The 103,578-nt window shown below is 72.1% G+C and carries 96 protein-coding genes and 1 riboswitch (1 of these 97 cut by a window edge); of the genes, 49 read left to right on the top strand and 47 right to left on the bottom strand.

The window, feature by feature from the left end; all coding sequences use genetic code 11:
- The 3 genes from ACFVSL_RS18330 to ACFVSL_RS18320 all read left to right on the top strand — a co-directional run.
- Positions 1–423, top strand: a 423-nt coding sequence (locus ACFVSL_RS18330) for an integrase core domain-containing protein (protein WP_386942456.1), incomplete at its 5' end; no start/stop codon positions are given.
- A 104-nt stretch (positions 424–527) separates the two neighbouring features.
- Positions 528–2,696, top strand: a complete 2,169-nt coding sequence (locus ACFVSL_RS18325; protein WP_386942454.1) for an ATP-binding protein — start codon at positions 528–530, stop codon at positions 2,694–2,696.
- Positions 2,696–3,787 carry a hypothetical protein gene (locus tag ACFVSL_RS18320; protein WP_386942452.1) on the top strand — a complete coding sequence of 364 codons (1,092 nt, stop codon included), beginning with the start codon at positions 2,696–2,698 and terminating at the stop codon, positions 3,785–3,787. Before ACFVSL_RS18325 ends, ACFVSL_RS18320 begins: the two co-directional genes overlap by 1 nt.
- A 338-nt stretch (positions 3,788–4,125) precedes the next feature.
- Here ACFVSL_RS18320 and ACFVSL_RS18315 read toward each other — a convergent pair whose 3' ends face one another.
- From ACFVSL_RS18315 to ACFVSL_RS18305, 3 genes are all read right to left on the bottom strand, one after another.
- Positions 4,126–5,769 carry a DNA/RNA helicase domain-containing protein gene (locus ACFVSL_RS18315; protein WP_386942450.1) on the bottom strand — a complete coding sequence of 548 codons (1,644 nt, stop codon included), beginning with the start codon at positions 5,767–5,769 and terminating at the stop codon, positions 4,126–4,128.
- A 76-nt stretch (positions 5,770–5,845) separates the two neighbouring features.
- A complete protein-coding gene (locus tag ACFVSL_RS18310; RefSeq protein WP_386942448.1) occupies positions 5,846–6,166 on the bottom strand; it encodes a nucleotide pyrophosphohydrolase in 321 nt (106 codons plus the stop codon).
- 140 nt (positions 6,167–6,306) lie between these two features.
- Complete coding sequence (locus ACFVSL_RS18305; protein WP_386942473.1) at positions 6,307–7,602, bottom strand: FAD-binding oxidoreductase; 1,296 nt, start codon at positions 7,600–7,602, stop codon at positions 6,307–6,309.
- A gap of 36 nt (positions 7,603–7,638) precedes the next feature.
- On the opposite strand from ACFVSL_RS18305, the gene ACFVSL_RS18300 reads away from it, so the two are divergent.
- Complete coding sequence (locus tag ACFVSL_RS18300) at positions 7,639–7,914, top strand: hypothetical protein (protein ID WP_386942446.1); 276 nt, start codon at positions 7,639–7,641, stop codon at positions 7,912–7,914.
- A gap of 26 nt (positions 7,915–7,940) precedes the next feature.
- Here ACFVSL_RS18300 and ACFVSL_RS18295 read toward each other — a convergent pair whose 3' ends face one another.
- The 11 genes from ACFVSL_RS18295 to ACFVSL_RS18245 form a co-directional block, all read right to left on the bottom strand.
- Positions 7,941–8,684: a DUF429 domain-containing protein gene (locus ACFVSL_RS18295; protein WP_386942444.1), complete on the bottom strand. Its 744-nt coding sequence runs from the start codon at positions 8,682–8,684 to the stop codon at positions 7,941–7,943.
- 52 nt (positions 8,685–8,736) lie between these two features.
- Complete coding sequence (locus ACFVSL_RS18290; protein ID WP_386942443.1) at positions 8,737–9,657, bottom strand: DMT family transporter; 921 nt, start codon at positions 9,655–9,657, stop codon at positions 8,737–8,739.
- Positions 9,658–9,828: 171 nt separating this feature from the next.
- Positions 9,829–11,181, bottom strand: coding sequence for a hypothetical protein (locus ACFVSL_RS18285; RefSeq protein ID WP_386942441.1), 1,353 nt, complete (start codon positions 11,179–11,181; stop codon positions 9,829–9,831).
- A 43-nt stretch (positions 11,182–11,224) separates the two neighbouring features.
- The gene (locus ACFVSL_RS18280) at positions 11,225–11,596 is read right to left on the bottom strand and encodes a PH domain-containing protein (RefSeq protein ID WP_386942439.1); all 372 of its coding nucleotides are present in this window, start codon (positions 11,594–11,596) and stop codon (positions 11,225–11,227) included.
- 315 nt (positions 11,597–11,911) lie between these two features.
- A complete protein-coding gene (locus ACFVSL_RS18275) occupies positions 11,912–12,400 on the bottom strand; it encodes a pyridoxamine 5'-phosphate oxidase family protein (RefSeq protein ID WP_386942437.1) in 489 nt (162 codons plus the stop codon).
- A 40-nt stretch (positions 12,401–12,440) separates the two neighbouring features.
- Positions 12,441–13,634, bottom strand: coding sequence for a hypothetical protein (locus ACFVSL_RS18270; protein WP_386942435.1), 1,194 nt, complete (start codon positions 13,632–13,634; stop codon positions 12,441–12,443).
- 144 nt (positions 13,635–13,778) lie between these two features.
- Positions 13,779–15,176 carry an MFS transporter gene (locus ACFVSL_RS18265; RefSeq protein ID WP_386942433.1) on the bottom strand — a complete coding sequence of 466 codons (1,398 nt, stop codon included), beginning with the start codon at positions 15,174–15,176 and terminating at the stop codon, positions 13,779–13,781.
- A gap of 154 nt (positions 15,177–15,330) precedes the next feature.
- Positions 15,331–15,765: an SRPBCC family protein gene (locus tag ACFVSL_RS18260; protein WP_386942431.1), complete on the bottom strand. Its 435-nt coding sequence runs from the start codon at positions 15,763–15,765 to the stop codon at positions 15,331–15,333.
- Positions 15,766–16,093: 328 nt separating this feature from the next.
- The gene (locus ACFVSL_RS18255; protein ID WP_386942429.1) at positions 16,094–16,291 is read right to left on the bottom strand and encodes a hypothetical protein; all 198 of its coding nucleotides are present in this window, start codon (positions 16,289–16,291) and stop codon (positions 16,094–16,096) included.
- Between the two features lie 79 nt (positions 16,292–16,370).
- On the bottom strand, positions 16,371–17,537 hold the full coding sequence (locus tag ACFVSL_RS18250) for an RtcB family protein (protein WP_386942427.1): 1,167 nt from the start codon (positions 17,535–17,537) through the stop codon (positions 16,371–16,373).
- Between the two features lie 403 nt (positions 17,538–17,940).
- On the bottom strand, positions 17,941–18,504 hold the full coding sequence (locus ACFVSL_RS18245) for a hypothetical protein (RefSeq protein WP_386942425.1): 564 nt from the start codon (positions 18,502–18,504) through the stop codon (positions 17,941–17,943).
- 225 nt (positions 18,505–18,729) lie between these two features.
- Between ACFVSL_RS18245 and ACFVSL_RS18240 the strand changes: the two genes are divergently transcribed.
- From ACFVSL_RS18240 to ACFVSL_RS18230, 3 genes are all read left to right on the top strand, one after another.
- Positions 18,730–21,144, top strand: a complete 2,415-nt coding sequence (locus tag ACFVSL_RS18240) for a glycoside hydrolase family 5 protein (RefSeq protein ID WP_386942423.1) — start codon at positions 18,730–18,732, stop codon at positions 21,142–21,144.
- 77 nt (positions 21,145–21,221) lie between these two features.
- The gene (locus ACFVSL_RS18235; RefSeq protein ID WP_386942421.1) at positions 21,222–21,707 is read left to right on the top strand and encodes a GNAT family N-acetyltransferase; all 486 of its coding nucleotides are present in this window, start codon (positions 21,222–21,224) and stop codon (positions 21,705–21,707) included.
- A gap of 158 nt (positions 21,708–21,865) precedes the next feature.
- Positions 21,866–22,147, top strand: coding sequence for a hypothetical protein (locus ACFVSL_RS18230; protein WP_386942419.1), 282 nt, complete (start codon positions 21,866–21,868; stop codon positions 22,145–22,147).
- Between the two features lie 34 nt (positions 22,148–22,181).
- Here the strand turns inward: ACFVSL_RS18230 and ACFVSL_RS18225 are convergent, their stop codons facing one another.
- A complete protein-coding gene (locus ACFVSL_RS18225) occupies positions 22,182–24,101 on the bottom strand; it encodes a hypothetical protein (RefSeq protein ID WP_386942417.1) in 1,920 nt (639 codons plus the stop codon).
- Between the two features lie 124 nt (positions 24,102–24,225).
- The gene (locus tag ACFVSL_RS18220) at positions 24,226–24,675 is read right to left on the bottom strand and encodes a VOC family protein (RefSeq protein ID WP_386942415.1); all 450 of its coding nucleotides are present in this window, start codon (positions 24,673–24,675) and stop codon (positions 24,226–24,228) included.
- 153 nt (positions 24,676–24,828) lie between these two features.
- Between ACFVSL_RS18220 and ACFVSL_RS18215 the strand changes: the two genes are divergently transcribed.
- Positions 24,829–25,296 carry a PaaI family thioesterase gene (locus tag ACFVSL_RS18215; RefSeq protein WP_386942413.1) on the top strand — a complete coding sequence of 156 codons (468 nt, stop codon included), beginning with the start codon at positions 24,829–24,831 and terminating at the stop codon, positions 25,294–25,296.
- Between the two features lie 99 nt (positions 25,297–25,395).
- Positions 25,396–26,052 carry a DUF305 domain-containing protein gene (locus ACFVSL_RS18210; protein WP_386942411.1) on the top strand — a complete coding sequence of 219 codons (657 nt, stop codon included), beginning with the start codon at positions 25,396–25,398 and terminating at the stop codon, positions 26,050–26,052.
- A gap of 87 nt (positions 26,053–26,139) precedes the next feature.
- Here the strand turns inward: ACFVSL_RS18210 and ACFVSL_RS18205 are convergent, their stop codons facing one another.
- Together ACFVSL_RS18205 and ACFVSL_RS18200 are read right to left on the bottom strand one after the other, a co-directional pair.
- Positions 26,140–27,840 (bottom strand): LVIVD repeat-containing protein, encoded by a 1,701-nt coding sequence (locus tag ACFVSL_RS18205; protein WP_386942409.1) that lies wholly within the window; start codon positions 27,838–27,840, stop codon positions 26,140–26,142.
- 317 nt (positions 27,841–28,157) lie between these two features.
- On the bottom strand, positions 28,158–28,730 hold the full coding sequence (locus ACFVSL_RS18200; protein WP_386942407.1) for a dihydrofolate reductase family protein: 573 nt from the start codon (positions 28,728–28,730) through the stop codon (positions 28,158–28,160).
- A 108-nt stretch (positions 28,731–28,838) separates the two neighbouring features.
- Positions 28,839–28,934: riboswitch (TPP riboswitch) on the top strand.
- Here ACFVSL_RS18200 and thiM point away from each other — a divergent pair.
- From thiM to ACFVSL_RS18180, 4 genes are all read left to right on the top strand, one after another.
- Positions 28,925–29,836 carry a hydroxyethylthiazole kinase gene (gene thiM / locus ACFVSL_RS18195; protein ID WP_386942406.1) on the top strand — a complete coding sequence of 304 codons (912 nt, stop codon included), beginning with the start codon at positions 28,925–28,927 and terminating at the stop codon, positions 29,834–29,836. (Overlaps the previous riboswitch by 10 nt.)
- Positions 29,833–30,495 carry a thiamine phosphate synthase gene (gene thiE, locus ACFVSL_RS18190; protein WP_386942404.1) on the top strand — a complete coding sequence of 221 codons (663 nt, stop codon included), beginning with the start codon at positions 29,833–29,835 and terminating at the stop codon, positions 30,493–30,495. Before thiM ends, thiE begins: the two co-directional genes overlap by 4 nt.
- On the top strand, positions 30,492–32,135 hold the full coding sequence (locus ACFVSL_RS18185; RefSeq protein ID WP_386942402.1) for a bifunctional hydroxymethylpyrimidine kinase/phosphomethylpyrimidine kinase: 1,644 nt from the start codon (positions 30,492–30,494) through the stop codon (positions 32,133–32,135). Before thiE ends, ACFVSL_RS18185 begins: the two co-directional genes overlap by 4 nt.
- The gene (locus ACFVSL_RS18180; protein ID WP_386942400.1) at positions 32,132–33,457 is read left to right on the top strand and encodes an MFS transporter; all 1,326 of its coding nucleotides are present in this window, start codon (positions 32,132–32,134) and stop codon (positions 33,455–33,457) included. The genes ACFVSL_RS18185 and ACFVSL_RS18180 overlap by 4 nt, the downstream gene beginning before the upstream one ends.
- Positions 33,458–33,566: 109 nt before the next feature.
- Here ACFVSL_RS18180 and ACFVSL_RS18175 read toward each other — a convergent pair whose 3' ends face one another.
- Both ACFVSL_RS18175 and ACFVSL_RS18170 read right to left on the bottom strand, forming a co-directional pair.
- Positions 33,567–34,073, bottom strand: coding sequence for a hypothetical protein (locus ACFVSL_RS18175; protein ID WP_386942398.1), 507 nt, complete (start codon positions 34,071–34,073; stop codon positions 33,567–33,569).
- A gap of 469 nt (positions 34,074–34,542) precedes the next feature.
- Positions 34,543–34,914, bottom strand: coding sequence for a winged helix-turn-helix transcriptional regulator (locus ACFVSL_RS18170; RefSeq protein ID WP_386942396.1), 372 nt, complete (start codon positions 34,912–34,914; stop codon positions 34,543–34,545).
- Positions 34,915–35,007: 93 nt separating this feature from the next.
- Between ACFVSL_RS18170 and ACFVSL_RS18165 the strand changes: the two genes are divergently transcribed.
- Positions 35,008–35,862, top strand: coding sequence for an SDR family oxidoreductase (locus ACFVSL_RS18165; protein ID WP_386942395.1), 855 nt, complete (start codon positions 35,008–35,010; stop codon positions 35,860–35,862).
- Positions 35,863–36,008: 146 nt separating this feature from the next.
- Positions 36,009–37,067 carry a DUF389 domain-containing protein gene (locus ACFVSL_RS18160; protein WP_386942393.1) on the top strand — a complete coding sequence of 353 codons (1,059 nt, stop codon included), beginning with the start codon at positions 36,009–36,011 and terminating at the stop codon, positions 37,065–37,067.
- A 28-nt stretch (positions 37,068–37,095) separates the two neighbouring features.
- Here ACFVSL_RS18160 and ACFVSL_RS18155 read toward each other — a convergent pair whose 3' ends face one another.
- Positions 37,096–37,926, bottom strand: a complete 831-nt coding sequence (locus tag ACFVSL_RS18155) for an alpha/beta fold hydrolase (RefSeq protein WP_386942391.1) — start codon at positions 37,924–37,926, stop codon at positions 37,096–37,098.
- A 157-nt stretch (positions 37,927–38,083) separates the two neighbouring features.
- Positions 38,084–39,082 carry a type I glyceraldehyde-3-phosphate dehydrogenase gene (gene gap / locus ACFVSL_RS18150; protein WP_386942389.1) on the bottom strand — a complete coding sequence of 333 codons (999 nt, stop codon included), beginning with the start codon at positions 39,080–39,082 and terminating at the stop codon, positions 38,084–38,086.
- Between the two features lie 132 nt (positions 39,083–39,214).
- On the opposite strand from gap, the gene ACFVSL_RS18145 reads away from it, so the two are divergent.
- A complete protein-coding gene (locus ACFVSL_RS18145; RefSeq protein ID WP_386942387.1) occupies positions 39,215–39,760 on the top strand; it encodes a GNAT family N-acetyltransferase in 546 nt (181 codons plus the stop codon).
- Between the two features lie 44 nt (positions 39,761–39,804).
- On the opposite strand, the gene ACFVSL_RS18140 is transcribed toward ACFVSL_RS18145, so the two are convergent.
- Positions 39,805–40,758 (bottom strand): GlxA family transcriptional regulator, encoded by a 954-nt coding sequence (locus ACFVSL_RS18140; protein WP_386942385.1) that lies wholly within the window; start codon positions 40,756–40,758, stop codon positions 39,805–39,807.
- 208 nt (positions 40,759–40,966) lie between these two features.
- On the opposite strand from ACFVSL_RS18140, the gene ACFVSL_RS18135 reads away from it, so the two are divergent.
- Together ACFVSL_RS18135 and ACFVSL_RS18130 are read left to right on the top strand one after the other, a co-directional pair.
- Positions 40,967–42,370, top strand: coding sequence for a hypothetical protein (locus tag ACFVSL_RS18135; protein WP_386942384.1), 1,404 nt, complete (start codon positions 40,967–40,969; stop codon positions 42,368–42,370).
- Between the two features lie 121 nt (positions 42,371–42,491).
- Positions 42,492–43,475, top strand: a complete 984-nt coding sequence (locus ACFVSL_RS18130) for a hypothetical protein (protein WP_386942383.1) — start codon at positions 42,492–42,494, stop codon at positions 43,473–43,475.
- A 2-nt stretch (positions 43,476–43,477) separates the two neighbouring features.
- Here ACFVSL_RS18130 and ACFVSL_RS18125 read toward each other — a convergent pair whose 3' ends face one another.
- Positions 43,478–44,677, bottom strand: a complete 1,200-nt coding sequence (locus ACFVSL_RS18125; RefSeq protein ID WP_386942382.1) for a fumarylacetoacetate hydrolase family protein — start codon at positions 44,675–44,677, stop codon at positions 43,478–43,480.
- A 71-nt stretch (positions 44,678–44,748) separates the two neighbouring features.
- Between ACFVSL_RS18125 and ACFVSL_RS18120 the strand changes: the two genes are divergently transcribed.
- Positions 44,749–45,150, top strand: coding sequence for a hypothetical protein (locus ACFVSL_RS18120; RefSeq protein WP_386942381.1), 402 nt, complete (start codon positions 44,749–44,751; stop codon positions 45,148–45,150).
- A 243-nt stretch (positions 45,151–45,393) separates the two neighbouring features.
- Here ACFVSL_RS18120 and ACFVSL_RS18115 read toward each other — a convergent pair whose 3' ends face one another.
- Entirely contained in the window at positions 45,394–46,332 is a 939-nt protein-coding gene (locus ACFVSL_RS18115; RefSeq protein WP_386942380.1) for a 5'-3' exonuclease H3TH domain-containing protein, read from the bottom strand.
- A gap of 556 nt (positions 46,333–46,888) precedes the next feature.
- Between ACFVSL_RS18115 and ACFVSL_RS18110 the strand changes: the two genes are divergently transcribed.
- The 4 genes from ACFVSL_RS18110 (at position 46,889) to ACFVSL_RS18095 (ending at position 53,307) form a co-directional block, all read left to right on the top strand.
- On the top strand, positions 46,889–48,772 hold the full coding sequence (locus tag ACFVSL_RS18110; protein ID WP_386942379.1) for a BCCT family transporter: 1,884 nt from the start codon (positions 46,889–46,891) through the stop codon (positions 48,770–48,772).
- 16 nt (positions 48,773–48,788) lie between these two features.
- Positions 48,789–49,826, top strand: coding sequence for an aromatic acid exporter family protein (locus tag ACFVSL_RS18105; RefSeq protein WP_386942378.1), 1,038 nt, complete (start codon positions 48,789–48,791; stop codon positions 49,824–49,826).
- Between the two features lie 187 nt (positions 49,827–50,013).
- The gene (locus ACFVSL_RS18100) at positions 50,014–50,292 is read left to right on the top strand and encodes a response regulator transcription factor (RefSeq protein WP_386942377.1); all 279 of its coding nucleotides are present in this window, start codon (positions 50,014–50,016) and stop codon (positions 50,290–50,292) included.
- A gap of 69 nt (positions 50,293–50,361) precedes the next feature.
- Positions 50,362–53,307, top strand: a complete 2,946-nt coding sequence (locus ACFVSL_RS18095) for an aminotransferase class III-fold pyridoxal phosphate-dependent enzyme (RefSeq protein ID WP_386942376.1) — start codon at positions 50,362–50,364, stop codon at positions 53,305–53,307.
- A gap of 16 nt (positions 53,308–53,323) precedes the next feature.
- Here ACFVSL_RS18095 and ACFVSL_RS18090 read toward each other — a convergent pair whose 3' ends face one another.
- Positions 53,324–53,542 carry a hypothetical protein gene (locus ACFVSL_RS18090; protein WP_386942375.1) on the bottom strand — a complete coding sequence of 73 codons (219 nt, stop codon included), beginning with the start codon at positions 53,540–53,542 and terminating at the stop codon, positions 53,324–53,326.
- 90 nt (positions 53,543–53,632) lie between these two features.
- On the opposite strand from ACFVSL_RS18090, the gene ACFVSL_RS18085 reads away from it, so the two are divergent.
- The 3 genes from ACFVSL_RS18085 to ACFVSL_RS18075 are packed head-to-tail and all read left to right on the top strand — an operon-like array spanning position 53,633 to position 57,087.
- Complete coding sequence (locus ACFVSL_RS18085) at positions 53,633–54,715, top strand: hypothetical protein (RefSeq protein ID WP_386942374.1); 1,083 nt, start codon at positions 53,633–53,635, stop codon at positions 54,713–54,715.
- On the top strand, positions 54,712–55,431 hold the full coding sequence (locus ACFVSL_RS18080) for an alpha/beta family hydrolase (RefSeq protein WP_386942373.1): 720 nt from the start codon (positions 54,712–54,714) through the stop codon (positions 55,429–55,431). The genes ACFVSL_RS18085 and ACFVSL_RS18080 overlap by 4 nt, the downstream gene beginning before the upstream one ends.
- Positions 55,432–55,470: 39 nt before the next feature.
- Positions 55,471–57,087, top strand: a complete 1,617-nt coding sequence (locus ACFVSL_RS18075) for a molybdopterin-dependent oxidoreductase (RefSeq protein WP_386942372.1) — start codon at positions 55,471–55,473, stop codon at positions 57,085–57,087.
- 6 nt (positions 57,088–57,093) lie between these two features.
- On the opposite strand, the gene ACFVSL_RS18070 is transcribed toward ACFVSL_RS18075, so the two are convergent.
- From ACFVSL_RS18070 to ACFVSL_RS18055, 4 genes are all read right to left on the bottom strand, one after another.
- On the bottom strand, positions 57,094–57,849 hold the full coding sequence (locus ACFVSL_RS18070; RefSeq protein WP_386942371.1) for an SDR family NAD(P)-dependent oxidoreductase: 756 nt from the start codon (positions 57,847–57,849) through the stop codon (positions 57,094–57,096).
- Between the two features lie 145 nt (positions 57,850–57,994).
- Positions 57,995–58,366, bottom strand: coding sequence for an HNH endonuclease (locus tag ACFVSL_RS18065; protein ID WP_386942370.1), 372 nt, complete (start codon positions 58,364–58,366; stop codon positions 57,995–57,997).
- A 50-nt stretch (positions 58,367–58,416) separates the two neighbouring features.
- Complete coding sequence (locus tag ACFVSL_RS18060; protein ID WP_386942369.1) at positions 58,417–60,147, bottom strand: amidase; 1,731 nt, start codon at positions 60,145–60,147, stop codon at positions 58,417–58,419.
- Positions 60,144–61,178, bottom strand: a complete 1,035-nt coding sequence (locus ACFVSL_RS18055; RefSeq protein WP_386942368.1) for an agmatine/peptidylarginine deiminase — start codon at positions 61,176–61,178, stop codon at positions 60,144–60,146. Before ACFVSL_RS18055 ends, ACFVSL_RS18060 begins: the two co-directional genes overlap by 4 nt.
- A gap of 111 nt (positions 61,179–61,289) precedes the next feature.
- On the opposite strand from ACFVSL_RS18055, the gene ACFVSL_RS18050 reads away from it, so the two are divergent.
- Together ACFVSL_RS18050 and ACFVSL_RS18045 are read left to right on the top strand one after the other, a co-directional pair.
- A complete protein-coding gene (locus tag ACFVSL_RS18050) occupies positions 61,290–61,937 on the top strand; it encodes a TetR/AcrR family transcriptional regulator (RefSeq protein ID WP_386942367.1) in 648 nt (215 codons plus the stop codon).
- Positions 61,938–62,074: 137 nt separating this feature from the next.
- Positions 62,075–65,749, top strand: a complete 3,675-nt coding sequence (locus ACFVSL_RS18045) for a TM0106 family RecB-like putative nuclease (RefSeq protein WP_386942366.1) — start codon at positions 62,075–62,077, stop codon at positions 65,747–65,749.
- 63 nt (positions 65,750–65,812) lie between these two features.
- Here ACFVSL_RS18045 and ACFVSL_RS18040 read toward each other — a convergent pair whose 3' ends face one another.
- A complete protein-coding gene (locus ACFVSL_RS18040) occupies positions 65,813–66,271 on the bottom strand; it encodes a PPOX class F420-dependent oxidoreductase (RefSeq protein WP_386942365.1) in 459 nt (152 codons plus the stop codon).
- A gap of 127 nt (positions 66,272–66,398) precedes the next feature.
- Here ACFVSL_RS18040 and ACFVSL_RS18035 point away from each other — a divergent pair, with 127 nt between their 5' ends.
- From ACFVSL_RS18035 to ACFVSL_RS18020, 4 genes are all read left to right on the top strand, one after another.
- Positions 66,399–66,671, top strand: a complete 273-nt coding sequence (locus ACFVSL_RS18035; protein ID WP_386942364.1) for a glutaredoxin family protein — start codon at positions 66,399–66,401, stop codon at positions 66,669–66,671.
- Between the two features lie 105 nt (positions 66,672–66,776).
- Positions 66,777–69,638 carry an AAA family ATPase gene (locus ACFVSL_RS18030; protein ID WP_386942363.1) on the top strand — a complete coding sequence of 954 codons (2,862 nt, stop codon included), beginning with the start codon at positions 66,777–66,779 and terminating at the stop codon, positions 69,636–69,638.
- Between the two features lie 119 nt (positions 69,639–69,757).
- The gene (locus ACFVSL_RS18025) at positions 69,758–70,075 is read left to right on the top strand and encodes a hypothetical protein (protein ID WP_386942362.1); all 318 of its coding nucleotides are present in this window, start codon (positions 69,758–69,760) and stop codon (positions 70,073–70,075) included.
- 202 nt (positions 70,076–70,277) lie between these two features.
- Complete coding sequence (locus ACFVSL_RS18020) at positions 70,278–70,811, top strand: hypothetical protein (RefSeq protein WP_386942361.1); 534 nt, start codon at positions 70,278–70,280, stop codon at positions 70,809–70,811.
- Positions 70,812–70,868: 57 nt separating this feature from the next.
- Here the strand turns inward: ACFVSL_RS18020 and ACFVSL_RS18015 are convergent, their stop codons facing one another.
- Positions 70,869–71,873: an LLM class F420-dependent oxidoreductase gene (locus tag ACFVSL_RS18015; RefSeq protein ID WP_386942360.1), complete on the bottom strand. Its 1,005-nt coding sequence runs from the start codon at positions 71,871–71,873 to the stop codon at positions 70,869–70,871.
- A gap of 118 nt (positions 71,874–71,991) precedes the next feature.
- Between ACFVSL_RS18015 and ACFVSL_RS18010 the strand changes: the two genes are divergently transcribed.
- Entirely contained in the window at positions 71,992–72,336 is a 345-nt protein-coding gene (locus ACFVSL_RS18010) for a hypothetical protein (protein ID WP_386942359.1), read from the top strand.
- 80 nt (positions 72,337–72,416) lie between these two features.
- Here ACFVSL_RS18010 and ACFVSL_RS18005 read toward each other — a convergent pair whose 3' ends face one another.
- Entirely contained in the window at positions 72,417–73,616 is a 1,200-nt protein-coding gene (locus ACFVSL_RS18005) for a hypothetical protein (RefSeq protein WP_386942358.1), read from the bottom strand.
- A gap of 121 nt (positions 73,617–73,737) precedes the next feature.
- On the bottom strand, positions 73,738–75,222 hold the full coding sequence (locus ACFVSL_RS18000) for an FAD-binding protein (protein ID WP_386942357.1): 1,485 nt from the start codon (positions 75,220–75,222) through the stop codon (positions 73,738–73,740).
- Between the two features lie 245 nt (positions 75,223–75,467).
- On the opposite strand from ACFVSL_RS18000, the gene ACFVSL_RS17995 reads away from it, so the two are divergent.
- The gene (locus tag ACFVSL_RS17995) at positions 75,468–76,517 is read left to right on the top strand and encodes an LLM class flavin-dependent oxidoreductase (RefSeq protein ID WP_386942356.1); all 1,050 of its coding nucleotides are present in this window, start codon (positions 75,468–75,470) and stop codon (positions 76,515–76,517) included.
- A gap of 57 nt (positions 76,518–76,574) precedes the next feature.
- On the opposite strand, the gene ACFVSL_RS17990 is transcribed toward ACFVSL_RS17995, so the two are convergent.
- Positions 76,575–76,991 (bottom strand): transferase, encoded by a 417-nt coding sequence (locus tag ACFVSL_RS17990; RefSeq protein ID WP_386942355.1) that lies wholly within the window; start codon positions 76,989–76,991, stop codon positions 76,575–76,577.
- Positions 76,992–77,178: 187 nt separating this feature from the next.
- Here ACFVSL_RS17990 and ACFVSL_RS17985 point away from each other — a divergent pair, with 187 nt between their 5' ends.
- The gene (locus ACFVSL_RS17985) at positions 77,179–78,954 is read left to right on the top strand and encodes an ABC transporter ATP-binding protein (RefSeq protein ID WP_386942354.1); all 1,776 of its coding nucleotides are present in this window, start codon (positions 77,179–77,181) and stop codon (positions 78,952–78,954) included.
- A complete protein-coding gene (locus tag ACFVSL_RS17980; protein WP_386942353.1) occupies positions 78,951–79,865 on the top strand; it encodes an energy-coupling factor transporter transmembrane component T family protein in 915 nt (304 codons plus the stop codon). Before ACFVSL_RS17985 ends, ACFVSL_RS17980 begins: the two co-directional genes overlap by 4 nt.
- A gap of 327 nt (positions 79,866–80,192) precedes the next feature.
- Here ACFVSL_RS17980 and ACFVSL_RS17975 read toward each other — a convergent pair whose 3' ends face one another.
- The gene (locus tag ACFVSL_RS17975; RefSeq protein ID WP_386942352.1) at positions 80,193–81,155 is read right to left on the bottom strand and encodes an FKBP-type peptidyl-prolyl cis-trans isomerase; all 963 of its coding nucleotides are present in this window, start codon (positions 81,153–81,155) and stop codon (positions 80,193–80,195) included.
- A 113-nt stretch (positions 81,156–81,268) separates the two neighbouring features.
- On the opposite strand from ACFVSL_RS17975, the gene ACFVSL_RS17970 reads away from it, so the two are divergent.
- Entirely contained in the window at positions 81,269–82,084 is an 816-nt protein-coding gene (locus tag ACFVSL_RS17970) for a class I SAM-dependent methyltransferase (RefSeq protein WP_386942351.1), read from the top strand.
- Position 82,085: 1 nt separating this feature from the next.
- On the opposite strand, the gene ACFVSL_RS17965 is transcribed toward ACFVSL_RS17970, so the two are convergent.
- The 3 genes from ACFVSL_RS17965 to ACFVSL_RS17955 all read right to left on the bottom strand — a co-directional run bounded on the left by ACFVSL_RS17965 (position 82,086) and on the right by ACFVSL_RS17955 (position 84,788).
- Positions 82,086–82,955 carry a sulfurtransferase gene (locus ACFVSL_RS17965; protein WP_386942350.1) on the bottom strand — a complete coding sequence of 290 codons (870 nt, stop codon included), beginning with the start codon at positions 82,953–82,955 and terminating at the stop codon, positions 82,086–82,088.
- Between the two features lie 94 nt (positions 82,956–83,049).
- Positions 83,050–83,658 carry an ankyrin repeat domain-containing protein gene (locus ACFVSL_RS17960; RefSeq protein WP_386942349.1) on the bottom strand — a complete coding sequence of 203 codons (609 nt, stop codon included), beginning with the start codon at positions 83,656–83,658 and terminating at the stop codon, positions 83,050–83,052.
- 146 nt (positions 83,659–83,804) lie between these two features.
- Positions 83,805–84,788: an SMP-30/gluconolactonase/LRE family protein gene (locus ACFVSL_RS17955; RefSeq protein WP_386942348.1), complete on the bottom strand. Its 984-nt coding sequence runs from the start codon at positions 84,786–84,788 to the stop codon at positions 83,805–83,807.
- A gap of 146 nt (positions 84,789–84,934) precedes the next feature.
- Here ACFVSL_RS17955 and ACFVSL_RS17950 point away from each other — a divergent pair, with 146 nt between their 5' ends.
- Complete coding sequence (locus ACFVSL_RS17950) at positions 84,935–86,221, top strand: sensor histidine kinase (protein WP_386942347.1); 1,287 nt, start codon at positions 84,935–84,937, stop codon at positions 86,219–86,221.
- Positions 86,222–86,265: 44 nt separating this feature from the next.
- Entirely contained in the window at positions 86,266–86,877 is a 612-nt protein-coding gene (locus ACFVSL_RS17945) for a response regulator (RefSeq protein ID WP_386942471.1), read from the top strand.
- 30 nt (positions 86,878–86,907) lie between these two features.
- Here ACFVSL_RS17945 and ACFVSL_RS17940 read toward each other — a convergent pair whose 3' ends face one another.
- Positions 86,908–88,128, bottom strand: a complete 1,221-nt coding sequence (locus ACFVSL_RS17940; protein ID WP_386942346.1) for an AAA family ATPase — start codon at positions 88,126–88,128, stop codon at positions 86,908–86,910.
- A 110-nt stretch (positions 88,129–88,238) separates the two neighbouring features.
- Here ACFVSL_RS17940 and ACFVSL_RS17935 point away from each other — a divergent pair, with 110 nt between their 5' ends.
- Genes ACFVSL_RS17935 through ACFVSL_RS17905 form a run of 7 tightly spaced genes read left to right on the top strand, consistent with a single transcriptional unit; the run spans position 88,239 to position 95,789 of the window.
- Positions 88,239–91,202 carry a Na+/H+ antiporter subunit A gene (locus ACFVSL_RS17935; protein ID WP_386942345.1) on the top strand — a complete coding sequence of 988 codons (2,964 nt, stop codon included), beginning with the start codon at positions 88,239–88,241 and terminating at the stop codon, positions 91,200–91,202.
- The gene (locus ACFVSL_RS17930) at positions 91,199–91,714 is read left to right on the top strand and encodes a sodium:proton antiporter (RefSeq protein WP_386942344.1); all 516 of its coding nucleotides are present in this window, start codon (positions 91,199–91,201) and stop codon (positions 91,712–91,714) included. Before ACFVSL_RS17935 ends, ACFVSL_RS17930 begins: the two co-directional genes overlap by 4 nt.
- Positions 91,711–93,297 carry a Na+/H+ antiporter subunit D gene (locus ACFVSL_RS17925; protein WP_386942343.1) on the top strand — a complete coding sequence of 529 codons (1,587 nt, stop codon included), beginning with the start codon at positions 91,711–91,713 and terminating at the stop codon, positions 93,295–93,297. Before ACFVSL_RS17930 ends, ACFVSL_RS17925 begins: the two co-directional genes overlap by 4 nt.
- Positions 93,294–93,932 (top strand): Na+/H+ antiporter subunit E, encoded by a 639-nt coding sequence (locus tag ACFVSL_RS17920; protein ID WP_386942342.1) that lies wholly within the window; start codon positions 93,294–93,296, stop codon positions 93,930–93,932. The genes ACFVSL_RS17925 and ACFVSL_RS17920 overlap by 4 nt, the downstream gene beginning before the upstream one ends.
- Positions 93,929–94,201, top strand: coding sequence for a monovalent cation/H+ antiporter complex subunit F (locus ACFVSL_RS17915; RefSeq protein WP_386942341.1), 273 nt, complete (start codon positions 93,929–93,931; stop codon positions 94,199–94,201). Before ACFVSL_RS17920 ends, ACFVSL_RS17915 begins: the two co-directional genes overlap by 4 nt.
- Entirely contained in the window at positions 94,198–94,557 is a 360-nt protein-coding gene (gene mnhG / locus ACFVSL_RS17910) for a monovalent cation/H(+) antiporter subunit G (protein WP_386942340.1), read from the top strand. Before ACFVSL_RS17915 ends, mnhG begins: the two co-directional genes overlap by 4 nt.
- A gap of 38 nt (positions 94,558–94,595) precedes the next feature.
- Entirely contained in the window at positions 94,596–95,789 is a 1,194-nt protein-coding gene (locus tag ACFVSL_RS17905; RefSeq protein WP_386942339.1) for a hypothetical protein, read from the top strand.
- A gap of 79 nt (positions 95,790–95,868) precedes the next feature.
- Here the strand turns inward: ACFVSL_RS17905 and ACFVSL_RS17900 are convergent, their stop codons facing one another.
- The 7 genes from ACFVSL_RS17900 to paaA form a co-directional block, all read right to left on the bottom strand.
- A complete protein-coding gene (locus ACFVSL_RS17900) occupies positions 95,869–96,243 on the bottom strand; it encodes a hypothetical protein (protein ID WP_386942338.1) in 375 nt (124 codons plus the stop codon).
- Between the two features lie 262 nt (positions 96,244–96,505).
- Entirely contained in the window at positions 96,506–97,291 is a 786-nt protein-coding gene (locus ACFVSL_RS17895) for an enoyl-CoA hydratase/isomerase family protein (protein WP_386942337.1), read from the bottom strand.
- A gap of 32 nt (positions 97,292–97,323) precedes the next feature.
- Positions 97,324–98,508: a 1,2-phenylacetyl-CoA epoxidase subunit PaaE gene (gene paaE, locus ACFVSL_RS17890; RefSeq protein WP_386942336.1), complete on the bottom strand. Its 1,185-nt coding sequence runs from the start codon at positions 98,506–98,508 to the stop codon at positions 97,324–97,326.
- Positions 98,508–99,035 (bottom strand): 1,2-phenylacetyl-CoA epoxidase subunit PaaD, encoded by a 528-nt coding sequence (paaD, locus tag ACFVSL_RS17885; RefSeq protein ID WP_386942469.1) that lies wholly within the window; start codon positions 99,033–99,035, stop codon positions 98,508–98,510. The genes paaE and paaD overlap by 1 nt, the downstream gene beginning before the upstream one ends.
- 5 nt (positions 99,036–99,040) lie before the next feature.
- Positions 99,041–99,907: a 1,2-phenylacetyl-CoA epoxidase subunit PaaC gene (gene paaC / locus ACFVSL_RS17880; protein ID WP_386942335.1), complete on the bottom strand. Its 867-nt coding sequence runs from the start codon at positions 99,905–99,907 to the stop codon at positions 99,041–99,043.
- Positions 99,904–100,209 carry a 1,2-phenylacetyl-CoA epoxidase subunit PaaB gene (gene paaB, locus ACFVSL_RS17875; protein ID WP_157422835.1) on the bottom strand — a complete coding sequence of 102 codons (306 nt, stop codon included), beginning with the start codon at positions 100,207–100,209 and terminating at the stop codon, positions 99,904–99,906. The genes paaC and paaB overlap by 4 nt, the downstream gene beginning before the upstream one ends.
- Entirely contained in the window at positions 100,209–101,192 is a 984-nt protein-coding gene (gene paaA / locus ACFVSL_RS17870; RefSeq protein ID WP_386942334.1) for a 1,2-phenylacetyl-CoA epoxidase subunit PaaA, read from the bottom strand. Before paaA ends, paaB begins: the two co-directional genes overlap by 1 nt.
- 148 nt (positions 101,193–101,340) lie before the next feature.
- Here paaA and paaI point away from each other — a divergent pair, with 148 nt between their 5' ends.
- The 3 genes from paaI to ACFVSL_RS17855 form a co-directional block, all read left to right on the top strand.
- Positions 101,341–101,751 (top strand): hydroxyphenylacetyl-CoA thioesterase PaaI, encoded by a 411-nt coding sequence (gene paaI / locus ACFVSL_RS17865; RefSeq protein WP_386942333.1) that lies wholly within the window; start codon positions 101,341–101,343, stop codon positions 101,749–101,751.
- A gap of 95 nt (positions 101,752–101,846) precedes the next feature.
- Positions 101,847–103,106, top strand: a complete 1,260-nt coding sequence (gene paaK, locus ACFVSL_RS17860; protein ID WP_386942466.1) for a phenylacetate--CoA ligase PaaK — start codon at positions 101,847–101,849, stop codon at positions 103,104–103,106.
- Between the two features lie 67 nt (positions 103,107–103,173).
- A protein-coding gene (locus ACFVSL_RS17855) for a TetR/AcrR family transcriptional regulator (RefSeq protein ID WP_386942332.1) crosses the window boundary here: on the top strand, positions 103,174–103,578 show its 5' portion. Its footprint extends 225 nt past the window's final position; only the first 405 of its 630 coding nucleotides appear in the window; the start codon lies at positions 103,174–103,176; the stop codon falls past the right edge of the window.

Below are 103,578 nucleotides of genomic sequence, written 5' to 3'. Positions count from 1 at the left end.
GATGACCACTCCCGGCTGGCGTACCTCGAGATCCATCCCGACGAACGAGGTGCGACCTGTGCCGGGTTCCTCGAACGAGCGATCGCGTTCTACGCTCAACTCGGCGTGCGAGTCGAGCGCGTGATCACGGACAACGCGTTCGCGTACCGAAACTCGACCGTGTTCCGCGATGTCCTGAACGACCACAGCATCAAGCAGAAGTTCATCCGCCCGCGCTGCCCATGGACCAATGGGAAAGTCGAACGCCTCAACCGAACCCTCGCGACCGAGTGGGCCTACGCCCGACCCTGGGCATCGAATACCGACCGCGCAGCGGCCTTGCCGATCTGGCTCGACTACTACAACCTAGACAGAACCCACCTCGGCATCGGAGGCCACACCCCCATCGACCGAATCAACAACGGTCGAGGTCAGTACATCTAGCTCGGCTGCGACGATTAGGAGCGATCACAAGCGAGTCACCAGATGGCGCTCGGTGGGGCGTTGTCGAGTCCACCACAGACCATGTGATGCTTGGCAATATGACCATGGAGCAACAGTTCGGGCGGCAGGCACTTCGACCTCGCGCCCGCCTCCTGCGGACGCTCGGCGACGATCTAATCAGCAGCAAAAAAGTGGCTCTGATCGAACTAGTCAAGAATGCATACGACGCGGACGCAAGCGTTGTTCTAGTCCGCTTCTCGGGAATCGCGCCACATATCTCCGGCCGGATTGAGATCTGGGACGATGGCCACGGGATGGACGCAGCGGTCCTTCAGAGAGCGTGGCTGGATATCGCCACTGATGTGAAGCGAAAGCGCCCACGAAGTGAAAGCGGAAGGCGCAGAGTCCTGGGAGAAAAGGGAATCGGCCGCCTCGCCGCGGCACGACTCGGCAGCGAGTTACGGCTGGTCTCACGTCGAGCGAGTTCATCGGAAGTCGAGCTTCTGATTGACTGGTCCGCATTCGATCGCCCCGATGCCTATCTCGACGAGGTGGAACTTGCGTGGGAAGAGGGTCCTGCAAAGGTATTCACTCCGAGTGGGGCGGCAGCAGAAGCTTTCTCCGAGGCTGGTGTCACCGCCTTCTCTGAGGCTCGTGGCACTCTCCTTCAGATCGACAAGCTCGCCGGGGAGTGGGCGGAAGCTGACTTCGCGGAGTTGCGCACCTCCTTGGCAAGGTTGATGCGACCCCGCCCCTCCTCAACCGGTGTAATCGACGAATTCAGAATCATCCTTTCACTACCCGCCCCGTTTACATCACTCGATGGAGAAGTGGAGCCACCGGAAGAGCTCGATATGCCCTCGTACAGGCTCTTCGGTTCAGTAGATAACAACGGAATAGCGCAACTGACCTACATCCAACACACACCACCGGCGACGTTGGAACTTCGAGATGAACCCCTCTGGAGTAGTTCAGGCCGCAAACCCGCAGCAGGGCCATTTGAGCTGGATATCTCGGTTTGGGATCGCGACACAGAAGCGATCAGAGCAGCCGGAGGCGGGTCGAACATTCGCGCCTTCAGAAGATTGCTCGATGATGTGGCCGGCGTAAGTGTCTATCGAGATGGGTTCAGGGTCCTGCCGTTCGGCGAGGCCGGCGACGATTGGCTGGGGTTGGATCGACGTCGCGTTCAGAATCCCACTCTGCGACTATCGAACAACCAGATACTTGGTCACATCTTCATCAGTGCGGACAACAATGATGAATTGAAAGATCAGTCCAACCGCGAAGGACTTCTCGAAGGCGCCGCCTACAGCGATCTGAAGTCGATCGTCGGTGAAGCTCTCGCTGAGATCGAGACGAGGCGGTACGCGGCGCGCCGTCCGAGCGAGCATCACACCGATGCACGGCGAGGCCTGTTCGAGTCGTTCGAGCTGAACGGGATCCGCGAAGCGATCGTTGCGAATGATGGATCCGACCCTGCCGATACAGCGCTGCTGTCGCTCGTCGACAACAAGGTCGCCGAAATGCAAGCGAGCGTCGAGAGCGTACAACGAACGCTGTCCCAGTATTCACGATTGGCGACGTTGGGTTCGTTGATCGATAGGGTTCTGCATGACGGCCGCACGGCTGCAACTCGGCTGGCGAGCATTGCGCGCTTCGGTGAGCGAGACCTGGCAAAGCAGAGCCTCACCCGTGATGAGAAGATCGCGGTCGGAAGAAAGGCGATGCGAGACACCCACCTTCAAGCAGATCTTCTGTCTACGCTCTTCAACCAGATTGAGCCGTTCAGTGGACGCAAGCGCGGTCGCCCCTCCAAGGTGGGCCTCCGGCTGATCGTCAACGAAGCAGCCGATATTTTCGCTTCAGAGGCCATCGAGCTGGGCGTTCTCCTCGAAACACTAGGTGATGAGGTCGAGGCGACGGTCGACCGCGCCGAGATCCTCACAGTGCTCGTGAACCTGATCCAGAATGCCCTGCATTGGGTCACGACTAACTCCTCCGGATCACCGGGCCAGATCCTGGTAGGCGTCAATCGAAACACCGATGGCTCCGTAACGCTCACGGTGAGCGACAACGGGCCGGGTGTGCCTTACGAGATTCGCGATCTGATCTTCGATCCGTACTTCTCTCAACGACCCGACGGCGTTGGGCTTGGACTTAGCATCGCAGGCAATATTGTCGAAGAGCTCTACGGTGGTGAGCTAGAACTTGATCCGGAGGGCCCCCTCTCCGGAGCCACATTCCGAGCAACTCTACGAAAGCGCGTCTGATGAATCCAAGCATCCTAAGAGTCCTCGTCGTTGACGACAATGAACAGCTCGCGTTGGATGCACAGCGCGAGATTCACGATGCTTTTGACGGCGAGCCATTGACGGTTGTGGTGAACATCGAGAATGACTTCGACAGGGGTTACGAGCGAGTACGTGCTGGAGAGTGCGATGTCGTTGTGTTGGATGTTCGCAGGGACCGCAACGGGAACGTCCCGGACGACGATCAAGCGGGCGCCCGCGTGTTCTCTGATATTCGGGGCAGCAAGTTCCTTCCAGTCATCTTTTGGACCGCCCTGCCTGACCAAGTTCGCGACAGCGAGATGCCGCCGTTCGTCGTCGTCCTAGGCAAGGACCAGCTCCCTTCCATTCCGTCCGCGATCCGTGCTGCAGTCGAAGGCGAGACTGCCCACCAGATGGGGGCCCTAGAGGCCAGGATCTCGAACGTGATGAGAGAACACATGTGGAGTGAAATCGCGCCGAACTGGGCAGAATACCTTGAAGGCGGCCGCCTTGAGGACATGAGTCGTGTGCTTATCACTCGCGTCGCGCAGTGGCTGGAAGATCAGGACGACACTGGGATCGAGTCGGTACCGAGCCGACGATACGTCTATCCGCCCGTCGCGACGAACCTGCGGCCCGGAGACGTCATGGTGCTCGACCCCACCGCCGACGCGGGCGAATCTTGGTGGTCCGTATTGACACCCGCATGTGACTTCGCTCAGAGCAAGGTGGAATTCGCATTGCTTGTGGGCGGAACTCACCTCACGAATTTCACCACGTACAAGGAATGGGTCGATAGTCAGGACTCCAAAACTAAGTGGGGTGGGCTTCAACAGCTCCTGACGAGTCGCCTACCGAGATACCACTACTTGCCGCGCTTTCGGGCGGTCCCCGATCTTGTGCTGGACTTTGAGAATCTCGTGGCCGTTCCAGTTGCAGATCTTTCGAATTATCGGCGAGTCGCATCACTCGCAAGTCCATACTCGGAGCACCTTCTTATCCGTAATTCTGACTACCGCAGTCGCATCGGAGTGCCAGACCAAGATCTGAAGAAGACGAAGGCAAGGCTGCAGGCGGACGCAAGGCTCTAGCGAGATTGTGAGTTAGCGGATCCACGGCACGGGCAGAATCTGCGTCGTGGCAAGCGCGTCGATCGCCCTTGAGGAGACCGCCCACCGTGCCCACGAGCGGCTCGCGACCCATCACCGCGGGCGCAGTCGAGCGCGCAAGCAAAGAGGCGGCCCCGGGCGCGCAAGCATCACTTCGCCCGGGTTGACACTGAGAGTGCGATTCTTGATCCTCTTGGGTGAGGAGGGCTACGTCGTTCCGGCCGAACCGCCGCCCCGGCCAGCCCGCTGAGCTTGCAATTCTCCAGCCCCAACCAGCCGTGCAGGTGGCGCGCCTCGTCGGCCGGGACGGCCGACGCGCCTTAGTCGGCACCGGCAGAAGGGGTTATGACCGTGCGCGCATACTCACGAAACAACGGGTCGGAAACGTAGACAAACGTCCCGCGCATCCCCCGCGTCAGCAGTACGGCGTAGATGTTCAAGATGTACTGCAGCACGTCGTCGCCGTCATACGTGATGCCAAGTTGGGCGTTGTGCTCTTTGCCCTTCTTGTCGAAGTAGTTGTCGAGATCGGCGACGACCTTGCCGCTCATGGGGTCGAGGCGCAGGTCGGGGCCGATGATCACGCCGGCGTAGTTCAGGTCGTAGCCTTGCAGTGTATGGATCGATCCGACCTCTTCAAGAGCGTTCGGCGAGCTCGCCCAGTCGGTGGCGGTGGTGTTCCAGCGCAGCCCGATGCCGTCGAGCTCGATGTCGACGGTCGAGGCGTCGTGCTTGCTCTTCCATGGCCAGGCATAGCCGGCCGCCAAGCGGGCGAGACCGTGCTCACGGTCGCGCTCACGGATCGCCTCGTGCATCTCAGCGAGGTCGTCGAACATCCGAAGCTCGTACCCGAAGAACTCGCGCGGTTCCTTCGCCTCAGCCCGAAGCATCCGTCGGATGAAATCGATGTAGTCGGCACCGCCGGCGACGCGCATCTGTGATGCGAGCGGATAGAACCGATGCTGCTCCTTCGAATCGCGCACGAGTGGGCCGACCACGTGACTCGGCAGGTCGGCCGGCCGTATGCTCTGTGCTTCGTCGAGCAGCAGTACCTGGTGTCGGCTCTTCGAGCGAATCCAGTCGAGCTGGGTCTTGCCGAGGTCGTCATGACCGAAGAGCCTCGTGTTGATCTCGGGGAACTTCTTGTTGAGCGCGCCCGACGGTTGATTCGCCCGCTGGCTCAGCCGGTGGGCTTCGTCGACGACCAGAAGGTCGAAATCCTGGTCAGACTCGCCGACCTGGAACGGCGTCAGCACCATGCTCTTCTCGAGGCCCGGCGTCTTTGCGAAGACCTTCTGCACCGACTTCCGGAGCGACTGCTGGGGAATCACGATCCCGATCCTGAAGTCCTTCAGCTTCTCGACGTACCCCTCCGTGAAGAAGTCGGAGAAGAGCGAGTCGTTCTCGGTGCGCTCGGTGGGGTCAGCGCGCTCGATGTCACGGAGCAGCTTCATGAAGAAGATGCCGACGATCGTCTTGCCCGTGCCTGGGTCACCCTGCACGACGATAGTGCCCCGCTCACCGGAGTCAATGTCAGCGAAAAGCGCCTCGAGAATGCCCTCCATCGTGATCGCTTGCTCTTGGTTCAGCGCTTTGAAGGGCGACAGTTTGAAGAGGTCGTTGTTCTCGATTTCGGGGATGTCACGAGTGAACATTCCCGCTTCGCGCAGTTCTTCGAAGATCGCGTCGAACGTTGCGCGATAGCGCACACGCTCGAAGTAGTCGGCATCGGTGATGCCCTCGTTGCGATTGATCACAGTGAACTTGCCGTCGCCGGCGAAGAGACGGATCAGATATGACTCGAGATCGAGGCAGACCGACTTGTTGAAGGTCTCGTCGATCACAATTCGGGCGGCGCTAAGCTCCTTCTTGCCCGGAGCGTCGAGATGCTGGCGCAGACGACCTGCTGCGTTCAGCGTTTCGCCCACGTAAATCTCGCGGTTGCTGCTCAGCGTGTAGACCACGGGCCAGTTTGCATGCCGCCCATCGGGCTCGGCCCAGGTCTTAATCGACTGTCTGCTGAACGGGAATTGCTCGACCCTAAAGCTGGTCATACTTGGCGCTCCGCCCGCGCGAACGATCGACCGGGTACTTCGCTCGGGTCTGCTGGAGCTTGTCGAGCACGATCTGGTCAGCGTCGACACCGAGGTTGTCTGCGAGCAGAAGACAATATGTCAGCACATCGGCGAGCTCTTCAACTACGCGTTCAGTAGGCGCCCCCGCTTGCCATTGAAAGCACTCGAGCAACTCAGCTGCCTCGATGCTGATGCTCTTCGCGAGATTTTCCGGAGAGTGAAACTGACCCCACTCGCGTTCTTCGACGAAGTCCCGAAGCTCCTGAACCACCCGATCATCTGCCACGCTCGGAGCGTACACCGACGGCCCGACACTGTGATGAAGGCTCAGAGTGCCGATGTCCGCTCGCACGCGAGCCCGAAGCGCGATGCGGATTGTCACCGCCCGACCCGGACGCGCTCCCGGCCGATCAGCATCTGCAAGGCCTACCGCTCCGAAGGCACGATGTTCTGATTCAGGTGGAACAAGTTCGCGGGGTCGTACGCATCCTTCACCGCTGTCAGGCGCGCGAGATGCTCGGGTGCGTACGCGCGGCGTACGCCCGCTGATCCTTCGTCGCTGAGCGCGTTGACGTAGGCGCCGCTCGCGAAGGGCTCCAGCATCACGGCATACCGACGAGCGCCCGCGATGCATGCCTCGTCATCGGCGCGATCGACCCACTTCGACGCACACACGAACTCGAACGCCGTATCGCGCCGCGAGAACGCCGTCTCCCCCGGCGCGACATCGGCGATCGCCCCGCCATACGCCTGCAAACTTACGTTCGGCAGATCGTCACCATCACGCGCAAGCACCGCGTCGATGACGTCGTCGCTCAGTTCGCTGAAGTAGTGGCCCTTCCAGTAGCGGCGCCACTCGTGCGCCTCGACGTCGTCTTCGCGGGTCTGCAGCTCGAGGTAGGTCATCGGAACGATCACTCGCTCGAAGCCGGCGTCGACTTCGGCGAGACTCGTCGCGAGCGTGGCCGCCGCGGCCTCGCCGTCGACCGGGTCGCCGACCCAGACGAAGCCGAGCAACAGCGTCCCATCGGAGATGGTCGCGTTGTAGGTCGCGCGTCGGTCGGCTCGGGTGCTCTCGTCGCGCCAGCGACGCATCGCCGCGGTGCCGGATGCCACGGGGTAGAGGTACTCGACCGAGAGCACGTTTCCGGGCTCGGGGTGCAACACCAGCTCGAACTCGGTCACGACGCCGAAGTTTCCGCCGCCACCCCTCAGCGCCCAGAACAGCTCGGGGTGATGATCGCGGTCGACCCGCAAGATCTCGCCCTCAGCGGTCACGACCTCGAACGAGACGACGTTGTCGCAGGTCAGTCCGTGCTGTCGGGCGAGCCAGCCCATGCCGCCGCCGAGCGCGAGCCCGCCGACACCGGTGTGCGACACATTGCCCGCGGTCGTTGCGAGGCCATGGGCCTGCGCCGCGCGGTCGAGAGCCCCGAGCAGCGCGCCGCCCTGCACATGAGCTCGGAGAGTCGTGGCATCCACCTCGACCGAACCCATCGGTCGCAGGTCGATCATGAGCCCGCCGTCAGGCACGGCGTGGCCGACGATGCTGTGCCCGCCGCAGCGCACGCCGATCTCGAGGTCGTTCGCACGCGCGAAGCGGATCGCCTCGGCGACGTCCTCGGCGCTCGAGCAGGCAGCGATGTACCGAGGTCTGCGGTCGATCATCGCGTTCCACACGCGCCGCGCGTCGTCGTAACCGTCGTCACCTGGTGCGAGCATCTGCATGAGAACTCCCCCGCCTGTCTCGGCCCGAGGATGCCGCGGACGAGCGTCGGCGTCAAGTGCGAGCTCTGCGACGAAGGGCTGGTCGGGCGGCCGATCGTTGGCTACGGTGGGCCGCAGGAGGTCACCATGTCATTCGATGCGCACGTCGATCCGGGATCTGAGACCGACCTCGCGATTCAGCGGGCGCTCGAGGCCGCGAGCCTCCGCGCCGGAGATTCGCTGGGCAGCACGACCGCCTCGGTCATCGAGTGGGAGCCGTCGGCCGCCGAAGCCGGCGATCTAGGCGACGCCGCCGACGGCGACTGACCAAGGGTGGCTGCAGCGGCACCCGGTCACGAACCCGCGAGCGCTTCGACCGCGCCGCTCGGCAGCACGATCCATCCTTCGCGATCCGCCTGCTCACGTACCGCCGGCGGCACCGGGTGCGTCTCGCCGAGCGCGTGCGCCCGCGCGATCAGCGCCGCGATGACGGCGTCGAACGTGTCATCCGACTCGATCAACCGACGCCTGACCGAATCGAGGTCGAGCCACGGTGCGCGCTCCTCGAGGCTCGCGATGAGGCCGGCCCGCACCTCTGCATCGGTCTTGTAGCCCGGCCGGCTGAGCTGCCAGAGTCGCAGGGCCGCAGCCGGGTAGACCTCGACGATGCGACCCGAGCCACCACGCGAAATCGGGCCGATGCGGTCGGCCAGCGCGTCGAGCAGTGCCGCGCAATGCATGGCGGTCAGCCCCAGCCGATCGGTCGCCACACTCAGCGGCGCGCGCCCGGTGCGCCGCAGCACCTCGCGGTCGGTCTCGCGGTACGCGAGGCGCCGGCGCCAGTCGATTCCGCGGTCGCGAGAGAGATCGACGCGGGCACCCTCCGCATGGCGGCTCACGAACTCGACGAAGTCATCGGGCCACCCGAACGCGCAGTCGATGCCCATGCGGTCGACGTCGGCCGCGACATCCACGATCATTTCATCGGGTGCCCCGAGCTCGACCCGCTCGACCGTCGCCCGAACCGACTCCCACTGGATGACCGCGATCGCGGTCTTCTTGGTGTCTGCGGCGAGGTCGACTCCGGCGGTGCGCACGCTCGAAGTGTAGCGACCGGCCGGGGTCTCTCCGTGGGTGAGCCTCCGGCCGTTACTCGCGTGATGGAGCGGTGGTCTCGAGGCGCTCCTGCGTCGCTCCTCGACCGACCGGAGTGGGGTGCTTCTTCGTCACCAGGTACGAGCCGAGCAGCACGAGCGCGAAGCCGACGATCGTCCACACGGTCACCCGCTCCCCCAGCACGACGACGCCGGCGATGATCGCGACGGCCGGGTTGACGTAGGTGATCGTGGTCGCCTTGACCGGGCCGATCTCGGCGATGAGGCCGACCATGAGCAGGAACGCGAGGGCGCTGCAGACCACGGCGAGCACGATGATCGCGACGACGACCTGCGTCGACGGCCACGCCGTGGGCAGGCCCTCGGCCAACAGCACGAACGGCAGGTACGCGATCGCGGCGCCCGCGAGCGAGACGGCGACGATGCCGATGCCGGGCAGGTCGGGCATCCAGCGGGCGAGGATCGCCGGGCCGAGCGCGTAGCCGACGACGACCACGGCCATCTGGGCGACGGCGAAGAGGTCGGAGCCCGCGACATCCAAGCCGACGAGCGCGGCGACGCCGAGCATGCCGAGCGCGATGCCGATCCAGTTCGAGCCGGATAGTCGCTCGGGGCGGCCCATGAGGAACGCGATAGCGACGCCCGCGAGCGGCACGGCCGCGAGCAGCAGCCCCGCGGTCGAGCTCGGCAGGCTCTGCTCGGCCGAGCTCAGGAAGTACCACGGCAGCACGATCTCGACGAGGGTGTAGGCGAGCATCGGCTTCCAGCGGCGCAGCACCGGCCCGACCTCGTGACGGAAGATCGCGAGCGGCAGCAGCAGGATCGCCGCGAGGCCCGAACGCGCGAGCACGACCATGCCCGGGTCGAGTTCCGACACGGCGACCTTGATGAAGAGATAGGGGATGCCCCACGCGATTCCGAGCGCGATGAAGAGGAGCAGTCCGCGGCGAGTCACTTGAGTATTCTGCCGCTGCGACTTTGTGGCCGTCAGTCGACAGCGGTCAAGATGGCGGGACATTCCGCCAAGAGCTGCTCGGATGCCTCGAGGTAGGGGTCTCGATACGCTGCGGTACTCGACCGACGGAGTGAGGGTCTCGATACGCTTCGCTACTCGACCAGCGGTGGGTCAGTCGAAGATCCCGTCGAGCACGCTGCCGATGACGAGGCCGCCGAGGATTCCGCCCATGACGTCGGAGCTGCCGCCGCGACGGCCGCCGCCGCCCCAGCCCGGGTCGCCCCACTGGCCGGGGCCGCCCGAAGGGCGTGAGGAGTCGATGTCGCGCTTCGCGAGCTGCAGCGCTTCGGCGGCGAGCTGCGCGACGCGGCGGGCCATGGCCATGGCCTGCTCGCGGTGGTCTTCGCCGATGACCGAGACGGTCGCCGCCGAGGTGCCGAGGAAGCGGTCGAGGTCGATGCGCACCCGCTCGGACTCGGCGAGGCGGGTGCGGGCATCGGCGCCGATCCAGCCGCGGTGGCCGGCGATGACGTCTCGGGCGACGGCGAGCTGACGGTCGGCGTCGTCGATCGCGTGGTGCACGTGCTCGAGCGGCGGGATCGGGCGCGCAGCGCGCTCGCGGGCCGCGGCGATCGCGGCATCGAGGCCGGCGTTCGCATCACGGAGGCGGGTGAGCTGGGCGAAGGGGTCGGTGTTGACTCCGGCCGAGGGCAGCGCGGCGAGCGCGCCCTGGAGTGCGGCCATTGCGGCGGTGACCGCGGGCGTCTGCGGTTCGCGCTGGGCGACGATCAGGTCGTCACGGGAGTCTTCGACGATAGCCGCGAGGGTCGACTCGGCGCGCAGCGCCTCGATCTCGAAGGTCTCGACGGCGTCGAGCAGCTTGCCCGCGCGGCGCGCCGACTCGGTCGCGGCCTCGAGGGCGAGGTTGGCCTGCTCGCGCTGTCCGGCCTCGCGTCGGCGTTCGGCGACGGCGGCGCCGTGCTCGGCGAATCCGATGAGCTGCTCGGCCTCGGCGGGGTTGGAGTCGACCTGGGCGAGCGCCTCGCGCGAGTAACGGGCGGCGAGGCGCTCGACGGTCTCGCGCGCGTGCGGCACGAGTGCGCGGAGGCGCGTGGCATCCGCCCTGACGCCGGCGATGATCTCGGGCGCGCGGCGCGCCCGCGCGATCTTGTCGGCGAGCGCGGCCGTGCGCTCGTCGAGCACGTCTTCGGCCCACTCGCACAGCTGCACGATGCGCGCGTTGCGGGTGCGCAGCTCGTCGGCGGTGTCGGGGATCTCGTCGTGGTTCAGCTGGTTCAGCCGGAACGCCTCGCCGAGGTGCTGCTTCACCGCGGCGAGCCCCTCGTTCAGCTCAGCGGTCGCGTCGTGACCGAGCTCGGCCTCGGCGAAGACGAGCTCATCGGAGGTGACGCGCACGCGCTCATCGGCGGCGACCAGCGCACTGCCCGCCCGCTTCGCCAGATCGGCGTCCTGGGCCTGCAGTTCCAGATCTTCGCGCTTGCGCTTGCCCCAGAATCCAGCCATGCGATCGATCCTAGGGGCGCGGGCTGGAAGGGGGCCGCGACTTCTAGTGCTGCAGCACCGCCCACGCGATCAGGCTGTCGATACGGCGGACGTCGGCGCCCTTCGTGAGCTTGACCTTGATGTGGCCAGCACGGGTCCAGAGCTCGACCTCGGCGTCGCGGTCGAGGAGGCCGCCGGCGTTCTCGGTCGACCACATGTTGATCGAGCTGTACGGCAGCGAGTAGATCTCGACCTTCTTGCCGGTCATGCCCTGCGCGTCGCGCACGATGAGGCGCTTCGTCGTGAAGGTCGCCGAGTCGCGGAACGTCTTGAACGAGGCCACCGCCTGCTCGCCCTCGACGAGCAGCGGCGTGATGTCGGCGGGAATCGGGATCTCGTTGCGCAGGGTCCACGCGAGCATCGGTGCGGTTTCCATCAGGGCCTTCCTCGAGACGACGTGCCCGCCCGGCGCGGAGCACACGGGTCGCAGCCTATCGGCGCGACGATCGCCGGCACGCGTCGCGTGGCCCGCAACCTGAACGGCGCCCCCGTTCTGGGGCGTCCGGTCTCACCGAGTCGGATGCCTCGCGCTCGCAGCCGCGGTCGGTATCACTTTGTGCGGGGCGACCACATGACCACATGACCACACCTCGCCCGAACACATGACCACATGACCACACCTCGCCCGACCACATGACCACATGACCACACGCCTCCGAGAGGAACACTTGCTTCCGCGGGCGCGAACTGGTCAGGTGTCCGAACCTCGTGACGAGAGCACCGGCACCCGTCGCTCGCGCTCGTCGAGCACGTAGACCTGCGACGCTTTGGCGCGGAAGAGCCGGAACGGCGCCTCGCCGGTCACGTCAGCCGCCGTCCAGCGGCGCAGGCCGAGCCCGGTCGACTTCGCGTCGTACACGGCGATGGCCGCTTCGAGCTCGGCGGCCGGCACCTCGCCGGCGGTGCCCTCGACGTAGACGGCGATCGCGCTGCCGACCGCGACCGTCGAGTCGAAGACGGCGAGCGCGACCTCGGATCGCTCGGCGATGTTCCGCGAGTGGCGGGTCTCGGGGCGCGAGACCCAGTAGTACTCGCGCAGCTCGTGCTCGGCGAACCAGACGGGCGTCGCCCAGGGCGTGCCCGCGGCATCCGCGGTGGCGATCGTCAGGTACGAAGCGGCGTCGACGACTCGGCGGGCGGCGTCAGCAGGTGCGGCGTTCACGTCGATGGGCATGTTCATGGGTAGCAGCTTCGGGCGACCGCCGAAAGGGTTCCCGCGATCAGTCGGGCACGCCGCCTCGCCGCCCGGCATCCTGCAGTCGCGCCGCCCGGATGTCGCGCCGCGCCAGGTGCAGCGCTTCGCTCGCGAGGGATGCGACGTGCTGCGCCATCGCGATCACGTGCGCCCGGTGGTGTTCGTCGGTCAGCGTGATCGGCGCGCTCGAACTGCCGAGGTAGTGGCCGAGGTCGGTGCGCACGCGCTCAGACCGGGCGAGCTGCGCGAGCGCCTCGGGGCCGACCCAGCCGGGGTGTCCGCCGACGGTGTCGCGCACCAGGTCGAGCTGCTGGTCGGCATCGTAGATGGCGTGGCGCACGTGCTCGGGTGGCGGGACCGGTTGCGTTGCCCGCTCGCGCACCGCCTCGATCGCGGCGTCCAGGGCCTCGTTCGCGGCGCGCAGCCGCGTGAGGCAGGCGATCGGGTCGGTGTTGACGCCGGCCGCCGGGAGACCGTCGAGCGCGGCCCGCAACCCCGCGATCGCGTCGGCGACGCCGCGCGATTGCGGGGCCTCGAGCGCGCCGGCGAGGGCACGGCGCGACTGCTCGACGAGTGCCGCCAGCCTGGACTCCGCGTGCAACGCCTCGACCTCGAAGGTCTCGACCGCGTCGAGCAGCGTCGCCGCCCGGCGCACCGCTTCGGTGGCCGCCTCGAGCGCGAGGTTCGCCTGCTCGCGCTGCCCGGCCGCACGCCGGCGCTCGGCCACGCGCGCGCTGTGTTCGGCGAAGTCGAGCAGCTGTTCAGCCTCGGCGGGTTCGGCGGCGACCTCGACGAGCGCCTCGCTCGAGTAGCGGGCGGCGAGCTGGTCGACGATGTCGCGAGCCTGCGGGATCCGCGCGCGGAGGAGCGAGGCATCCGTCTGAATGCCCGCGATGACCTCGGGCGCCCGCCGCGCGAGCGCGAGCCGGTGGGCGAGCGTGGTGGACTCCTCGTCGAGTGCGGTCACAGCCGACACGCACAGCTCGACGATGCGGGCGTCGCGGGCTCGCATGTCGTCGGGGGTGCCGCGTACCGCGTCGTGATTGGCCCGGTTCAGCCGGAATGCCTCGCCCAAGCTCTCGCGGCCCGCGGCGATCGCCCGGCTCAACCCCTCGGTCGAGTCGGGTCCGAGCTCGGCCTCGGCGAAGGCGAGTTCGTCGATGGCGACGCGAATGCGCTCGTCGCAGGCGAACAGGGCCGATCCAGCCCGCTTCGCCAAGTCTGCGTCGTGGACTTCGAGTTCGTGCGCATCGCGTCTGCGCCTGACCCGGATCCAGGCCATGCTCCATCTTAAGAGCGGGACGCCTGAAGCGCGCCACCCGGGGCCCGCCATCCAGCGGGCCCCGGGTTCGTCTCCAGTCGCTCAGGCGAGCGCTTTCTCAGGCTCTCGCTCCGGCGCGGCACCGACCGCTTCGGAATCAGCCGGCTCCGTGACATCCAGCGGGTGCACGAGCTCGTCGCGGCGCATGCGGGCCGCGACGATCGCGACGACGCCGATCACGAGCGGGGCGATGCCGGCGATGAGGAACACCATCGGCAGCCCGAGCCCCTCGCCCGCTGGGCCGGCGAACGCCATCGACACGGGCATGAACGCGAGCGAGACGAAGAAGTCGAGGCTCGAGACGCGGCCGAGCATCTCGGGCGGAACCCGGCGCTGCAGCAGCGTTCCCCAGATCACGACGCCGCCGTTGAACGCGGCGCCGACGGCGAACGCGGCGAGCGCCATCACCCACACCTGGTCGGTCAGGCCGAACACGACGAGCGGCAGGCAGCCGAGGCCCCACAGCAGGTTCATGACGGTGAGGTAGCGGCGCGGCAGCCGCAGGGATGCCACGACCATCGACCCGACCGCACCGCCGATGCCGAACGCCGCCAGCACGAGGGCGTGGCCCTCGGGGCCGCCGCCCGCGACATCCTTGATGACGAACGGAACCAGCACCTCGAACGGCCCCATGATGATGAGGATCAGCAGCGACGCGAACGCCAGGGTGCCGAGCAGCCACGGCGTGCGCACCATGTACGAGAATCCGTCGCGCACGTCGACGAGCAAGGCCACGGCCGGATGCCTCGTTCCGCTCGCCCGCTCGCCGCGCAGCGGCTGGTCGGGCACTCGCCTGAGGCACACCGCGGCGACCACGCCCGTGAGCGCGGCGATCGCGAGCGCGGCACCGGGTGACGAGATCGCGATGAGCGCGCTCGCGAGCGCGGGACCGCCGGCCTGCATGAGCACCGGACGCGCCATGCCCTCGAAGCCGTTGGCGGCGAGCAGTTCGTCCTCGGGCAGCACGCTCGGCAGCAGCGCCGAGTACGCCGGGTAGTAGAGGCCCGCCATCACGCCGCCGACGAAGGCGACGACGGTGAGGTGCCAGACGTCGAGAGTTCCGGCGAGCGCGAGCAGGGCGACCGCCCCGACGCTCGCGGCGCGCACGACCTCGACGACGATGAGGATGCGGCGCTGCGGGATCCGGTCGGCGAGCGCGCCGCCCAGAAGGGTGGTGAGCAGCATCCCGATCGCGGATGCCCCGGCGACGAGCGACAACTCGGCCGCCCCACCGCCGATCGCGACGATCTGCCAGACGAGTGCCACCATCCAGATGCCCGCGCCGACCATCGACGCGACGAGTGCGGCGGCGAGCCACCGGTAGGCGGGGTTGCGCAGGGGGCGAAGGACCCGAGGTGTTGCCATGATCTTGCTCCTTGCCGTGAGTTCGGATGCTTCGGATGCTTCGTGAAGCGGTGGTGCATCGGTGCTTCTACTCATGCGTCGAACGGGATTGGGTGAGATCGACATCGGGCGTGAGACCGCCACCGGTCCCTGTGGAATGCCTCGGCCGCGGAATACCTCGTGCGCGTCGTCCGCAAGACGCTGAAGCTCGGACCGGTACCGCGCGAGTACTGACGTCGCGGAGCGGCGCCTACTGCTCGAGGATGCCCTTGAGCGTCTTCAGGTTGCTGCGCATGCCGCGCTCGAAGAGTGGCTCGGCGAGGGCCCCGAGCAGACGCGCGGGTCCAGGCAGTCCGGCCGCACTGATCGAGCCCTCGAGCTCGAGACGGGAGCCGCCGGGTGCGGGCCGGACCCGATAGCGATACGAGAACGGGGTGGGGCCGTCGACCGAGGCGAAGGTGATCTCTTCGCCTTCGGTGCAACTGTCGACGACCACGGTGTTGGCCGCGGGGCCCGAAGGGAGCCGACGATGGACCGTGTACGTCGTGCCGGCGCCACCGGTGCCGTGGACGCGTTCCACCCGTTGCACCGCCGAGTACCACTGCGGCGTGGTGGCGAAGTCGGCGATGAACTCGAAGACCCGCGCGGGCTCGGCGTCGACGTCGAGCGTCAGGGTGAAGGTCATGCGCCCCTCCGTCGGGCTTCGTCGTCGGGTCCCATCGTGGGGAGTCGCTCTCGACGAGGCGACCACATTTCCACATGACCACACCGGTCGCGACCACAATTCCACATTTCCACACGCTCACCGACGAGAGTCCCCGACCGCGGCCGCGGCGATGGCCTGGCACCCGCCGCGGCGGGATGACCGCTGGGTGGTTCACTGTGGCGAAGCAGTGGTGAAGCAGAGAAGCGGCGCGGTTCTTGGGACAGACCACCGGGTCGCTGAGTCCACGACCGGCGTCGGCGCCACGATCTCGGCGCTTCAGGCGAGCGGGTCTCGTCGAGTACGCGGATCAATCGCGCCTTCTTGCGGTCCTGCAGAACTCGAGGAGTACCTCGGTGGGCGCGACATCGCCGAACGCCTGCAATGCTTCGAGATTGCTGCGCGGGCCGGGCAGGCCGGAGTGCACGGTCAGGTAGTCGGCGATCTCGGCGGCGGGCAGCCCCCGAAGCACGGCCTGGTGCCGTTCGAGCTGCGTCGGACGCCCCATCAGACCGTCCCCAGAGCCGCGACTCCGGCCACGGCCCGCGCAAGTTCCCCCTGTGCGCGGGCCGCAGCCCGAGGCATCCCTAGTCGCCCTTGACGTTCACGATCTGGCGCAGCGTGTGCCGCACCTTCACGAGCGGGGCGGCGTCGGCCATCACCCGGTCGATCGGCTTGTAGGCCTGCGGGATCTCGTCGATGAACGCGTCGGTGTCGCGGAACTCGATGCCGACCATCGCCTCACGCAGCTGCTCGTGCGTGAAGGTCTTGCGGGCCTTCGACCGCGAGTACTCCCGGCCGGCGCCGTGCGGCGACGAGTTCAGCGACATCGTGTCGCCGAGCCCCTCGACCACGTACGACGCGGTGCCCATCGACCCCGGGATGAGCCCGGGCCGACCGGCGTCGGCCTGGATCGCGCCCTTGCGCGACACCCACACCCGCTTGCCGAAGTGCTCCTCGCTCTCGGTGAAGTTGTGGTGGCAGTTGATGCGCTGCCGCTCCTCCACCGGGCGGCCCACCCACTCGGAGACCTGCCGGAAGACCCGGTCCATCATCTCCTCGCGGTTGAGCAGGGCGAAGTGCTGCGCCCACCTGAGCTCGGCGATGTACCGCGTGAACTCGGGCGAACCCTCGACGAGGTAGGCCAGGTCGGGGTTCGGCAGCTCGATCCACCACTGCTTCGCGAGCCGCTGGGCGACCTTGATGTGGTGCTGCGCGATCTTGTTGCCCACGCCCCGGCTGCCCGAGTGCAGGAAGAGCCACACCCGGTCGGCCTCGTCGAGCGACACCTCGATGAAGTGGTTGCCGCTGCCGAGCGTGCCGAGCTGCTCGCGCCAGTTGCCGGCGTACCGTGCCGGGTCGAAGCCCTTCGCCTCGGCGAGTGCCTCGAGCTCGGCGACGCGCGGCTCGGCGGTCGCGACGACCTTGCGGTTGTACTTGCCGGCCGAGAGCGGGATGGCGCGCTCGATCTGCTCCCGCACCTCCCGCCGGTCGGCGGGCAGCTCGGATGCCTCGAACTGCGTCTGCACCGCGATCATGCCGCAGCCGATGTCGACGCCGACGGCCGCGGGGATGATCGCACCGAGCGTCGGGATGACCGAGCCCACCGTGGCCCCGAGGCCGAGGTGCGCGTCGGGCATGAGCGCGAGGTGCGGGTAGATGAACGGCATCGTCGACGAGACGCGGGCCTGCTCGATCGTCTGCTCGTCGAGCAGGCTCGCCCACGAAACGAGCCGATCGGAGATCCTCTCCATGTTCCTTTCCTGTCTGGTTGCGGTCGCGCCCCGCGGGTGCGGAGTGCGACGGGCGAGTTCCTCGGGCCCGAGGGTCTCGTCGCGCGCAGACGGAAACACCCCGGGCCTCGAGCGGCACGGGGTGACGGATTCGCGAATGGTCGCGGCGTCAGGGTGCCTGGTCGAGAAGCTGGTCGAGTTCACGGGTGAACCCGCGCTGGGCGGGCTCGTTCATGGGCTCGACGAAGGTCGGCTTGTTCGTGCGCTGCAGATACACGCTCATGGCCGCCTCCATTCCAGATTCCGGGGATGCTGCGCGGTCGGCGCAGCCTTGGAACACTAGCGGGGTTTCGTGGCGGGGGTCAAGGGCGGCAGTGGCGGGCTCTCACCGCCCGGCACCCGCGCCCATGCGTCGATCGTCGAGTCATCGCATGTTGTATTCGGGGCGGAACTCGGTGAGCATTCTGCGCTTAAGGTCGCTCGCCTCATCGGCATTGGAGCACTCGACCCACGCGATATGGAATTCAGACAGCCGCTCGTTGACCGACGCCACGGCCCAATCAGGCAGTGACGCCGGACGCTGTCGAGCAGTCCATCGGCTCACCCCGAGCACGTCGACGGCGACGCTCGCACGAAGTGTGCTTCGGCTGAGATCGGCGTCGGTCGCGAGATGCGCGCGAATTCTGCCGCGAAGCCCCGCTTGACCAGTTCCCTTGCCCAGGAACACCGGCTCATCCATATCGAAAACGGCGCAGACACCTGGGCGCGAAGGAACTTCAGCATCAGCCAGCGCCCCCATGGATCGACGAGGAGCGCGCAGCAGCGGGGCCCAGGCAGGTCCCGGCGCGTTCGCTTCCACACGTGTCTGCACACCGTTCGCGCGGTCAAGGGCTTCGAGGATCATGGCCAGCTCCTCCATGTCCTCTGCGCCGTACATCTGCATGTCGCTGAGCGACAGACCGTCGTAGCGATTTCCCGGGTCGAGCATCTCCCGACACTATTGGCGCCACCGGCAGGAGTCTCGCCCCATTTCGGGGCGAACTTCGGGCGGTTCGCAGTCGTCGAGACCGCAACCCATCGAGACGAACCCGACGACCGACCACCGCTTCGCCGAAGATCACAACTGGGTCACTTGTCCCACTTTTCCCTTGACCGGGCGGGAGGCGGTACGGATGCTGGTCTGACCCGACCCTCGAAGTCACGATGGAGTGCAATGCGCCAGGTTCGCCGTCCGATCGTCGCCGTCTCCGCGACCGCCGTCCTCCTGGTGATCCAGGCGCTCATCGATCCGACGGGCCTGCTCGCCCTCGTCGGCTGGCCCGGCGGCATGCCGCAGGCCGAGCTCTGGTGGCCGATCGCCCGCTACGTGGTCTTCGTGCCGGTCATGCTCGCCGTGGTGTGGTGGAGCGCCGTCCGCGCGGGCGACCGCTTCTGGACGCTGACGGCCGGGGTCGTGCTCGCCGCCCTGCTCGCGCAGGCGGCCGCGTGCCTCGCGATGACGGGCGACCTCGCGTTGTCGGCCTGGGCGGCCGGGTACATCACCGCGAAGGCGGTGCCGTCGGCCCTGATCGTGGCGGGCGTCGTGCGGGTGGTCGAGCGGATCGTCGCGCGGCGGCGCGGCCTCGATTCGGCCTTCCGCGCCGCCCCGGCCGACGGCCGTTCGATCTGGCCGGCCGCCGTCGCGTTCGGCGCGGCCGCGCCGCTGCTCGCGGGCTCGTGGTGGACGGGCGCCACCTCCGCCCCCGGCATCCCGACGCCGCACCCCGGCAGCGGACTGCCCGGGATCGTGGGCATGGTCGTGGCGATCGCCCTCCTCATCGGCGCCGCGTGGCTCGGCCTCCGCTGGATGCGCCCGCGCGTCCCCGGCCTCCTCGGCGCCTGGCTCGGCGCGCTCGTCGCGGGCGGGCTGTTCGGCCTCGCGCAGGGCGTGATCGGCCTCGTCGTCGACGACGGGTTCCGCGGCGACCTGTGGCCGCTGATGGCGACGTACGTGCACGTCGCCGACGGCCTCGCCTTCGGCGCGTGCACCGGCTGGCTCCCCGGCGCGGTCGCACTCGTCGCCGACCGGGTGCTCGCGAAGCGCACCGCATCGGATGCCACGCCCGCGACCGTCGCGGTCGCCGCGGGCGCCGCCGTGGCCGTCGTCGCGGTGGCCGCGCTCACCGCCTCGCTCATCGCCCCGGCCTCGGCCGCCGCCGTCGCCGCCGGGCGCGGCGAGTCATCCGTGCCCGCCGGGTTCCTGCGCGTCGAGGACGGGGTCATCGCCGACGGCGAGGGCCACCAGGTGCTGCTGCGCGGGGTGAACGTCAACCAGCTCGTCGACTTCTACCAGGCCCGCCCCGAGGTGCCGGTGACGCGCGAGCTCACCGAGCAGGACTTCGCCGACATGGCGACGTACGGCTTCAACGTCGTGCGCCTCGGGCTCTCGTGGTCGGCGCTCGAACCGACGCAGGGGTCGCTCGATCCCGAGTACCTCGCGACCGTGAAGCAGGCCGTCGCGTGGGGCGAGGAGCACGGCATCCGCACCGTGCTCGACATGCACCAGGACGGCTGGTCGAACCTGCCGACCGCCGAGGGCACCGTCTGCCGGCCCGGCACCGACCCGATGTGGGGCTACGACGGCGCGCCCGAGTGGGCCACGCACTGGGACGGCACTCCGCGCTGCTCGTTCACGGGCCGCGACATCTCCCCCGCCGGCGACCGCGCGTTCGAGCACTTCTGGTTCGACACCGACGGAATCCGGCAGGCGCTCGTGCGCACCTGGGGCGAGCTCGCGGGCGAGTTCGCCGACGAGCAGGCCGTCGCCGGGTTCGACCTGCTCAACGAGCCCGGTTTCGGCGAGACCGCGCCCGTGACGACCTCGCTGAAGCTCGGCGAGTTCTCGGCCGACGCGATCGAGGCGATCCGCGAGGCCGGCGCACCGCAGATCGTATTCGTCGAGCCGAGCATCCTGTGGTCGGGCCTCGGGTTCGACAGCGGCCCGCGCCCCGGCTTCACCGACGACGCCAACGTCGTCTTCTCCCCGCACCTCTACGCCGAGTCGATCACGATGGATGCCTCGCTCGGCCTGCCGACGATCGTCAGCACCGAGCGCCAGTTCGAGCTCGGCCAGCGCGTGGCCGACGAGCTCGGCATGCCGATGTGGTCGGGCGAGTACGGCTACTGGGGCGACGACGCGTCGACCGCGGCCCACCTCTCGCGCTACGCCGCCGAAGAGGACGCACGCATGCTCGGCAGCGCGTACTGGGTCTGGAAGCAGGCGTGCGGCGACCCGCAGAACGGCATCCAGGAGCTCGGCAACGGCCTGCTCTCGGAGGACTGCGCGACCGGCGACGACGCGCCCCGCAAGGACCACCTGCTCGACATCCTGTCGCGGGCGTACCCGCAGGAGGCGCCGGGCGTGCTCACGAGCCTCGAGGCCGGGGTCGCGGGCGGCGACCGCGCCGAGCTCGCCTTCACCGGCGTCGTCGACGAGCCGACCTGCGGACTCCGCGTGTGGATCCCGGGCGAGGCCGAGCCGCGCTTGTCGGAGCAGGGCGGCCTCAGCCGCGTCGAGCTCGAGCAGGTCGAGGGCGGCTGGATCGTCAGCGGCTGCGCCGACGGCGAGTACGCGCTCACGACCGAGTAGCGAGGGATGCCTCGGGGCTGCGGCGGCTACGCAGCCCCGAGGCCCTCCCGGCCGAGGCGCCGAAGCAGGGTGGTGCGGTGCCCGAGATCCTCCGCGTCGACCCGGCGAGCGCCGACGCCGTCGCGATCCTCCGTCGCTACTACGACGACATCATCACGCGGTACTACGGCCGGCCGGCGACCGAGGCCGAAGTCGACGAGCAGCTCGCAGGAGATCCCGACGACGACCTGCGCGACGACCTCGGCGTGTTCTTCCTCGCGTCCGAAGCCGGGCGGGCGCTCGGCTGTGCGGGGGCGCGCTACGTCGACGCCGACACGGCCGAACTGACGCGGGTGTTCGTCGCCCCCGAGGCCCGAGGTTCAGGGCTCGCCGCGGCCCTGGTCGCCGCCGTCGAGGCCGAGTCGATGCGACACGGGCGAACCCGCGCCCGACTCGACACCCGCGACGACCTCGTCGAAGCCCGCGCGCTCTACGCGAAGCTCGGCTACACCGAGGTCGCGCCGTTCAACGACAGCCCGTACGCCGAGCACTGGTTCGCGAAGGAGCTCGCCCAGGAGCCGTGAACGCGACCGCCGGGGTGGTCGATCCCGGCGATCGGTGGTGAAGCAGAGAAGTGGTGCGTTCTCTCGAGCACGAACCTCTCCGCACGGCGATGTCAACCGCCTCCCCGCGGGCCGGCCGTCGTGCGAACGTGGCGACGACACCCCACGGAGGAGCGGACATGACTGACACCTCAGGCGGCCTCGGCGAGCCGCACGAAGACGAGGACGCCGACCGCACGGACCTCCCGGCGACGAAGGCCGACGATGAGGAGGCCGAGGCCCGTCGCGGCGATGCCGTCGACGCGAGCGCCGGCACCGTCAAGCCCGACGGACTCGGCTCAGGCGGCACGATCCCCAACGTCCCCGGCGGCGTCGGGGTCGGCGCGGGCGCGCCGACGACGTTCGAACCCGAGGAGGACGTCGAGGCGGCACGACGACGCGACGATCGGTCGGCCATCTGAGCCCCGCTCGGCCTGAGCCGGCAGCGGCCGGCGGCTACCCGAGCGCCTCGCGGGCGTGGCGGTACTTGGCGGCCAGGCGCTGCTGGGCGTCGTAATCGAGCTTGCGCAGGCGCCACGGCGCCGAGTTGTCGGCGACGTCGGCGAGCTTCACGCGACGGGCGAGCGGGTTGGTGCGGATCCGCGCGAAGTACGCGTCGTCGCTCATCTCGGGTGTGCGGGTGAGCAGCAGCACGACCTCGACGATGTCGGGGCGCACGCCCGCCTCGAGCAGCTCCTGCTCGGAGACGGCGCTGCGCTCGATCACGTCGTGCAGCCACGCGGCCGCCGTCTCGACGGGCTCGGTCGCCGCGTCGAAGTGCTCGGCCACCCGGCCGGGGTGGTCGATGTAGTCGGCGCCGACCTGGTCGACCTGCCCGCGGTGCGCCACGAAGGCGATGCCCTTCGCGAGCGCGACCTGCGCCGCCGCATCGGCGTCGACCGCGGGGGCCGGTGCGGAGTGCAGGGCGGCGGGCGCCGCGATCGGGGTCACGGATGCCGCGGGCGCGAGCGCGTCCGTCGGGTTCGTCATCATCGCCACAGGGTTCGTCTCCTCGTTCGAGTCGTGGTCGGAGGCAGCGGCCGCGTCAGGGGCGGCGACCGTCTCGGGGGTGGCCTCCGCGGCAGGCGGGAAGGCCGGCGCGGGAGTCTGGATGGGTTCGGGGGGCGGCCCGGGCACGAGCGTCAGCCGCGGCGTCGGGGGCACCGGGGACACGACGGGCGGCACGGGCACGAGCGAGAGCTTCGGCGGCGTGAGCGGTGCGGATGGCGCGGGCTCGGGAAGGGTGTGCGTCGGAGCGTCGACCGCCGGCGCCTCGTCGGACTGCGCCCCGAGTGCCGGCGCGGTGGCGGGCGTGGAGACCGTCGGCTCGGGCTCGGGCTCGGCGGCGTGGGCCGGCGTCGTCGCCCGGCCGGGCTCATCGGCCGGCGCGACCGCGGGCGCGGGCTCGGCCGGAGCCGGCGGCTCGATGGGGGCCGCCTCGGGCTGTTCGATCGTCTCCGCCCACTGCATGAGCACCGGCTCGACCATCAGGGATTCGGGATGGGACGCGGGGGCCGGCTCGGCTGCCGGCTCGGGCTCGAGCGGTTCGAGGTTCAGTTCGGGCGGCTCGAACCCGGCGCGACGCAGCAGCTCGACCCAGGCCTCGGCATCGGTCTCGGGTGCCGCGGCCGGCTCCGGCGACGCCGCGAGCGACGCGGACGACGCCGGCTCGACGGGCTGCGGCACCTCGGCGGCTGGGGCCGGCTCGGCGACGGGCGGCACCTCGGCCGCAGCGGAGGGCTCGCTCGGCTCGGCGACCACGTCGGCGGTGGCCGCGGCGGGCGTCGTCGGGCCCGTGGCATCCGCAGCCGCGACGTCGGAGGCGAACGCCTCGCCGGCGCTCTCGGCGGCCAGCTCGGCGAGCGGATCGCGACCGCGCAGCGGGCGCACGAAGTTCAGCTCGGCCTCGAGCTGGGCCATCTCGCGCGCGTCGAGCTCGAGCATCGAGCGGGCGTCGCCGAGGCTTCGGCGCACGAAGTAGTACTCGTCGACCTCGGCGAGGCGGTCGCCGTCGCTGGTCGTGAAGTATCGACGGCGGCCGCCGTCGCTGACCGCGAGGATGACCTCGACGAAGTCGCCGCTCGGCACCTCGCAGCACAGGTAGTAGCGCTCGATCTCGGCCGGGACTGCGGCGGGCGGCACGGGCGCCGCAGCGGGTGCGGGTGCCGCGGGCACCGAGGCGCCGCCGCCCTGCGGGGGCACCGCGGCGCCGCCGCCCTGCTCTGGAGCGGCTGGAGCCCACACGCTCGCCCGGTCGGGCATGCGGCGCGGCCGCAGCGTTCCCCCGAGCTCGGCGCTGCGTCGCGCAGCGCGCGACTCGGGCTCGGCGGCCCCAGGCAACCCGGGCGTGGACTGATCGTCTGCGGGGATCGTCAATCTGGCTCCTGGGGGTGGGCGCCGGGGCGGGCGGGGATTCGGCGAGCGCTCGGGTGCGGCACGCCTCTCCGATGCTAAGCGGTTCGCCGCCGGGAAACGAGGAACCCGACGGCGGATGTGCGAATCAGCTCGGTGCGGTCACCCCGTCGTCGGGCTCCTGGAAGACCGTGAGCTGCAGCCCGGCCGGTCCGGCGAGCCGCGAGTTGATCGAGCGCCACGGCGTCTCGCGCGGGGTCGCGAGCAGCTCGGCTCCAGCGTCGACGAGCTCGTCGGTGACCGTCGCCGTGTCGTCGACCTCGAAGGCGACTCGGAGGTGCGGGCTGCGCACCCCGTCGGTCTCGACGCGGTCGATGAGCCGCACCTGCGCCGGGTTCGAGAGCTCGAGCGTCGCCCGGCCGGCGTCGAGGATCATCACCCGGGCGCCGTCGTCGCCGTCGTAGGCCTCCTCCTCGGTGAGGCCGAGCACGTCGCGGTAGAACGCGACGGCCGCCTCCCAGTCCTCGGCCTCCACCACGAGGCGGAGCTGGCGTACCCGGCGGGGCGCCGGGGCGCCGCTGTTCGATTCGTGGCTCATAGGGTCACGATACGGGGCGACGGGTCTCGAGACGCTCGCTTCGCTCGCTCCTCGACCACCGAGGGGCGTCCGCTCCTCGACCACCGGCGGCTGAGGAATCCGACAAGGGATTCGCACGGGGCATCCGGTTCTCGCACAATCGGAGGCATGCGCATGACTCCGCGACGACTCGCCATCGGCATGAGCCTCTGGGCTCCGAACCTGTGGTCGGGCATCCGCGTCAGACGGTTCGCCGACGACTGGACCAGCGCCACCGTCGAGCTGCACGTGAACGCGATCACCCGCAACTACGTCGGCACCGCCTTCGGCGGCTCGATGTCGGCGATGACCGACCCCTACTACTTCATGCTGATCATGCACCAACTGGGGCGCGACTACGTCGTGTGGGACACCCGCGGGGAGATCGAGCTCGTGAAGCCCGGCCGCGGCGTGCTCACCGCGCATTTCGAGGTGCCGAAGGCGAAGGCCGACGAGCTCCGCGAGCGCGCCCGCGGCGGCGCGAAGGTGCTCGAGTGGTTCGAGACCGAGATCACTGACCGCGACGGCGAGGTCGTCGCCCGCGTGCGCCGCGAGGTGTACGTGCGCGAGAAGCGGCGCGTGACCGAGGCGGCCGCCGAGTAGCCGACCGTCGTCCGAACCTCGGCCTCGACATCGGCCGGGCACCTGATTAGATGGATGCCACGTGCCCCTCAACGAAGACGAGGTCGATGGATGACGGCGATGCGGCGAACCCTCGGAGTCGGAACGGCGATCGCGCTCGCGCTCGGACTGGCCGCGTGCACGGCGACGCCCGACTCCCCCGCGCCGACGAGTCCCGTCGTGCAGCTCGGTGCGCCGGGTGAGCCGAACCGCACCCTCTCGCCCGACGAGGCCGGCGACGCGATCGACGCGCCCGAGCATACCGACCTCGACACCGCCTTCATGCGCGACATGATCCACCACCACGACCAGGCGATCGAGATGACCGCCCTCGTCGAGCAGCGCACCGACGACCGCGACATCCGGCTGCTCGCCGAACGCATGTCGGCGAGCCAGCAGGACGAACGCACGCTCATGGTGAGCTGGCTGCAGGAGCGCGGGGAGCCGGTCAACGACCAGGGGCACGATGCGCACGCGAACGACGGAGGCGCGATGCCGGGCATGCTCAGCGACGAGCAGATGGCCGAACTCGAGGCGGCCGACGGTGAGACGTTCGAGCGGTTGTTCCTCGTCTCCATGATCCAGCACCACGAGGGCGCGGTGCAGATGGTCGACGAGCTCTACGCCGCGGGCGGCGGGCAGGAATCGGCGACCGACCAGTTCGCCCGCCACGTCGAGTCCGACCAGGGCATCGAGATCGCCCGCATGCAGCAGATGCTCGCCGAGCGGGCGGGCTGACCCGAATCTGACGCGAACGGGCCCGGCGGTCGTCGACCGCCGGGCCCGTTCGGGGTGAGGGGGCCGTCACCCGGCCCCCTCACCGATTCATCCGAAGGTCGCCGCCAGCGCGGTCAGCCCCTGCACGACGTTCGAGTCGACCGGAGCACCCGACTTGCGCGCCGCGTTGTCGAGCTGCGCGACGACCGCGCGGCCGGCGGCCGAGCCATCCGCCAGCTTCTCGGCCTTGTCGACGTGCTTGCGCACCTCGGCGAGCGCCGCACCGCTCAGGCTGCCGTCGCGCTCGGCCTGGTCGATGTACGACCGCGCCACCGCGAAGCTCGGCTCGTGCACGATGGTGGTCTGCATCTGCGCGTTGAACTCATCGAGCTGCACCTCGCCGGCCGCCTCGATCTCGTTCGCCGACATCTGCTCGCTCACCGCGAGGCCCATCGTGTCGAAGCCGCGCGCGATCTCGCTGCCGAGCACGTTGCCGTTGTACCAGTACGTCGACCAGTAGCCGCCGAGCGAGAGCACGTCGGCGTCGATCGGGCCGCGGTCGAGGTACGCGATCTCGGTCGGGTTGGCCGTGTCGGTGAAGTCGATGATCGACAGACCGCCCTGGTACCACGCCTGCACCATGATGTCGCGACCCGGCACCGGGACGAGCGAGCCGTTGTGCGCGACGCAGTTCTCCTGCACCGTCTGCGGCACCGGCAGCTTGTAGTAGCTCGCGAACTCGAGCTTGCCGTCGACGATGTCGAACAGCGCGTTCGCGCCCCACTGGGGCTGGTCGGTCGCACGGCAGCGAGCGCCGGTTCCGCCGCCCCACTCGTCGGTGAAGATGACCTTCGTGCCGTCGTTGTTGAACGTCGCCGAGTGCCAGTACGAGAAGTTCGGGTCGGCGACGGCGTCGACGCGAACGGGGTTCACCGGGTCGCTGATGTCGAGCAGGATGCCGTTGCCCTGGCACGCACCCGCCGCGAGCCCGATCTCGGGGTACGCGGTGATGTCGTGGCAGGTGTTGGTGTTCGGCGTCGGGCTGTAGACCGTGCCGCTCGGGTGCATCTGCCCCCCGAGGGTGTTCTGCAGGCCGTTGTACGCGCCCGTGTCGGGGTTGGTGAAGATGCGCGGCTGGCTGACGACCGCGGCCTCCTCGGGGGCGTCGAGCGGCACCTTGATGACGTCGATGCGCCACTGCGTCGGGTCGCCCGAGGTCACCGGCTCGGCGGTCAGCGTCGCGTTCTGGCAGCCCGCGAGCTCGAGCGGCGAGCGCACGCCGGACGTGCCCGAGTTGTAGATGTAGATGTTCTCGGCATCGTCGGGGTCGGTCACCACGGTGTGCGTGTGCGATCCGCGGCAGGTCTGCACGCCCGGCAGCTGCACCGGGTTATCGATGTCGCTGATGTCGAAGATGCGCACGCCGCGGAACCGCTCGGGGTTCACCGGGGTGTTGCCCGTGCCCTGCGTGCCGCAGTCGATGCGGCCGAGGCCCTGTTCCACCGACATGAACAGCAGGTCGCCGTACACCGAGACGTCGCCCTGCCCGCCCGGGCAGAGATACGACTTCTGCAGTACGGGCGCCGCCGGGTCGGAGACGTCGTACACCTGGAACCCCTGGTAGCTGCCGACGACCGCGTGGTCGCCGGTGAATGCGAGGTCGGAGTTGATGGAACCCGCGGCGAACGGGCCGGCGCCCGGCGTGCTCGACAGCAGGTCGATGCCGCTCGTCGCGAGCCCGGCGTCGAAGAGCCCCGCCGGCAGGTCGACACGGGGGTCGTCTTCAGCGACCGCCGCGGTGGCGGTCATCAGGGATGCGCCGAGCAGCAGCGCTCCGGCGGCGGCGAGTGCGCGTGTTCGCCCTCGCGGGGGTCGGTGGTGGAATCTCATCGCTGGCCCTCATCTCGTCGTGACTGAACTTCGTCGTTGCAACACGCGATCGAGCCATCCGATGGACGGGCGGCCACACCCCCGTGCCCGCCCGCGGCCCCGGAAGGCCGACCAATTCCCCCAACGTATCGAGAAAGGCGCGGTCGGCGCAGCAGAAATCTCGGCCCGGCAGGACGGACGGCACGGGGAGCGCGGCGGCGGCGGACGGTTGGCGCCCGCCGCCGCCCCGCGCGAGCTCAGCGCGCCACGTCGTAGACGGCCTTCACGATGCCGTTCGAGTAGGCCTCGTGCTCGACGAGGTCGAGCTTCGCGGTCAGCCCGGGGTCGTCGCCGAAGAGCCGCTTGCCGCTGCCGAGCAGCACCGGGAACACGAGCAGGTGGTAGCGGTCGACGAGTCCGGCCGTCGCGAGGCCCTGCGCGAGCGTGGCGCTGCCGTGGACGATGATCGGCCCGCCGTCGCCCTCCTTGAGCTCGGCGACGTCGTCGAGCGTGCGCAGCACGTGGCAGTTCTGCCACTCGGGCAGCAGGGTCTCGTCGGTCAGGGTCGAGGAGACGATGTACTTCGGCATCGCGTTGTACTCGGCGAACTCGTCGACCATCGTCGGCCAGACCGGGGCGAACTCGTCGTAGCTGACCCGGCCGAGCAGCATCGCCCGAGCCTCGAGCTGCTCCGAGCCCTTGATCGCGTACGCCTCCTCGACGAAGGGCACCTCCTTGAACGTCCAGCCGGCACGCGGGTGCGAGCCGCCGCCGGGAGAGTCGACGACGCCGTCGAGGCTGATGAACTCGCTGACGATGAGGGTGCGCATGAGGTGTCCTTTCGCGGCGACGGGATTTCCGTCTCATTGTGGCGTCGAACGGGAACGACCGCGATCGACATCGGCCACGAGATTCCTTCGGGCTGCACTAGGCTCGCTCGCAGTGACACGGGGTGCCGCGCTCGCGCGGCTGAGATCACACCCGTCGAACCTGATCTAGTTCGGACTAGCGAAGGGATGTCGCCATGAGCGCGCGCCTGTACGACCCTGCCCACTCGAGCGCACTGCGGCTCGATCGACTGCGCGAGAGCCCGCCGCTCGTGCAGTGCATCACGAACACGGTGGTGACGAACTTCACGGCGAACGCGCTGCTCGCCGTCGGCGCCGCCCCGGCGATGGTCGACATCGTCGGCGAGGCGGGCGCGTTCGCGCGCGTCGCGAGCGCAGTGCTCGTGAACCTCGGCACGCCGAATCCCCAGCAGCGGGATGCCGCCCGCGAAGCGGTCGCCGCCGCTCGCGAGGCGGGGACGCCGTGGGTGCTCGACCCCGTCGCGATCGGCGCGCTGCCGATCCGCACGGCCCTCGCGCACGAGCTCGTCGAGTTCGGGCCGACGGCGATCCGGGGCAACGCGAGCGAGATCCTGGCGCTCGCGGGCGACGGCGCCGGCGGTCGCGGCGTCGACGCCGCCGACTCGACGGAGGCCGCGGCCGGTGCCGCAGCCCTGCTCGCCGAGCGCTTCGGCGCGGTCGTCGCGGTGTCGGGACCGGTCGACCTCATCACCGACGGGGCGCGCACGGCGCGCATCGCGAACGGCGACGCGCTGCTCACCCGGGTCACGGGCGGCGGCTGCGCGCTCGGCGCGGTGACAGCGGCGTTCCTCGCCGCGGGCGACGACCCGTTCGAGGCGACCGTCGCGGCGAACCTCGTCTACACCGTCGCCGCCGAGCTCGCGGCCGAGGGTGCGAGCGGCCCCGGCAGCTTCGCGCCCCGGTTCGTCGACGCGCTCGCGGCGGTCGATGCGGCGGCGCTCGTCGGCCGCGCGCGGGTCGCGGTCTCCCCCGCCGACGACGCGGATGACCCTGCCCCTGCCCCGGCCCCTTCGCCGGGCGCGGGCGACGCCCCGCTCGAGGTCGCGGCAGCGGGAGCCGGCGCATGACCGCCCGCACGGCCCTCGACCTCTCCCTCTACCTCGTCACCGACCCGGTGCTCTGCGGCGAGCGCGGCGTCGTCGACGTCGTCGCCCGGGCCGTCGAGGGCGGGGTGCGGGTCGTGCAGCTGCGCGACAAGCACGCCGAGGCATCCGCGATGCTGGCGCAGCTCGAGGCCCTCGCCGAGGCGATCGACGGGCGCGCGACGCTGCTCGTGAACGACCGGCTCGACGTCGCGCTCGCGGCGCGCGCCGCCGGCGTGCGCGTCGACGGCGTGCACCTCGGCCAGGGCGACGCGGCCGTGCTCGACGCCCGCGAACGGCTCGGCGCCGACGCGATCGTGGGGCTCACGGCGAACAGCCGCGCCCACCTCGACGCGGTGGCCCGTCTGCCGCGCGGCACCGTCGACTATCTCGGCGTCGGGGTGATCCGGCCGACGTCGACGAAGCCCGACCACCCGCCGGCGCTCGGCGTCGACGGCTTCGCGCGGGTCGCCGCCGAGGCCGAGCTGCCGTGCGTCGCGATCGGCGGCATCGGGCTCGCCGACCTCGCCCCGCTCCGTGAGGCGGGCGCCGCGGGCGTCGCCGTCGTCTCGGCGCTCTGCGCGGCCGACGACCCCCGTGCCGCCGCAGCCGAGTTCGCGACCGAATGGGAGGTCGCCCGATGACCGCGCGCGTGCTCAGCATCGCCGGCAGCGACCCCTCGGGCGGCGCAGGGATCCAGGCCGACCTCAAGTCGATCGCCGCGGTCGGCGGGTACGGTATGGCCGCGATCACGGCGCTCACCGCGCAGAACACTCGGGGCGTGCGCGCGGTGCACGTTCCGCCCACGGCGTTCCTCGCCGAGCAGCTCGAGGCGATCGCCGACGACATCGGGATCGACGCGGTGAAGCTCGGCATGCTCGCGAACGCCGAGGTGATCGGCGTGGTCGCCGAGTGGCTCGGCCGGGTGCGGCCGCCCGTCGTCGTGCTCGACCCCGTGATGGTCGCGACGAGCGGCGACCGGCTGCTCGCGCCCGAGGCCGAGCGGGCGATGCGCGAGCTGCTGCCGCTCGCCGACCTCGTGACGCCGAACCTCGCCGAGCTCGCGGTGCTCGCCGGGCTCGGCCAGGAGGCGCCGGCCGCGGACGGCGAACTCGGCACCCCCGCTCCCCCGGTCGCGGCCACCTGGGCCGAGGCGATCGCACAGGCCGAGGCCGTCTCGGCCCGGTTCGGCGTGCGCGTGCTCGCGAAGGGCGGGCACCTCGGCGGCGACACGGCGCCCGACGCGCTCGTCGACGCCGCGGGTGCGAGCCTCGTCGAGTTCCCGGGCGAGCGCATCGCGACGACGGCGACGCACGGCACCGGATGCTCCCTCTCCTCCGCGATCGCGACGCTCGCCGCGAGCGGCGGCACGGGCGACCGCGCGAGCAGCACCGTGCGCGAGGCCGGCGGCGACGACCCGTGGGTCGCGGCCGTCGCCGAGGCCCGTCGCTGGCTGCGCGAGTCGCTGCGGCACGGCGAGGCCCTCGAGGTCGGCGGCGGGCACGGCCCGATCAGCCACTTCGCCGGGCTCTGGTCGCGCGGCGGCACCCGCACCGCGCCCACCCCGGCCGAGGTCGAGCACGAGTGGTGGGCGTCGATCCGCGGCATCCGCGACGACATCGACGCACTGCCCTTCATCCGCGGCCTCGCCGACGGCACGCTCGCCCGCGAGCCGTTCCTCGGGTACCTCACGCAGGACGCCCACTACCTCCGCGACTACGCCCGCGTGCTCGCCGAGGCCTCACGCCTCGCACCGGATGCCGCGGGGCAGGCCTTCTGGGCGGACTCGGCCCACGGCTCCATCGTCGGCGAGCTCGAACTGCACACGGGGTGGCTCGGCCGCGAGGCCGGCACCGGGGCATCCGCACCGCCCGATGCGACGACGACGGCCTACCTCGACCACCTGCTCGCGACCGCCCAGCGCGGCGAGCACGCCGTGCTGATCGCGGCGCTGCTGCCGTGCTTCTGGATCTACACCGACCTCGGCGAGCGGCTCGCCGCGGGAGCGTTCGGCGCGGCGGCACTCGACCCGGCGCACCCGTACGCCTCGTGGCTCGCGACCTACGCCGACCCCGGCTTCGCCGTGGCGACGCGCGAGGCGATCGGCTTCGTCACGCGGGCCGCGGCGAGCGCGGCGCCCGAGCAGCGCGAGCGGATGCACCGCGCCTTCGTCGCCTCGTCGCGGCACGAGCTCGCGTTCTTCGCGGCGCCGCTCGCGGCGCGGCGCGACACGGGTCTGCCCGCCGGGACCGTGCACGAGTCGGCGACGGCGGTGACCGCGTGAGCGGGGGCGCCCCGGTCGCGGCGCCGGCTCCCGACGCCCGCGCCGCCGAGCCCGCGCCGCCGCCCGCCGACGCGGCCCGCGGACGCCGCGCGCTCGCCGCGGCCGCCTTCGGCACCGTGCTCGAGTGGTACGACTTCTTCCTCTACGGCACCGCGGCGGCGCTCGTCTTCCCGACGCTGTTCTTCCCGGCCGACGACCCGCTCACGAGCCTGCTGCTGTCGTTCGCCGTGTTCGCGACCGGGTTCGTCGCCCGCCCCCTCGGCGGTCTCGTCTCCGGCTCGCTCGGCGACCGCTTCGGACGCCGCCGCGTGCTCGTCGCGACGCTGCTCGCGATGGGCATCGCGACGGCGCTCATCGGGATGCTGCCGACGCACGCGCAGATCGGGGCGCTCGCGCCGATGCTGCTCGTCGCACTGCGCCTCGTGCAGGGCCTCGCGACGGGCGGCGAGTGGAGCGGGGCCGTGCTGCTCGCCCTCGAGCAATCGCCGCTCCGGCGCGGGTTCCGCGGCGCGTTCATCTCGAGCGCGGTCTACGTCGGACTCATCCTCGGCAACCTCGCCTTCGTGGTGCTCGTCGCCGTGCTCGACGAGCAGGCGCTCCTCGACTGGGGCTGGCGGGTGCCGTTCGTCGCGAGCCTCGTGCTCGTCGCGATCGGGTGGTGGCTGCGCCGACGGGTCGACGAGTCGCCCGAGTTCCTCGCGGTGCTCGAGGCCCGTCGTGAGGCGCGACGGCCCGTCGCCGAGGTCCTGCGGCGGCCGCGCGGCATCCTCGCCGTGTTCCTGGTGCGCGTCGGGGTGAACACGACCTTCTACGTCGTCTCGGTGTTCTGCCTGAGCTACGCGTCGACGGTCGTCGGGATGCCTCGCGAGACCACCCTCACGGCCCTCCTCGCCGGGGCCGCGGTCGCCGCGGTGCTGTGCCCGGTGTGGGGCGCGCTCGGCGACAAGATCGGCCCGCGCCGGCTCGTCGTCGGCGGCCTCGTGGCGTTCGCCGTGCTCGCCGGGCCCCTCTTCCTCGTGCTCGACACCGGGTCGGCGGCGCTCGTCGTCGGCATGGTCGTCGTCGCGATCGGCATCGTGAACTCGGCGGCCGACGGCGTGCAGCCGGCGTACTTCACCGCGATGTTCGACGCACGGGTGCGCTACTCGGGCATCTCGATCGGGCGCGAGGCGGGCGCGATCGTCGGCGGCGGGCTCGCGCCGCTCGCGGCCACCGCGCTGCTCGCCTGGTCGGGGCACTGGTGGCCGATCGCCGTCATGATGGCCGTCGCGGCCGCGGTCGGGCTCGTCGGCACGGCGATCGCGCCGCGGGCGGCGCGCTGAACGGGCGCGGTGAGCGGGCCGGCTGAGCTGGCGCCTTCCGCAGATCGACGACGAAGCCCCCGACCGCTGCGGCCGGGGGCTTCGTCGTCTCACCGCGAGGCGAGCACGGTCACCTCGGGCAGGCCCAGTAGCCCTCGCCCTCGTACACGTACCAGACGAGCGTCTCGCCCGGGCAGGGCCCGCAGCCGTCGTCGTCGCGCGGGCCCTCGGTGGGCTGCGGCACGGGTGCGCTCTCGACGGGCGCCTCGACGGCGGGGGCGGCTGCCGCAGGAGCCGACTCGACGTCGGACTCCGCCTCGACCCATTCCTCGACGTCGGCGGTCTCGGCCTCGGCTGCTGCTGCGGCGTCGGCCGCGGCCCGCTCGGCGGCCAGGCGCGCCGCCTCGGCCTCGGCGGCGACGCGCGCGGCCTCCGCGGCCGCCGCGGCCTCGCGCGCCTCACGGTCTGCGGCGGCCGCCGCCAGGAAGGCGGCGGTGTCGTGCTCGGGGTTCGCGCTCGGCGACGTCGAGGACGCCGCCGCGGCTGTGGAGGTCGGCGCATCGACGGCGAGCGAGTTCGCGGTCGGCATGAGCGCGGCGCCGAGTGCGAGCGCGGCGATGATGGCGAGTGATCTCATCTGACGGTCCAATCGTGGTAGGGATGATCGTGCTGTCATGCGGTGGTGCGGTGTGGGGGCTGGTGCGTGGTCCGTCGCGACGAGCCGGCGATGAGATCGGGTTGCGCGGCTCGCGGGCGTGATGACGGGCCCGCCTGGGTCGACGACCGGGGTCGTCGCACGGGGCGCTCGGCTCAGGTCGGATCGCGACCCGGGTGCGCGGGCATGCGCATGGCGGCCGGATCGGCCTGAGGGGCGCCCCGGGCCCCGTTCCTCGCAGAGGAGAACACGCCCACCCCTCACCCGCTCAGGCGATCAGTCCCCCCGACCGCGCTGCCCCCGAAGACCTCGTGGGTCTTGCCTGCTTGCGTCCATCGTGGCGCGACGAGGCCCCGACTCGTGCGCGAATCGCTGGGAGTCGGGTTTTCGGGCCGACGTGACGCGGTCGCGTCGCGCGGGCGCGAGCGGGCGATCGAACCGCGCGGGCCGCTCAGCCCGCGCTGCGAGCGACGATCGCGTCGGACTCGCGGGCCACCCATCCGACGAGGGGCAGCATGTGCTCCATGAGGTCGCGGCCGAGCGCGGTGAGCGCATAGTCGACCCGCGGGGGCACCTCGGGGTGGGCGGTGCGCAGCACGAGCCCGTCGGCCTCGAGGGTGCGCAGCGTCGAGGCGAGCATCTTCTCGCTGATGCCCTCGACCTCGCGGCGCAGCTCGCCCCAGCGGTGCGTGCCGTCGGTGAGCGCGAGCAGCACGAGCACGCCCCACTTGCTCATGATGTGGTCGAGCACGACGCGCGTGGGGCACCCGTCGGTGAAGACCTCGCCCGACTGAGCCCGGATCTCCGCAAGACTTACCGTCATGCGGGTACCTTACTTTAAAGTGGGTACCGCTGCTTGGGAAGGTGTTGGGGCGGCATCCGGTTCTCTTCCCGTGAACCCCACGGAAGGAACACCATGACCATCCTCGTCACCGCCGCCTCCGGCCAGCTCGGCCGCCTCGTCGTCGACGCGCTCCTCGACCGCGGCGTCGCCCCGGGCGAACTCGTCGCCACCGCACGCGACACGTCGAAGCTCGCGGATGCCTCGGCGCGAGGCGTGCGCACCGCCGAACTCGACTACGACCGCCCCGAGACCGTCGCCGCGGCGCTCGACGGCGTCGACACCGTGCTCCTCATCTCGGGGAGCGCGCCGGGCTCGCGCGTGCAGGGCCACCGCAACGTCATCGACGCGGCGACCGCGGCGGGCGTCTCGAAGCTCGTCTACACGAGCGTCCCCCAGGCGACGACGGCCGAGTTCGTGCTCGCGCCCGACCACAAGGCCACCGAGGAGGCGATCGCCGCCTCCGGCATCCCGGCGGTCATCGCCCGGCACAACTGGTACACCGAGAACTACACGAGCGACGTGGCCCGTGCGGCCGAGACGGGCGTGATCGCCGCGAGCGTCGGCGACGGCCTCGTGGCGAGCGCCACCCGTGCCGACCTCGCCGCCGGCCTCGCCGCCCTGCTCACCGACGACGGGCACGTCGGCGAGGTCTACGACTTCACCGGCGAGACCGCCTGGTCGTACGAGGAGCTCGCGGCCGCGGCATCCGAGATCACCGGCCGCGAGGTCGTCTACACGGCGCTCACCCCCGAAGCCCACCTCGCGGCGCTCGAGTCGGCCGGGCTCGACGCCGGCACCGCGGGCTTCGTCGCGGGCATCGACGACGGCATCCGTCGCGGCGTGCTCGCGAACGCCGACGGCACGCTCGCCCGCCTCATCGGGCGGCCGACGACCTCGCTCGTCGAGGGCCTGCGCGCGGCCGTCTGATCGCTGTCAGCACGGCGGGCCCGTCTCCCCGCCGGAGGCGGGCCCGTTGTCATGCGCCGCCGCGACGACCCGAGAGGACGCGTCGCTCCCGCGGTCGGGGCGCTTCCGCCCGTACGCTCGCCCCAGGTCGACATGAGGGGGACTCGATGACCGCGCCCATGTACCCGCCGCCGCCGTCGGAGGCGCTCAACACGATCGAGCACATGCGCGATGCGGTGTTCTTCGACGAGCCGGGCCGCGTGCAGCGCGTGCGCCGGTTCTGGATCCTGCTCGTGCTCTCGTCGGCGATCGCCGCGAGCGGCGTCGTCGGCGACTCCACCGCCACGGTGATCGGCGCGATGATCGTCGCGCCGATGATGCTGCCGATCCAGGGCACGATGCTCGCCACCGTGCTCGGCGAGCGAGTCAACTTCGGGCGCTCGCTGCTCACGATGATCGCGGGCGCCGCCGCCGCGATCGCGATCGGCTACCTCGTGGGCCTCCTCGTCGTCGTGCCGCAGACCGCGGCGACGAACACCCAGATCGCCGAGCGGGCGACCCCCGACCTCATGAGCCTGTTCGGCGCACTCGCGACCGGTGCCGTCGCCTCGATCGCGCTCGTCCGCAAGGACATCTCGGACACGCTGCCTGGCGTCGCGATCGCGATCTCGCTCGTGCCGCCGCTCGTCGTCGTCGGCGTCGCCGCGGAGTCGGGCGACTACGCCGCGTCGATCGGCTCGCTGCTGCTCTTCGTCGCGAACGTCGCGGCGATCCTCGGCACCGGGGTCGTGGTGATGGCGTTCTACCGGGTGCAGCGCTGGGGGTCGTTCCCGCTCGGCGAGGCGACGCCCCCGGCGACGACGACGACGACGGCGACCGGCACGATCCGGCCGCTCGCGACGGTCAACCGGCGCCGCTCGCACATCACGATCGCGGTGCTGCTCGTGCTCATCGCGATTCCCCTGACCATCTCGACCTACCGCACGGTCACGGCCACGATGGCGTCGTCCGACGTCGACACGGTGGCACGGTCGTGGGCCGATGCCCAGGATCTCGAGGTCCTCGACATCGCGGCCGAGTCGCCGGGCTACGTCGTGCGGGTGACCGGGGGCGACGCGATGCCCGACGTCTCGTCGCTGCGCAGCTCGCTCGAGGCCGACGACGTCGACCCCGCGACGGTCGTCGTCGAGTGGGTGCCGACCACCCGCGTCGTCGTCGGCGACTGAGCGCCGGCGAGTCGCCCCACCCGCGAGGTCAGCGCGAGCGGAGCCATCCGGCGAGGGCCGAACGGAACGCCTCGGGCTGCTCGACCCACGGGTAGTGCCCGCACCCTTCGAGCCACTGCAGCTCGGCGCCGATCGCCTCGGCGTACGCCTCGACGGTGCGCACCCCGACGAGGATGTCCCCGTCGCCGGCGATCACGAGCGCCGGCCGAGCGGGGGCGGCAATGATCCGTTCGACCGCATCGCCGGGGATGTCGGTGAAGTACGCGTCGAGCGCCGCGAGCGACCACCCGCCGACCGCGGCGTGCCGCCGCTCTCGATCGGTCCAGCGGGCGTAGCCGGCCGGCCCCTCGATCTCCCGTGCCCGTTCGAACTCCGCCTGATCGCGGGGGTCGGGCCCGGTGAGCGAGTCGAGCGCCCGGTCGACGAGCGGGTCGTTCCGGCGCCGTCCGATCTCGAGGCTGTCGCGCGGCGCGTCGGTGAACCAGGCCGCGGCGGGCGTGATGAGCGCGAGGCTGCCGACGCGCTCGGGCGTGCGCGCCCACGCGGCGAGGGCGAGCCGGGTGCCGGCGGAGTGCGCGACGACGTCGACGGCAGGGAGCCCGAGGTGGTCGGCCAGGTCGACCAGGTCGTCGGCGTCGGTCCACCAGCCGCGCGAGAGGCCGCCGGTGGTGGGGGTGCCGCGCGGATGCAGCACCGCGAGGGCGCGCCCCGCGGCGTCGGCCGCGCCCGCCAGGTCCTCGAGGTACTCCGCGCCCCGGCACGGTCCGCCGGGAACGACGATCGCTGAGGCATCCCCGTTCGACGAACCGATGAGGTGGTAGGCGATCGGTCGTCCGTCACGGGCTTCGAAGGTCAGCACCCGCCCGACGATAGCCGAAGCGCGTCGTGCCCGACGCCGGGAGGACGCCGGAACGCGAACGGGCCCGCCTCCGAGGAGGCGGGCCCGTTTCTGCGGCGCGGGGCAGGGGGTGCGCCGCAGTTCCGCGCACCGAGCGGCGGCGGGGTCTGCGTGGGGACTAGCCCGCGAGCAGCGTCAGCGAGTCGATGACGCGGTTCGAGAAGCCCCACTCGTTGTCGTACCAGGAGACGACCTTGATGTGCTTGCCGTCGACGCGGGTCAGCTCGGAGTCGAAGATCGACGAGTGCGGGTTGCCGACGATGTCGCTCGAGACGAGCGGCTCCTCGGAGTACTCGAGCACGCCCGCGAGGGGGCCCTCGGCGGCGGCCTTGTACGCGGCGAGCACCTCGTCGCGCGTGACCTCCTTCGAGACGGTCGCGTTGAGCTCGACGATCGAGCCGACGGGGATCGGCACGCGCATGGCGTCGCCGTTCAGCTTGCCGTCGAGGTTCGGGAGCACGAGGCCGATGGCCTTCGCCGCGCCGGTCGACGACGGGACGATGTTCTCGGCCGCGGCGCGCGCACGACGGGGGTCGGAGTGCGGCGCGTCCTGCAGGTTCTGGTCCTGCGTGTAGGCGTGCACGGTGGTCATGAAGCCGTGCTCGATGCCGGCGAGGTCGTCGAGGACCTTCGCGAGCGGGGCGAGCGCGTTCGTGGTGCACGAGGCGTTCGAGACGATGACGTCGGTCTCGGCGTTGTACGCGTCGGTGTTCACGCCGTAGACGAGCGTGGAGTCGGCGCCCTTGGCGGGAGCCGAGACGAGCACCTTCTTGGCGCCGGCGGCGATGTGCGCCTTCGCGGCCTCCGCGTCGGTGAAGCGGCCGGTCGACTCGAGCACGAGGTCGACGCCGAGCTCGCCCCAGGGCAGCTTCGCGGGGTCGCGCTCGGCGAGGACCTTGACGCGCCGGCCGTCGATGACGAGGACGTCGCCGTCGACCTCGACGGTGCGGCCGAAGCGGCCGCCCGCGGTGTCGTACTTCAGCAGGCGCGCGAGCTCGGCGGGGGAGGTCAGGTCGTTGACGGCGACGAGGTCGAGGTCGGCGTCGCGCTCGACGAGTGCGCGCACGACGTTGCGTCCGATGCGTCCGAAGCCGTTGATGGCGATGCGGGTGGTCATGGCGGGGAAGGGTCCTTTCATTCCGCGATGGTTCCACTCTCGCCCCGGGATGCCTCGCGCGCGAGTGGCACGCAAGCCAGTGCTCGAAAGGATCTCGCCAAGGTCGGCCGGTGCCGCCGATATCGTGGGCGCATGCCCTACGCGCCGCTGCCGTTCGCCCTCGAGACCGAGCGCCTGAGCCTCCGGCTCTGGCAGGAGTCCGACGCCGAGGGCTACCGCCGGCTCGTCTCCGAGCGCGAGGGCGACCACGCCTCGCGCACGAGCGGCAGGCCCGAGCCCGACGGCGAGCCGATGAGCCTCGACGCCGCGCTCGACGACATCCGCGGGGCGCGCGAGACCGCGCCGGGTCGAGGCATCCACCTGCTCGCGATGCACCCGCGAGGCACCGACGACTTCCTCGGGTACTGCGGCCTCGTCATCGGGCGGTCGACGATCGGCGAGCCCGAGATCGCCTACGAGCTGCTGCGCAGCGCGCACGGCTGCGGCTACGCCACCGAGGCGGCCGCCGCCGTCGTCGAGGCGGCCCGGGCGACCGGCCGGCACCGGCTGTGGGCGACCGTGGGCAGCTGGAACGCGCCCTCGTTCCGGGTGCTCGACAAGCTCGGGTTCCGGCGCGACCGCACGGTGGTCGAGGCGGAGGCCGGCGAGATCGTGTGGACGGTGCTCGACCTGGCGTGACCGGACGGCCGCCCGAAGCGGCCGCACGCTGCGCCCGTCGAGAGCTACTCGCCGCGTGCGAACGTCTCGCGGTAGTCGCTCGGCGAGGTGCCGAGGATCCGCTTGAAGTGCAGCCGAAGGTTCGCGCCCGTGCCGAGGCCCGCGCGCGCCGCGATCTGGTCGATGCCGAGCTCGCTGCGCTCGAGCAGCTCGCGCGCCATGTCGACGCGGGCGCGCAGCACCCACTGCATCGGCGTGTACCCGGTGTCGTCGACGAAGCGGCGCGAGAAGGTGCGCGCCGAGACGTTCGCGTGCCGTGCGAGCGCGTCGAGGGTGAGCGGCTCGTCGAGTCGGCGCAGCGCCCACTCGCGGGTGTCGGCGAACACCGCACCGAGCTCGGGCGGCAGGCTGCGCGGCACGAACTGGGCCTGGCCGCCCGAGCGGTACGGCGCGGCCACGAGGCGCCGCGCCGCGTGGTTCGCGACGGCGACGCCGTGGTCGCGGCGCACGAGGTGCAGGCAGAGGTCGAGGCCCGAGGCGGCGCCGGCACTCGTCAGCACCGATCCCTCGTCGACGAAGAGCACGTTGGCGTCGACGTTCACGAGCGGATGCCTCGTGGCGAGCTCCCGCGTGTAGTGCCAGTGCGTCGTGGCCCGGCGGCCGTCGAGCAGCCCCGTCGCGGCGAGCGCGAACGCCCCCGTCGAGATCGCGGCGAGCCGGGCGCCGCGCGCGTGGGCCGCGCGCAGCGCCTCCACCACCGCGGCGGGCGGGTCGTCGAGGTCGGGCCTGCGGTAGCCGGGGATGAAGATCGTCTCGGCCCACGCGAGCGCGTCGAGCCCGTCGGCCACGTGGTACGAGAGTCCGTCGCCGCCCGTCACGAGGCCGGGTGCGGCGCCGCAGACGCGCACCTCGTACGGCATGCTCGCCCGGGTCGAGAACACCTGCGCGGGGATGCCGACGTCGAGCGGCTTCGCCCCGGGCAGGACGAGCACGGCGACGCGATGGTGACGACGAGGCATTCGGCCAGAATGCCATGACTCGCAAGGTTTCGGCCACTCAGCCGCGATGTCCCCCAATGCGGGGGACAAAGTCCGTTTCCGCGTTCCCCGGGCGCAGAGCCGACCCTAGACTCGCTCGAAACCCGTTCCGGTCCGCCGCCGTGCATCCCGATTCCGCCGCGTCGACCGTCTTCTCGCCGACCCGTTCGGCCTGTCGAAGGACCCTGCCATGAAACGTCCCTTCTCCGTGCTCGCCGTCGCCGTGCTCGGCGCCGGCCTCGCCCTCGCCGGTGCGGTCGCGCCCGCCGCGGCGACGCCGACCGCGACGCCCACGATCGCCGCGAACTGCATCTCGCTCGACCTCGACCTCAGCGGCTACGCGACCGACCCCGGCGCCCCCGCGGTGACCGAGGAGCGCGTCGTCACGCCGGCCGTCGCCGAGGTGAGCCACACCGACCACGAGTACAAGACCACCCGCATGAAGCTCGACGGCTGGAAGCCCGTCTTCCACGACGTGTACCGCTGGGCGCACAAGGACGGCGGCCACCACCAGATCTACGACTGGGAGACCTGGTGGTCGACCGGCAACACCCAGAAGCACGTCGAGGTCGAGGCGCAGGCCGCCGTCACCGAGACGGTCGAGGTCACCCCCGCCGTGCCGGCGAACCCGACCCCGAACACCGTCTCGGTCGAGATCGACGGCGAGCTCGTCGTCGACGGCGCCGCGTTCGGCGAGGCCTTCGCGCAGAGCTTCGCGCTCGACAAGTACACCGAGCAGGCGTACACCGTGACCGTCGACTCGTTCGACGGCGCGGCCGACGGCGTGTTCACCGGCACCTCGCCGGCGTGCGCCCTCGGCGCGGCGAACCCCTCCGCCGTGATCGAGACCTCCTGCGGCGTCGCCGCGGTCGACGTCGCCAACGTCGCACGCGCGGCCGACGCGATCAACGCCACCGTCTCGGTCGTCGTGTACGTCGACGGCACGGCGGTGGACTTCTTCGCCCCGGCCGAGGACGCCACCGCGGCGGAGTCGTACACCTTCGCCGAGGACTCGGGCGAGCACACGGTCGTCGTGCGCACCGGCCCCGCCCACGGCGACCTCGTGCTCGCCTCGGCGACGGTGTCGACCGACTGCGTCGAGAACCCGGGCGGACCGGTCGACCCGGCGGTCGGCACCCTGAGCGTCTCGGGCGACTTCGTCGCCGGCGGCGCCATCACCGTGACCGGCGACGGCTTCGAGCCGAACACCGAGTACGACGTCGAGCTGCACTCGACGCCGCAGGCGCTCGGCACCGTCACGACCGACGGCGAGGGCGACTTCGCGCTCGAGGCCGTCATCGGCGAGTCGACCCCGGCCGGAGACCACGAGGTGGTCGTGCTGCAGGGCGACACCGAGGTGGCGAGCACCGGCATCACGATCGTGGCCGACGGCTCGGAGGAGCCCGGCGCCGAGGAGCCCGGCGCCGAGACGCCCGCCGCACCCGCGGCCGAGGGCTCGACCCCGGCGAAGACCGACGGCCTCGCCGAGACGGGCCTCGACGCGGGCGGGTCGCTGCTCGCGGCGCTCGCACTGCTCGCCCTCGGCGGCATCGCCTTCGGCATGACCCGTCGCGTCGCCCGCGACCGCGCCTGACGCGCCGTTGCATCTGAAGGGGTCCGCGGCGCACGCCGCGGACCCCTTCTGCGTCGGCGGCCGGGCGTAGGGTGGGGCGGGTCGGCCGACGACGGCCGCCCCGATCGATCGACGAGGTGCCATGCAACCGTCCACGAGCACGCCCGCCACGCCCGACTCGGAGCCCACGGACTCCGACGTCCGCGAGGCATCCGCACCGCCGTCGACGACGCTCCCCCGCTGGCCGTTCGTCCTCATCGGCGTCGCCGCGGCCGTCGTCGGGCTGCTTCCGTGGCTCGTCACGGGGATGCGGCTGCCGTTGCAGAACCTCTGGGCGAGCGACACCATGCCCGACGACATGCCGCTCGTGCTGCTGCCGTTCAGCCAGTACCGGCTGTCGACCATCGCCTCGCTGCTCGTCGTCGGCGCGGCCGCCGCGGGCATCGCCGCCCGCGCGCTGCGCGACCGCACCCCGCGCGGCGGCTTCGCCCTGCTCTTCTCCGGCGTGCTCCTCGTCGACGTGGTCGCGATCGTGCAGACCGCGACCGTCGTCGGCGCGGGCCTGCGCGACGACGACTGGTCCACCTTCTACCTCGCGGCCGTGCTCGCCGTCGCGCTGCTCGCGCTCGTCATCGCCATGCTCGTGCTGTGGCTCATCGCCAGGACGCCGCGTGCGGGCGCGGTGGTCGGGCTCGCGACCGCCGCCGTGCTCGTCTCGGGGTGGCTGCACCTCCTGCTCGCGCCCCAACCCGTCTTCACCGGCGAACCCGAGTGGCTCTGGACGGCGGTGCGCTGGGTGCCCGCGGTCCTCGTCGGAGCGGCCATCGCCTGGGCCGGCATCGGAACGGTCGGTCGGGCGATCGGCGCGCTCGCGAGCCTCGTGATCCTCTGGGTCGGCCCGGCGCTGATCACGGCCGTGTCGGCCGCGGCAGGCACCCGGGTGCTCGCCCGCGAGCCCGCCGAGATGCTCGACTACGCCCGGCGTGTCTTCGGGATGGCGCTCACCGACCCCGCCCTCGTCGTGCCCCCGCTCGTGGTCGCGGTCTGCGTCGCCGGAGTCGGGCTGGTCGGCCGGGCGCTGCTCGGTCGATCGCGTCCTTCCGCAGCGCCGGCTCCCGCGGACTGAGGTCAGAGCAGACCGCGCCGGGCGAGGCCCCGGTAGAGCTCGTCGATGCCGAAGGTCCACGGCGCGACCGTCTCGCTGTGGCGCACCCGGTTGACGAGCGCACCGAGCCGAGGCTCGCGGATCGTGACGACGTCGTCGACCTCGTGGGTGAACCCGTGACCGGCCCCGCCGCGGTCCTGGACGGGCGCGAACAGCGTGCCGAGGTAGAGCACGAAGCCGTCGGGGTAGCCGTGGTGGGCGCCGATGGTCTGCGCCACGAGGTCGGCGGGGTCGCGGCTGATGCGCTCGAGCGGGCTCGTCGCCTCGAGTCGGAACCCGTCGGCGCCCTCGACCTCGAGCGTGACGACCGCGCTGCGCACGTCGTCCAGCGAATAGCCGCTGTCGAAGAACCTGATGAACGGGCCGACCGCGGCCGAGGCGTTGTTGTCCTTCGCCTTGCCGAGCAGCAGCGCCGAGCGGCCCTCGATGTCGCGCAGGTTCACGTCGTTGCCGAGGGTCGCACCGACGATGCGCCCGTCGGAGGCGACGACGAGCACGAGCTCGGGTTCGGGGTTGTTCCACGCCGACGTGGACAGCACTCCGACGTGCGAGCCCGAGCCGACGGTCGAGAGCACCGGCGCCTTCGTGAACACCTCGGCGTCGGGACCGATGCCGACCTCGAGATACTGGCTCCACAGGCCCTGCTCGATGAGCAGCGCCTTGAGCGCCGCTGCCTCGGGTGAGCCCGGCACGAGGTCCTCGAGGGAGCCGCCGAGGATCGCGAGCACCTCGTCGCGCACGTCGGCGGCGGAATCCGCGGCGCCGCGGGCGCGCTCCTCGATGATGCGCTCGATCATCGACACCGGGAAGGTGACACCGGCCGCCTTCACCACGTGCAGGTCGATCGGCGAGAGCAGCCACGGGCGGGCGGGGTCGCGCACATCGTCGGGGGTGTTCGCGACGATCTCGGCGAGGCTGCCGAGCACGGGACCGTCGGCCGCGGCGAGCGCGGCGGCGGGATCGGGCGACTCGGTGAGCGCGCGCATCGTGGCGAACCGGGCGCTTACGTCGACGACACCCTCGTCGCGGATCGCGACGACGCTCGGCCCGCCCGCGACGGGGTCGAAGACGCGGCCCGCGAGGGCCCCGGCGGTACCGTCGACCGGCAGCATCGCGGCGGCATCGGCGGTGCGGTCTGCGGTGGGCTCGAGATCGTTCGTCACGGGATCGAGCTTCGCAGCATCAGGGGCACGATGCACGACTGCCGGGCACTCGGTGCCCCTACGATCGGAGCATGAGCGACCCCACGCGCCCCTGGTGGACCGGCGAGGACGACATCGGCGGCCTCGGCTTCGCCCGCTTCTTCGCGTGGACCGGCCTCGTGCTCGGCGCGGGCGCGCTCGTCATCGCCCTGTTCGCGCCGCTCGAGGGCCAGGCGCTGCGCACCGTGTGGATCGCGGGCTTCGGGTGCGCCGCGATCTGGGTGGCGGCGATGGCGATGCCGCGCTACCGGCGATCGGGCGTGCGCAGCTCATGGGTCGTGCGCACAGCGGTCACGCTCGGCGGGCTCGCGGTGCTCGTCGCCGCCTACGCGTTCCTCGTCATCTGGCTCGCGTCGAGCGGTGTCGAACTGCCGGCGCCGGCGTACTGGTTGCCGCCCGGACAGGCGCCCGTCGGAGTGACGGCGCTCGGGTGACGACGCTCACCGACGCGAGGTAGGCGCCGGAGCGGAGGTGCCGTGCCCACCGGGTGTGGTCGCGACCACATGACCACACCACCCTCGACCACATGGCCACACGACCACACCCGGGCTGGAAGTACTCCTCCGAGGCGGTTCGACGGCGGCGGTCCGCTCCGCGCTTCGCGCTCCTCGATCGGCGGCGGAGGCGGTCTCGAGACGCCTCCGCGCTCCTCGACCGGCCCGGGACCCCGAGACGCGCTACTCCACCGCGTCGAGCGCCGCGAGCACGCGTGCGACCGAGCCGCCGAGGTTCCACTCGTCGACGAGCCCCTCGAGCACGGCCCGGCGCCCGCCCGTCACCGGGTGCAGGTGCGCATCGACCTCGGGCAGCTCGAGGTCGCGCACGACCTCGACGACCCGCGGCGCGACGGCGAGGTAGTCGGCGGCCGCCGCGAGCTTCGCGCGCACGCCCGCCGACATCGGCGCCGAGGCATCCGATGCCGCCTCGATGATGCCGTCGAGGTCGACGAACTGCTGGATCAGCCCCGAGGCCGTCTTCTCGCCGACGCCCGCGACGCCCGGCAGCCCGTCGGAGGAGTCGCCGCGCAGCGCCGCGAAGTCGGCGTACTGCTGCGGCAGCACCCCGTACTTGCCGACCACGACGGCGTCGGTCACGAGCTCGAGCTTCGACATGCCGCGCGCCGTGTAGATCACGCGAACGGATGCCTCGTCGTCGACGAGCTGGAAGAGGTCGCGGTCGCCCGTGACGACGTCGACGGGCCGGCCCGCTCCCGTCGCGAGGGTGCCGATCACGTCGTCGGCCTCGTGCTCGGGCGCGCCCACGATCGGCACCCCGAGGAGTCCGAGCACTTCGCGGATGAGGGGGATCTGGCGCACGAGCCCGGGCGGGGTCTCCTCGACGTCGACGCCGCCGGGCACCGCCCGTTCGACCCGGTGCCCCTTGTAGCTCGGGATGAGGGCGACCCGCCACCCCGGGCGCCAGTCGTCGTCCCAGCAGGCGACGAGCTCCGTGGGCTCGAACTCGGTGACGAGCTTCGCGATCATGTCGAGCAGGCCCCGCACCGCGTTGACGGGGGTGCCGTCGGCGCGCTTCAGCGAGTCGGGCACGCCGTAGAAGGCGCGGAAGTACAGCGAGGCGGTGTCGAGTAACAGCAACTTCTCGGGGCGGGATGCCATGTCGTCAGCGTAACCGCGGCGGTGTCATCGCGTCAGCCGGGGAGGCCAGGATGCCAACTCGACGCGAAGAAGCGCTGGGTCGGGAAGCTCTCTGGGAGGCTCATCGGAGTAGCCGACCCACTCGATGCCGCCGAGCCATCCGTCACGGGTGAAGAGAAACAGACCGTCATCCGAACTCTGAACCTCCGCGTTCACGCGGATCTCCATGCCCGACGTCGTTGGCGGGTGCGCAAAATCGACGGACGGGCATCCGCAAGGGCACCGCATTGCGGCAAGCACAGACTCGCTCTGCCTTCGAAGCCACCCGACTCCGGGGAAGTCGACCGAGAGCATCAAATCCAGAACCGCTCGTTCACGCGGGGTCATCGGCCGAAACTCGGTCTCGCGAGTGCGGTCCGGCAGTCCTGGCTCATCGCTCACAGCGAGCGTCCCTCCTCGAATCCGTGCGACTCGTGATACGCGCGGAAGTAGAGCGAGGCGGTGTCGAGGAGCATCAGTCGGTCGGCCACACCGCGATCTTGGCACGGACGACCGGCATCCTCGATAGCGTGGGACGATGAGCGGCGAACCGAACGACCGTCCGATCAGCGATTTCGAGACGCCTCCCCCGGCGAGGCGATCCCTCCCGCCGGTGCAGCGCTGGGTCTTCTGGCCGGCCGCGATCGTCATCGTCGCCTTCGTCGCGTTCGCACTCGTCGCGCCGAAGGCGGCCGAGGCGATGTTCGGCGCGATCCAGTCGGGCATCGTCAACGCCTTCAACTGGTACTACGTGCTCATCGCCGCGTTCTTCGTCGCGTTCAGCCTGTTCGTCGGCTTCAGCCGATTCGGCGACATCCGCCTCGGCCGCGACGACGACGAGCCCGAGTTCTCGCTGCTCGCCTGGTTCTCGCTGCTGTTCGCCGCCGGCATGGGCATCGGCCTCGTCTTCTACGGGGTGAGCGAACCCCTCAGCCACTACGTCTCCCCCAGGCCCGGCGTCGAGGGCACCCCGCCCGAGCTCGCGCAGGCCGCGCTCAGCCAGACCTACCTGCACTGGGGCGTGCACGCCTGGTCGATCTACGTCGTGATCGGGCTCGCGCTCGCCTACGCGATCCATCGCCGCCGGCGGCCGATCTCGATCCGCTGGACCCTCGAGCCCATCCTCGGCAAGCGCGTCGAGGGCGGCTGGGGGCACGCGATCGACGTGATCGCCCTCGTCGGCACCCTCTTCGGCGTCGCCACCTCGCTCGGCCTCGGCGTGCTGCAGATCAGTGCAGGGCTCGACTTCGCCGGCATCCTCGAACCCAACGAGGTCACCGAGGTCGTGCTCATCCTCGTGATCTCGGTGTTCGTGCTCATGTCGGTGCTCTCGGGCGTGACCAAGGGCATGAAGTGGCTGTCGACGGCGAACCTCGTGCTCGCGGGCCTGCTCGTGCTGTACCTGCTCGTGTTCGGCTCGACCGAGTTCCTGCTGCGCGAGTTCGTGCAGTCGATCGGCAACTACCTGCAGGGCTTCATCGGCCTGTCGTTCAACGTGAGCGCCTTCCAGGGTGCGGCGGGCGAGGAGTGGCAGGCGAGCTGGACCTCCTTCTACTGGGGCTGGTGGATCTCGTGGGCGCCGTTCGTCGGCATCTTCATCGCCCGCGTCTCGAAGGGGCGCACGGTGCGGCAGTTCGTGACGGGCGTCATCCTCGTGCCGACCCTGCTCGGCATCCTCTGGTTCTCCGTGCTCGGCGGCTCGGCGCTCGCGATCGAGATGGCCGAACCGGGCGCGCTCACGCAGTCCGACGGCTCGGTGAACGTCGAGGCGGCGCTCTTCCAGCTGCTGCAGCACTTCCCCGGAAGCCAGGCGCTCACGGTCGGCGTGATCCTCCTCATCGGCATCTTCTTCGTCACCTCGGCCGACTCGGGCGCCCTCGTGATGGGCATGATCGCCACCGGCGGCCAGCTCAACCCGAAGCGCTGGATCCGCACCTTCTTCACCGCGATCACCGCGGCGCTCGCGATCGCACTGCTGCTCTCGGGCGGGCTGAAGGCCCTGCAGACCGCGGCGATCATCATCGCCCTGCCGTTCAGCGTCGTGATGCTGCTCATCTGCTGGTCGACGATCATCGCGTTCACCCGCGAGCGGCGTGCGTACGCCAAGGCCGAGCGGGCGCAGTTCATCGACCACATCGGCGAGTACTACGGGCTCGAGGTCGAGGAACCGCTCGAGCGCGGCATCGTCGCGGCCACGCCGGCGTGGGTGCGCGGCCTCCGCCGGCGGCTCGGCCTGCACGCGGATGCCACGGGGTCGCCGCGTCGGGCCTCGGTCCGCGCGCTGTCGGCCGAGAACGCACTGCCCGACAACGTGCCGACCGACGACGTCGACGCGGTGGTCGACCACGACCCGCTGGCGAGCGGCGACGATCCCGACATCCCCGAGCACGGCGAGGGCGACCCGCGCACGCTTCCGCAGTAGCGCGACAATGGATCCCATGGGGATCACCTCGACCTTCCGGGCGGCCAAGCGCGTGCCCATCCTGCAGGTCGCGAAGGCCGCGGTCGCCACGATCACCGCGTGGCTCGTCGCCGGCTGGCTGATCCCCGGGCAGCTGCCCGTGTTCGCGGCGATCGCCGCACTGCTCGTCGTGCAGCCGAGCGTCAACCAGTCGTTCGGCAAGGCGATCGAGCGGTCGATCGGCGTCATCCTCGGCGTGCTCATCGCGACGGGCATCTCGCTCGCGTTCGGGCAGAACAGCGCGATCATCCTCGTCGCGATCGTCGTCGCGATGCTCGTCGCGTGGGCGCTGAAGATGACGCCCGGCACGTCGAACCAGGTCGCGATCAGCGCGATGCTCGTGCTCGCGCTCGGCGCGTCCTCGCCCGAGTACGCCATCGACCGGGTGCTCGAGACCCTCATCGGCGCGCTGATCGGCATCGTCGTGAACACCCTCATCGTGCCGCCCGTCGCGGTCGCCCCGGCCCGCCGCGACCTGGCGCTGCTCGGGGGCGAGCTCGCGGCATCCCTCGACCGGCTCGCGAGCGCCCTCGAGAAGCCGCAGTCGCCCGCGAAGCTGCAGCAGCTCATGCTCGAGGCGCGCCTCATGCGGCCGATGCGGGATGCCGCGGACGCGGCCATCGCCGCCGGCGAGGAGTCGCTCACCCTGAACCCCAGGCGCTCGGCGCACCGCACCGACCTCGCCGAGATGCGCACGCTCATCGAGCGCCTGAGCCCGATCGTGACCCAGGTGATCGGCATGACGCGCGCCTTCTTCGACCACTACGACGACGCCCTCGCCGAGGAGCCGACGGTGCAGGCGATCGCCGAGCAGCTGCGCCGGGCCGCCCACGACGTGCGGCTCGCGGTGCACCTCGCCGACATCGAGCCCGAGCCCGAGCCGCTGACCTCGGTGGTGCCGGCGCTCACCGCGCCGCTCGTCATCGCCCCGCCCCGCTCGGGCCACTGGATCCTCGTCGGCTCGCTCATGGAGGACCTCCGCCGCATCCGCGGCGAGCTGGTCGACGACGAGTAGCCGGGCCGGAGTCGCCGTGCGCGGCTCCCCGGCGGCCCCGTCCGGCCTCCCCCCGGATTGGGGCTCACCGCCGTGCCCCCGGAGGTGCAGACTGACCCCGAGCACCGTGACAGGCCGGCTCCCCGTACCCCGTCGCCCCGACGGATGTGCCTTGTCCCGGAACGCCGCGTCTGATGAGGAGGCGAAATTGCGGCTGCTTCTCCAACCCCGACCCGAGCGGACCGAATTCGACTGGATCGACGCCAGGGTCCCCGACCTCGCCGCTCTCAGCGCCGGCGAGACGACCGTGCTGCGCGCCCTCGCCACGGGCGCGTCGAACACGGCGATCGCGACGACGCTGTGCGTGTCGGAACGAACCGTCGAGTCGCACGTCCGATCGATCTTCGTGAAGCTCGGGCTCCTGCAGTGCGCCGACGAGAACCGTCGCGTCATCGCCGCCGTCGTCTGGACGCGGTCGGCGGCCTAGGCCGCGCCTCGCCCGGCCGGCGCCGCCCTCGGGCCGCGCCGGCCGGGCACCTCGCGTACGCTTCCGGACATGAGCACAGTCGCGCCCGGGTTCGACTTCTTCGCCGTCGGCGAGCTGCCCGCACCGAACCTCTCCACGGACGAGGTGACGGCGATCGTCGCCGCGGAGTGGGGTCTCGACGTCGTGCTCGAACCGCTCGGCAGCCAGCAGGACCAGAACTTCGTCGCGCGCGCCCGTGACGCGGCGGCGCTGCCGCTCGGGGTCGTGAAGATCACGAACCCCGCGTTCACCGCGACGGAGCTCGCCGCGCAGGACGCCGCGGCCGAGCGCATCGCCGCCGCGTGGCCCGAGCTGCGCGTCGCCACGACGACGAGCACGGACGGCGACGGCACCGTCGCCGGCACCGGCCCCCGCCCCGGCCCCCGCTCGATCGTCGCCGAGACGAGCGAGGGCCCGCTCGCGATGCGGCTCCTGAGCTTCCTCGACGGCGGAACCCTCACGGGCGACGCGCACCTCGCACCGGCGGCCGTCGCCCGCCTGGGCGAGCTCGCGGCGAAGTCGAGCCTCGCCCTCGCCGGGCTCGAGCACCCGGGCCTCGAGCGGGTGCTGCAGTGGGACCCCCGCTTCGCCGACCGCGTCGTCGCGCTGCTCGCCCCGCACCATCCCGACCCCGCACGGCGCGAACGGCTCGTCGCGGCCGCCGAGTCGGCCTGGGCGACGGTCGCCGGTCTCGCCGACGAGCTTCCGCAGCAGGCGGTGCACCTCGACCTCACCGACGACAACGTGGTGTGCCGGGCCGAGGGCGGTCGGCGCCTGCCCGACGGCATGATCGACTTCGGCGACGTGACCCGCAGCTGGGCGGTCGCCGAGCTCGCCATCACGATCTCCTCGGTGCTGCACCACGCGGGCGCCGAACCCGCCTCGGTGCTGCCCGCGGTGCGGGCCTTCCACGAGCTGCGCCCGCTCTCGGCGAGCGAGGTCGCCGCGCTGTGGCCGCTCGTCGTGCTGCGCGGCGCCGTGCTCGTCGTCAGCGGCGAGCACCAGGTGCAGCTCGACGGCGGCGCGAACGCCTACGCCGCGGCCGGGCTCGACCGCGAGTGGCGCATCTTCGAGCAGGCGTGCTCGGTGCCCGCCGACGTGATGACCGCGGTGATCGCCGACGCGCTCGGCCTCGCCTCCGGCGCGGAGCGCTCCGCCACCACGGCATCGTCGACACCGTCACCGGGAGCGTCGAGCGGCGACCCCCTGCGGCTCGACGTCTCGGTGTTCGCCGACGCGGTCGACGGCGGCGCGTGGCAGGACGGCGAGGCGCTCGAGGAGCGGCTCGCGCTCGACGCGCTCGACGCGGGGGCACCGGCCGCCTGGCTGCCGCGCGGGGCGCCCCGGCTCACCGCGAGCCGTACGCTCGCCCCCGTCTCGCCCGCGACCGTGCCGATCGGCGTCGACGTCTGGTACGCCGAGACGCAGCGACTCGAGGCATCCGAGCATCTCGAGATCGACGGCGCAGCGCAGGACGCCGACGGCGTCTGGATCGTGCCGGCGCGCACGCGCATCAGGGCGCGCCTCGGCCGGGCCGGCGCGCCCCACCTCGTGCGCCCCGAGTACGCGGCGGGATGGCTCGCGGTGACCCTCGACCCCGCGCCGATGCTGGAGCTCGAGGCGGACGCGGGTGCGGGCGCGGGCGCGGGCGCGGGCGCCGAGACGATCGCCGGCGCTCGCGCCTCGACCGCCGGAGGGAAGGCGCTCCTCGACCGCCGCAGCGCGGCCTTCGCCGAGGTGCAGGAGCACTACTACGACGCCCCGCCGCAGGTCGAGCGCGGCTGGCGCGAGCACCTCGCCGACACCGGCGGGCGCGTCTACCTCGACATGGTGAACAACGTCACGCCGCTCGGGCACGGCCACCTCGGCGTCGCCGCCGCGGTGAACCGCCAGCTCCGCCGGCTCAACACCAACTCGCGGTTCAACTACGAGGCCGTCGTCGAGTTCAGCGAGCGCCTCGCAGGTCTCGTGCCCGAGCCGCTCGACACCGTGTTCCTCGTGAACTCGGGTTCGGAGGCCACCGACCTCGCGATCCGCGTGGCGCTCGCCGCGACGGGCCGGCGCGACGTGGTGAGCGTGCTCGAGGCGTACCACGGGTGGACGTACGCGTCCGACGCGGTGTCGACCTCGACCGCCGACAACCCGAACGCGCTCGAGACCCGCCCCGACTGGGTGCACGCGGTCGAGGCGCCGAACTCGTTCCGCGGCAGGTATCGCGGGTCGGATGCCACGCGCTACGCGCCCGAGGCCGCCGCACGCATCCGCGAGCTCGCCGCCGCGGGCCGGCCGCCGGCCGCGTTCATCGCCGAGACGTTCTACGGCAACGCCGGAGGCATCCCGCTGCCCGACGGCTACCTCGCCGAGGTGTACGCCGCGGTGCGCGAGGCCGGCGGGCTCGCGATCGCCGACGAGGTGCAGGCCGGGTACGGCCGGCTCGGCGACTGGTTCTGGGGCTTCGAGCAGCAGGGCGTGGTGCCCGACGTCGTCGCGGTGGCGAAGGCGATGGGCAACGGACACCCGCTCGGCGCGGTCATCACGACCCGCGAGATCGCCGCGACGTTCCGCAGCCAGGGGTACTTCTTCTCGTCGACGGGCGGCAGCCCGGCCTCGTCGGTCGCCGGGCTCGCGGTGCTCGACGCCTACGCGGCGGACGGGCTGCAGGGGCACGCCGCCGAGATCGGACGCCAGCTCAAGCAGGACCTCGAGGAGCTCGCGACTCGTCACCCGCTCATCGGGGCGGTGCACGGGCTCGGGCTCTACCTCGGCGTCGAGTTCGTGCGCGACCACGAGACGCTCGAACCTGCGACCGAGGAGACGCGCGCGATCTGCGACCGGCTGCTCGAGCTCGGGGTGGTCATGCAGCCGACGGGCGACCACCAGAACGTGCTGAAGACGAAGCCGCCGCTCTGCATCGAGGCCGGCTCGGCCGACTTCTTCGTCGAGATGCTCGACCGGGTGCTGACCGAGGGGTGGTGAGGCGACTCTCGTCGACTCAGGCGAGCAGGTCGCGGACGGCCAGCCCCCACTCGAAGCCGCACTCGCGGCAGTCGAAGATCGGGGCGTCGTCGGAGAGGAACGCGTCGACCGACTCGGCCTCGACCGCGAGGTCGAGCGGGCCGTAGACGATCGCGCGCACCGACCCCGAGCCGCAGCGCGGGCACGGCTCGTCGAGCACCTCGATGGGGGCTTCGCTCTGCGTCTGGTTCGTCATGGCAGCCAAGGTACGCCGCCCCTCCGACATCGGGTGTCACGGCGCGGGCGAGTCCGACACCGCCCGCCCCGACATCCCTAGACTGGGCGCGTGCTCACCGCCGTCGTCCTCTTCGCCATCGTGCCGGCCAGCGTCATCCTGGTGCTGGGGCTCGTCGCGCGCGTGGTCGCGGCGCAGCGGGTGAACGCGCCGGTCGTGCAGTACACGGCCCCTCGGGGGTCCACGGTCTTCCGCGACGCCCTCCTCGTCGACGCCGACCGGCGTGCGCCGTCGGCCGCGCTCATCGACCTCGCCGTGAAGCGCAAGGTGCGACTCATCGCGGGCGCGCCCGGCACGCGCGAGCCGATCGGCGTCGAGCTCACCGACGGCGTCGTGCTCACCGCCGACGAGACCGCGCTGCTCGAGACGCTGTTCGGCCCCGAGCACACCGGCACGCGCCTGCGGCGCTTCTCGGCCGACCGCCGCGCGCTGGCCGGCCGGCTGAAGACCCTCCTCCTGAACACCGAGCACGGCCTCGCCCGCGACGGGCTCATCGCCGAGCGCCGGGTGACGTGGCCGGGCACGACGCTGACCTCGCTCGCGTACCTCGGCATGCTCGTCGAGGGCCTCTTCATCGTCTTCGCGCTGATCGGCGGCGACCTGCCCGCGCTCGTCGCGACGCTCGTCGCCCTCGCCCTGACGATCGCGACGATCTTCGTCACCCCGGCCTGGTGGCGCCGCTTCCTGCCCGCGGCCACGCCGATCCGCGAGCACCTCGCGGGGCTGCGCCGCTACCTCGAGGTCGCCGAGGCCGATCGCCTCCGTGCGCTGCAGTCGCCGAGCGGCGCCGAACTGCGGGCCGACGCCTCGGTGCCGGCGCCGTTCGCCGACGCCGTCGGCGAGGCATCCGCACCGCTCGCCCGCTTCCACCTCAACGAGCGCCTGCTGCCGTACGCCGTGCTGTTCGGCGTCGAGCGCGAGTGGATCGCCAAGCTGAAGCTCGAGGCCGAGACCCTCTCGCACACGAACCTCGACACCCTCGGCGACCTCGTCGAGGTGACCGCCGACGTCGCGACGGCGATCGACGCGGTCGGCAACGTGGTCGAGCTGACCTCCGCACTCGGCGATCTCGTCGACGGCGCCGGCTCGGTCGTCGAGGGCGTCGGCGGCATCTTCGAGGCGTTCGGGTCGTGAGCGAGGTGCTGACCGAGCTCGAGGAGCGCCTCACCGTCGAACTCGACGGCGGGCCCGTCTCGGCGATCGCCGGGCGCGCGGCCGGCTCGAGCCCGGCCGAGGCCACGATCGTCGTCGCCCATGGAGCGGGCGCGGGCATGGAGCATCCCTTCATGTCGGGTTACACGCGCGCGCTGAACGACGCCGGGTTCGCGACGCTGCGCTTCAACTTCGCCTACCGCGAGGCGGGGCGGAGGTTCCCCGACCGGCCGCCCGCCGCGATCGGCGCCTGGCGCGAGGTCGTCGCGGTCGCGACGGAGCGCGCCGCGGCCGAAGGGCGCGCGGGTGCGCCGATCTGGGCGGCCGGCAAGTCGTTCGGCGGGCGCATGGCGTCGATGGCGGTCGCCGAGGGCATGGCGGTCACGGGGCTCGTGTTCCTCGGCTATCCGCTGCACGCGCCGGGCAAGCCCGAGAAGCCCCGCGACGAGCACCTGCCCGGCATCACCGTGCCGATGCTGTTCCTGCAGGGGCGCAGCGACCCGTTCGCGATCCCCAACGAGCAGCTCGACGAGGTGGCCGAACGGGTCGGCCCGAACGCCGTCGTCGAGTGGATCGAGGGCGGCAACCACTCCTTCGAGGTGAAGGGCGCGAAGCGCCCGGCCGCCGAGATCGGGGCGGGGCTCGCGGCCCCGACCGCGGAGTTCGTGCGGGCGCACACCGACTCGGTGGTCGAGTAGCGGAGCGTATCGAGACCCACCCGAGCGTACGCTGAACGCATGGGCGAGACGCGCTCCCGCAGGACCTGGGTGCTCCCGGCCGCCGCCGGCGCGGGCGCGGCCGCCTTCGGCGCGGGGCTCGGCGAGCTGACCGCCGCGGTCATCGCGCCCGAGTCGGGCCCGTTCGTCGTGATCGGCGCGGCCCTCATCGGCCTCGCGCCGCCGTGGGCGAAGGACACCGCGATCGCGCTCTTCGGCACCGGCGACAAGCCGGCACTGCTCATCGGCATCGGCGTGGTGCTGCTCGTGGCCGCCGGTGCCGCCGGGGTGCTCGAGCTGCGCCGCCCGCCATGGGGGCAGGTCGTGCTCGGCCTGTTCGCGGTGGCCGGGGCAGTGGCCGCGGCGACGCGAGCGAACGCGCCGATGCTCGCGGTCGCACCGTCGCTCGTCGCCGGGGTCACTGCGGTGGTCGCGCTTCGGGTGCTCGTGGGGCGGTTGCGTCGGCTCGAGGCGCCCGTCGACGCGCGCGCCTCGACCGACGTCGAGGACGGCGACGGCGACGGCGACGGCGACGGCGCCGGCGCGACGGTCGTCACTGCGTCCGACGGTGCGACGCGGCGCGGGTTCCTCGCGTGGGCGGGCGGAGCGGCGGCGATCGGCGTGCTCGCCGCGGTCGCGGGCTCGGCGCTGCGCGCCGGCGGCCGAGCGCTCTCTGCGGTGCGCGAGGCGATCCGGCTTCCGGCCGCGGCGACGACCGCTTCGGTCCCCGCGGGTGCGGAGCTCGGCATCGACGGGCTCACGCCGGTCATCACCCCGAACGCCGAGTTCTACCGCATCGACACCGCCCTCGCCGTGCCGCTCGTCGACCCCTCCGAGTGGCGCCTGCGCATCCACGGGCTCGTCGAGCGCGAGGTCGAACTCACGTGGGACGAGCTGCTCGCCCTCCCCCTCGACGAGAGCATCACGACCCTCGCGTGCGTCTCGAACGAGGTGGGCGGCAGCCTCATCGGCAACGCGGTGTGGCTGGGGCATCCGATTCGCGAGCTGCTCGCCCGGGCCCGCCCGCTCGCCGAGGCCGACATGGTGCTCTCGCGCAGCGTCGACGGCTTCACCGCGTCGACGCCGCTCGAGGTGCTGCAGGACGACCGGGCGGCGATCCTCGCGGTCGGCATGAACGGCGAGCCGCTGCCGATCGAGCACGGGTTCCCGGTGCGCATGGTCGTGCCGGGCCTCTACGGCTACGTCTCGGCGACGAAGTGGGTGGTCGAGCTCGAGGTGACCCGCTTCGACGCCGTCAACGCCTACTGGACCGACCGCGGCTGGAGCGCCCGCGGCCCGATCAAGCTCTCGTCGCGCATCGACGTGCCCCGCGGCGGGCAGCCCGTCGATGCCGGCGCCGCCGTGCTCGCGGGCGTCGCCTGGCACCAGCACGTCGGCGTCGCCGCCGTCGAGGTGCAGCTCGACGGCGGCGAGTGGCGTCCGGCCACGCTCGCGACCGCGATCTCCGACGACACGTGGGTGCAGTGGCGCTACGAATGGCCGGATGCCTCGCCGGGCACCCACACCGCCCGCGTGCGCGCGATCGGGGCCGACGGCGAGGTGCAGACGGCCGACGAACAGGGCGTCGTGCCCGACGGTGCGACCGGGCTCCACGAGGTCGCCTTCGACGTGTCGTGAGCCGGGTCAGACCGCCGAGTAGCCGCCGTCGATGACGTGGTAGCTGCCGGTGACGAAGCTCGCGGCATCGCTCGCCAGGAACCCGACGAGTGCGGCGACCTCCTCGGGCTCGCCGAGCCGGCCGATCGGGTGCTTCGTGACGAGGAACTCGACGAGCGCGTCGTCGGCGTGGGCGGTGAGCATCGGGGTCCTGATGAAGGCTGGGCCGACGGCGTTCACGCGGACGCCGTGGGGCGCGTACTCGGCCGCGGCGCTCTTCGTCAGGCCGACGAGGGCGTGCTTCGAGGTCACGTAGGCCGACTGCGCGGGGAACCCGACGCTGCCGAACACCGAGCTCATCACCACGATCGAGCCGCCGCCGTTCGCCACGATCGCCGGCAGCTGCGCCTTGAGATTGCGGAAGGTGGCGTTCACGTTGAGCTCGATGACCGACTGCCAGCTGTCGTCGGGATAGTCGCCGATCGCGGCGGCCGCCCCGCCGATCCCGGCGTTGTCGACCGCGATCCGGAGCGGAGCGAGCGCGTTCGCCTGCTCGATCGACGAGGCGATCCAGACCGCGTCGGAGGCATCGCCCGGCGAGGCCGCGGCGGTGCCGCCGGCCGCCCGGATCTCCTCCACGACCGCGTCGGCCCTGCCTGCGTCGACGTCGTTCACGAGCACCGATGCCCCGTTCGCCGCCAGCAGGAGGGCGGTCGCCCGGCCGAGGCCGCTGCCCGCCCCGGTCACGATGGCCGAACGGCCACCCACGTCGTACTGCGCCATTGCAGACTCCCATCCGGCCGGGCCCTGGACCGGGAACCCTTCTCGGCCGGCCCGCCGGAGCCAGAATAGTAAGTTAATCGCGATTCCGGTCAACTCTGACGGTTCTCGGTCCTTCACTCGCTTCGGGGCGTCTGCGCAGAACGCCTCATTCCGCGGCGGCATCCCCCTCGGGGAAGCGAAGCGCCAGGGCCGCGCCGATCTCGGAGTACCGCAGGAGGAAGGCGCGCTCGTCGAGCTTCTTGCGCCGCAGCCACGACGTGACCTCGTCGTTGGACTTGCTCGCGTTGCACGAACCGCAGGCGGGCACGACGTTGCCGAGCGTGTACCGGCCGCCGCGCGAGATCGGCTGCACGCAGTCTCGCTGCAACGGCCGGTCTCCCGCCCCGCAGTAGGCGCACCCCTGCCATTCCGCCACGAGCGCCGCCCACTGCTCGTCGCTGAGGTCGTGCGTGCGCTGCGCCATCCGACGCTTGCGCCGACGCGCGTAGACCGCCGCACGGCTCCGACTGACCGCCATCCGGTCAGACTAACCCGGGCGGCGACCGCCGCCCGGGTGCCGCGCCCCGCTCAGAGGCGCGGGGTGCGCGGCGGCTCGGTGCGGCGCGAGCCGGTCGCCTCGAAGGCCGCGGCGAGCGTGAGCAGCGCGGTGTCGTCGTAGGCGCGTCCGGCGAAGGTGAGGCCCACCGGCATGCCGATGTCGGCCATCGTGCCCATCGGCACGGTCACCGTCGGGATGCCGAGGTGGCGCGGCACGAGGTTGCCGTTCGACACCCACACGCCGTTGCGCCAGCCGAGGTCGGCCGAGGTCTCGTTCACGTCCATGTCGGCCGGGCCGACGTCGGCCGCGGCCGGGAACACGACCGCGTCGAGGCCGAGCCCGTCCATCCACTGCTCGAGGTCGATGCGGCGGGTCTCCTCGAGGCCGCGCAGCCCCTGCTCGAGCTCGGGGATCTCGGCGACCGACGACACGGGGTGCTCGCGCACCTGAGCCGGGTACGTCGCGATGTCGTCGTCGAAGCCCTCGTAGCAATCGGGCAGGGCGCCCTCGGGGTGCGGGAAGATCGAGGCGCCGTCGACGCCCGCGAGCGTCGAGAGGTTCGGGTCGCCGTTCGCCGCGAGGAAGTCGTCCCACGCCCACGCCGACAGGTCGATGATCTCGCGGTGCAGGAACTCGGGCGAGACGAGCCCGCGCGTCGCGATCGTCGGGGCCCCCGGCCGGTCGCCCTCGTAGTTCGACACGACGGGGAAGTCGACCTCGACGACCTCGACGCCGGCCGCCTCGAGGTCGCGGCGCGCCGCCTCCCAGAGGGCGATGACCGATGCACGGGTCTCGATGCGTCGGCCCGTGGGGCCGCCGATGCCCACCTGCTCGCCGGTGCCGGCGAGCGGGTCGGCGTTGACGTACATCCTGGGCACGCCGAACCGCTTGCCGGCGAGCGCGGCACGCCCGGCCGAGGCATCCGTGACCCGGAGCGCCGGGTACGACGGGGGCCTGACCTCCGAGGCCGCCGGGAGCGCCACCCACTGCTGCGCGCGCCAGAAGTCGCCGCGCGTCTCGGCGTCGTCGGCGACGATGACGTCGAGCACCTCGAGCAGGTCGGCCATGCTGCGGGTGTGCGGCACGACGACGTCCATCGTCGGTACGAGCGGCCAGTTGCCACGCGTCGAGATCACCCCGCGCGAGGGCGTGTAGGCGCAGAGCGCGTTGTTCGACGCGGGCGCCCGGCCGCTCGACCAGGTCTCCTCGCCGAGCCCGAACGCCGCGAACGACGCCGCCGTCGCGGTGCCCGAGCCGTTCGACGAGCCCGAGCCGAAGGCCGCCGTGAGGAACTCCGCGTTGTACGGGCTCTCGGCGCGCCCGTAGACGCCGCGCTGCATGCCGCCGTTCGCCATCGGGGGCATGTTCGTGAGCCCGACGAGCACGGCGCCCGCCGCGCGCAGGCGCTCGATCGTGAAGGCGTCGCGCTGCGCGACGAGGTCCTTGAACGCGGGCGACCCCGAGGCCGCGGTCAGCCCACGGGCGAGGTAACTGTCCTTGGCGGTGTATGGGATCCCGTCGAGCGGACCGAGCACCTCGCCACGCGCGCGGCGCTCGTCGGCGGCCGCCGCGTCGGCCCGCGCCTCGGGGTTCATGACGACGAGGGCGTTGAGCGCCGTCGCGGTGCCGGGGGCGTCGTACGCCGCGATGCGCGCGAGGTACGCGTCGAGCAGCTCGACCGAGGTGGTCTCGCCGCGCTCGAGTGCACCCCGCAGCTCGGCGATCGAGGCCTCGACGACGTCGAACGACCCGCCGCTCATCGGCCGACCACCGGCTGCTGCTGGGTGATGCAGTGGATGCCGCCGCCGCGGGCGAAGATGTCGCGCGAGTCGACGGTCACGGCACGCCGGCCCGGGTAGGCCGCCTCGAGGATCTCGCGAGCCGCGGCATCCGCAGCCTCCTCGCCGAAGCCGCACGCGATGATGCCGTCGTTCACGACCAGGTGGTTGACGTAGCTGTAGTCGACGAAGCCCTCCTCGTCGCGCAGCGTCGCGGGCGCGGGGATGTCGACGATCTCGAAGCGCCGGCCCGCGGCGTCCGTCTGCTCGGCGAGCAGGGCGCGCAGCTCGCGCGTGACCTCGTAGTCGGGGTGCTCGGGGTCCTGCTGCGCGTGCAGCAGGAGCTTGCCGGGCGAGGTGATCGTCGCGACGATGTCGACGTGGCCGTTCGTGCCGAACTCGTCGTAGTCGCGGGTGAGGCCGCGGGGCAGCCAGACGACCTTCGTCGCACCGATCGTGCGGGCCAGCTCGGCCTCGACGCGAGCCTTGTCGGCGTACGGGTTGCGGCGCGGGTCGAGCTGCACGGTCTCGGTGACGAGCACGGTGCCCTCGCCGTCGACGTGGATGCCGCCGCCCTCGTTGACGAGCACGGAGCTCACGAGCTCTGCACCGACGAGGGGTGCGATGACGCGGGCGATCTCGGCCGACTTCCGCCACTCGGCCCACTCGGGGGCACCCCAGCCGTTGAAGGTCCAGTCGACCGCACCGAGCACACCGGGGCGCTCGTCGTCGACGACGAACGTCGGGCCGAAGTCGCGCATCCAGAACTCGTCGAGGGGCGCCTCGACGATCTCGACGTCGCCGCTCAGCATGCGGCGGGCGCGCTCGATCTCGGTCGGGTCGACGACCATCGTGACGGGCTCGAACTCGGCGACCGCGTGCGCCACCGCCGTCCAGGCGGCGTAGCCGGCCTCGCGCTCGGCGGCCTCCTCGCCGAGGGTGAAGCCCTCTCGGGGGAACGCCATCCAGGTGCGCTCGTGCGGTGCGGTCTCACTCGGCATGCGCCAGGCCATGCGTGGTCTCCCCTTCGAGATGGTGCGATCGTCGTCGTGACCCCCGTGCGTTCGGGGGTTTTATTGACCAAATGATCAATACTGCTGCGAGATTACCTATGATGGGTGATCATGTCAACGCCGACCCGACCCCGAGCCGCCCGCAAGTCGCCCGACGAGCGCACCCGCGACATCGTCGTGGCCGCGCGCGACCTCGCGCTCGAGGAGGGGCTCGCCGCGGTGACCCTGCGCGCCGTCGCCGCACGCGCCGGGGTCGCTCCCGCGCTCGTCGCCCACTACGTCCCGAGCATGGAATCACTCATCGCGAGCACGTTCGCGACCGTCGTCGGGTCGGAGATCGCCGAGGTCGAGACGCTCGTCGCGTCGCTCGAGGGGCCGCCCGCCCAGCTCGGCACGCTCATCCGCACCGTGCTCGACGGCACCCGCGACGACGTCACCGTGATCTGGGTCGAGGCCTGGGCGCTCGGCCGGCGCAACGAGAGCCTCGCCCGCGTCGTGCGCGAGCAGATGGATGCCTGGCAGTCGGTGCTCCAGGGCGTCATCGAGGCAGGCGTCGGGTCGGGCGACTTCGAGACGACGGATGCCTCGGGGGTGGCGTGGCAGGTGCTCGGCATGATCGACGGGCTCAACGCGCAGGCGCTCGTGCGCTGGGGCGACACCGCGCACCGCGGCGAGCTCACCCTGCACGCGGTCGAGGGGCTGCTCGGGTTGCCCCGCGGCGGGCTCGACGCGCCGGTCGCCGCGCCGCCCGTCGCGTAGCGGACGCCGCGCGCGGCGAGCCCGGCGCGATGCCCGGTGCGCGGCTTCGACCGGATGGGCCCATCGACGGGCCCGCCCCGCCGGCCCCGATGTCGGCGCCCGCAGGTACCGTGGAGGCATCCGAACGAAGGAGCCCGATGTACCTCTCGAACGGCTCCGTCGTGACCAGCGCGAGCGACCTGAAGAAGGCGAGCGACTGCGAGTTCGCCTTCCTCCGCGAGCTCGACGTGAAGCTCGGGCGCGACACGCTCTTCGCCCCGCTCGACGACCCGATGCTCCGGCGCGCCGGCGAGCTGGGCGACGTGCACGAGCTGCGGCTGCTCGAGGCGTACCGCGCCGAGTTCGGCGACGGGGTGGTCGAGATCGAGCGCCCCGACGTGCGTGACGACGAGGCGGTGGCCTCGGCGATCGCCGCGACGATCGCCGCCTTCCGGGCCGGCGCGCCCGTGGTGTTCCAGGCGACCTTCGGCGACCAGCCGGTGCCCGGGCAGGGGTTCATCGGCTTCGCCGACTTCATCGTGCGGCAGCCCGACGGCCGCTATCGCGTGCAAGACGCGAAGCTCGCACGCCGGGCGCGGGTGACGGCGCTCCTCCAGCTCGCCGCCTACGCCGAGCAGCTCCTCCGGCTCGAGGTCCCGCTCGACGACACCGTCGAACTCCTCCTCGGCGACGGCTCGGTGAGCGCCCATCGACTCGACGACATCCTGCCGGTGTACCGCGAGCGCGTCGCCCGGTTGCAGCGCGTCGTCGCCGACCGCGTCGCCGACACCCTGCCGGTCGCCTGGGGCGACCCGCGCTACGACCACGACGGGCGCTGCCCGACGTGCGAGCTCGAGGTGCAGGCGCGCCGCGACGTGCTGATGGTCGGGGGCATGCGCGTCACCCAGCGCGAGCCGCTCGCCGCCGCCGGCATCACCACGATCGACGAGCTGGCGGCCTCGACCGGCCCGGTGCCCCACGTGATGGAGGCGACCCTCGACAACCTCCGAGCGCAGGCCCGGCTGCAACTGCGTGCCGAAGCCGAACTGAGTGCCGCGACCGCATCGGGCGCGTGGCGCGAGGGCGACCCGCCGCTGCCGCCGCCCGTCGGCGTGCGCGACGCCAGGGCGATCGCTGCGATCCCCGAGCCGAGCCCGGGCGACCTGTTCTTCGACTTCGAGGGCGACCCGCTCTACACCGAGGGCGACGGCACCAGCTGGAACCTCGACTACCTGTGGGGCATGGTCGACACCGACGAGACCTTCACGGCGTTCTGGGCGCACTCCTTCGCCGAGGAGCGCGAGGCCCTGCTGCGGTTCCTCGAGCTCGTGAAGCTGCGCAGACAGGCGCACCCCGGGCTGCACATCTTCCACTACGCGAGCTACGAGCGCACCCACCTCACGGCCATCGCGGCCCGGCACGGCGTCGGCGAGGCCGAGGTCGACCAGCTGCTCGCCGACGGCGTGCTCGTCGACCTCTACCCGATCGTGAAGCGGGCCGTGCGGGTCGGCAGCCGCTCGTACTCCATCAAGAAGCTCGAGCCCCTCTACATGGGCTCCGAGCTGCGCGAGGCCGACGTGAAGTCGGGCGCCGACTCGATCACCGAGTACGTCCGCGCGAGCGAGCTGCGCGCCACCGCGCGGGCGACGGGCGACGACGCGGCCGCCGAGGAGGCGGCCCGCATCCTCGCCGATCTCGCCGACTACAACCGCTACGACTGCGTCTCGACGCTGCGCCTGCGCGACTGGCTGCTCGCCGTCGGCGCACGCGAGGGCATCCGCCCGGTCGCCGCCTCGATGCTCGCCGACCGCGCCGAGGGCAAGGTCTACGAGGCGTCGCCGCTCGCACTGCAGCTCAGGGCGATCGTGCGCGAGCGCGACGAGCTCACCGCCGCGGCCGCGGGGTCGGCGCACCTCGTCGGCGCCGAGCGGCGCGACGCCGACACCGAGGCCCTCGCGCTCGCCTCCGCGGCGATCGATTACCACGCGAGGGAGGCGAAGAGCTTCTGGTGGTCGCACTACCTCCGCTGCGACCAGCCGCTCGAGAGCTGGGAGGAGCACCGCGACGTGCTCGTCGTCGACCCGGCGCGCTCGCGCGCGGTGGGCCGGTGGTACGAGGAGCCCAGGTGGCAGAGCGCGCGCCGCGAACTGCAGCTCGGCGGTCGCGTGGCCCCGGGCTCGCGGTTCAGCGTCGGCGGCGACGTGTTCCTGCTGTACGAGTGGCCGGCGCCGTTCCCCTCGCAGTCGACCCGGCCGGGCCAGCGCGCGTGGTCGAACGCCACAGTGGTCGAGGTGACCGACGAGGGTGTGCGCGTCGAGGAGCGCGGCCAGCCCGGCATCACGTGGACGGAGCTCCCGCTCGCGATCGCGCCGGGCGCACCGCCCCGCGCCGACGCGCTGCGCGACGCGATCGCCGAGTGGGCCGCGCCGATCCCGGGGCGCATCCCCGAGCTGCCGCCCGGTGCCGCGATGGACGTGCTGCGGCGCCGGCCGCCGCGGGCGGTCGGCGGGCTCGTCCCGCTCGGCGCCGACCACGACTACGTCCCGGCGGTCGTCGAGTCGGTGCGGCGGCTCGACCGCTCGTACCTCGCGGTGCAGGGCCCTCCCGGCACCGGCAAGACCTATCTCGCGGCGCACGTGATCGCTGCGCTCGTGCGCGACCACGGCTGGCGCATCGGCGTGGTGGCCCAGTCGCACTCGGTCGTCGAGAACGTGCTCGACGCGGTCGTGAACGCGGCGGGGCTCGACGGCCGGCTCGTCGCGAAGCACCTGAAGGACGCGAGCGCCGCCGGCGGTCACGGCTTCACCGCGCTGACCACGAAAGACGGGGTCGCCGCCTTCACCGGCGACCGCCCCGGCGGCTACGTCATCGGCGGCACCGCATGGGACTTCTGCAACGTGCGGCGGGTGCCCCGCGGCTCCCTCGACCTGCTCGTCATCGACGAGGCCGGCCAGTTCTCGCTGGCGTCGACGATCGCCGTCTCGGTCTCGGCGACCCGGCTGCTGCTGCTCGGCGACCCGCAGCAGCTGCCGCAGGTGAGCCAAGCCCTGCACCCCGAGCCGGTCGACGCCTCGGCACTCGGCTGGGTGGCCGACGGCCACGACGTGCTGCCCGCCGAGTTCGGCTACTTCCTCGCCGAGAGCCGGCGCATGCACCCGGCGGTCGCGGGCCCGGTGTCGCGGCTCTCGTACGAGGGCGAGCTGCGCTCGCACCCCGTCGCCGAGCGCCGTTCGCTTGACGGCGTCGCGCCCGGCGTCACCCCGATCCCCGTCGCGCACGAGGGCAACTCGACCTACTCCCCCGAAGAGGCCGAGTCGGTCGTGCAACTCGTGCGCTCGCTCATCGGGCGCGAGTGGAGCGACGCCGCTGACTCGGCGAACGGCCCGGTCGTCGCACCGCCGCGCCCGCTCGAGCAGCGCGACCTGATCGTCGTGACGCCGTACAACGCGCAACTCGCAACCGTGCGCGAGGCGCTCGACGCGGCCGGCCTCGTCGGGGTCCCGGTCGGCACGGTCGACAAGTTCCAGGGCCAGGAGGCGGTCGTCGCGATCGTCTCGCTCGCGGCGTCCTCGGCGCATTCCGCACCGCGCGGCCTCGAGTTCCTGCTGCTGAAGAACCGGCTCAACGTCGCGATCTCGCGGGCCAAGTGGGCGGCGTACCTCGTGTACTCGCCCGGGTTGCTCGACGGGCTCCCCCACCGGGCCGAGGGCGTCGCCCAGCTCAGCGCGTTCATGCGGCTGGTCGGCGCGGAGGCGCCGCGCTCCGGCACGAGCGAAGCGCCCGCCGCCGAGTTCGACGATTCGCCGCTCGCTGCGCCGAGCCCGGCGAGCTGAGCGGCCGGCGCGCGCAACGCGCGAGGTCCCGCGGCCGCCCGCGAACGCGCGAGCGCCGCGCGGTCAGCCGCCGAAGTCGAGGCGGGTTCCGCCGAGCCGCTCCGGACGCAGCCGGATGACGACCCGGCCCTCGGCGACCGCGTCGGCGAGGAACGCGCTCGGATCGGCGGGCCGCGCGGCCTCCGGCACCATCGACAGCAGCTCCAGTCCGACCGCGTCGCCCGGCTCGACGGTGGGCGCCGAGACCTCCGCGACCCCCTCGACCGCGGCGAAGGACCAGTGGTCGTCGGCCGAGACGTGCAGGGTCGCCCGCGGGTCGCGCCTCAGGTGCGTCGCCTTCATGCGCGTGCTCGTCGTCGAGAAGCGGGCGATGCGCTCCGACGTGTCCCAGCGGTAGAGCATGGTGGCCAGGTGGGGCTGCCCGTCGCGCTTCAGCGTGGCGAGCACCCCGAAGGTCTGAGCCGCGAGCAGCTCGGATGCCTCGGTCTCGGTCAGCGGTACGGGCCCGGCGTTCTCAGTCATGTCAGGGCGAACCGGCTTCGACTCCGGCGCATTCCGCCGAGTCGCAGGATGTCCGAAAGCCGCGCCGTGGCTGCCGGCCGAGGGCCTCACGGGAATACCCCAGACCCGTAATGCGTACAGTACCTGTGTGACTTCCTCCACTGCGCAGAACCCCGACCGCATCACCATGTACGGCGCCGCCTGGTGCGGCGACTGCCGTCGCTCGAAGCGACTGCTCGACGGTCGCGGCGTCGACTACGACTACGTCGACCTCGAGGTGAACATCGAGGCCGCCGAGATCGCCAAGTCGATCTCGGGGCGCACCAACATCCCGGTCGTCGTCTTCCCCGACGGCACCCACTTCACCGAGCCCACCGACGCCGAGCTCGGCGCGAAGCTCGACGAGACGCTCGCCGCGTAGCTTCCCCTCCGCCGACTGGCCGATCCGGAGGCCTCCCTCGACTTGGGGGTAGCCGCGGGACGCGGTTCGCTCGACGCTCCGCGAGGCGCATGGAACACTGGCGGCATGCCACGCGAGGCACGTCGGCTGCACGGACGCGAGCGCGAAGTCGCCTCGATCTCGCTCGAGCTCGAGGCGGCGTTCGAGGGCTCGACGCGCGTCGTCGTGCTGCACGGAGAAGCCGGCATCGGCAAGACGGCGCTGATGGAGACGGCCGCGCAGGGGGCGTCGGCGCGCGCTCGCGTGCTGTCGGTGCGCAATCTTCCCCTCACCACGCGGATGCCGAACCTCGCCGTGCGCGCCCTGCTCTCGCAGGCCGAGAACGGCGGGCCGCAGGGCGACGGCACCCGCCCGCCGCTCCCGCTGCGTCTCGATGCGGCGATCGAGCGGCTCACCGCGGTCGCGCCCGTCGTCGTCACGGTCGACGACCTGCAGTGGGCCGATGCCGATACGCTCGATGCACTCATGTTCCTCGTGGGCGGGGCCGAGGACCGTCCGCTCGCGATCCTGGCGACCGTCCGCTCAGGTGCCGGACGCTCCGTCGACCGGTGGCGCGCCGACCTGCTTCGGCTCCCAGGTGCTCGCTCCCTGCACGTGCGACCCCTCGATCGCCTCGGGATGCACGACCTGATCGCGGCGCGGCTCGGTGCTCCGCCGCACGATGCGCTCGTCCGCGACGTCCTCGACCGCACCGGCGGCAACCCCTACCACGCGCGGCTCCTGATCGACGGCGTCGATCCGGACGCACTCGCGGCGCCGCCCGCCGCGGTGTCGTCGACGACGGGCGATCTCGGCACCGCACTGCTGCAGACCTGGGCGACGCTTCCGGAGCGGACGCGCGAGCTCACCGTGCTGCTCGCGATCCACGGGAAGCCGATCCGGGCGAGCATCCTCGCCGACCTCGATCCCGCGTGGGGCGAGGCCGTGAACGAGCTGCGCCCGGCGTTGGCGACCCACGTGCTCGACCGGGACGACGGCGGTCGCATGTGGTTCCACCACCCCCTGATCGCCGAGCTCCTCGTCGCCTCGGTGCCGGCCGAGGAGCTGCGGCGACAGCATGCGACGCTCGCCCACGGCGTCGAACAGCTCATCGAGGTCGACGGGGCGACGCCCGATCGGCTCGTCGACCTTGCGGATCACCTCGCCGCCGCAGGGGCCGCGGCCGAGTGCTTCGCCGCGAGCCGGCGCGCCGTCGACGCGCTCCGCGGTACCGATCGGGCCACGACAGCGCTGCGACTCATCCGACGCAGCGTCGAGCTGCAGGACGACGATCCGGCCATCGACGGCGACCGTCGGGCGCTGCTCCTCGACTGGGCCGAGGCGGCGTCTGCGGCGGAGTCGGATCACGACGAGTACGCCGCGGTGCAGGCCCTGCTCGGGTCGATCGGGTCCGACGAGCCGCTCGCCCGCGCCGAGCTGCTGCTGCAGCGTCGCCGGCTGGAGGTGCGTCTCGGCGGTGAGCTCAGCACCTCCGAAGCCGTCCGCGAAGCGGTCGAGCTCACCGCGCACGCTCCCGCGAGCCGGCAGTACGCGCTCGCGCTCGGCGAGCTCGCCCACGCCGAGGTCATCGCCGGCGATCCCCGCAGCGTCGCGCACGCGGCGGAGGCGCTCGAGCTCGCCAACCGTCTCGGCGACGAGGAGGCGATGGCCTACGCGCTGGCCGTCTCGGCGCAGCTCGCCGCGGCGACCCGCGATCTCCCTGCGGCCTCCCGACTCGCCGAGGAGACGTTCGCGGTCGCCCGGTCGTCCGGGCACTTCGAACCCGCGACGCTCGCCGCCGCATGGGAGGCGTACTCGATGCCCGGTTACCGTCGGGCGGCGGATCGCCTGCACGAGTGGCGCACCCGGCTCTCCGCAGCCGGTGCGCCCCGGCTCACGATCGCCTCGCTCGCCTGCATCGAGGCGGCGGGGTGGCTGACGATCGGCGTGAGCCCCGCCGTGCGCGACGCGCTGCGCATCGTCCGCTCCGAGGACGCACCGGAGTACATCGAGCTGGCGATGCGCTCGATCTCCGCCCGGTTCTCGGCGCTGCGCGGCCGCGTCGACGAGGCAGAGGCCCACCTGCAGCGGGCCCGCGAGCGGTTCCCGGACCCGCCCGCGTATGCCGCGCTCGAACAGGCCGTCGCCCAGGGGTTCACCAGCCTCGCGGCCGGCGATCCGGGCGCTGCGCTCGCGTCGCTCCTTCCGATGATCGACGAGGGGCCGGGCGGCCGCAGCTCCGAGTGGCTGGTGCCGCTCGCCGCGCGCGCCCTCGCCGACCGGGCGACGGCGGCGCGGGACGACCCCGATCTCCGGGACGACGCCGACCTCCCCGAAGTCCTCGTCGAGCTCGACGCCCTCGAAGCGGTGCACCCCCGGGTGATCCGCCGCACGATGGGGCTCTCGTACCCGTCCGATCTCGAAGCACTCGACGCCCTCTACGCCGCCGAGCTGGCGCGAGCTCGCGGGCTTCCCGAGGCCTTCGACCGCTGGGTCGATGCCGCCGACCTCGCCGCCCTGGGCGAGTTGGCGTGGGAGGAGGGCTACGCCTGTCGACGCGGCGCGGAGCAGGGTCTCATCGACGGCGGCGCTCGGCGACGCGTCGCGATCGCCCTCCTCCGCCGCGGCGCAGCGATCGCGGCGCGCACCGAGGCCGACGGGCTCGCCGACGAACTCGAGGTCCTCGCGAGGTGGGCTCGGATCCGGCTGCACCCCGACGGCACGGCGCCCGCGGCCGCGCCCGATCGCCTGGCCGGCGCGGCGCTCACCGGTCGGGAGCGCGAACTGCTGCCCTACCTCGTCGACGGGCGGACGTACGCCGAGATCGCCGAGCTGCTGACGATCAGCGAGAAGACCGTGAGCTCCCACGTCTCGAACCTCCTGCGCAAGACCGGCGCCGCCAACCGGGTCGACCTCGCCCGCATGGCGCGCGAGACGCACGAGATCTGAGGGGTTCGCGACCGCATCTGAGGGGCCGTGCCCGATGCCGCCCCCTCGGCCCCTGCCTAGCCTGTGCCCCGTACACCGCATCCTGATGCCGTGGGCATCGCGCGGGAGGGAGCACCATCATGTCGTCCGTCACCAGAGGCACCGCCGTCGCCGCCGGCGCGATGCTCCTCATCGCCCTCGCGGGCTGCGCAGGAGGTCCCGGCTCGAACGAGGCGGAACTGCACCAGGAACGCACGGGCCGGCAGTCTGCGGCTGCGGCCGCCTCGGCCGATCTGCAGGGCGAGCGCCTCGCCGCGCAGGCCGCAGCGCAGGCCGGCGCCGCGGAGACGGGCACGAACGCCGCCGCGATGCAGGGCGCGCGCCTGGCCGAGTACGCCGAGACGCTCGCCGGCTCGGGCGGCGCCTCGTGGGCCGAGCATCGCGGCATCGAGGACTGAAGGCCGCCGCAGACGAGGGGCCGCGCCGAGCCCGGTCGGGGCCGAGCTCCGGATCGATGCCGGGCCTCCCGCCGCCGCCGTGGGCACGCGTCGGGATTCCGTGAGGAATCGCCGCTCCACCGCGCGGATCGCGTAACAAACGCGCGCGCGGCCGCGAGTCGGCGTAGAACGGATGCATGCCCTCGACCGCCCGGCGCCCCGCGTGACGCTCACCCGTCTGCTGCCGACGCTGCGGCGCTCGATCCCCGATCCGATCGCGCCCGAGCGCTGGCCGGCGGGCACCCGCGTCACCACGACCGACGTCATCGTCGGCGGCTTCTCGATGACGCGACTCGCGGAGCGCGACGGCACCCCGCTCGCGCACCTCGCCCCGACGCCGACCCCGACGGGCGGGCACGGCGAGCGCGTGCGGCACCGCGGGGTCGCGGTCGCGACGGTGCGCGGGATCTCGGACGCCGACGGTCTGCCGCTGGTCGCGATCGACGGGGGCAACGGCCCGCTTCGCCCCGACTGGGCGGAGGCTCGCCTGATCGGCCGCGTCTCGGTCGCGAAGACGGTGACGGTGGCGGTCGGGTTCGCAGCCGGCGGAGGCCATGCCCTCGCCCGGATCGAGCTGCCCGGAGACCTCGCGGTCGGCGACCTCATCGCGGTGCCGATCGAGGCGGACCGCGTCACGATCCGCTTCGCCCGGCCGACCGACGCGGCTCGGCGCGCAGAGCCCGCCCTGCACGGCTGAACGCACCGCCGCACCGGTCGGCGGGGTCAGCACGGCGCGCCGAACCGGCCCGCGGCGTCAGCGCAGCGCCGGAACGACCTCGGTCGCGAACAGCTCGAGCCCGGATCGGTCGTACGCCGCCTCGGGCGCGTAGAGGATCGCGTAGTCGAGCCCGACCGTGCGCCGCTCCTCGAGCTTGGCCACGACCTCGTCGGGAGTGCCGACGAGCGCACCGGCCGCGGCGTGGAAGTAGTTGTCCATGAACTTCGCCGCCCCCTCGGCGCCGAGGTGCGGCTCGACCCGCGCCTCGATGCGGGCGAGGCGCGCCTCGACGTCGGCCGTCGACGAGCCGATGACGGTGTTGAAGTTCATCGAGCGGGTGATCTCCGAGGCATCCCGGCCGATCGCCTCGCAGTGCCCGCGCAGCACCTCGCCCTTGTGGGCGAACTCCTCGAGCGTGCCGGTGAAGTTCGTGTACGCGGCGTACTTCGCCGCGATCTTGAGCGTGACCTGCTCGCCGCCGCCCGCGATCCAGAAGGGAATGCCGCCCTCCTGGAGCGGCTGGGGCTGCACGATCGCCCCGTCGACCTGGTAGAAGCGGCCGTCGAGCGTCGCCTGCCCCGTCGTCCAGGCCTGGCGCATGATCTCGACGCCCTCGCGCAGCATGCCGAGACGCTCGGGGATCGAGGGGAAGCCGTAGCCGTACGCCTCCCACTCGTGCTCGTACCAGCCGCCGCCGATGCCCATCTCGACGCGCCCGCCCGAGACGAGGTCGGCGGTCGCCGCGACCTTCGCCAGGTAGGCGGGGTTGCGGTAGCCCATGCAGGTGCACATCTGGCCGAGCCGCACGCGGGAGGTCGAGGCGGCGAAGGCCGCCATGAGGGTCCACGCCTCGTGGGTCGCCTCGGTCGGCGACGGCACCGGGGTGGTGTGGAAGTGGTCGTAGACCCAGATCGACTCGAACGGCGACTCGGCCGCATCGGCGAACTCGGCGAGGCCGCGCATGACCGCCCACTGCTCGGCGGGATCGATGCCGACGAGGTCGTAACGCCAGCCCTGGGGAACGAACATTCCGAAACGCATGGGCAACAGCCTAGAAGAGCGCGAGGAGGATGCCTGCCAGTTCCCACTCCGTACGGCGCACCTCGTTTCAGCGTCAGCACTGAGGACGATGCGAGGGCCCGGGCGTAGCTTCGGCCGAATGAACGGTCAGCTCCACTGCGATTTCGCCGTCGCCGATTTCGACGCGACCGTCGTCGAGACCTGCGACGCACGCCTCATCCGCGTCACCGGCCACGGGCTCGCCCCGTCGACCGGCTGGCAGCTCGAACTCGTCGCCGCCAACCCCGGCGTCGTGCCGCACCCCGAGAGCCTCTGGCTCGAGATCCGCGAGACCCCGCCGGCCGAGCCGCGCCCGCGTGTGCTCTCCGAAGTGCCCGTCGAGGCCATCATCGAGGACTCGCACGCCCGCGAGATCATCGTGCGCTTCCGCTGGCGGGAGGGATTCCGCCTGCCGCTGCGCGAACGGGTGCCCTCGTTCCGCTGACGCCTCCGCTGCTTCTGCAGGAGCAGCAGCAGCACGGATGCCACGGGGCTCGCCCCGTGGCATCCGTGCTGCGATGAACGCTAGGCGAGCGCGAAGCGGAGCTCGGCCATCGCCGGGCCCGCCCACACCGTGCCGTCGAGGTCGTCGCTGCGCACCGTGACGACCTTGCCGCCCTTCGAGATGACGAGCAGCGCGAGCTGCGGCAGCAGGTCGCCTGCCCGGGTGCCGTCGTCGAGCGTCGCGCCCGAGCCGTGGTCGCTGGCGAACTCGATGGCGCCCGACTCGTGGTCGAGGGTGCCGTTCACCGTCGTGGTGAAGTCGAACCACAGGGTCTCGACCGCGCCGTCGGCGGCCTCGCGGCCGATCGCGGCGAGGTCGCGCTCGACCCGGCCAGCGGTGCCCTCGGTGAGGTCGCGCAGGGCCTGCTCGGCCTCGTGCACGTTGAGCTTCGCGAGCTGCTGGCGCAGGGCCTCGTCGACCTCGGCCGGGCCGAGCCGGTCGGGCGAGCCGGGCACCGCGATGACGCGGCGCGAGTTTCGGGTGTTCGCGAGGAACAGGCTCAGCAGCGGCTCGGCGGCGAACACGAACACCGGTACGCGCTCGTCGGGGTCGCGGGCGAGGAGTTCGCGACGCGCGATCTCGATGACGCGCTTCGAGTACTGGTCGAGCAGGGTCTTGCGGCCCTCGTCGCCCATCAGGCGGCTCGCTCCCCCCTGGCTCGAGGTGCCGCGGTTGGCGCCGCGCGGCCGGTCTTCGTTGGGTTCGCGGTTCGTGGCCTCGTCGAGGTTGGCCGCGCCCGACTGGTCGACCTCGAGCTTGGCGGCCCGGTCGGTCGGCGTCGCGTGCCACAGCGACCACTCGTGCGCCGAGAGCGTCAGCGCGAACGCCTCCTGGTCTTGGCTGGGCGCCCGCAGCAGCTGCCCGAGCGTGAAGTGCGAGCCGACGTGCCACGCGTCGTCGAGCCGGTTCGGCAGCACGAACACCTCGCTGAAGCCGGGTGCGACGAAGATCGCCATCGACCGGGCGAGGCCGCCCCAGAGGCGCTGGTCGCCGATGATCGCGTCGCGCTCGGCGCGGAGCGCCGCGACCTCGGCCGAGGAGGCGCCGTCGGCGCGAACCCGCTCGATGGCCTCGTCGAAGGCGCTGCGGGCGGCGACCTCGGAGCGCTCGCGCTCGCTCACGACCGGCGAGGTCGAGAGGTAGACGGTGATCGCGGGGTGATGCGCACCCGCGAGGGCCGCGAAATCGGCAGTGGTGGGCAATTCGTAGTGGACGGTCATTCGTATCCTCCCCCGAGATCGCGCGACGACGATGTCGCTCGCTCTCCAGCCTATGAAGGCCGGAGCGCGAGCGACACCCCCCACGCGAGATCCACGGGTCGAGAACCCGGCGACCGCGCGGTCACCCCACGGGGTGGTTGGAGCGGATGACCCGGGTCGGGTCGATCGCCCGCTTGAGCGCGCGCAGGCGCGCGAGCCGTCCGCCGAAGAACTGCACGGCGTCGCGGCGCTGCTCGGCGAAGTTGAGGTACTCCTCGGGTGCACGCCACGGCTCGATCTGCGAGAACAGGCGGCCGAGCGAACGCGCGATCGCCTCGTCGGCGCCGGGCATCGCCATGGCGCCGGCGAACACGAGGTAGTTCGCCTCGAAGCCAGCGGTGGCGCCCGGCACCGGCAGTCCGAGCTCGGCCGAGCGCTGCACGGCAGCATCGGGCTCGACCGCGCCGCCGAGGTGGCGGATCTCGGTCGTGAACAGCGCGGTGCCCGACCCGGCGCCGACGGCGCCGACGAAGGCGCGCACGGCGGCCGGCGGCAGTTCGCGCAGCATCATGCCGTCGCCGCGACCGGGCACGGGTCCGGGCGGGTCCATGTGCAGGGCCAGCAGCTCGGCGGGCGACTGCGGGTGCACGGTGTCGAGCTCGGGCTCGAGCGCGCGCAGCGGGGCCAGCAGTTCGTCGGCCTTCGCCGGCGAGTCGAGCACGACGGCCTCGACGATCACGACCGAACGGCCGGAGAGGAAGGGCGGCAGCTCGGGCAGCGGCGGCAGGTGCATGATGCGTACCACGCTCTGCACGGCGTCGGGCACGGTGCTCGTCCAGTCGGCCCAGGCTGCGGCGACCTCGTCGGCGCGCTCGACCGGCCAGAGCAGCATGCCCGCGACCACCTCGGTGATCGGGAACAGGCGGAACTCGAGCGCCGTGACGACGCCGAAGTCGCCGCCGCCGCCGCGCACCGCCCAGAACAGCTCGGCGTCGTGCTCCTCGTCGACGCGGCGGAGCCGGCCGTCGGCGGTCACGATCTCGACGGCGAGCACCTGGTTGGCGGCGAGGCCGTGCGTGCGGGCGAGCCAGCTGACGCCGCCGCCGAGGGTGTAGCCGACCACGCCGACGTCGTGCGACGAACCGGCGAGCGCGGCGAGGCCGTGCGGCGCGGCGGCGGCGACCACGTCGCCCCAGAGCGCGCCGGCCTCGACGCGGGCGACCCGGCGGTCGGCGTCGATCTCGACGCCGCGCAGCTCGTGGGTGCGCAGCAGGATCGCGTCGGCGAGCCCGTTGTCGGCCGCGAGGGGTCCGGCGTTGTGACCGGTGCCCTGCGGGGCGACGGCGAGTCCGTAGCGGGCGCCGAATGCGACGGTGCGCACGAGGTCCTCGGTCGATCGGGCCGTGACGACGACCGCGGGGCGCTGGTCGACGTCGAGGTTCCAGGCGGTGCGGGCGGCGTCCCAGTCGGGATCGCCCGAGAGGTGCACGCGGCCGGCGAGCTGCTCGTCGAGCAGGGCGAGGGCCTCGCGGAGCGAGAGGGTGGCGATGTCGGGCACGGGCTCCTGGAGCGCGAGGTCGGCCACCGCGGCGTCGGCCACGGCGGCGGAGGGCACAGGGGTGTTCACGGGTGGTTCCTTTCAGGTTGATGCTCGCGGGCCGGTTGCCTCGGTTCGTGAACCGGCCCGGCGGCCGCATCGATGGATGCAGCACTCGCGACGAGAACCCATCCAACGACGCGGAGAAGCCCCGGTCACCCGTGCCATCCCTCCGATCCGCTCAGGGGTATCCCTGCCACGGTCTCGATGCGCTTCGCTGCTCGACCGCCGAGCAGAACGGAATACCGGATGCCCCGTGGAGGTTGCCGAAGAGGATGAACATCTCGCCGCGCCTGTCCGTACTCGACCTCGTCCCGGTTCGGAGCGATCAGACGAGCCGAGGTGCCGTCGCGGCATCCGTTCGCCTGGCGCAGCTCGCCGACCGGCTCGGATTCACCCGCTACTGGTTCGCCGAGCACCACAACATGCCGGCCGTCGCCTCGACGACGCCACCCGTGCTGATCGCGTCGATCGCGGCGCAGACCGAGCGCATCCGTGTGGGATCGGGCGGCGTGATGCTGCCGAACCACGCACCGCTCGTCGTCGCCGAGCAGTTCGCGGCGCTCGAGGCGCTCGCCCCCGGCCGCATCGACCTCGGCATCGGGCGCGCACCGGGCAGCGACCCGGTCATCACGCAACTGCTGCGCATCTCTGGGCCGACGGCGGAGGTCGACCGCTTCCCCGACCACCTCGCCGACATCCTCTCGCTGCTCTCGCCCGACGGCGCGACGCTGCGCCTCACGAGCGGGCGCGAGTACCCCATCACCGCGACGCCCGCCGCGTCGGACGTGCCGCCGCTCTGGCTGCTCGGCTCGAGCGACTACTCGGCGAAGCTCGCCGCAGAGCTCGGCCTGCCGTACGTCTTCGCGAATCACTTCTCGGGCCAGGGGCTCGAGCGCGCGCTCGAGCTCTACCGCACGGGGTACCGCCCGAGCGAGGCGCACCCCGAGCCCGAGACCTTCCTCACCGTGAACGCGTCGGTCGCGCCGACACTCGACGAGGCCCGCGCGCGGGCCCTGCCGCAGCTGCGCTCGATGGCGCGGCTGCAGCTCGGCCGGCCGATGCGGCCCCTCGAGACGATCGACGAGGCGCAGGCGGCGGCGGCCGATTCGCAGGCTGCGGAGCTCATCACCGCGATGGAACGGCGCTGGGTGATCGCGGATGCCGCTGGCGCGGCCGCCGAGCTCCGGACGCTCGCCGCACGCCACGGCATCGACGAGGTCATGGTGGCGCCCATCGCCGGCTCGTACGCCGCGGAGCCGCTCGACCGCACGCCGGGTCGCGAGCAGACGCTCGAGCTGCTGGCGGGAGCGCTCGCCGGCTAGCGCATGCGAACGGAGGCCCGGGCCGCTCTCGCGGTCGGGCCTCCGGGTGCGGCCGGCTCAGGCCGCGAGGCCGAGCCGGCGCAGGTCCTCCGTCGAGGCGCGGTACTCGTCGCCGTCGGCGATGGTCGTCTCGCGGGGCACGCGCGCCCCGTTCTGCACCTTCGCGCCGCTGCCGATGGTGGCGTACGGCCCGATGACGGCGTTGCGACCGACCACGGCGCGCCGCCCGACGTGGGCGTTCACGCCGATCACGGCGCGTTCGGCGACGATCGCGTCGCCCTCGATCCAGCCGCCCGGGCCGATCTGGGCGCCGCGTTGCACTTCGGCGCCGGGATCGACGTAGGCCGTCGGGTCGACGAACGCGCTCGGGTCGACCTTCGCAGTGGTGGCGACGAGGCCACGACCGTTCGCGTGCTTGCGGTAGCGACGCAGGATCCCGGCTTCGTCCTCGAACTCGACATAGCTGATGCCCACGTTCTCCTCCTTCCGGCGTGGCGCCTCCACGCCCGAACATAGACACAACATCCGCGCTGACCGGGGTATTCCCGCGCTCGGACGCCGCGGGAGCCGAAGAACGGCCGGTGGCGAGATTAGGCTGTCCTAAGCCCCGCGGATGCCGCGCCGCGCGGCGCCGTCCGACCGCCCCCGACCCAGGCCAGGCATGCGCATTCCGCCCATCATCGAGCTCGACCGCGTGAGCATCCGCCACGACGGCGCGGCCCGGCCGACCCCGGCCGAGGTGTCGTTCGCGGTGGCGCCGGGCGAGGTCGTGCTGATCCTCGGTCCGAGCGGGTGCGGCAAGTCGACCCTGGCGCTGGCGCTCGACGGCCTCGTGCCGCACGCCGTGCCCGCCGAGCTCGACGGCACCGTGCGGGTCGCGGGCCTCGACAGCCGCGACCACCCGGTCGGGGTGCTGAGCGAGCACGTGGCGATGGTCTTCCAGGACCCCGACGCGCAGATCGTCACGGGCACCGTGCTCGACGAGGTGTGCTTCGCGCCCGAGAACCGGCTCGTCGAGGCATCCGAGGTGCTCGCCCGTGCCGAACGCGCACTGAAGCTCGTCGGGCTCTGGGACCGTCGCACCGAGAACCCCGACCGCCTCTCGGGCGGCGGGCGGCAGCGGCTCGCCATCGCGTGCGCGCTCGCGATGGCGGCACCCGTGCTCGTGCTCGACGAGCCCACCGCGAATCTCGATCCAGCCGGCATCGACGAGGTCTACGCCGTGCTGCGCGAGCTCGCCGACGACGACGATCACGCGATCGTGCTCGTCGAGCACAACCTCGACGCGGCCGTCGACCTCGTCGACCGGGTCATCGTGCTCGACGCCTCGGGGCGGCTCGTCATCGACGGCCCCGCCCGCGAGACGCTGCGCGAGCGCGCCGACGAGCTCGCCGAGCTCGGCGTCTGGCTGCCGGTCTCGACGCTCGCGGCGATGCGCCTGCGCGATGCCGGCGTGCCGATCGGGCCGCTGCCGCTCACCCCGGCCGAGCTCGCGACGGCGCTCGACGCCCTGCCGGGCCTGCCCCCTCCGCTCAGCGACTCCTCCCCCGTGCGTTCGACGGCGCTCGCGCCGACCCCGTCGCTCGCGACCGGCACGGGCGGCGTCGCCGCGCAGGCCGACCCCGTGATCCGAGCGCGCGGGCTCTCGGTGCGGCGCGGTGGGCGACGCGGGCCGGTCGTCGTTCACGACGTCGACCTCGAGGTCGCCGCGGGCGAGTTCCTCGCGATCGTCGGCACGAACGGCGCCGGCAAGACCTCGATGCTGCAGGCGCTCGCCGGCGTCGTCGAGGCGCCGCGCGGCAGCGTCGAGGTGCTCGGCCTCGACCCCGCCCGCGCCGACGCCCGCGAGCGGTCGCGGCGGGTGGGCTTCGTCTTCCAGAACCCCGAGCACCAGTTCATCGCGGGCTCCGTGCGCGAGGAGCTCGAGCAGGGACTCCGGCTGCAGGGCCTCGACGACGCCGAGGTGACCGCGTCGTGCGATCGGATGCTCCGCCGCTTCGGCCTCGACGAGCTCGCCGAGCAGCACCCGTTCCTGCTCTCGGGCGGGCAGAAGCGCCGGCTCTCGGTGGGCACGGCGCTCGTGGCCGGCGCCCCGGTGCTCGCCCTCGACGAGCCCACGTTCGGGCAGGACCGCGCCCGCGCCGCCGAGCTGCTCGACATGCTCCGCGGGCTCAACGACGAGGGCACTACGGTGCTCGTCGTGACGCACGACCTGCAGCTCGTCGCCGACTACGCGACCCGGCTCGCGGTCATGGAGGGCGGGCGGCTCCTCGGCGTCGGCCCGACGGCCGAGGTGCTCGCCGGGCCGCTGATCGAGCAGGCGGGGCTCCGGCATCCGCCGCTCGCCCGCGCGACGCGCGGACTCGAACACCACCCCGAGTGGCGCGCCGTGACCCGCATGTCGCAGCTCCCGGTCGCCGCCGGAGGGGCGCGATGAGCGGCAGGACCGGCGCGACCCCGCCCCCGGGCGACGCGAGCTCCGTTCCGGCCGACGCGACCTCCGTCCCGGCCGACGCGAGCTCCGTCCCGGCCGACGCGACCGCGCCCACCGCCGCGTTCCGACCCGGCGTTGCGCCCCGGCGCGGACCGCTCGCGACGCTGAACCCGCTCGCGAAGCTCGCCGCCCCCCTGCCCGCGATGCTCGTCGTCGTGTTCAGCCGCGACCCGCTGCTGCCCCTGGCGTTCATCGTGCTCTCGCTGCTCGTGCTGCTCGTCGGCGCCCGGCTCCCCGGCCGGGTCGTCGCGGCGCTCCTCATCGGCACGCCGCTCGCCGCGGTCGTGCTGGGGTTCAGCTTCGGCGTGTGGGTCGACCCGGCGAGCCTCTCGGGCCCCGCGACCTCCACCGTGCTCTTCTCGATCGGCGACTGGAGCTTCACGCTCGCCGCCTACGCGGTCGGGTTCACGACGGGGCTGCGCATCATCGCGGTCCTGATGCTCTCGCTCATGGCCGGCCTGACGTCGACCGGGCCCGAGTTCGTGCGCGCGGCGGTGCAGAACCTGCGGGTGCCCTACCGCATCGGCTACACCGCGCTCGCGGCGCTGCGCTTCGTGCCCCGCTTCGGGCACGAGCTCGAGATCATCAGGGCGGCGCACCGGGTGCGCGGCACCGTGCGCGGCCGCGGGCCGATCGCGGCCGTCCGCCGGGGGCTCGGCACGGCGGTGCCGCTGCTCGCCTCGGCGATCCGGCACGCCGAGCGCGTCGCCCTCGCCATGGATGCCCGCGCCTTCGGCGCCCACCCCACCCGGACCGAGCGGTACGAAAGCCCGTGGCGACTGCGAGACACGCTCTTCGTCGCGGGCTTCCTCGTCGCGAGCGCGGTCATCGTCTGGGCGACCTGGGGCCGCTGAGCGCCGATCGGCGTCGCCGCGCGGGTGCCGGTGCGGGCGCCGGTGCCGGCGCCGGTGCGGGCGCGCGACGCCGATGCGCGAGTCGCAGGAGCGCTCACGCGACACGCCGCCGCCCGGCGCGCAGACGGGCGTCCGTTCCTACGACTCGTCACCTCGCCGCGCGGGTCGCAGACGCCGATGCGCGAGTCGCAGGAGCACTCACCCGACACGCCGCCGCCCGGCGCGCAGACGGGCGTCCGTTCCTACGACTCGTCACCTCGCCGCGGGTCGCAGACGCACGAAGGGCCGGATGCCCGTGGCATCCGGCCCTTCTCGATCACTGCGCGACTACGCCGCGGGCGCGGTGTCCTCGATCTCGACGAGGAACACGAGCGTCTGTCCGCCGAGGTCGTGCGCGGCGGGGTCGGTGCCGTACGCGTACTCGGGCGGGATCACGACGATGAGCTTGGTGCCGACCTTCTGGCCGACGAGCGCCGCGCCGAAGCCCTGGATCACGCCGTCGGTCGTGAACGTCGAGGGCTCGCCGCGGGTGTAGCTCTGGTCGAAGACCTCGCCGCTGTCCCAGCTGATGCCCTGGTACTGCACGGTCACGCTGTCGCCCTCGCCGACGGTGTCGCCGTCGCCCTCTTCGAGCACCTTCATCTGCAGCTCGGTCGGTGCGTCGACCTTCGGCAGGGTGACGACGGGGGCCTCGCCCTCGGCGCCGAACTTCACCTCGGGCACGTTCTCGGTCCACTCGGCGGGCTTCAGCGGCTGCTGCACCTCGACGACGTCGACGACGACCACGACGTCCTCGTCGGCCGCGAGGCCGATGGTCTCGTTGCCCTGGCCGTCGTAGAGCGCGGCGGCGGGCGCCACGGTCACGGTGCGCGAGCCGAGCGGCACGCAGTCGATGCCGGCGCGGAACGCGTCGAACACGGTCTCGTCGCCGACGGTGATCTGGGCGGGCTGCGAGAGCAGCTGCTCGCCCGAGGTGCCCGAGTAGAGCGAGACGACGGCGTTGATCTTCTGGCCGGCCTCGGTCGTGTCGCCGTCGCCCTCGATGGCGATCGTGCGCTGGAGCTCGTCGGTCTCGAGCGGTGCGGTGAAGGTCGCGGTCGACGCTCCGGGGAACTCGCCCTCGACCTTCACGCCGTCGCTGAGCGCGCCGGACTCGACGTCCATGCAGTCGGCGGTGGCGGCAGGGGTCTCGGATGCCTCGGGGTCGCCGCCGCTCGCGCAACCGGCGAGGAGCAGGGCGGCCGCGGTGGCGAGCGCGAGGGGCGCGCCACGGCGCAGGGCACGGTTCATGGGGGTGACTCGATTCGATCGGAGGACGTGATGCGGTGCACCCAGTCTGCACCGTTCGGCTTTCGATTGCCTGAATCCCGCGAATCCGGCCGATCAGGGGCGAGAATGGGCCCATGGGGGAGACGACGAACGAGCCTGATTTCGTCGGGGGGTTCACGGCGGCCGCCGCGTCCTACGCCGAACTCGACGAGGCGGTCTGGAATCCGATCTCGACGGCGACGGTGGCCAGGTCGAGGCCGATGTTCGACGAGCTGGTGCTCGACGCGTGCTCGGGCGACGGGGCCTCGGCGTTGCCGACGGCCGAGCTCGTCGGGCCCGGCGGCGTCGTCGACGCGGTCGACCTGACGGCCGGGCTCGTCGACATCGCCCGCGAGCGCGCCGGCGACCGGCTGCCGCAGCTCCGGCTGCACGTCGCCGACGTCACGACGTGGGAGCCGACGGGCTACGACCTCGTGCAGTGCGTGCTCGGGGTGCTCTTCTTCGACGACCTCGACGCGGGTACCCGCCACCTGGTGGAGCGGGCGAAGCCGGGCGGACGCATGGCGGTCACGGTGTGGGCGCGCGGCGCGCTCGAGCCGGTGCCCGAGGTGCTCGCGACGGCCCTGCCCGCCGATCTCGCGCTGCGGCTGCAGGGCGGCTCCGCGTCGCCCAGCATCAGCGACGTCGACACGCCCGGCACGCTCGCGCAGTGGCTCACGGGGCTCGGCCTCGTGCGGGTGCGCGCCGAGATCGTGCGACGCCACCTCGACCTCGACGAGGGGCTGGCGTGGTCGCTCGTGACGGGCACGGGCCTGCGCGCGTTCCTCGTCGGACTCGACGACGACGAGCTCAAGGCCGTTCGCGGGCGGTATCTCGCGGGCCTCGCGGAGCGCGAGGTGACGTCGATCGACCTGACGACCCTCGTCGCCGTGGGGTTCAGGGCCGACTGAGTCAGGCCTCGGGCCCGGTCGCCACGGGGCGTCCGTCCTCGCGCGACCACTGGCTCCAGGAGCCCGGGTAGAGCGCCGCGTCGATGCCGGCGATCGCGAGCGCCGCGACGGCGTGCGCCGCGGTGACGCCCGACCCGCAGTACGCGCCGACGGCGACGCCGGGCACGGCGCCGAGCTCGGCGAAGCGCTCGCGCAGCTCGTCGGCCGGCAGGAACCGGCCGCCCGCATCGAGGTTGCCGCCGCTCGGGGCGGAGCGCGCGCCGGGGATGTGGCCCGCGCGGGGGTCGATCGGCTCCACCTCGCCGCGGTAGCGCTCGGCGGCGCGCGCGTCGAGCAGCACTCCCCCGTCGGGCAGCGCGGCGGCCCCGTCGGCGTCGAGCACCGGCATGGCGCCGAAGTGCGCGGTCGCGTCGCCCGGCCCGGGCGAGACCCGTCCGGTGTCGAGCGGATGCCCCGCCGCCCGCCACGCTGCGTTCGCACCGTCGAGCATCCGCACGTCGGCGACGCCCGCGTGGCGCAGCAGCCACCAGGCGCGCGCGGCCGACTGGTTGCCGAGGTCGTCGGTGACGACGACGGTGTCGCCGTCGCGGAGTCCCCAGCGGCGCATCGCCGCGGTGAGCGACGGCTCGGTCGGCAGCGGATGCCGCCCCTCGCCGACCACGTCGTGATCGGCGAGCTCGTGGTCGAGGTCGACGTACACGGCGCCGGGGATGTGCCCGGCGAGATACGCCTCGGTGCCGTCGGGAGCGGCGAGCGACCAGCGGACGTCGAGCACCACGGTGCGCGTGCCGGGCTGGGCCCCCCGCTCGGCGGCGTCGCGCTCGGCTGCGAGGCGCTCGAGGAGTTCGTCGGGCTGGATCAGGATCGGCATCCCTCCATCCTGCAGGAGATTCGGCACGCGGCATCCCCCTCTCGGCGGCGGATGCGTCGCGCGTCCCGGCGAGGCATCCGCCGCCGTTCGCTGCTCAGTCGAGCAGCGCGACAATCTCGTCGTAGCCGCTCGCGCGGGCGTGCTCGAGCGCGGTGACGCCGCCGCGATCGGCGATCGAACGGTCGGCGCCGCCCTCGAGCAGCACCCGCACGGTCTCCTGATGGCGCGGCCCGCCGTCGCCGAGGATGACGGCCTCGAGCAGCGCCGTCCAGCCGAGGTCGTTGACGTGGTCGACGTCGATGTCGGTCTGCAGCACGCGCTCGAGGTACTCGACGTGGCCGCGCTCCCCCGCGGGGATGATCGAGATGCCGCCGTAGCGGTTCACGATCGTGAAGTCGGGCTCGGCGGCGAGCAGCACCTCGGCCATCGCGACGCTGCCCGTGACGCCCGTGACGAGCCACGGGGTGTCGCGCTGGTCGTCGAGCGCGTCGGGGTCGGCACCGGCGGCGACGAGCACGCTCGCGGCCTCGACGTGGTCGGCCGCGGAGGCCAGCAGCAGGGCGGTGCGACCGCGGGCGTCGCGCGCCTCGAGCGCGGCGCCGGCGCGGACGGCGAGGGAGACGGTCGCGGCGTCGCCGGCGGCCGCGGCGCTGAGCAGGGTGCCGTCGGGGTCGGGGAGCACGGGGGCGGGGGTCTCGGTCATGGTGACATCCTCTCGTGGCGGGGCGGTCGGCGAAGCGGACGTCGAGCGCGGCGCGTCGGAGCCGGAGGGGCCGCCGCCCGCCGCGCACCCCGTGAGCAGCAGCGCCGCCGCGACGATCGCGACGGCGCTGCGACGACCGGTGCCGGTCAGCCCCACGGCGACCCCACGATGTCGTACGGGCCCGAGGCGGCGGGCTGCTCGTCGAACTTGCTGTCGACCGCGAGCAGGCGCCCGTGCAGCATCTTGGCGGTCGTGTAGACGCGGTCGGGGTCGCTCGTCCGCTGCTCGATGCGGTGCACCGCGTCGCCGTCGGCCGAGACGCGCATGGTCGCGACCATCTTGGAGAAGTTGCGGATGACGGTGAGCCGGTTGCCCTGGCGCACGAGGCCGTCGGCGTTCACGAGGTCGGCGCCGTGCGTGTCGATCTCGGTCGCGGCGGCGGTCGTCGCATCGAATCGCCACAGCTGCCCGGTGTTGCCCTGGGCGACGACGAATGCGCTCCGGTCGGCCGAGAGCACGATGCCGCCGAGGTTGAACCCGGCCGCGCGCTCGACCGTTCCGGCGGCGTCGGCCCAGAGCTCGGCCCGCCAGGTGCCGCCCTCTTCGGCGACGCGGAAGATCTGCGGGTCGTTCGAGTTGGTGAAGTAGGCGGCGCCGTCGGCGCCGATCGCGACGTCGTTGAGGAACGCGTCGGGCGTGCCGGGCACGCGGAGCGCGGCGAGCAGCTCGCCCCCGTTCGAGTACACCCACAGGTCGGGGCGGTCGGGGTTGCCGATGCCGTTCGGGCCGCCGGCCACGTAGACGTTGCCTGCGGCGTCGACCGTCACGCCGCGGGCGGTGTAGCGGCCGTCGGTGCCGTCGCCCGCGAGCCACTGCTCGGCCTGCGGGTTCCGCACGTCGCCGCGGTGGATCTCGCCGCCCGTGACCTCGCTGACGTAGAAGAGGCCGCGGCGCTCGTCGGCGCCGATGCCCTCGAACCGCGAGCCCGCGGCGTCGCCCGGCACGGTGTAGCGGTCGGGGCGGCCGCCGTCCGCGGCCTGCGCGGCGTCGGCGCCGTTCGACAGCGTGGCCGACGCGATCCCGGCGGTGAGGCTCGCCGTGGCGAGTGCGATGGCGATGGTGCGCTTCATGGTTCTCCTCGGTTCAGCACGCCGGTCATCGACGTGCACTCCCAGCCTCGGGGCGGTATCCGGCACGGGCGTCGGGCGATCGGCTGCACTTGGATAGCCGATCGGATGATGCCGGCCGGCGGCGCCCGTGCCTAGGCTTGGCGATCATGTCCGTCTCCGACCAGACCGGCCTCCGGGGCATCCTCGCGCCCGTCGCCAGCCTCGACCGCTGGTTGCAGATCGTGTTCCTCGCCCTGCTCGCGACCTCGGCCGTGCGCTATCTCGAACGCCACGGGTTCGGCCCCGACGGCGTGCTCGTGCTCGCGGGCGCGGCCCTGCTCGCGATCGCGTACTCGGTGCGCCCGCTGCTGCCGACGCGCGCCTGGTGGCCGACCGCGTGGGTGGTGACCGTCACGGTGCTGTGGGCGCTGCTCACGCTCGCGGCGCCGTCGTTCGCGTGGTGCGCCGTGCCGCTCGGCTTCGCCGTGCTCCAGGTGCTGCCGTTCCGGGGCGCCGTGGTCGTCGTCGTGCTCATGACGGGCCTCGTCACCGTGGCCGAGCTCCGCATCGCCGACGGCGTCGACCCGACCGTGATCGCCGGCCCGATCGGCATCGCCGTCGTCACGGTGCTCGTCTACCGGGCGCTGCAGCGCGAGTCGGCCGAGCGGCAGCGGCTGCTCGACGAGCTCACCGACGCGCAGGACGAGCTGCTGCAGGCGCAGCACCGCGCCGGGGCGCTCGCGGAGCGCGAGCGGCTCTCGCGCGAGATCCACGACTCGGTCGGGCAGCAGCTCTCGAGCATCAACCTCCTGCTGCAGGCCGCCGAGCAGGACTGGTCGTCGCGACCCGATGCGGCGCGCGGGCACGTTCACACCGCCGCGGCGACCGCCCGCGAGGGCCTCGACGAGGTGCGCCGGGTCGTGCGCGACCTCGCGCCCGCCTCGCTCGAGGGCGGCAGCGCCGAGGCACTGCCCGACGCGCTCGAGCGCCTGGTCGCGGATGCCGCCGCCACCGGCGACGGCGCCGCACTCGAGTTCCACCGCCACGGCGACGCCCGTGCCGTGCCCGCGGCGGTCGCCGGCGCCCTGCTGCGCAGCGCGAGGGGCGCGCTCGCGAACGCGCTCGAGCACGCGCGGGCGCGGCGCGTCGTGGTGAGCCTGACGTTCCAGCCCGACGAGGTGCGCCTCGACGTGCGCGACGACGGCGTCGGCTTCGACCAGTCGGGGCCGAGCCGACGGGGAGCGCCCGAGCGCGGCCAGACCGAGCGCGGCCTCGGCGAGCGCGGCCTCGGCGAGCGCGGTCCGGCCGAGCGCGGCCACGGGCTGCGCGGGCTTCGCGACCGCGCGCAGGAGCTCGGCGGCCGCGCCGAGATCGAGAGCTCGCCGGGCGAGGGCACGACGGTCTCGGTCGCGTTCCCGCTGACGGGCGACTCGGGCGAAGGCGGTGCGTCGTGACCGGGGCATCCGGCGCCGAGCCGAACACCGAGGTCGTTCGCGTGATGCTCGTCGACGACCATCCCGTCGTCCGCGCCGGGCTCGCGGCCCTCCTCGCCGGTCGCGCCGAGTTCGAGGTCGTCGCCGAGGCGGGCGACGCCGACGAGGCCGTCTCGAAGGCGCGGGCGTACCGCCCCGACGTCGTGCTCATGGACCTCAACCTCGGCGCGGGGCCCGGCGGGGTCGAGGCGACCTCCCGGCTGCGCGCGCTCGACGAGCGGCCCGCCGTGCTCGTGCTCACGACCTACGACACCGAGGCCGACATCCTGCGGGCCCTCGAGGCCGGCGCGGGCGGCTACCTCCTGAAGGACGCGCCGCCCGAGGAGCTGTTCGCGGGCATCCGCGCGGTCGCCCGCGGGGAGACCGTGCTCGCGCCGTCGGTCGCCGCGACCCTCGTGCGCCGCGCGGCCGCGCCGGGGCCCGTCGTCACCGAGCGCGAGGTCGAGGTGCTCGAGCTGCTCGCCCAGGGGCTCGGCAACAAGGAGCTCGCGCGGGAGCTGCTCGTCTCGGAGGCGACGGTGAAGTCGCACCTCTCGCACATCTACGCGAAGCTCGGCGTCGACACCCGCGCGGGCGCCGTCGCCGCCGCGATCGAGCGGCGCATCATCCGCCGCTGAGCCGCGGCGGGCTCGGTGCTCGCCCGGCGCTCAGTGCTCGCGGGGCTTGCGCTTCTGCACCTGGGGCACGACGAGCTCGGGCACCGCGCGGCGCATGAAGCGATCGAAGTCGGGCACCGTGAAGGCGGCGTAGCCGTGCTCGGGCGTGTAGAGCAGGCCCATGTCGATGAGCTCAGCGCGGGTCGGCCCGACCTGGGTCGACTCGCGGCCCATCACGCGCGCGACGTCGGCCGCCTTCTGCGGCGCCGGGCCGAGCTCGGCCATCGCGCGCATGTAGGCGGTCTGCAGCGGGGTCGCCCGGTCGAGCCGCACGCGGAAGAACGAGCCGTCGAGCTTCGACTCGTAGGCCTCGCGCGCGAGCTCGACGTCGTCGCGGTGCACCCGGCCCCCGGTCGCCACTCCCCAGACCTGGTAGCCGAGCTCCTGGATGAAGTACGGGTAGCCCTGGGTGATCTCGGTCGCGAGCTCGACGGCGTCGTCGTCGAAGACCACGCCCTCGACGAGCGCCGGCTCGACGAGGGCCCGGCGGGCGTCGTCGTCGCTCAGCGAGCCGATCACCGGGAACTTGAACAGCCGCTCGGCGTACGACTTCGCATCGCCGGCGAGTTCGGCGATCTGCGGCAGCCCCGCACCGACGAGCGTGATGGGCAGCTTGCGCTGGACGGTCTTGTGCACGGCCTGGATGAGCGCCTCGAGCTGCGTGCGACCGAGGAACTGCACCTCGTCGATGAGCAGCACGACCCCTCGCTCGCGTTCGGCGGCCGCCTCGCCGAGCGCGACGAACACGTCGGTGAGGTCCATCGCGAGGTCGCCGTGATCGCCCTCACCCTCGGCGGGCGGGATGTCCCACGAGACGCTGAACGTGCCCTGCTGGTCGACCGACACGGCGAACGCGCTCAGCACCTCGGCCGCCCTGCGGCTCAGCTCGGTCCAGCGGGCGCGGGGCGAGAGCCGCAGCAGCGCGGCCTTGAGCTGCGAGAACATCGCCTGGCGGAAGCGCACGTCGTCGTGCTTGCTCGCCTCGATCTCGACGACCTCCCAGTGGGCCGCGTTCGCGAGGTCCATGAACTGCCCGAGCAGCACGGTCTTGCCCACCCCGCGCAGGCCGGTGATGATCATCGACTGCTCGGTGCGGCCGCGCTCGAGGCGGCTGAGCAGCACCCGGAAGCCCTCGAGCTGGTCGTCGCGGCCGACGACGATCTCGGGCGCGGCACCCGCGTTCGGGGTGTACGGATTGCTGATGGCATCCATGTCGGCGATCTTAGAGGTTTTAGAAGGTTTTATCCATCATGAATAAAACGGACTAAAGTCTTTCGATCCTCCCGTAGACTGAAGACTCGGCGCGAGCGTGAGGAGTGTGGATGATTCTCTCCCTCGTGCTGTTCGGCGCCCTCGCCCTCGTGACGCCGCTGCTGACCCGCGTGCTCGGGCGCCGCGTCTTCGCCGTCATCGCGTTGCTGCCCGCCGCCGTGTTCGTGCTGCTGCTGACCTGGCTCCCCGGTGTGCTCGCCGGCACCCCGGTCGTCGAGACCGTCGAGTGGATCCCGGCGCTCGACATCGCGCTGAGCTTCCGGCTCGACGCCCTCGCACTGCTGCTCGCGCTGATCGTGACCGGCATCGGCGCGCTCGTGCTGCTCTACTGCATGAACTACTTCGCCGACGACGAACCCGCACTGGGGCGCTTCGCCGCGCTCCTGCTCGCCTTCGCCGGGGTGATGTTCGGCCTCGTCACCGCCGACGACGTCTTCGTGCTGTTCACCTTCTGGGAGGCGACGAGCGTGCTCTCGTACCTCCTCATCGGCCACTACACCGGTCGGAAGGAGAGCCGCGGTGCGGCACTGCAGGCCCTCACGGTGACGACCTTCGGCGGGCTCGCGATGCTCGTCGGCCTCGTCATCCTCGCCGTCGAGGGCGGCACGACGAGCCTCGCCGAGCTCGTCGCGAACCCCGTCACGGGCGCGGCCGGCGAGTGGGCGATCGCGCTCGTCCTCCTCGGCGCGGTCTCGAAGAGCGCCCTCGTCCCGTTCCACTTCTGGCTGCCCGCCGCGATGGCGGCGCCCACCCCGGTGTCGGCGTACCTGCACGCCGCGGCGATGGTGAAGGCCGGCGTCTACCTCGTCGCGCGCCTCGCCCCCGGCTACGCCGAGCTCGAGGTGTGGCATCCCATCGTCATCGGGCTCGGCGGGCTCACGATGCTCGTCGGCGGCTGGCGCGCACTGCGCCAGTACGACCTCAAGCTCCTGCTCGCCTACGGCACGGTCAGCCAGCTCGGCTTCCTCATCATGGTGACGGGCCTCGGCACCCGTGACGCCGCACTCGCGGGCGTCGCGCTGCTGCTCGCCCACGCGCTGTTCAAGGCGACCCTCTTCCTCGTCGTCGGCATCGTCGACCACGCGGCCGGAACGCGCGACTGGCGCAAGCTCTCCGGCCTCGGCCGCCGCATGCCGGTCATCGCCACGATCGCCTTCCTCGCGGCCGCCTCGATGGCGGGCCTGCCGCCGCTCCTCGGCTTCGTGGCGAAGGAGGCGGTCTTCACGGCCGAGCTCGAGTCGGCCCTCGCGGGCGACACGTGGGGCTGGATCGCCCTCGTCGCCGCGTTCCTCGGCTCGGTGCTCACGGTCGCGTACACGGTGCGCTTCGTCTGGGGCGCGTTCTTCACCAAGGCGGAGGTCCCGCCCACGCCCCTGCACCGCGAGAGCCCCGCGATCGGCATCGCGCCCGCGATCCTCGCCGGGGCGTCCGTCGTCTTCGCGTTCGCCGTGCCGCTCATCGAACCCCTCCTCGCCGCCTACGCCGACGAACTGCCGGGCGGCCACGAGTACCACCTCGCGCTCTGGCACGGCCTCGAGCCGGCGCTCGCCCTGTCGGCCGCGGTGTTCGCGCTCGCGGCCCTCCTCGTCTGGGGCCGGCAACGGGTGGCCCGCATGCAGGCCGCCATGCCGCCCGCGCTCGACTCGGCGCGCGGCTACCTCGGCATCGTGTCGTTCGTCGACCGCCTCGCCGCCCGGGTGACCACCGCGTTCCAGGTGCGCGGGCTCGCCGGCTACCTCGCGATCATCATGGTCGTGTTCATCGGCGGGCTCGGCACCGCGGCGATCCTCAACGCCTCCTGGCCCGGCGGCGTGCGGCTGTGGGACTACCCCGCCCAGCCGTTCATCGCGTTCATCATGTCGATCGCCGCGATCGCCGCCGCGATCGTGCGCCGCCGCGTGACTTCGGTGCTGCTCGTCGGCGTCACGGGCTACGGGCTCGTGCTGCTCTTCGGCATGTCGGGGGCGCCCGACCTCGCGCTCACCCAGGCCCTCGTCGAGACCATCACGATCGTCGTCTTCGTGCTCGTGCTGCGACGCCTGCCGAAGCAGAGCGCCGTGCACCCGACCGCGCTCGGCCGCGCGACCCGAGCCGTGATCGGCGTGCTCGCCGGTCTCGTGATGGGCGTCATCGGCCTCGTCGCGCTCAGCGCCCGCATCGAGCCGACGATCTCCGAGGGCCTTCCGGCGCTGAGCATCGAGGCCCACGGCAAGAACATCGTGAACGTCATGCTCGTCGACATCCGCGCGTGGGACACGCTCGGTGAGATCTCCGTGCTCGTCGCCGTCGCGACGGGCGTGGCGAGCCTCATCTTCGTCTCGGGCCGCACGGGCGGGGCGCCGCGCCTCGACGAGCAGCCCGACCGCCGCAACCGGCTGCAGCCGGTGCTCGAGCCGGCCTCGAGCATCCGCGCGGCGAAGCCGCGCCTGGCCGAGGTCGACGACGAGACCGACGCCGCCGCCGAGGCCCACGAGAACCGCCAGACCTGGCTGCTCGCGGGTCGCACGCTCTCGCCGCGCAACCGTTCGATCCTCATCGAGGTGCTCGTGCGGCTGCTCTTCCACCCGGCGATCATCGTCTCGGTGTACCTGCTCTTCGTCGGCCACAACGCCCCGGGCGGCGGATTCGCCGGCGGCCTGCTCGCGGGGCTCGCACTGGTCGCCCGCTACCTCGCGGGCGGACGGTACGAGCTCGGCGAGGCCGCGCCGGTCGATGCCGGTCGCCTGCTCGGCACCGGCCTCCTGCTCGCGGCGGGCACCGCCGCCTCCTCGCTGCTCTTCGGCCTCACCGCGTTCGAGTCGACCTGGTTCGAGGCCGACGTGCCCGTCCTCGGGCACCTCTCGATCGGCACCTCGACGCTCTTCGACATCGGCGTCTACCTCGTGGTGGTCGGGCTCGTGCTCGACATCCTCCGCTCGCTCGGCGCCGAGGTCGATCGGCATCAAGAAGAGGTCGAGGGCGACCCCGAGGCATCCGACCCGACTGCCGCCGACCGCGAGGGGGCCCCGGCATGACCGCATCGCTCACTCTCGTCGTCCTCATGGCGGTGCTCTTCGGCGCCGGCATCTCGGTGATGCTCGAGCGCAGCCTCACGCGCGTGCTCATCGGGTTCCTGCTCGTCGGCAATGCGGTGAACATCCTCATCTACCTCATGAGCGGCACGCCCGGCCTCGCGCCGATCCTCGGCGAGGGCGTCGACGCCGACGAGATCTCCGACCCGCTCCCCCAGGCGTTCGTGCTCACCGCCATCGTCATCAACCTCGGCATCACCGCGTTCATGCTCGCCCTGATCTACCGCTCCTGGTGGCTGGCGAAGCTCGGGGCGAAGGGCGACCTCGTCGACGACGAGGCCGAGCTCGCAGAGGACGCCGAGGAGACGGCCGACCTCATCCGCTCCTCCGCCGCCGACGACGAGGCGATCCAGTCGCTCATCGAGGCGAGCGACGAGGAGTTCGACGGGATCGACGACGAGCTCGAGCGCGAGGCATCCACCCGTGACGCCGACGACGAGGAGGCCCGCCGATGACCGCCGTGCTCGTGCCCCTCGTCGTGCTCCTGCCGATGCTCGGCGCCGCGACCGCGCTCATCCTCGGCCGGCACCGGCGCGCGCAGATGGCCGTCGGCGTCTCCGTGCTCGCCGCGGTCACGGTCATCGCGGCCGTGCTGCTCGTCGCGGTCGACACGACCGGGCCCGCCGTCGTCTACCTCGGCGCGTGGGACGCCCCCTGGGGCATCACCCTCGTCGTCGACCGCCTGTCGGCGATCATGCTCGTCATCTCGGCGATCATGCTGCTCGTCGTGCTCGTCTACTCGGTCGGCCAGGGCATCGCCGACCAGCACCGCGAGACGCCGGTGTCGATCTTCCACCCGAGCTACCTGATCCTGTCGGCGGGCGTGTTCAACGCCTTCATCGCGGGCGACCTGTTCAACCTGTACGTCGGTTTCGAGATCCTGCTCGCGGCGAGCTACGTGCTGCTCACCCTCGGCGGAACGGGCGAGCGCATCCGCTCTGGCGTCACGTACATCATCACGAGCCTCGTGTCGTCGCTGTTCTTCCTCTCGGCGATCGCGCTCATCTACGGTGCGACCGGCACCGCGAACATCGCCCAGCTCTCGGTGCGCCTCGCCGAGCTGCCGCAGGACGTGCAGCTCATCCTGCACCTGCTGCTGCTCATGGCCTTCGGCATCAAGGCGGCCGTGTTCCCGCTGTCGTTCTGGCTGCCCGACTCGTACCCGACGGCGCCCGCCCCGGTGACGGCGGTGTTCGCGGGCCTGCTCACGAAGGTCGGCGTCTACGCGATCATCCGCACCGAGACGGTGCTCTTCGTCGAGAGCGACGTGTCGACGCTGCTGCTCGTGATCGGCGGGCTGACCATGCTCATCGGCATCCTCGGCGCGCTCACGCAGGCCGACATCAAGCGACTGCTCTCGTTCACCCTCGTGAGCCACATCGGCTACATGGTGTTCGGCATCGGGCTCTCGAGCGTGATCGGGCTGACGGCCACGATCTACTACGTGGTGCACCACATCACGGTGCAGACGGCGCTGTTCCTCACGACGGGGCTCATCGAGCGCTTCGGCGGCGCGACGTCGATCACCCGCCTCGCGGGCCTGCTCAAGGCCTCGCCGCTGCTCGCGGTGCTCTTCTTCATCCCCGCGATGAACCTCGGCGGCATCCCGCCCTTCTCGGGGTTCCTCGGCAAGGCCGGCCTCTTCCTCGCGGGCGCGCAGGGCACCGCGGAGGGCAGCCCGTCGGGGCCCGACTGGCTCATCTGGGTCGTCATCGCGGCGGGCGCGGCGACCTCGCTCATCACGCTGTACGCGCTCACCCGCTTCTGGAACATGGCGTTCTGGCGCGGCCGCGACGAGCTCGAGGGCTACGAGTCGGTGCTGCTCGGCTCGGTGCTCGAGGCGCCCGAGGGGGCGACCGTCACGGCGACCCGCACGACGCCCGTGCTCATGGTCGTCGCGACCGCCTCCCTCGTCGCGATCACGGTCTGCCTCACCGTCTTCGCCGGCCCGCTGTTCGACCTCGCGGGGCGCGCGGCCGAAGGGCTCAGCGACCCGTCGGCGTACGTCTCGATCGTCTTCCCCGAGGGGGTGCGATGACCCACACGAACGAACCGGTCTCGCGCTGGCGCTCGGTCTGGCGGCAGTTGCCGCTGCTCGTCGCGCTGCTCGTGCTGTGGCTCCTCCTCTGGGATCACATCGACGCGCTCAGCCTCGTCACCGGGGTGCTGCTCGCGATCGCGGTGACCCGTGCCCTCTACCTGCCGCCGGTGCTGCTCAGCGGCCGGTTCAACCCCTGGCGCGGCCTGCTCCTCGGACTGCGGATGATGGTCGACGTCATGTTCGCCTCGCTGCAGGTGGCGGCGTACTCGATCTGGCCGTGGTGGAAGCCGATGAACTCGATCATCGTCGTACAGCTGCACACCCGCTCCGACCTCGTGACGACGCTCACCGCCGAGGCGATCTCGGTCGTGCCCGGCACCGTCGTCGTCGACATCGACCGCGAGCGCGGCCTGCTCTACCTGCATGCGCTCGGCACCCGCACCCAGGCCGACATCGACCGCACGCACCGCCAGGTGCTCGGCACCGAGGAGCGCATCGTGCTCGCGATCGGCACGCACGAGCAGGCCGAGGTGGTGCGCGCCGAGCGTCGCGCCCGGCGTGCGGGCGAGCGCACGACGAGCCACTCCGACATGCACCAGGGGCCGTCCGGCCGGAACGGAGGCACGCCGTGACCTTCCTCACCCTCGTCTCGATCATCGCCGGCCTCATGTTCGGCATCGGCGCGATCGCCGCGGTCGTCCGCATCATCAAGGGGCCGTCGATCCTCGACCGGGCCCTCGCGACCGACGTGCTGCTCGCGATCGCGATGTGCGCGCTCGGTGCCGAGATGGCGATCAACCGGCACACCGACACGCTCGTCGTGCTGCTCGTGCTCGCGATGTTCGCGGTCGTCGGCTCGATCTCGATCGCACGCTTCATGGCGAAGCAGGATGCCTCGTGAACGCCGCCGAGATCGCCGTCGGACTGCTCATCCTGGTGAGCGCGTTCCTGTCGATGGCGGCGGGCATCGGCATCGTGCGCTTCCCCGACGTGCTGACCCGGCTGCACGCCGCGACGAAGCCGCAGGTGCTGGGCCTCGCGACGGTGCTGCTCGCGATCGCACTGCGCGCACCCACGTGGGGCGTCATCAGCACCGTGATCGTGATCATGACGTTCCAGCTGCTCACGCAGCCGATGACGGCGCACATGCTCGGCCGTTCGGCCTACCGCACCGACCACGTCCGCCGCGATCTCCTCATCGAGGACGACCTCGGCCGCGACATCGCCGAGCACGACGAGCACCCGGCGGAGCGCTGAATGCGGGCGATGCCCTCTCGCGCAGGTACGATCTGCGGATGAGCCAGGCCCAGCCGACGACGACCGCGCGGTTCGACGCCGCCCCGCTGCTCGATCGGGTCGACCGCGCGTCGGTGCGGGAGTACGAGGTCCGCAGCGGCTTCCGTCGGAGCGGCGCCGGCGTCCCCTGGTACGGTGCCGTCTTCGGCCTCCTCCTCGGCGGCTTCGCCGCCGTCATCGTCGCGCTGCCCCTCGCCGGCGTGGTGATGCTCGTCGACGGCGCGCTCGAGGCCTGGATGGGCACCGGCATCCCCGGCGACCTCGTGTTCCCACTGGCGCTCGCCGGCGCCGTGACGATCATCGCGGGCGTCGCCTGGTACGCCGTGGCGTCGTCCCGCCTCCGGGGCGAAGCCCGATTCCGGGTCGCTCGCTTCGCCGCCGCCAACGGGCTCGAGTTCGTGCCGCGCCTCGTCGAGCCCGAGGCCCCTGGAATGATCTTCGGCCTCGGCACCGACCGCGTCGCCAGCGAGATCGTGCGCCTGTCGGACCCCCGGCCGGTCGAGATCGCGAACTACCAGTACGTGAAGAAGACGACGAAGACGCATGAGACGTTCCAGTGGTCGTACCTCGCGTTCACGCTCGATCGCGAGCTGCCGCACATCGTGCTCGACGGCGTCGGCAACGACTCGAGACTGCTCGGCTCGAATCTGCCCGTCGCCCTCGCGACCGCGCAGCGTCTCTCGCTCGAGGGCGACTTCGACCGGCACTTCACCCTGTACTGCCCCGAGGGCTACGAGACCGACGCGCTGTACCTCTTCACGCCCGATCTGATGGAGCGCTTCGTCGACGCCGGCGGAGACCTCGACGTCGAGATCGTCGACGACCGCCTGTACGTCTACGCGGGCGGCGGGCGATCGTTCTCGAGCGCCGACCCCGCGATGTGGGAGTGGGTGTTCACGACGGTCGACGCCCTGAACGCGAAGCTCGAGCGATGGGAGCGGTGGCGCGACGAGCGCCTCGCCGAGCCGAGCCGAGCCGGTGCCGAGCGCCCGTCCTCGGCCGAGGGTCCCGGTACCACGAGCGCCGCCGACCCGCTCCCCGTCGGCCCGCTTCCCGCGATCCCCCGCGGCGTCGCGCCGCAGGGGCGACGGCTCAAGCAGCGGATCCCGCTGATCGCGTTCCTGCCGATCGTCGTCATGGTCGGCATCTGGTTCTGCATCCCGCTGCTCGAAGCACTCGGCCGAGGCGGCTGAGCGCGGGTCCCTGTCGACTCAACTCAGCCCTGCCCGGCGGACTCCGGCGGCGCGGCCGGCGTTTCGGAACGCGGTGCGCTCAGCGCGTGATCGCGCTCCCGAACGCACCGATGAGCGCACCGACGATCACCGCGCCGACCATCACCGCCATCGCGAGGCCGGCCGGTCGCAGGCTCCGCCGACGTTGCACGAGCCGCACGATCGTGACGATCAGCCCCGTGACCGCTGCGCTCACGACGACGAGCACCGTGATGCCCGCGCCGACGCGCTTGACGATCGTGCAGCCTTCGGTCGTGCACCCCATCGCATCGAGGCCGATGAGCAGGCCGGCCACCAGAGCGAGCCCGCAGACGAGGAGCATGACGATGAGGAGCGCCGTCGTGAGCACCCCGTTCACGATCGGATCCTGCGGCGGGCCCGCCGGCCGCACGTCCGTATCCAGCGGTTCGGTCATGCGTCGGTTCTCCACCCGGGTTCGATTCGGTCATGAGGTGCGGGGGCGCTCATTACCAGGCTCCGCCGATCGGACCGGCGGTGAGGTTCTTCCAGAGTTCATTCTCGGTGGCGATGCCGCTCTCGCGAATCTCGAGTGCTCCTCCGGACTCCGGCGAGACCTGGTATCCGAGCACCACTGCGTCCCCCGGTTCACTGCACGCCGACGACGTCGTCGTCGAATCTCTCGGCGACTCGCGTCTCCGGATTGCCGGGGGAGAACCTCAGCCCCGCCCGGTGAACGCGGGCGTGCGCTTCTCCTGGAAGGCGGCGAAGCCCTCGCGGTAGTCGGCGGTGTCGCAGAGCGCGGCCTGCGCGCGGTTCTCCTCGGCCATCGAGGCCCAGAGCCCGAGCCGTTCGTCGCGGAGCGATGCGACGAGCCGCTTCGAGGCGACGAACGCCTGCGTGGCGCCCTGCGCCGCGCGGGCGGCCGCTGCGCGGGTGGCCTCCAGCACCTCATCGGCGGGGAACGCCTGGGAGAAGAGGCCCGCGGCGACGGCCTCGGCCCCCGTCATGAGCCGGCCGCTGACGATGAGGTCCATCGTGCGGTGCGCGCCGAGCCGCTCGACGAAGAGGGCATGGCCGCCCGAGTCGAGGGTCGCGCCGAGGTTCGCGAACGGCGAGCCGATCTTCGCGGTGTCGGCGACGTAAACGATGTCGCTCGCGATGAGCAGGCCGAGTCCGACGCCGAGGCAGGCGCCGTGCGCGACGGCGAACGTCGGCACCGGGATGGCGGCCATGCGCTGCAGCAGCGGCTCGACGATGCCGCCGAGGTAGCCCTGCACGTCGTCCTCGCGGGGATCGACGCCCGAGATGTCGCGGCCCGCGCAGAACGCGCGGCCCTCGCCGCGCAGCACGAGCGCCCTGACCTCGCCCGACTGGGCCAGGCGCTCGGCCTCGGCGTAGGCCGCCGAGAGCTCGCCGAGCGCCGTCTCGTCGAGCGAGTTGAGCTTCTCGGGCGCGTTCAGCACGACCTCGGCGACGCCGTCGGCCACGGTGAGTTCGATCATGTACGGGTTCCTCCTGCTCAGACGTCGTCGGCTCAGACGTCGTAGTCGACGACCACGCGCTCCGACTTCGGGTGCGACTGGCACGTGAGCACGTAGCCGCGCTCGAGCTCGTCGGGTTCGAGGGCGTAGTTCTCGGTCATGTTCACACTGCCCTCGACGACCCGCGCACGGCAAGTGCCGCAGACGCCGCCGGCGCACGCGAACGGCACGTCGGGCCGCACCCGCAGCGCGGCGTTGAGGATCGACTCGTTCGCCGAGACCGGGCTCTCGACGGTCGACGACTGCCCGTCGAGCGTGAACTCGATCGCCACCGTGTCTTCGCCCTGCTTCACCTCGACCGGGCGACCGTGGCGCGGCTCGACCCGGTCGGCGTCGGTGGTGAACAGCTCGTAGCGCACGTGCGCGGCGGGCACGCCCCGCGCCTCGAGGGTGTCGCGGGCGAGCTGCACGAGCTCGAACGGCCCGCAGAGGAACCACTCGTCGACCGTCTCGGGCCGGATCAGCACGTCGAGCATGGTGTCGAGCTTCTCGGCGTCGATGCGGCCGGAGAGGATCGGCGCGGTGCGCTGCTCGCGCGAGAGCACGTGGTGGAGCGCGAGCCGCGAGGGGTAGCGGTCCTTCAGCTCGGCGAGCTCCTCGAGGAACATCACGTCGAGCGTCGAGCGGTTCGTGTAGACGAGCTCGAACTCGGAGGTCTCGGAGCGGGCCAGCACCGTCTCGGCGAGCGCCATGAGCGGGGTGATGCCCGAGCCCGCCGCGATCGCGACGACGTGCTTGCCGTCGAGCGCGTCGAGCGTCGAGGTGAAGGTGCCCTGGGGGCTCATCACGTCGAGGGTGTCGCCCGCCTGCAGCTCGCTGTTCGCCCAGCTCGAGAAGATGCCGCCGAGGTCGCGCTTGATGCCGACCGAGATGCGGCCGGTGCCGTCGTCGGCGACGTGGGGCGGGCGGCAGATCGAGTAGCTGCGCCGGCGCTCGTGCCCGTCGAGCTCCTTGCGGAGGGCGACGTACTGGCCGGGCAGGTAGCTGTACTCGTCGGCGAGCTCGGCCGGCACGGTGAAGGTCACCTCGACGGCGTCGCTCGTGAGCGGCCGCACCTCGGCGACCTCGAGCGAGTGGAATCGCGCACGACGGCGCTTCGTCACGTGCTCGCCGCCGACGGTCGCGTTGAGGAAGGCCTCGGCCGCCGTCTCGGTCGAGCCCAGGTTTCTCGCCGCCATCAGATCACCTTGAAGTAGTCGAAGGGCTCGAGGCAGGTGCGGCACTCGTAGAGGGCCTTGCACGAGGTCGAGCCGAAACGGGCGATCTCGCGGGTGTCGAGCGAGTCGCAGCGGGGGCACTTCACCGCGAGCTGCACGCGCACGGGGCCCGAGCCCCGCGCGGCGGCGAGGCCGGTCGGTGCCTGGATGCCGTAGCGGCGCAGCTTCTGCTTGCCCGCCTCGGTCATCCAGTCGGTGGTCCAGGCGGGCGCGAGCACGAGGTCGACCCGCACCTCGTCGTAGCCCGCGTGCGTGAGCGCGAGCACGACGTCGTCGCGCATGGCGTCCATCGCGGGGCATCCGCTGTAGGTGGGGGTGAGCTCCACGTGCACGGCGCCGTCGTCGGCGACCTCGACCGTGCGCAGCACGCCGAGGTCCTCGATCGTGAGCACGGGGATCTCGGGGTCGGTCACGGTCGCCGCGACCTGCCAGGCGGTGCGGGTCTCGGTACGCTCGCCGGCGCTCGCACCTCGACCACCGGTCCGCATCGCGGTCACCACGACGCCCCCGGGTGCTGGCGGGCGAGCACCTGCATCTCGGCGAGGAGCGGCCCGAGGTGCTCGGTGTGCATGCCCCGTCGTCCGCCGCCCGAGGCGGTGTAGGCGGTGCGGCCCGAGGGCCGTTCGAGCCCGGCCTCGGCGAACACCTCGTCGACGGCCGACTCGAACGCCGGTCGCAGCGTCGACGGCAGCACCGCGACGCCGTCGGCGGCAAGGCGCTCGGTGAGCTCGTCGTCGGCGAACAGCTCGTCGGCGTACGGCCAGGTGACCTCGACGCCGCGGATCATGCGGCGGCGCGACTCCTCGGTGCCGCCCGCGAGTCGCAGCACCCACTGGGTCGCGTGGTCGCGGTGGTAGTCGACCTCCTTCACCGACTTCGCGGCGATCGCCGCGAGGGTCGGGTCGGTCGACCCGGCGAGCGCGCGGTAGAGCTCGTAGAGGTAGAGGGATGCCACGAGCTGACGCGCGATCGTGCACGCGAAGTCGCCGTTCGGCTGTTCGAAGAGCCACGCGTTGCGCCACTCGGGCTCGTCGCGCCAGTAGGCCAGGTCGTCTTCGCTGCGGCCGGTCGCGCTGCCGGCGTAGTGCAGCAGCGAGCGGGCGTGCCCGATGAGGTCGAGGCCGATGTTGCCGAGGGCGACGTCCTCCTCGAGCTCGGGCGCACGGGTGATCCACATGCCGAGCTGCTGGGCGAGCACGAGCGCGTCGTCGCCGAGGCGCAGGGCGTACTCCGCGGCATCCTCGGAGGCGACGCGACCGGCGCCCTCCTCCGAGCCGGCGAGCTCCTCGGCGAGCGCGACCCGGTCGACCGAGACGTCGCCGTGGACGTCACCGTGGGGGTCGAAGTCGTCGCCGCTCACAGGTGCTTCACCCCTTCGCTCTTCGTGTAGTACACCGCGTGCCGGTAGTTCTTGCCGGCCGGGCTCTCGAAGAAGGCGCCCTTCGCGTCGGGGTCGCTCGTCGTGACGGCGTCGGCCGGCACGACCCAGATCGAGACGCCCTCGTTGCGGCGCGTGTAGAGGTCGCGCGCGTTGCGCACGGCCATGTCGGCGTCGGGCGCGTGCAGCGAGCCGACGTGGACGTGGCTGAGGCCACGGTTGGCGCGCACGAAGACCTCCCACAGGGGCCAGGGCTCGGTTCCCATCTCACCGGGGGTCGACATCATGCCACCGCCTTCACTCGTTCGGCCTGCTTGCGGGCGTACTCCGCAGCCGCTTCGCGCACCCACGCACCTTCTTCGTGGGCCTCGCGACGGCGGCGCAGGCGCTCGGCGTTGGCGGGGCCGCGGCCGGCGAGCACCTCGTTGAACTCGGTCCAGTCGATCTCGCTCATGTCGTACTCGCCGGTCTCCTCGTTGAAGCGCAGGTTCGGATCGGGCAGGGTGACGCCGAGCACCTCGGCCTGCGGCACGAGCATGCCGACGAAGCGCTGGCGCAGCTCGTCGTTCGAGAAGCGCTTGATGTTCCACGCCATCGACTGCGCCGAGTTCGGCGACTGGTCGTCGGGCGGGCCGAACATCTGCAGGGCGGGCCAGTACCAGCGGTTCACCGAGTCCTGCGCCATCTGCCGCTGCTCGGGCGTGCCCTGCATGAGCTCGAGCAGGATCTCGAAGCCCTGCCGCTGGTGGAAGGACTCCTCCTTGCAGATGCGCACCATCGCGCGACCGTACGGGCCGTACGAGGCGCGGCAGAGGGGCACCTGGTTGCAGATCGCGGCGCCGTCGACGAGCCACCCGATCGCGCCCATGTCGGCCCAGGTGGGAGTCGTGTAGTTGAAGATCGACGAGTAGCGCGCCTTGCCCTCGATGAGCTGCTCCATCATCTCGTCGCGTCCGATGCCGAGGGTCTGCGCGGCCGAGTAGAGGTAGAGCCCGTGGCCCGCCTCGTCCTGCACCTTGGCCATGAGGATGGCCTTGCGCTTGAGGCTCGGCGCGCGCGTGATCCAGTTCGACTCGGGCTGCATGCCGATGATCTCGGAGTGCGCGTGCTGGCTGATCTGGCGGATGAGCGTCTTGCGGTAGGCCTCGGGCATCCAGTCGCGGGGCTCGATGCGCGAGTCCTTCGCGATGAGCTCGTCGAAGAGCGCCTGGCCCTCGTCGTCGGGCGCCTGATCGGCGACCGGGCTGAGCACGGTGGCTGCGGTCATCATCGACTCCTGTGTCTCGGTGAGGATCGGGGCGCTTCGCGAATGACGGCGCCTCGTGGCATCCAACATTACTAACCGATCGTTCAGTTAGTATATAGTCATCGTCAGCGTCGCAGCAACGGCGCCCGAACTCGATGAGGAGTCGAACATGACGGAAGCCGCGACCGCCCCGAACCGCGCGATGATGCAGCGCGACCTCGCCTCCGCGGCGCTCGGCATGGTCGTCGAACACGACGACCCCGGCCACGCCGTCGTCTCGATGCGCGTGCGCGACGACATGACCAACGGCTTCGGCATCACCCACGGCGGCCTGGTCTTCACCCTCGCCGACACCGCCTTCGCGATCGCCTGCAACGAGGACGAGACCGTCACCGTCGCCGCAGGCGCCGACATCACGTTCCTGAAGTCCACCGTCGCGGGGCAGACCCTCACCGCGACCGCCGTCCGCCGCACCCGGTCGGGCCGCACCGGACTGTACGACGTCTCGGTCGTCGACGAGCACGGCGACGCGGTCGCCGAGTTCCGCGGCCGTTCCATCTCCACCAACCGCACCCTCTGACCAGCACGGAGTCCCACGTGTCGACGACGACCACCTCCCCCACCGTCTCGGGCCTCGTGCCCCCGCGCCCCGACGAGCTCGACCCCGAGGAGCGGATGACCCGCGCCGAACTCGAGGCGCTGCAGCTCGAGCGGCTGCAGCAGACCGTCGCGCACGCCTACGCGAACGTGCCCCTCTACACGGCGAAGTTCGACGCGGCGGGCGTGCACCCCCGTGACATCCAGACCCTCGCCGACGTCGCGAAGCTGCCCTTCACCACCAAGGAGGACCTGCGGCAGACCTACCCCTTCGGCATGTTCGCCGTGCCGATGGCCGAGGTCGCGCGCATCCACGCCTCGAGCGGCACCACCGGGCGCCCGACCGTCGTCGGCTACACGAAGGGCGACCTCGACCGCTGGGCGACGCTCATCGCGCGCTCGCTCCGCGCGAGCGGCGTGCGCCCCGGCATGAAGGTGCACAACGCCTACGGCTACGGCCTGTTCACCGGCGGGCTCGGCGCCCACGCGGGCATCGAGAAGCTCGGCGCGACGGTGATCCCGATGTCGGGCGGCCAGACGGCCCGCCAGGTGCAGCTCATCGTCGACTTCGAGCCCGACGCGATCCTCTGCACGCCGAGCTACCTGCTCACGATCGCCGACGCCATGGTCGCGGCGGGCATCGACCCCCGCTCGACCTCGCTCAAGACCGCGGTCCTCGGCGCCGAGCCGTGGACGAACGAGATGCGCCACGAGCTCGAGCAGCGCCTCGGCATCGACGCGCTCGACATCTACGGCCTCAGCGAGGTCATGGGCCCGGGTGTCGGCAACGAGTGCATCGAGACGAAGGACGGCCCCCACATCTGGGAGGACCACTTCCTGCCCGAGGTCATCGACGGCGACTCGGGCGCCGTGCTCGCCGACGGCGAGATGGGCGAGCTCGTCTTCACCTCCCTGACGAAGGAGGCGTTCCCGGTCATCCGGTACCGCACCCGCGACCTCACGCGCCTCCTGCCGGGCACCGCACGCCCCGCGATGCGCCGCATCGAGAAGATCACGGGCCGCAACGACGACATGATCATCCTGCGCGGAGTGAACCTCTTCCCGACGCAGATCGAGGAGATCGTGCTCGGCATCGAGCAGCTCACGCCGCACTTCATCCTCGAGCTCACCCGCGAGGGCCGCATGGACGCGATGACGGTGCGCATCGAACGTCACCCCGACCTCTCGCGCGAGGTGTGCGAGGCGGCGACCGAGGTGCTCGCGAAGCGCATCAAGGTGCTCATCGGCTCGACCGTCGAGGTGCGCCTCGAGGAGCCGGGCGCGCTGCCGCGCAGCGAGGGCAAGTACAAGCGGGTCTACGACCTGCGAGGCCAGTGAGGGCGGCCGCCGCGCGCCGCAGCGGCGCAGCCGGGTGCGGCGGCCGGCGAGTGAGAGACTTGGGGCGATGAGCGAGAACGGATCACTCCGGCGGGGCCGCCCGGGCTACGACCAGCAGGGCATCCTCGACGTCGCCGTCGCCGCCTTCAACCAGTACGGCTACGACGCGACCTCGATGGGCGTGCTCGCCGATCGGCTCGGCCTCTCGAAGTCGGCCATCTACCACCACTTCGCCTCGAAGGACGAGATCCTCGAGCGCGCCCTCGACGACGCGCTGAGCGCGCTCGAAGGGGTGCTCGGCGAGGCGGATGCCACGGGCGGCCGCGCGGCCGATCGCCTCGACCTCGTGCTGCGGGGCGCGGTGCACGTGCTCGTCGCGAAGCTGCCGACCGTCACGCTGCTGCTGCGCGTGCGCGGCAACACCGAGGTCGAGCGCCGCGCGCTCGCCAGACGGCGCGCGTTCGACCGCGCG

Source organism: Agromyces sp. NPDC058064 (assembly GCF_042885275.1).
GTDB lineage: Bacteria > Actinomycetota > Actinomycetes > Actinomycetales > Microbacteriaceae > Agromyces.
This window is presented reverse-complemented; position numbering and strand designations above follow the sequence as displayed.

Excerpts from the sequence above, each read along its gene's own strand:
- ACFVSL_RS18325 (WP_386942454.1), top strand. The coding sequence starts at position 528 with ATGGAGCAACAGTTCGGGCGGCAGGCACTTCGACCTCGCGCCCGCCTC.
- ACFVSL_RS18320 (WP_386942452.1), top strand. The coding sequence starts at position 2,696 with ATGAATCCAAGCATCCTAAGAGTCCTCGTCGTTGACGACAATGAACAG.
- ACFVSL_RS18305 (WP_386942473.1), bottom strand. The coding sequence starts at position 7,602 with ATGCTCGCACCAGGTGACGACGGTTACGACGACGCGCGGCGCGTGTGG.
- ACFVSL_RS18300 (WP_386942446.1), top strand. The coding sequence starts at position 7,639 with ATGCCGCGGACGAGCGTCGGCGTCAAGTGCGAGCTCTGCGACGAAGGG.
- ACFVSL_RS18285 (WP_386942441.1), bottom strand. The coding sequence starts at position 11,181 with ATGGCTGGATTCTGGGGCAAGCGCAAGCGCGAAGATCTGGAACTGCAG.
- ACFVSL_RS18280 (WP_386942439.1), bottom strand. The coding sequence starts at position 11,596 with ATGGAAACCGCACCGATGCTCGCGTGGACCCTGCGCAACGAGATCCCG.
- ACFVSL_RS18275 (WP_386942437.1), bottom strand. The coding sequence starts at position 12,400 with ATGAACATGCCCATCGACGTGAACGCCGCACCTGCTGACGCCGCCCGC.
- ACFVSL_RS18265 (WP_386942433.1), bottom strand. The coding sequence starts at position 15,176 with ATGAGTAGAAGCACCGATGCACCACCGCTTCACGAAGCATCCGAAGCA.
- ACFVSL_RS18260 (WP_386942431.1), bottom strand. The coding sequence starts at position 15,765 with ATGACCTTCACCCTGACGCTCGACGTCGACGCCGAGCCCGCGCGGGTC.
- ACFVSL_RS18255 (WP_386942429.1), bottom strand. The coding sequence starts at position 16,291 with ATGGGGCGTCCGACGCAGCTCGAACGGCACCAGGCCGTGCTTCGGGGG.
- ACFVSL_RS18250 (WP_386942427.1), bottom strand. The coding sequence starts at position 17,537 with ATGGAGAGGATCTCCGATCGGCTCGTTTCGTGGGCGAGCCTGCTCGAC.
- ACFVSL_RS18245 (WP_386942425.1), bottom strand. The coding sequence starts at position 18,504 with ATGCTCGACCCGGGAAATCGCTACGACGGTCTGTCGCTCAGCGACATG.
- ACFVSL_RS18240 (WP_386942423.1), top strand. The coding sequence starts at position 18,730 with ATGCGCCAGGTTCGCCGTCCGATCGTCGCCGTCTCCGCGACCGCCGTC.
- ACFVSL_RS18230 (WP_386942419.1), top strand. The coding sequence starts at position 21,866 with ATGACTGACACCTCAGGCGGCCTCGGCGAGCCGCACGAAGACGAGGAC.
- ACFVSL_RS18220 (WP_386942415.1), bottom strand. The coding sequence starts at position 24,675 with ATGAGCCACGAATCGAACAGCGGCGCCCCGGCGCCCCGCCGGGTACGC.
- ACFVSL_RS18215 (WP_386942413.1), top strand. The coding sequence starts at position 24,829 with ATGACTCCGCGACGACTCGCCATCGGCATGAGCCTCTGGGCTCCGAAC.
- ACFVSL_RS18210 (WP_386942411.1), top strand. The coding sequence starts at position 25,396 with ATGCGGCGAACCCTCGGAGTCGGAACGGCGATCGCGCTCGCGCTCGGA.
- ACFVSL_RS18205 (WP_386942409.1), bottom strand. The coding sequence starts at position 27,840 with ATGACCGCCACCGCGGCGGTCGCTGAAGACGACCCCCGTGTCGACCTG.
- ACFVSL_RS18200 (WP_386942407.1), bottom strand. The coding sequence starts at position 28,730 with ATGCGCACCCTCATCGTCAGCGAGTTCATCAGCCTCGACGGCGTCGTC.
- thiM (WP_386942406.1), top strand. The coding sequence starts at position 28,925 with ATGAGCGCGCGCCTGTACGACCCTGCCCACTCGAGCGCACTGCGGCTC.
- thiE (WP_386942404.1), top strand. The coding sequence starts at position 29,833 with ATGACCGCCCGCACGGCCCTCGACCTCTCCCTCTACCTCGTCACCGAC.
- ACFVSL_RS18185 (WP_386942402.1), top strand. The coding sequence starts at position 30,492 with ATGACCGCGCGCGTGCTCAGCATCGCCGGCAGCGACCCCTCGGGCGGC.
- ACFVSL_RS18175 (WP_386942398.1), bottom strand. The coding sequence starts at position 34,073 with ATGAGATCACTCGCCATCATCGCCGCGCTCGCACTCGGCGCCGCGCTC.
- ACFVSL_RS18170 (WP_386942396.1), bottom strand. The coding sequence starts at position 34,914 with ATGACGGTAAGTCTTGCGGAGATCCGGGCTCAGTCGGGCGAGGTCTTC.
- ACFVSL_RS18165 (WP_386942395.1), top strand. The coding sequence starts at position 35,008 with ATGACCATCCTCGTCACCGCCGCCTCCGGCCAGCTCGGCCGCCTCGTC.
- ACFVSL_RS18160 (WP_386942393.1), top strand. The coding sequence starts at position 36,009 with ATGACCGCGCCCATGTACCCGCCGCCGCCGTCGGAGGCGCTCAACACG.
- gap (WP_386942389.1), bottom strand. The coding sequence starts at position 39,082 with ATGACCACCCGCATCGCCATCAACGGCTTCGGACGCATCGGACGCAAC.
- ACFVSL_RS18145 (WP_386942387.1), top strand. The coding sequence starts at position 39,215 with ATGCCCTACGCGCCGCTGCCGTTCGCCCTCGAGACCGAGCGCCTGAGC.
- ACFVSL_RS18140 (WP_386942385.1), bottom strand. The coding sequence starts at position 40,758 with ATGCCTCGTCGTCACCATCGCGTCGCCGTGCTCGTCCTGCCCGGGGCG.
- ACFVSL_RS18135 (WP_386942384.1), top strand. The coding sequence starts at position 40,967 with ATGAAACGTCCCTTCTCCGTGCTCGCCGTCGCCGTGCTCGGCGCCGGC.
- ACFVSL_RS18130 (WP_386942383.1), top strand. The coding sequence starts at position 42,492 with ATGCAACCGTCCACGAGCACGCCCGCCACGCCCGACTCGGAGCCCACG.
- ACFVSL_RS18120 (WP_386942381.1), top strand. The coding sequence starts at position 44,749 with ATGAGCGACCCCACGCGCCCCTGGTGGACCGGCGAGGACGACATCGGC.
- ACFVSL_RS18115 (WP_386942380.1), bottom strand. The coding sequence starts at position 46,332 with ATGGCATCCCGCCCCGAGAAGTTGCTGTTACTCGACACCGCCTCGCTG.
- ACFVSL_RS18110 (WP_386942379.1), top strand. The coding sequence starts at position 46,889 with ATGAGCGGCGAACCGAACGACCGTCCGATCAGCGATTTCGAGACGCCT.
- ACFVSL_RS18105 (WP_386942378.1), top strand. The coding sequence starts at position 48,789 with ATGGGGATCACCTCGACCTTCCGGGCGGCCAAGCGCGTGCCCATCCTG.
- ACFVSL_RS18095 (WP_386942376.1), top strand. The coding sequence starts at position 50,362 with ATGAGCACAGTCGCGCCCGGGTTCGACTTCTTCGCCGTCGGCGAGCTG.
- ACFVSL_RS18090 (WP_386942375.1), bottom strand. The coding sequence starts at position 53,542 with ATGACGAACCAGACGCAGAGCGAAGCCCCCATCGAGGTGCTCGACGAG.
- ACFVSL_RS18075 (WP_386942372.1), top strand. The coding sequence starts at position 55,471 with ATGGGCGAGACGCGCTCCCGCAGGACCTGGGTGCTCCCGGCCGCCGCC.
- ACFVSL_RS18070 (WP_386942371.1), bottom strand. The coding sequence starts at position 57,849 with ATGGCGCAGTACGACGTGGGTGGCCGTTCGGCCATCGTGACCGGGGCG.
- ACFVSL_RS18065 (WP_386942370.1), bottom strand. The coding sequence starts at position 58,366 with ATGGCGGTCAGTCGGAGCCGTGCGGCGGTCTACGCGCGTCGGCGCAAG.
- ACFVSL_RS18060 (WP_386942369.1), bottom strand. The coding sequence starts at position 60,147 with ATGAGCGGCGGGTCGTTCGACGTCGTCGAGGCCTCGATCGCCGAGCTG.
- ACFVSL_RS18055 (WP_386942368.1), bottom strand. The coding sequence starts at position 61,178 with ATGGCCTGGCGCATGCCGAGTGAGACCGCACCGCACGAGCGCACCTGG.
- ACFVSL_RS18050 (WP_386942367.1), top strand. The coding sequence starts at position 61,290 with ATGTCAACGCCGACCCGACCCCGAGCCGCCCGCAAGTCGCCCGACGAG.
- ACFVSL_RS18045 (WP_386942366.1), top strand. The coding sequence starts at position 62,075 with ATGTACCTCTCGAACGGCTCCGTCGTGACCAGCGCGAGCGACCTGAAG.
- ACFVSL_RS18040 (WP_386942365.1), bottom strand. The coding sequence starts at position 66,271 with ATGACTGAGAACGCCGGGCCCGTACCGCTGACCGAGACCGAGGCATCC.
- ACFVSL_RS18030 (WP_386942363.1), top strand. The coding sequence starts at position 66,777 with ATGCCACGCGAGGCACGTCGGCTGCACGGACGCGAGCGCGAAGTCGCC.
- ACFVSL_RS18025 (WP_386942362.1), top strand. The coding sequence starts at position 69,758 with ATGTCGTCCGTCACCAGAGGCACCGCCGTCGCCGCCGGCGCGATGCTC.
- ACFVSL_RS18015 (WP_386942360.1), bottom strand. The coding sequence starts at position 71,873 with ATGCGTTTCGGAATGTTCGTTCCCCAGGGCTGGCGTTACGACCTCGTC.
- ACFVSL_RS18010 (WP_386942359.1), top strand. The coding sequence starts at position 71,992 with ATGAACGGTCAGCTCCACTGCGATTTCGCCGTCGCCGATTTCGACGCG.
- ACFVSL_RS18005 (WP_386942358.1), bottom strand. The coding sequence starts at position 73,616 with ATGACCGTCCACTACGAATTGCCCACCACTGCCGATTTCGCGGCCCTC.
- ACFVSL_RS17995 (WP_386942356.1), top strand. The coding sequence starts at position 75,468 with ATGAACATCTCGCCGCGCCTGTCCGTACTCGACCTCGTCCCGGTTCGG.
- ACFVSL_RS17985 (WP_386942354.1), top strand. The coding sequence starts at position 77,179 with ATGCGCATTCCGCCCATCATCGAGCTCGACCGCGTGAGCATCCGCCAC.
- ACFVSL_RS17980 (WP_386942353.1), top strand. The coding sequence starts at position 78,951 with ATGAGCGGCAGGACCGGCGCGACCCCGCCCCCGGGCGACGCGAGCTCC.
- ACFVSL_RS17975 (WP_386942352.1), bottom strand. The coding sequence starts at position 81,155 with ATGAACCGTGCCCTGCGCCGTGGCGCGCCCCTCGCGCTCGCCACCGCG.
- ACFVSL_RS17970 (WP_386942351.1), top strand. The coding sequence starts at position 81,269 with ATGGGGGAGACGACGAACGAGCCTGATTTCGTCGGGGGGTTCACGGCG.
- ACFVSL_RS17965 (WP_386942350.1), bottom strand. The coding sequence starts at position 82,955 with ATGCCGATCCTGATCCAGCCCGACGAACTCCTCGAGCGCCTCGCAGCC.
- ACFVSL_RS17960 (WP_386942349.1), bottom strand. The coding sequence starts at position 83,658 with ATGACCGAGACCCCCGCCCCCGTGCTCCCCGACCCCGACGGCACCCTG.
- ACFVSL_RS17955 (WP_386942348.1), bottom strand. The coding sequence starts at position 84,788 with ATGAAGCGCACCATCGCCATCGCACTCGCCACGGCGAGCCTCACCGCC.
- ACFVSL_RS17950 (WP_386942347.1), top strand. The coding sequence starts at position 84,935 with ATGTCCGTCTCCGACCAGACCGGCCTCCGGGGCATCCTCGCGCCCGTC.
- ACFVSL_RS17945 (WP_386942471.1), top strand. The coding sequence starts at position 86,266 with ATGCTCGTCGACGACCATCCCGTCGTCCGCGCCGGGCTCGCGGCCCTC.
- ACFVSL_RS17940 (WP_386942346.1), bottom strand. The coding sequence starts at position 88,128 with ATGGATGCCATCAGCAATCCGTACACCCCGAACGCGGGTGCCGCGCCC.
- ACFVSL_RS17935 (WP_386942345.1), top strand. The coding sequence starts at position 88,239 with ATGATTCTCTCCCTCGTGCTGTTCGGCGCCCTCGCCCTCGTGACGCCG.
- ACFVSL_RS17930 (WP_386942344.1), top strand. The coding sequence starts at position 91,199 with ATGACCGCATCGCTCACTCTCGTCGTCCTCATGGCGGTGCTCTTCGGC.
- ACFVSL_RS17925 (WP_386942343.1), top strand. The coding sequence starts at position 91,711 with ATGACCGCCGTGCTCGTGCCCCTCGTCGTGCTCCTGCCGATGCTCGGC.
- ACFVSL_RS17920 (WP_386942342.1), top strand. The coding sequence starts at position 93,294 with ATGACCCACACGAACGAACCGGTCTCGCGCTGGCGCTCGGTCTGGCGG.
- ACFVSL_RS17905 (WP_386942339.1), top strand. The coding sequence starts at position 94,596 with ATGAGCCAGGCCCAGCCGACGACGACCGCGCGGTTCGACGCCGCCCCG.
- ACFVSL_RS17900 (WP_386942338.1), bottom strand. The coding sequence starts at position 96,243 with ATGACCGAACCGCTGGATACGGACGTGCGGCCGGCGGGCCCGCCGCAG.
- ACFVSL_RS17895 (WP_386942337.1), bottom strand. The coding sequence starts at position 97,291 with ATGATCGAACTCACCGTGGCCGACGGCGTCGCCGAGGTCGTGCTGAAC.
- paaE (WP_386942336.1), bottom strand. The coding sequence starts at position 98,508 with ATGGCGGCGAGAAACCTGGGCTCGACCGAGACGGCGGCCGAGGCCTTC.
- paaD (WP_386942469.1), bottom strand. The coding sequence starts at position 99,035 with ATGCGGACCGGTGGTCGAGGTGCGAGCGCCGGCGAGCGTACCGAGACC.
- paaB (WP_157422835.1), bottom strand. The coding sequence starts at position 100,209 with ATGTCGACCCCCGGTGAGATGGGAACCGAGCCCTGGCCCCTGTGGGAG.
- paaA (WP_386942334.1), bottom strand. The coding sequence starts at position 101,192 with ATGACCGCAGCCACCGTGCTCAGCCCGGTCGCCGATCAGGCGCCCGAC.
- paaI (WP_386942333.1), top strand. The coding sequence starts at position 101,341 with ATGACGGAAGCCGCGACCGCCCCGAACCGCGCGATGATGCAGCGCGAC.
- paaK (WP_386942466.1), top strand. The coding sequence starts at position 101,847 with ATGACCCGCGCCGAACTCGAGGCGCTGCAGCTCGAGCGGCTGCAGCAG.